The organism is Geodermatophilus sp. URMC 63, assembly GCF_053502565.1.
Map to the genome: position 1 here is coordinate 4,762,686 of NZ_CP199956.1, position 115,343 is coordinate 4,878,028.

Here is a 115,343-nt window from a genome sequence, read left to right on the forward strand (position 1 = left end):
CTGCAGGTTCAGCACGCAGGCGCCCTCGCACGGGGCGGGGCACAGCTTCCCGGTGAACTCCGGGAAGTTGTTGGTCGCGTGCAGGCGCTCGATCGCCTCCTGCCAGTCGTCGCGGCGGGCCAGGTCGTTCCACTCCGGGATGAGGTTGCCCAGCGGGCACCCGTGGTGGCAGAAGGGGATGCCGCAGTCCATGCACCGGGCGGCCTGCTGGCGCAGCGCCGTGACCGGGTAGACGGCGTCCTCACCGCTCTGCCGGGAGAGGTAGACGTCCTTCCAGTCCAGGATGCGGACGTCGACGGGCCGCCGCGGCGGCATCGCCCGCTCGTACTTCAGGAACCCCGTCGAGTCAGCCACGTGCGGCCTCCATCACTGCTCGGTCGACATCCGTCCCGGCGGCCTCGGCGGCGCGCCGGGCCTCCAGCGCGCGCCGGTAGTCGCGCGGCATGATCACGCTGAACTGCTCGGACCAGCGGCCCCAGTCGGCCAGCAGCGCGGCGGCCACGGGGGACTCGGTCTCGGCCTGGTACCGGAGCAGCACCTCCCGCAGCCACTGCGCGGACTCCCCGTCCAGCGGCTCGATGTCGACCATCTCGCCGTTGACCCGGTGCCGGGCCAGGTCGAGGACGTAGCCGATGCCGCCGGACATGCCCGCCGCCACGTTGCGGCCGGTGGGCCCCAGGATCACCGCGCGCCCGCCGGTCATGTACTCCAGCGCGTGGTCGCCGACGCCCTCGACGACGGCCAGGGCGCCGGAGTTGCGGACGCAGAAGCGCTCGCCGACCCGTCCGCGCAGGAAGACCTCCCCGCCGGTGGCGCCGTAGCCGATGACGTTGCCGGCGATGACGTTGTCCTCGGCGGGGAAGGTCGCCTCCCGCGCCGGCCGCACGACGATCCGCCCGCCGGAGAGGCCCTTGCCGACGTAGTCGTTGGCGTCGCCGAACAGCCGCATGGTGATCCCGCGCGGCACGAAGGCGCCGAAGGACTGGCCGGCCGACCCGGTGAAGGTCAGGTCGATCGTGCCGTCGGGCAGGCCTTCGCCGCCGAAGCGGCGGGTGACCATCGAGCCCAGCATCGTGCCGACGGTGCGGTTGACGTTGCGCACCGGCAGCTCCAGGCTCACCGGCCGCGCGTCGAGCAGCGCGCCCTCGCACAGCTGGATCAGCGTCTGGTCCAGCGCGACGTCGAGGCCGTGGTCCTGGGCGCGCACGGCGTGCCGCGGGGTGCCCTCGGGCAGGTCGGGCAGCGCGAGCATCGCCGACAGGTCCAGGCCGCGGGCCTTCCAGTGGTCGACCGCCTGGCGGGTGTCGAGCAGCTCGACGTGACCGACGGCCTCCTCGACGCTGCGGAAGCCCAGCTCGGCCAGGTACGCGCGCACCTGCTCGGCGAGGAACTCGAAGAAGGTGACCACGAACTCCGGGCGCCCGGTGAACCGCTTGCGCAGCTCCGGGTTCTGCGTCGCGACGCCGACGGGGCAGGTGTCGAGGTGGCAGACCCGCATCATGATGCAGCCCGAGACCACCAGCGGAGCGGTGGCGAAGCCGTACTCCTCGGCGCCCAGCAGCATCGCCACGACCACGTCGCGGCCGGTCTTCATCTGCCCGTCGACCTGCACGACGATCCGGTCGCGCAGGCCGTTGGCCAGCAGCGTCTGCTGCGTCTCGGCCAGGCCGAGCTCCCACGGCGAGCCGGCGTGCTTGAGCGAGGTCAGCGGGGCGGCGCCGGTGCCGCCGTCGTGCCCGGAGATGAGCACCACGTCGGCGTGGGCCTTGCTGACCCCGGCCGCAACCGTGCCGACGCCGACCTCGGCGACCAGCTTGACGTTGACCCGCGCCTGGTCGTTGGCGTTCTTCAGATCGTGGATGAGCTGCTTGAGGTCCTCGATCGAGTAGATGTCGTGGTGCGGCGGCGGGCTGATCAGGCCGACGCCCGGCGTCGAGTGCCGGGTGCGGGCCACCCACGGGTACACCTTGCCGCCGGGCAGCTGGCCGCCCTCGCCGGGCTTGGCGCCCTGCGCCATCTTGATCTGGATGTCGTCGGAGTTGACCAGGTACTCGCTGGTCACGCCGAAGCGGCCGCTGGCCACCTGCTTGATCGCCGAGCGGCGCAGGTCGCCGTTGGGGTCGGGCACGAACCGGTCGGGGTCCTCCCCGCCCTCGCCGGTGTTGGACCGCCCGCCGAGGCGGTTCATCGCGATGGCGAGGGTCTCGTGCGCCTCCTGGGAGATGGAGCCGTAGCTCATCGCGCCGGTCTGGAACCGCTTGACGATCTCGCTGGCCGGCTCGACCTCCTCCAGCGGCACCGGCGGCCGCACACCCTGCCGGATCGAGAACAGGCCGCGGAGGGTGGCCGCGTCCTCCGACAGCTGGTCGACGGTCTGGGTGTAGCGCTCGAAGACCTCGTACTGCCGCGAGCGGGTGGAGTGCTGGAGCAGGAACACCGTCTCGGGGTTGAACAGGTGCACCTCGCCCTCGCGGCGCCACTGGTACTCCCCGCCGGTCTCCAGGCGGCGGTGCGCCCGCTCGGTGGGGTTCTCCGGGTAGGCGCGCCGGTGCCGCATGGCGACCTCCTCGGCGAGCACGTCGACGCCGACCCCGCCCAGGGGGGCGGAGGTGCCGGTGAAGTACTCGTCGACGACCTCCTTCGACAGGCCGACCGCCTCGAAGATCTGCGCCATCGTGTACGAGCCGACGGTGCTGATGCCCATCTTGCTCATGACCTTGAGGACGCCCTTGCCCAGCGCCTTGACCACGTTGCGCACGGCCTGCGCCGCCTGGACGCCGGTGAGCGCGCCGTCGCGGATGAGGTCCTCGATCGACTCGAAGGCCAGGTAGGGGTTGACCGCGGCCGCGCCGTAGCCGAGCAGCAGCGCGACGTGGTGCACCTCGCGGCAGTCGCCGGACTCGACGACGAGGCCGACCTCCATGCGGGTCCGCTCGCGCACCAGGTGGTGGTGCACCGCGGCGGTCATCAGCAGCGACGGGATCGGCGCGCGCCTCTCGTCGCAGTCGCGGTCGGAGAGCACGATGACCCGGGCGCCGGCCGCGATGGCCTTGCTGACCTTGGTCCGCAGCTCCTCGACCGCCTGCACCAGCGCCGGGCCGCCGCCGGTGACGTCGAAGTGGCCGGTGATCCGGACGGCGGCGAAGCCGGGCAGGTCGCCGTCGTCGTCGATGTGCAGGATCTTGGCCAGCTCGTCGTTGTCGATGACCGGGTAGGGCAGGAACACCTGGCGGCAGGACGCCGGGGTGGCCCGCAGCAGGTTCTGCTCGGGGCCGAAGGTGCGGCCCAGGCTGGTCACCAGCTCCTCGCGGATGGCGTCCAGCGGCGGGTTGGTCACCTGCGCGAACAGCTGCCCGAAGTAGTCGTAGAGCAGCCGGGAGCGGTCCGACAGCGCCGCGATCGGGGTGTCGGTGCCCATGGAGCCGATCGGCTCGGCACCGCTGGAGGCCATCGGGGTGAGCAGGACGCGCAGGTCCTCCTCGGTGTAGCCGAACAGCAGCTGCCGGCGGACGACGGACTCGTGGCTGGGCCGCGCGCGCCGCCGCTCGGGCAGCTGCGGCAGGTGCACCAGGCCGGCGTGCAGCCAGTCGTCGTAGGGGTGCTCCCCGGCCAGGGCGCCCTTGACCTCCTCGTCGGAGACGATCCGCCCGGAGGTGGTGTCGACGAGGAACATCCGGCCCGGCTGCAGCCGGCCCTTGGCGACGACGTCGCCGGCCGGGATCTCCAGGACGCCGGCCTCGCTGGCCAGGACGACGAGGTCGTCGCGCGTCCGCCACCAGCGGCCCGGGCGCAGGCCGTTGCGGTCGAGGACGGCGCCGATGACGGTGCCGTCGGTGAAGGCCACGCAGGCCGGCCCGTCCCAGGGCTCCATGATCGAGGAGTGGAACCGGTAGAAGGCCCGGCGGGCCGGGTCCATCTCGTCGTGGTTCTCCCACGCCTCCGGGATCATCATGAGCACCGCGTGCGGCAGCGAGCGGCCCGACAGGTGCAGCAGCTCGAGCACCTCGTCGAAGGTGGCCGAGTCGCTGAAGTCGCTGGCGGTGACCGGGAAGATCCGCTCCAGGCCGAGCTCGCTGGCCGGGCCGGCGGGGCCGTCGAACAGCTCGGTCTCGAGCTTGGCCTCGCGGGCGCGCATCCGGTTGCGGTTGCCCTTGATCGTGTTGATCTCGCCGTTGTGGGCGATGAACCGGAACGGGTGGGCCAGCGGCCAGCTCGGGAAGGTGTTGGTGGAGAACCGGCTGTGCACCAGGGCGATCGCCGACTGGTAGCGCTCGTCGCGCAGGTCGGGGAAGAACGCCGGCAGCTGGTCGGTGGTCAGCATGCCCTTGTAGGTCAGCGTCCGGCACGACAACGAGACGACGTAGAGGGAGCTGCCGGCCTCGCGGGCCTCGCGCTCGGCGCGCTTGCGCAGCACGAAGGAGCGCCGCTCCAGCCGGGTGACACCGTTGACCGACCGCGGGCCGCCGAACGCGGCGGCGTCGGCGCGGGCGCCCATGGTCTCGGCGACGAACACCTGGGCGAAGTGCGGCATGACCGCGCGGGCGGTGGGGCCGAGGTCGGCGCCGTCGGGGTCGACCGGCACGTCGCGCCAGCCGAGGACGGTCAGGCCCTCCTCGGCGGCGATGCGGGCGACGTCGGCGCGGCGGTCCGCCCGCTCGGCCTCGTCGACGGGCAGGAAGGCGATGCCGACGGAGTACTCGCCGACCGGGGGCAGGTCGAAGTCGACGCTGGCCCGCAGCAGCTCGTCGGGGACCTGGGTGAGGATTCCCGCGCCGTCACCGGAGTTGGGCTCGGAACCGGCGGCCCCGCGGTGGTCGAGGTTGTGCAGCGCGGTCAGCCCGGCGGCGACGATCTTCCGCGAGCGGCGGCCCCGGGCGTCGGCCACGAAGGCGACTCCGCAGGCGTCGGAGTCGTTCGCCGGGTCGTAGAGACCGGTGGCGGGCGGCACCGCGGAGAAGGGGACGGCCGAGGTGGGCGCGGTGCGCGCGGCCTGGGGGGCGGGGGTGGGAGACCCGAGCATGATCACTCCCGTCGTCGGCTGCCGCGCCGTCCTCAGGGGAGGGCGGCGTGGGGGCGCGGAGCCCGGCCGGTGGTCAAGGGGGGCGGAGCGGGGAGGTACGGCGGGGGGTGCAGACGCGGGGCTGCGGTCGAGCCGCGACCGGCTGGAGCACGGTGTGTCCGGGCCGGCTGGGGTCAGCGGCCCCACGGGTGGTGCCGCGGGGTCGTCGTCCGCGGGGCAGCGCTGGCCCGGTCCGACACGTGCGACCCACCAGGATCACTGGGGGATCTGGAGGAAGAGTACACAGCCGGGACGGCCGGCCGACCCGCCCGAACGACGTGTGCGGCGCGTCCGGTCAGGCCGTGCCGGGCGCGTCGTGAGAACGGTCACCGGCCCGCCGGGCGGCGGGGGCGTCCGCACTGGTCGGGACCTCGTCCGCCGGGTCGCCGGCCGGTTCCGGGGTGTCGTCGTCGTCACGTCCGGCAGCCCCGACGGCCTCCCGGTCCTCCGGGTGGACCACCTCGCGCGGGCGGCCGCGCTGCCAGACGACGTAGGCGACGGCGAGCAGGCCCACCACGACGGCGGTGAAGACGTTGAGCCGGATGCCGAAGAAGGTGTTGGCCGGGTCGATGCGCAGCAGCTCGATCCACAGGCGGCCGGCGCAGTACAGCGCGACGTAGAGGGCGAACGCGCGGCCGTGGGAGAGCCGGAAGCGGCGGTCGGCCCAGACGACGACAGCCGCGGCGGCGAGGCACCACAGCAGCTCGTAGAGGAAGGTCGGGTGGAAGGTGCCGAGCACCACCGGCTGACCGTCGGCTCCGGCGACGGCCCGTCCGCCGTCCCACTCGTAGACCCGCAGGGCCCAGGGCAGGTCGGTGGGGCCGCCGTAGAGCTCGTTGTTGAACCAGTTGCCCAGCCGGCCGATCGCCTGGGCGACCAGCAGGCCGGGGGCGATGGCGTCGCCGAAGGCCGGCAGCGGGATGCCGCGGCGGCGGCAGGCGATCCACGCACCGACGCCCCCGAGGGCGATCGCGCCCCAGATGCCCAGGCCGCCCTCCCAGATGGCGAAGGCGCGCAGCGGGTCGCCGCCCTCGCCGAAGTAGGGCTGCGGCGTCGTGAGCACGTGGTAGAGCCGGCCGCCGAGGATGCCGAAGGGCACCGCCCAGACGGCGATGTCGAGCACCTCGCCGGGCCGGCCGCCGCGGGCCACCCAGCGCCGCTCGGCGATCCAGCAGGCGGCCACGATGCCGGCGATGATGCACAGCGCGTAGGCCCGGATCGGGAAGGGGCCGAGCTCCCAGACACCCTGGGTGGGGCTGGGGATGACCGCGAGCGGGCTCACGCCGTCACGCCCGCGCGGCGGCGGACGCCCTCGGCCAGCTCGGCCGACAGCGCGCGGACGCCCTCCGGGCCGTGTCCGTCGAGCACCTGCCGGACGTAGGCCGAGCCGACGATCACGCCGTCGGCGAAGCCGGCCACCTCGGCGGCCTGGTCGCCGTTCGAGACGCCCAGGCCCACGCACACCGGCAGCTCGCCGGCCACGGCGCGGGTGCGGGTGACCAGCCGCTCGGCCGCGTCGCTCACCGCGGCCCGGACGCCGGTGACGCCCATCGTGGAGGCGGCGTACACGAAGCCGCGGCAGGCGGCGACGGTGGCGGCCAGCCGGGCGTCGGTGGACGACGGCGCGACCAGGAAGACCCGGTCGAGACCGGTGCGGTCGGTGGCGGCCAGCCAGGGCCCGGCCTCGTCGGGGATCAGGTCGGGGGTGATCGCGCCCGCACCCCCGGCGGCGGCCAGGTCGTCGGCGAACCGGTCGACGCCGTAGTGCTCGATGGGGTTCCAGTAGCTCATGACCACGGGCACCGCCCCCGCGTCGGCGATCGCGCGGACCGCACCGAACACGTCGGACAACCCCACGCCGGCCCGGACGGCGACGTCCATCGCCTCCTGGATGACCGGGCCCTCCATCCCGGGGTCGGAGTACGGGACGCCGATCTCCACGGCGTCCGCCCCGCCCTCCACCAGCGCGACCATGGCCTCGATCGAGCGCGGCACGTCGGGGTAGCCGACCGGCAGGTAGCCGATCAGCGCGGCCCGCCCCTCGGCCCGCGCCTGCGCGACCCGGTCCTCGAGCGCGCTCACGCCGACTCCCCCGCGTCCTGTCCCGGCACCGCGTCGCCGGAGGCGACCGCGCCCTCGGTGGGCCGCTGGTCGGTGTCCATGCCCGGGCCGGGATCGACCTCGGTGCGGTCGCCGAGCCCGAACCAGCGCGACGCCGTCTCGACGTCCTTGTCCCCGCGCCCGGAGAGGTTCACCAGCAGCAGCGCGTCCGGGCCCAGCTCCCGGCCCAGCCGCATCGCGCCGGCCAGGGCGTGCGCGGACTCGATGGCCGGGATGATCCCCTCGGTGCGCGACAGCAGTGCGAAGGCCTCCATGGCCTCGGCGTCGGTGACCGGGCGGTACTCGGCGCGGCCGATGTCGTGCAGGTGGGAGTGCTCGGGGCCCACGCCCGGGTAGTCCAGGCCCGCACTGATCGAGTGCGACTCGATGGTCTGGCCGTTGTCGTCCTGCAGCAGGTAGGAGCGGGCGCCGTGCAGCACGCCCGGCGAGCCGCCGGTGATCGTGGCCGCGTGCCGGCCGGTCTCGACGCCGTCGCCGGCGGCCTCCAGGCCCAGCAGCCGCACGCCCTCGTCGGGGACGAAGGCGGTGAAGATCCCGATCGCGTTGGACCCGCCGCCCACGCAGGCCAGGACGGCGTCGGGCAGCCGGCCCTCCCGCTCGAGGACCTGCGCGCGGGCCTCGTCGCCGATGACCCGCTGGAACTCGCGGACCATGAGCGGGAAGGGGTGCGGGCCGGCGACGGTGCCGAACACGTAGTTCGTCGTCTCGACGTTGGTCACCCAGTCGCGGAAGGCCTCGTTGATGGCGTCCTTGAGGGTGCGCGAGCCGGTGGTGACCGGGACCACCTCGGCGCCGAGCAGCCGCATGCGGGCGACGTTGAGCGCCTGGCGGCGGGTGTCCTCCTCGCCCATGTAGACGGTGCACGACAGGCCCAGCAGGGCCGCGGCGGTGGCGGTGGCGACGCCGTGCTGGCCGGCGCCAGTCTCGGCGATGACCCGCTGCTTGCCGATGCGGCGGGTCAGCAGCGCCTGGCCGAGCACGTTGTTGATCTTGTGCGAGCCGGTGTGGTTGAGGTCCTCGCGCTTGAGCAGCACCCGCGCCCCGCCGCAGTGCTCGGCGAACCGGGGCACCTCGGTGACCGGGCTGGGCCGGCCGGTGTAGTCGCGCTGCAGCGCGGCGAACTCCTCGACGAAGGCCGGGTCGGCCCGCATGGCCTCGAACGCCTCGGTGAGGTCGTCGAGCGCCGCGATCAGCGCCTCGGGGACGAAGCGCCCGCCGAAGACGCCGAAGTGGCCGGTGGCGTCGGGCCAGGCGGGGTGCGCCGACTCGAGTCGCTGCTCGGGAGGGTGCACGGCACTGGTCGTCATGCGCCCAGTGTCCCTCGTGAGCGAGCGCGCAGGTGGCGGAGGGGTCGGCGGGTCGTACTCGACCCGGCCGGGCGCCACCTCCCCACCGTCGACGGCGGAACCGGACTGCCCGCGAGGCCGTGCTGCCGACGTCTCGCTGGTCGGGCGGGCACGCCGGCGTCCGGGCGGTGCTGACCGACGCCGCGGCGCTGCTGGGCCCGGCGAGTCGGCGCGCTGAGCCCGGGACACACCTGACCGGCAGCGACCGCCGCCACGCCTCACTGCGGGAGGGCGGTGAGTCCTCGCTGCCGGGCGGCGGCGGCGAGCCGGCCGTCGAAGCTCGCCAGTGTCGCTCCGGCCTGCTCGGCGGCGAGCAGGACACAGCAGTCGGGCATCCTCAGGCTCGTGCTCGCGCGGAGCTCGGCGAGGCGGAGTGCCGAGTCCGCCGGGGAGGACAGCGCGGTCACCTCGAGGTCGCGCAGCGCCCGGAGGGCGACGTCCACCCGCCCCTGACGCACCGGTCCGACGAGCGTCTCCGCCAGGTTCAGGGGGTGGACGGCGAGGTCGTCGTCGACGTGCGCCGCGAGCAAGGCCCTCGCCGCGTCGTGGTGGGCGTCACTGCCGTCGAGGAACGCGACGAGGACACTCGCGTCCAGCACGATCAGCTCGGCCACTCGTCGCGGAGCCGGTCGAGGTAGCCCGGGCCGAACGCGCCGGTGAGCGCCCCACCGTGCCGCTCGATGGCAGCCAGCCGCTCCGCCCGGTGCAGCCGGTGCGCGGCTTCACCGACGCGGTGCCCCTCCAGGGCGAGCCGCACCAGCAACTGGGCCCGGCTGAGGCCGGGCCAGCGGACCGCGGCGGCGTCGAGGGCTGTCCTCAACTCGTCGGACTCCGTCACGACGTGACGGGGACGAGTCGTCGGCACCCACTCAGTGGGTCACCAGCCGATGCGGTGCATCACCGGCGTGGGAGACGCACCCCCGGCGCGCGGGTGCGCCGTCGACCCCGGCCCGCGATCCGGGGCGCGCTCAGCGGGTGGTGCGCGGGGTGGCCGGGTGCGAGCCGGCGGTGACCAGGTCGGCGACGGCCTGGCGGGCGTCCCCGGCGGTGACCAGGCCCTCGCCGACGAGCACCGCGTCGGCGCCGGCACCGGCGTAGGCGATGAGGTCGTGCGGGCCGCGGACGCCGGACTCGGCGACCTTGACGACCTCCGAGGGCAGGCCGGGGGCGATCCGCTCGAAGGTGGAGCGGTCGACGGCGAGGGTGGTGAGGTCGCGGGCGTTGACGCCGATGACCGAGGCCCCGGCCGTCAGCGCGCGGTCGGCCTCGGCCTCGGTGTGCACCTCGACCAGCGCGGTCATGCCCAGGGACTCGACCCGCTCGAGCAGGCCGGTCAGCGCGTTCTGCTCGAGGGCGGCGACGATGAGCAGGACGACGTCGGCGCCGTGCGCGCGGGCCTCGTGCACCTGGTAGCTGCTGACCACGAAGTCCTTGCACAGCACCGGGACGTCGACGGCGGCGCGGACGGCGGCCAGGTCGGCGTGCGAGCCGCCGAAGCGGCGGCGCTCGGTGAGCACGCTGATGACCCGGGCGCCCCCGGCGGCGTACTGGGCGGCGAGCACCGCGGGGTCGGGGATGTCGGCGAGGGCGCCCTTGCTGGGGCTGCGCCGCTTGACCTCGGCGATGACACCGACGCCCGGCTCGCGCAGGGCCGCCAGGGCGTCCAGCGCCGGCCGGGCGTCGCGGGCGGCAGCCCGCACCTCGGCCAACGGAGTGGCCACCTCGCGCGCCGCGACGTCCTCGCGGACGCCGGCGACGATCTCGTCGAGGACGGTCACTCCGCCTCCTCGCTGCTGGTCGGTTCGTCCCGGGCGGGACCGGGTAGTGGTCGAGGCTGGCCTGGAGCCCACCGGACCGGTGGACCCACTCTAGAAGGAGCGGCCGGGCGCCCTGGTCGCCGGGTCGTCGTCGCCGGGGTCGTCGTCGCCGGGTCGTCGTCGCCGGGGTCGTCGGTCGGGTCGGCGGTCGGGTCGTCGCCGCGGTCCAGGGCCCGCCAGGCGTCCAGCGCCCGGTCCTCGTCGGTGCGGGCGCGGGCCGGGGCCGGGGCGGCGGCGCCGGGGGTCCGCTCGTAGCGGCGTCCCATGCCGGGCCACCGCCGTCCGCGGACGACGACCAGCAGTCCGGCGGTCGCGGCGAGGACGGCGGCGACCAGGCACAGCACCGGCCAGCCGGCGGCGAGGTCGACCGCGGCCGTCTCCCCCGGCGCGAGCGGCCCGGGCCCCGGGCCGGAGACGAGCGACCGGACCGCCGACCAGCCGAGCACCAGCCCGGAGGCCAGCACCAGCGCCCCGACGGCGGCCCGCCCGGCACCGCGGACGGCGAGGACGGCGACCGCGGCGGCCAGCAGCACCAGACCGCAGGCCGCCACGAGGGGCGCGACGGTGGCCCCGGTGAGCGCCTCGCCGACCGGCGGCAGCGGTGGGGGGCGGGTGACGGTGACCGTCGCCCACGTCTGCCCGCCGGCCGACAGCGCGAGCCCGCCGGCCAGCGCGCACCCGGCGACGGCGGCGCCCAGCTCCCGGCGGACCGCGCTCACCGGACCTCCCGCATGCCCTCCGCGGTCGCGATCGCCGAGAGCACCGCCCGCGCCTTGTGCCGGGTCTCGGCCTCCTCGGTGGCGGGGTCGCTGTCGGCGACCACGCCGGCGCCGGCCTGCACGTAGGCCCGGCCCTGGTGCAGGACGGCGGTGCGGATGGCGATGGCCATGTCCATGTCGCCGCTGGCGTCGAGGTAGCCGACGGTGCCGGCGTACAGGGCCCGGCGGGTGGGCTCGATCGACTCGATGATCTCCATCGCCCGCGGCTTGGGGGCGCCGGAGACGGTGCCGGCGGGGAAGGTCGCGTCGAAGACGTCGAGCGCGTCGCGGCCGGGGGCGACCTCGCCGGACACCGTGGAGACCAAGTGCATGACGTGGCTGTAGTACTCGACCCGCATGAAGTCGGGGACCTCGACCGTGCCCGGCACGCACACCCGGCCGAGGTCGTTGCGGGCCAGGTCGACGAGCATCACGTGCTCGGCGCGCTCCTTGGGGTCGGCGAGCAGGCCCTCGGCCAGCCGCAGGTCCTCCTCCTCGGTGGCCCCCCGCGGGCGGGTGCCGGCCGGCGGGTGTACCACGGCCTGGTCCTCGGTGACCGTCACCAGCGCCTCCGGCGAGGACCCGACGACGTCGAACGGCGACTCCCGGCCGGCGAAGCGCAGCAGGTACATGTACGGCGAGGGGTTGGTCGCCCGCAGCACCCGATAGAGGTCCAGGGCCTCCACGTCGGTCCGGGTCTCGAAGCGCTGGGCGAGCACGACCTGGAACGCGTCGCCGGCGCGGATGTGCTCGCGGACGGTCTCCACCCCGGCCTCGAAGGCCCCCGGCGCCATGGTGCTGCGCACCGGCGGGGGCTCGGCGGGGGTGAAGGCGGCCACGCCCGGCGGCACGGCCTCGGTCAGGTCGGCGGCCATGGCGTCGAGCCGGGCGACCGCGTCGTCCCAGGCGGCACCGCGGTCGCCGGAGCCGGCGAGGGCGTTGGCGATGAGCAGCACCGTGCCGTCGGTGTGGTCGAGCACGGCCAGGTCGGTGACCAGCATGAGGGCGAGCTCGGGCATGCCGAGGTCGTCGGTGGCCGTGTCCGGCAGCCGCTCGAGCCGCCGCACGACGTCGTAGCCGAGGTAGCCGACCAGGCCGCCGGTGAGCCGGGGCAGGTCGGGCCGGCGCGGCGAGCGCAGCCGGCGGGCCAGCGTGCGGACGGCGGCGAGCGGGTCGGCGGGCAGCTCGTCGGTCAGCCCGGGCAGCGGGTCGCCCAGCCAGACGGTGGCGCCGTCGCGCTCGGTGAGGACGCCGGCGGCGCGGACGCCGACGAAGCTGTAGCGCGACCACCGCTTGCCCTGCTCGGCCGACTCCAGCAGCACCGTGCCGGGCCGGTTGCCGGCGAGCTTGCGGTAGACGCCGACCGCGGTCTCGCCGTCGGCCAGCAGCCGCCGGGTGACCGGCACCACGGGCTGGTCGAGCGCGGCGCACTCCTCCCGCGAGGGCGAGGTCTCACCGAGCCGCACGGGAGGCCTCCAGCGGCCGGTGGAAGCAGCTGCGCTCGCCGGTGTGGCAGGCCGGCCCCTCCTGGTCGACGAGCACCAGCAGCGCGTCGCCGTCGCAGTCCAGGCGCACGTCGCGGACCCACTGGCGGTGACCGGAGGTCTCCCCCTTCACCCAGTACTCACCGCGGCTGCGCGACCAGTAGGTGGCCCGGCCGGTGGTCAGCGTGCGGTGCAGCGCCTCGTCGTCCATCCAGGCCACCATGAGCACCTCACCGGTGTCGTGCTGCTGGACGACGGCGGCGACCAGCCCGGCGGGGTCGCGGCGCAGCGCTGCGGCGACCGCGGGGTCCAGGGCGGACTCGGCGGCGGGGACGGCGGACATGCCCCGATCGTCCCACCGGACGGCGACGGTCCCGGTCAGCGGCCCCGGGCCGCCTCCGACGGGGTCAGCGGGTGTCCGCGGCGTCGCTGCCGGCGGCCCAGCGCCGGACCGCGCCGACGAGCAGCAGGCCGGTGCCCACCGCGGGCGCGGCGGCGAAGAACAGCACGCCGACGACGAGGACCCCGGCCGGGTCGGAGCCGACGGCGTCGTCGACCAGACCGCCGAGGGTGAGCAGCCGCACCAGCCAGTAGAGGGCGAGCCCGAGCTGCGCCGCGAAGCCGGCCAGCAGGGTCAGCCAGGACGACCGGGCGCGCCGGTTGAGGACCAGGACGCCGCCGACCACGAGCGCGATCGCCGAGAGCAGCTGGACGACGGTCAGCACGGTGGCCTCGGTGACGAGCGCGTCCGCCTCCTCCGCGTCGGTCGCGCCGGGCACGGTCGCCAGGAAGCCGAAGGTGCTGGCCAGCAGCAGCACGTAGGCCGACGCGACGGCCACGACGCCGGCCTGCGCGAACGCCAGGACCGCGGCGGCCACGACCTGACCGGGCCGGCGGGGCCGGGAGGGCACCGGCGGCCCCCAGACCGGGACGCCGTGGCCCTGCGCGCCGTACCAGGGCGTGCCGTACCCGGGGACGCCGTACCCGGGGACGCCGTACCCGGGGACGCCGTGCCCCGCCCACGGCGCCGGCGCGGTGACCGGGGGCCCGGCGTACGCGAGCGGGTCGGTCGGCCGCGCCGGGTCCGACCAGGGGCTGCTCCCGGCGCCGCCGGGAGTCACAGCGCCGCCGGGAGTCACGGCGCCGCCGGGAGTCACGGCGCCGCCGGGAGTCACGGCGCCGCCGGGAGTCACGGCGCCGCCGGGCATCACAGCGCCGCCGCCAGCGCCCGGCCGGCGACGCGGCCGGAGAACAGGCAGCCGCCGAGGAAGGTGCCCTCCAGCGACCGGTAGCCGTGCATCCCGCCCCCGCCGAAGCCGGCCACCTCACCGGCGGCGTACAGCCCGTCGAAGACCTCGCCGCCGGGCCGCAGCACGCGGCCGGAGAGGTCGGTCTCCAGGCCGCCCAGGGTCTTGCGGGTGAGCAGGTTGAGGCGGACGGTGATCAGCGGGCCGGCCTCCGGGTCGAGCAGCCGGTGCGGCGGGGCGACCCGGATGAGCTTGTCGCCGAGGTAGCTGCGCGCGCCGCGGACGGCGGTCAGCTGCAGGTCCTTGGTGAAGGCGTTGGCCACCTCGCGGTCGCGGGCGAGGACCTCCCGCTCGACGGTCTCCAGCGCCACCTCCGGGGCGCCGCCGGTGACCCGGTTCATCCCGGCCACGAGCTCGGGCAGCGTCGTCGCCGTCACGAAGTCCTCGCCGCGGTCGAGGAAGGCCTGCACCGGCCCGGACACGCCGGCCCTGACCCGGTTCAGCAGCAGTCTGAGATCCCTGCCGGTCAGGTCGGGGTTCTGCTCCGACCCCGAGAGCGCGAACTCCTTCTCGACGATCTTCCGCGTGGCGACGAACCAGGTGTGCTCGTGGCCGGTCGACCCGATGTGGGCCAGCGTGCCGAGGGTGTCGAAGCCGGGGAACAGCGGGACCGGCAGCCGGTTGCCGGCGGCGTCGAGCCACAGCGAGGAGGGCCCCGGCAGGATGCGGATGCCGTGCCGCGCCCAGACCGGCGAGTGGTTGGCGATGCCCTCGGTGTAGTGCCACATCCGGTCGCGGTTGACCACGTGCGCGCCGGCGGCCTCGGTGGCCTCGAGCATGAGCCCGTCGACGTGCGCGGGGACGCCGGAGAGCAGCCGGCGCGGTGCAGGGCCCAGCCGGGCCGGCCAGTTGCGGCGGACCAGCTCGGGGTTGCCGCCGATGCCGCCGGAGGTGACGACGACGGCCTGCGCGGTGATCTCGAACGGCGCCCGCTCCTCGCGGGAGCTGGCCTCGCCGCGGGCGGCGTCGCTGGGCGCCAGCACCGTCCCGCGGACGCCGGTGACCGCGCCGCCGGTGACGACCAGCCCGGTGACCCGGTGGCGGAAGCGCAGGTCGACCAGCCCGCGGTCGACCGCGGCGCGCACCCGGCGGGCGAACGGCTCGACGATGCCCGGGCCGGTGCCCCAGACGATGTGGAAGCGCGGCACCGAGTTGCCGTGCCCGGTGGCGGTGTAGCCGCCCCGCTCGGCCCAGCCCACGACGGGGAAGAAGCCGACGCCCTGCCCGCGCAGCCAGGCGCGCTTCTCCCCCGCGGCGAAGTCCAGGTAGGCCTCGGCCCACCGGCGCGGCCAGTGGTCCTCGGCCCGGTCGAAGGCGGCGGTGCCGAACCAGTCCTGGCGCGCCAGCTCCAGGGAGTCGCGGACCCGCAGCCGGCGCTGCTCGGGCGAGTCGACGAGGAACAGGCCCCCGAACGACCACCACGCCTGCCCGCCGAACGACGCCTCCGGCTCCTGCTCGAGCAGGACCACCCGCTTGCCGGCGTCGGCCAGCTCGGCGGTGGCCACCAGCCCGGCCAGGCCGGACCCCACCACGACGACGTCTGTGTCGGTCACGCAGTTCTCCTCGCCGGCGCCCGGCGCCGGTGTGCTCGGTGGTGCCCTGCTCACGCGTGACCTCGCGGGCTCGGTCACCTGCCGCACGCTAGCGGCCGGGAGACCTCGCGCGGCCCGTCCCGGCCGGTCGGCGCCGGGGTGTCCCCCGCCCGGGCCGCGTCCAGTCCCGGATCGGGCGGCTTCCCGACAGCACCAGCGCACCGAGCGGGGCGGGCAGCAGGAGCAGCGCCCAGCCGGCCAGCTCGCCGCTGGCCAGGCCGGCGGCGAACAGCACGGTGGCCGCGAGCACCAGCAGGGCGGTGACCGCGGCGGCCAGCGCGAGGACCAGCCACCCCCGGCCGCGGCCGAGCAGCACCAGGACGGCGCCGGTGAGGGCCACGACCGCCAGGGCGAGCGCGCCGGCGACGAGACGGTCGACCTGCCAGCCGGGCCCGGGCGGCTCGAGCAGCCAGGCGAGGACGACGGCCTCGACGGCCACGAGCAGGCCGAAGACCGCCGTGAACGGCGCGGTGAGCGGACGCCCGGCCGGGGCCGGCGGGGTGCGGCGGCCGCCGGAGGACACCGCCGCCCGCGGTGAGCGGCGGGTCGTCGTCCGGCGCGGTGACGACGACGGCATGGCCGGCAGCGTAGGAGAAGGACCCCCTTGCCCCCCACCACTCGCGAGCTCGTGGCGGGACCCTGCAAGGGGGCCGCTCGACTGGGCGCCGGTCAGCGGGTGCGGCGCGGGTCAGGCGGTCCGCTCGCCCCGCACCCGGCGGGGGTGCCCGGCCAGCCAGGCGCCCACCTGGGGGCTGAACGCCAGCCCGGCGGCGATCACCGGGCAGACGGCCACGAGGAGCGGCCCGGCGCCCACGTGCTGGCCGACGGAGGCGGCCGTCCCGAGGACCAGCCCGGCGAAGGCCAGCGCGGCCGCGGCGCTGAGGACCAGCGGCCACCGGCCCCGGCGGACCACCAGCCAGAAGACGCCGAACAGCTGCAGCAGGGGCAGGAGCAGCAGCACGAAGGTCCACCAGTCCCGGCCGCCCGAGCTGTCGCCCTGCACCCCGCCCAGCGCGAAGGCCAGGACGGCGACGAGCGCGAGCGGGAGCACGCCGAGGGCGCCGACCGCCGCGGCGGCGATGGCCAGCCCGGGGATCCGGGACGGCGTCGGGAACGGCAGCGGGGACGACCTCGTCACGCCCGGCAGCCTAGGTGACGGACCCTCCTGCGCTCGCGCTCGCGGACCCGCCGCGGGCCCCGGCAGGGAGGCCGCCCCGGCGCCTCAGGCGACCCGCTCGGGCTCCCCGGCCGACGAGCGCCGCCAGGAGGCGTGCAGGCGGGCGTAGGGACCGACGACGTCGACCAGCTCGGCGTGCGTGCCGCGCTGCACCACGCGGCCGGCGTCGACGACGAGCACCTCGTCGGCGCGCTCGGCGGTCGAGAGCCGGTGCGCGATGGTCAGCGTCGTCCGCCCCTCGGTGAGCCGCTCGAGGGCGTGGGTGAGCCGCCGCTCGGTGGCCGGGTCGACGGCGCTGGTGGCCTCGTCGAGCACGAGCAGGTCGGGGGCGGCCACGTGCGCGCGGGCGATGGCGACCAGCTGCCGCTCGCCGGCCGACATCGACTCGCCGCGCTGGCCGACCGAGGTGGCGACGCCGTCGGCCAGGCCGCGCACCCAGTCGCCCAGGCCCAGCTCCTCGAACGCCGCCGCGACCTGCTCGTCGGTGAGGTCGGGCCGGCCGTAGCGGACGTTGTCGGCGACGGTGGCGTCGAACAGGAAGCCGTCCTGCGGCACCATCCCGACCCGGCGGCGCAGCGAGGAGAACGCGACCTCGGTCAGCGGCACCCAGCCGGTGGCGTCCGAGCCGAGCAGCACGCGTCCCTCGGTGGGGTCCATCAGCCGGGTGACCAGCTTGGCGAACGTCGTCTTGCCCGACCCGGTCTCGCCGACGACGGCCACGCGGCGGCGCGGCGCCAGGGTCAGGTCGACGTCCTCCAGGGCCGGGCGGGCGCCGGGCGCGTAGCGGAAGCCGACGTGCTCGAGCCGCACGCCGAGCGGCCCCGGTGGCAGGTCCCGGGCGGCGCCGGTGGCCGCGGGGTCGCGGACGTCGGGCTCGGTGTCGAGGACGTCGAGCACCCGGCGGAACCCGGCGAGGGCGTTCTGCGCCTCGTTGAGCACCTCGCTGGCGGTCTGCACCGGCGCGACGAACAGCGTGACGAGGAAGAGGAAGGCCACCAGCGTGCCGGCGCTGACGTGGCCGGCCAGGCCCAGCAGGACGCCGACCACGACGACGGCGGCGTTGGCCACCGCGGCCACGAACTCGCCGCTGACGAACACCGCGGCGGTGACCTTCTGCGCGTCGACCTGGGCCCGGTAGTGCCGGTCGATGGCGCGGTCGAGGCGGGCCGCCGTCCGCTCGCGGATGCCGTAGGCCCGCACCGTCGGCGCGCCGACGACGGACTCCGACACCGCGGCCAGCACGTCGCCGACCCGCTCGCGGACCACGCCGTAGACGACGGCCAGCCGGCGGGCGAAGAAGCGCACCGCCACCGCGAGCGGCACGAAGCAGGCCAGCACCAGCAGGGTCAGCTGCCAGGAGTAGACGAACATGACCACGGTGGCCACGACCAGCTGGCCGAGGCTCACGACGCCCAGGACGCCGCCCCACTGCATGAAGGTCGACAGCTGGTCGACGTCGCTGGTGACGCGGGAGACCAGCGAGCCGCGGCGCTGGCCCTGCTGGTGCAGCACCGACAGGTCGTGCACGTGCCGGAAGGCGCGCGAGCGCAGCCCGGCCAGCGCCGTCTCGGTGGTGCGGAAGAGCCGGACGTTCATCCGGTACACCGCGACGCCGGTGAGCAGCACGACCGCGGCGCAGACGAGCACGAGCGTGCGCACCAGGCCCGGGTCGGGACCGCCGGGGCCGAGCAGGCCGCGGTCGATGACCTGCTGGACGGCGATCGGCACGACCACCCGCCCGGCCGTGGCCACCAGCGCGAGGGCGAAGGTGGCCGGCAGCCCGCGGCGGAACTCGGGCATGGCGTGCAGGCCGCGGCGCAGGGTGGCGACGGCGCCCTCGCGGGGCTGCTCGCTCACGCCGCCACCTCCGCCTCGGAGTACGCGCGCACCAGCGCGGCGTAGCCGGGGACGGTGGCGAGCAGCTCGTCGTGGCTGCCGCGGGCGGTGACCCGGCCGTCCTCGAGCCAGACCACCTCGTCGGCCAGCGCGATGGTGGCCTGCCGGTAGGCGACGACGACCACGGTGGAGGGCCGCTCCGCCGAGCGCAGCGCGTCGAGGATGCGCGCCTCGACGGCGGGGTCGACGGCGCTGGTGGCGTCGTCGAGGACCAGCAGCCGGGGCCGGCGGACGACGGCGCGGGCCAGCGCGACGCGCTGCCGCTGCCCGCCCGACAGGGTGGCGCCACGCTCCCCGACGCGGGTGTCGAGGCCCTCGGGCAGGCGGTCGACGAAGTCCTCGGCGGCGGCGACCCGCAGCGCGGCCCGGACCTCCGCGTCGGAGAAGTCGCCGCCGAGGGTCACGTTGCCGCGGACGGTGTCGTCGAAGAGGAACGTGCCCTGCGGGACGAAGGCGGCCTGGGTGCTGACCTCGCCCTCGCGCAGCCGGCGCACGTCGACGCCGTCGAGCAGCACCTCGCCGCTGGCGGGGTCGACCAGCCGCACCAGCAGCCCGGCCAGCGTGGACTTGCCCGAGCCGGTCGGCCCGACGACGGCGACCGTGCTGCCGGCGGCGACGTCGAAGGTGACCCCGGACAGCGTCGCCCGGGACGAGCCGTCGAAGACGTGGTCGACCGCGCGCAGGCCCAGCCCCGCCCCGCCGCTGCTGCCGGCTGCCGTCTCCGAGCCGTGCGGCGTCTCGCCGGTGGCGTCGAGGACCGGGGTGACCCGGTCGAAGCCGGCCAGCGCGCGCGGGAGGTCGGCGAGCACCCAGCCGATCGCGCGGATGGGCAGCGCGAGCACGGTGAAGAGGTAGGCGGTGCTGACCAGGGCGCCGGGGTCGGTCCCGCCCGAGGCCACCCGGCCGGCGCCGACCAGCAGCACCGCGAGCGTGCCCAGGTTGGGCAGCGCCTCCATCATCGGGTCGAACAGGCCGCGCACCCGGCCGACGGCGACCAGGCCGTCGCGCAGCTCCTGCGCCCGCTCGGTGAAGCGGGCGCTCTCGACGTCCTCCCGGCCCAGGGTCTTGACCACCAGGCCGGCGTCGAAACTCTCGTGGGCGATCTCGCTGACCTCGGCGCGCAGCTGCTGGGCCCGCTGCATCCGCGGGCTCATCACCTGGGAGTAGACGACGTTGACGGCGAAGACCAGCGGGAACACGACCAGGCCGACCACCGCCAGCAGCGGGTCGGTGACCAGCAGCGCGACGACGGTGATCGCGATCATGACCAGGGCGCCGCAGGCGAAGGGCAGCGGCGAGACGAAGAACCAGGCGGCCTCGACATCGGAGTTGGCGTTGCTCAGCAGCTGACCGGTGGGGTGGCGCTGGTGCCAGGACAGCGGCAGCCGGAGGTACTGGCCGGTGACGCGGCGCCGGTAGTCGGCCTGCAGCCGGTAGGCCATGATCCCGGCGAACAGCCGCCGGCCGAGGATGCCGAGGATCTTCAGGACGGCGACCCCGAGGACGACGGCGACGGCCAGGGTGAGCGCCCCCGCCGTCGTGTCGCCGTCGGCGAAGGCCGGCAGCACCACCCGGTCGGTGATCCCGCCGATCACGTAGGCGCTGGCCACGGTCATCGCGCCGTAGAGGCTGCTGGCGAGCACCGCGAGGGTGAACATGCCCGGCTGCTCGCGGACGGAGAGGCCGACGTGGCGCAGTCCGCGCCGGACCACGGCGTCTCGGCGGCGGGGCACGGATCTCCTCGGGGTGGTGCGGCGACGGCGGTGCACCGCTCGTCGGTCAGGCTAACCATCTGGCGGCCGGGGGGCCCGTGGGTTCTGGTACGCGACTGTTTCCGGGCGGGGCTCCGTCGGTAACCCGTGGCGGTGACTCCTTCTTCCCGCCCCCTCGCCGCGCGCGAGCGGGCGGCCCTCGCCGACCTGCTCGACGAGCTCGGCCCGGACGCGCCCACCTGCTGCGAGGGCTGGACGACGGCGCACCTGGCCGCCCACCTGGTCACCCGCGACCGGCGGCCGGACGCGGGACCGGGCTACGTCCTGGAGACGACGCCGGTCGGGCAGCCGCTGCACGCGCACTCCGCCCGCATCGAGGACCGGCTGCGCACCTCGACGCCGTTCCCCGAGCTCGTGGCACGGGTGCGGCAGGGGCCGCCCCGGTGGCTGCCGATGGGGTGGCCGGGGCTCGGCGACATCGTCAACGGGGTCGAGTTCGCCGTCCACCACGAGGACGCCCGCCGGGCGCAGCCCGGCTGGGAGCCGCGGCACCTGACCCTGGCCGACGCCGACCAGCTGTGGGGCGCCGCGTCGTTCTTCGCGCGCCGCGCCGCGTCGGGGTTCCCCGGCGGGCTGGTGCTGCAGCGCAGCGACGTCCCGGGGCCACCGAAGCGGATCCGCGCGGGGTCCTCCCCCACCACGGTCGAGGGCGAGCCGCTGGAGGTGCTGCTCTGGGCCAGCGGGCGCCGCGACGTCGCCCGGGTGGTCGTGCGGGGCGGCGCGCCGGCCACCTGATGTGGGGACCGGGACCGCGCCGTGGCCGTCCGATGCCGACCCACGACGTGGCCCACCCGCTGTGGTGCCCGCTCGCCGGACACACGCCGGTCGGCCGGTGGACGTGGGTGCAGACCGCGATGTCGCTGTTCGTCATGGCCGTGGGCGTCGCGCTGCACCGCCTCCGCACTCCCTGAGGGCCCCGCTCAGCGCAGCGGGGTGTCCCGCTCGTGCCGGACGGGGACGCCGGCGGCGGCGAGCGCGGCCTTCACCTCGCCGATGCGCAGCGCGCCGAAGTGGAAGACGCTGGCGGCGAGCACCGCGTCGGCGCCGGCCTCCACCGCGGGCGGGAAGTGCTCGACGGCCCCCGCTCCCCCGCTGGCGATCACCGGCACGCCCACCTCCCGGCGGACGGCGCGGATGAGCTCGGTGTCGAAGCCGGCGCGGGTGCCGTCGGCGTCCATGGAGTTGAGCAGCACCTCGCCCACGCCGAGCTCGGCGGCCTGCACCACCCACTCGACGGCGTCGCGCCCGGTGCCGCGCCGCCCGCCGTGGGTGGTGATCTCGAAGCCGGAGTCGGTGACCGCGCCGTCGCGCACGCGGCGGGCGTCGAGGGAGAGCACGAGCACCTGGTTGCCGAAGCGGTCGGCGATCTCGCTGATCAGCGCCGGCCGGGCGACGGCTGCGGTGTTGACGGCGACCTTGTCCGCGCCGGCCCGGAGCAGCCGGTCGACGTCGTCGGGGCTGCGCACGCCGCCGCCGACGGTGAGCGGGATGAACACGCTCTCGGCGGTGCGGCGGACGACGTCGTAGGTCGTCTCGCGGTCGCCGGAGCTGGCGGTGATGTCGAGGAAGGTGAGCTCGTCGGCGCCCTCGGCGTCGTAGACGCGGGCCATCTCCACCGGGTCGCCGGCGTCGCGCAGGTCGACGAAGTTGACGCCCTTGACCACCCGGCCGGCGTCGACGTCCAGGCACGGGATGACGCGGACGGCCAGACTCATCGGACCCGCACCGCGTCGGCCTCGACCTCGACGAGCATGTCGGGGTGCAGCAGCGAGACGACGCCGATCATCGCGGTGGCCGGCCGGACGGCGCCGAACACCTCGCCGTGCGCGCGGCCCACCTCCTCCCAGCGGGAGGTGTCGGTGACGTACATGCGGGTGCGGACGACGTCGGCGGGGGCGAACCCGGCCGAGGCGAGCGCGTCGACCAGCACGCCGAACGCGACGCGGGCCTGCCCCGCCACGTCCCCGGGGTGCACGACGACGCCGTCGACGGTCGCGGTGCAGCCGCTGACCCACGCCGAGTCCCCCGCGACGACGACCCGGCTGTAGCCGACGACGTCCTCCCACGGCCCGCCGGAGCCGATCCGCCGCACGGTCACGACGACGCCCCGCGGGTGACGGCCAGCGCCTCGGGCAGTGTGAAGGCGCCGGCGTAGAGGGCCTTGCCGACGATGGCGCCCTCGACGCCGACGGTGGTCAGGCCGGCCAGCGCGCGGACGTCGTCGAGCGAGCTCACCCCGCCGGAGGCGACCACCGGGCGCGAGGTGGCCGCGCACACCTCGCGCAGCAGCTCGAGGTTGGGGCCGCGCAGCGTGCCGTCCTTGGTGATGTCGGTGACCACGTAGCGGGCGCAGCCCTCGGCGTCGAGGCGCGCGAGGGTGTCGTAGAGCTCGCCGCCCTCGCGGGTCCAGCCGCGGGCGGCCAGCCGGGTGCCGCGGACGTCGAGGCCGACGGCGATCCGGTCACCGTGCTCGGCGATCGCGCGGGCGCACCACTCGGGCGACTCCAGCGCCGCGGTGCCGAGGTTGACCCGGCGGCAGCCGGTGGCCAGGGCCGCGGTGAGGGTCTCGTCGTCGCGGATGCCGCCGGAGAGCTCCACGTCGACGTCGAGCTCGCCGACGACGCGGGCCAGCAGCTCGCGGTTGCTGCCGCGGCCGAAGGCGGCGTCGAGGTCGACCAGGTGCACCCACTCGGCGCCGTCGCGCTGCCACTGCAGGGCGGCGTCGAGCGGGTCGCCGTAGGAGGTCTCGCTGCCGGCCTCCCCCTGCACGAGTCGGACGGCCTGGCCGTCGGCGACGTCGACGGCGGGGAGCAGCTGCAGGGTCGGCACGGCGACCAGCCTAGGGACCGGGTCGCTGTGTCGTGCCCCACCCGGGGCAGGCTGCGGAGCGTGCAGTTCACCGACGTCGTCCGCAGGCGCCGCATGGTGCGCGACTACGACCCGGACCGGCCGGTGCCGCCCGAGGTGCGCGACCGGCTGCTCGACCACGCGACCCGCGCGCCGTCGGCCGGGTTCACCCAGGGGTGGGCGTTCCTGGTGCTGGAGGAGTCGGCCGACCGGGAGCGGTTCTGGTCGGTGACCGCCGGCGAGGGCACCCCGGACGCCTGGCTGACCCGGATGCGGCGGGCGCCGCTGCTGGTGGTGCCGCTGTCGTCGAAGGAGGCCTACCTCGACCGCTACGCCGAACCGGACAAGGGCTGGACCGACCGCGACGAGACGCGTTGGCCGGTGCCCTGGTGGGACGTCGACGCCGGGATGGCCGCGCTGATGGTGCTGCTGACCGCCGTCGACGAGGGCCTGGGCGCCTGCCTGTTCGGCATCCCGGCCGGGCGCCTGGACGCCTTCCGGGCGGCCTTCGGCGTCCCGCCGTCGCACCGGCCGGTCGGCGTGGTGTCCGTCGGCTACCCGGGTGGGGGCGACCGGCGCTCGCCGTCCCTGCGCCGCGGCCGGCGCGGGCTGGACGAGGTCGTCCACCGCGGGCGGTGGTGACCTCCCTGGTTGACTCCCCGCCCGTGACCTCCTCCTCCTCGCGCGCCGTCCTCGTCACCGGTGGCTCCCGCGGCATCGGCCGCGCGATCGCCCGGGCCTTCGCCGAGCGCGGGGACCGGGTGGCCGTGCACTGGGGCGCGTCGAAGGAGCGCGCCGAGGCCGTCCTCGCCGAGCTGCCCGGGTCCGGGCACGTGCTGGTGCAGGCCGACGTGGCCGACGCCGACTCGGTCGGCGCGATGGTCGACTCCGCCGCCGGCGCCCTCGGCGGGCTGGACGTGCTGGTCAACAACGCCGGCGTCTTCGTGGCCTCGCCCCCGCTGACCTCCTCCTACGAGGAGTGGCAGGAGGTCTGGGCGCGGACGCTCGCGGTGAACCTGGTCGGGGCGGCGAACGCCACCTTCCGGGCGGTCCCGCACCTGCGGGCCGCCGGCGGGGGTGCGGTGGTGAACGTGTCCAGCCGCGGGGCCTTCCGCGGGGAGCCGCAGAACCCCGCCTACGGCGCGTCCAAGGCCGGGATGAACGCCCTCGCCCAGTCGATGGCGCTCGCGCTGGCGCCGCTCGGCATCTCGGTGACCTGCGTGGCGCCGGGCTTCGTGCAGACCGAGATGGCGCGGGAGACGCTCGACGGTCCCGGCGGGGACGCCGTGCGCGCGCAGTCGCCGCTGGGCCGGGTCGCCCGGCCGGAGGAGGTGGCCTCGGCGGTGGTGTGGCTGGCCTCGCCGGAGGCGCGGTTCAGCACGGGCACGATCGTGGACGTGAACGGGGCCTCCTACCTGCGCAGCTGAGCCACACCGTCGGGCCCGGAGTCGATCAGCCGGCGGGCAGGCGGTAGCCCATGCCCCGGACCGTCTCGATGCGGTCGGCGCCGAGCTTCCTGCGCAGGTACCGGACGTAGACGTCGACGACGTTCGAGCCCGGGTCGAAGTCGTAGCCCCAGACGCGGCTGAGCAGCTGCTCGCGGGCCAGCACCTGGCCGGGGTGGCGCAGGAAGGTCTCGGCGAGGGCGAACTCGCGGGCCGAGAGGTCGACGGTGCGGCCGCGGACGCTGGCCCGGCGGGTGCGCAGGTCCAGGGAGAGGTCGCCGACGGTGAGCACGGTGACCTCGGTCTGGCGGGCACCGGCCAGCCGCAGCCGCACCCGCGCGAGCAGCTCCTCGAAGCGGAAGGGCTTGGGCACGTAGTCGTCCGCGCCGCCCTCGAGGCCGGCCACGGTGTCCTGCACGCCGTCGCGGGCGGTCAGCACGATGACCGGTACGTCGCAGCGCTCGGCACGCAGGGCGCGGAGGACGGCGAAGCCGTCGAGGCGGGGCAGCCCGAGGTCGAGGAGGACCAGGTCGAACTCGCCGCTGCGAGCGCGGTCGAGAGCGGTGAGCCCGTCGCCGACCACGGCGGTGGTGAAGCCGTGGGCCCGCAGCCCCTTCTCGAGGAACGCGGCGATGCGCGGCTCGTCCTCGGCGATCAGCACCCGGCTCACCGGGCTCCTCCCTCGGTCGCCGCCACCTCGGTCGCGTCCCGGGCGGGGGGCGGCGCCGGGCGGGCGGGGAGGACGAGGGTGAACGTCGCGCCCTCACCGGGGCGGCTGCGCAGCTCGACGCGCCCACCGTGTGCGGCGGCGATGGCCTGCACGATGGACAGGCCCAGCCCGGCGCCGTCCCCGCGCCGGGCGCCCGAGCTGCCGCGGGCGAAGCGCTCGAACACGCGGATCTGGTCGGACTCGGGGATGCCCGGGCCGTCGTCCTCGACCCGGACGAGCAGCTGCCCGCCGGTCAGCCGGCTGCCGAGGACGACCCGGTCGCCGGGCCCGGTGTGGCGGACGGCGTTGTCGGCCAGCGCAACCACGGCCTGGGTGAGGCGCTGCGGGTCGAGCAGGAGGTCGGCCCGGGCGACGCCGTCCAGCCGCCAGTCGCGGTCGCCGAGCCGGCGCACCTTGCCGTACACCTCGGCGGTCAGCTCGGCGACGTCGACCGGCTGCGGGCGGACGAACTGCGGCTGCTCGGCGCGGGCCAGCAGCAGGAGCTCGGAGACCATGCGGTTCATCCGCTCGAGCTCGTCGTCGACGAGGGCGACGGTCTGCCGGACGTCGTCCGGGTCGGTGGGGTCGAGCACCTCCAGGTGCCCGCGGACGATGGTGATCGGCGTGCGCAGCTCGTGCCCGGCGTCGTCGAGGAACCGCCGCTGGGCGGCCACCCCGCCCTCGACCCGGTCGAGCATCGCGTTGACCGCCGCGGCCAGGTCGGTGAGCTCGTCGTGCGGCCGGTCGGCCACCGGGATGCGCCCCGACAGGTCGGTCTCGGTGATGCCCTGGGCGGTGGCGGCGACGGCCCGGACCGGCGCCAGGACCCGCCCGGCGACCACCCACGCGCCGGCCGCGGCCAGCAGCAGGGTCACCGCGCCGACGCCGAGCATGAGCGTCGCGGTGTCGTCGGCGGCCTGGCGCTCCTGGTCGGCGAAGTAGGCGACCACGGCCACCCCGCGGGAGGGATCGCCGTCCAGCGTCACCGGCACGGCGAGGTAGCGCACCTCCCCCGCCCCGCTGGCGTAGCGGCCCCACGTGGTGTCCTCGACCGAGCCGACGAGCGCGGTGAACGCGGCGTCCTCGCTGAGCAGTACGGGCGCCTCGATGCGGCTCTGGAAGCGGTACTCCCCGTCGACGTAGCCGAGGAACTCCTCGTTCGGCCGGGCGAGGTTGTAGGTGATCATCGTCTGCAGGACGTCGGCGACGCCGGCGAACGGCTGCCCGGTGCGGGGGTCGACGTCACCCTCGATGATCCGCCGGAACTCGCCGACCTCGGCCTGCAGCGCGACGTCCATGCGCTCGTCGGTGGCACGCACGAGCAGCCGCCAGGTGACCAGCGTGACGATCGCGAGGGCGAGCAGGACGAGGAGCAGGACCCAGCCGATGATGCGCGTGCGGGCGGCGCGGGGCGCGAGCCGTCGCCGGGCGCGGCCGCGCCATCCGGCCGGCGTCGGCTGATCAGTCGGCACCCCCGCCGACGCCGTCGGCGGCGGTGTCCCCGGGCCCGTCGTCATCGCCGCCATCGTGGTCGCCATCGTCGTCGCCATCGTCGTCGCTGTCGTCATCGCCGGGCAGCGGCGGTGGAGGGACGACGTCGGTGGGCTGCGGCGCGGGCGCCGGCGCACCGGTGCTGGCGGGACTGTCGGCGGGAGGGGCGGCGGGACCGTCGGCCGGGGTGTCGGCGGGCGCGTCGCGGGCCGGGACGTCGATCGGCGGCGGGACCGGCGCCCGCCCCGCACCGCCGCTGCCGCCGGAGCCGCCCAGCAGCGCCCAGGCCGTCGCGCCGGCGAGCAGCACGGCGCCCAGTCCGGTGATCACGGCGAGCAGCGGACGGGAGTACACGCCGCCGAGGTTCGGCCACGCCGGTGACGGACCCGTGAGATCCGGATGAGAGGGCTCTCACGGACGCGGCCACCCCGGTTCCGGCCCCCCACCGCTCAGAAGGGGCAGCAGCAGACGTCCGGTGGCGCGTCGTCCTCCGGGGGCGGACCGCCCCCGGGGGACGGTCCGCCCCCGGGGCGCGGCGCCGTCCCGGTCGCTGGGGCGTCGGGCGGCACCCGTGGCGGGTCGGTGACCCGGGTGACCCCGGAGGGCGTGGTCACCTCGAGCCGTCCGCCGGGCAGCAGCCGGAAGCGCCAGCCGCGGGCGTGGGTCTTGAGCCGGTGGTGCCTGCGGCACAGGCAGCAGAGGTTGTCGCAGTCGGTGTGGCCCCGCGGCCAGGGCACGACGTGGTCGGCGTCGACCCGGCCCACCGGCCGGGTGCAGTGCGGGTGCCGGCAACGCCGGTCGCGGACGTGCGTCACCCGGCGCTGCCCCCGCGTGGGCCGGTACCGACGGGTCGGTGGCGGGCGCCGGAGCCCCGTCCCGCGGGCTCCGCGGTGCAGCGCACGCAGGGTCACGGCCGTCACCAGCTCGCCGGTGTGGTCGTGCAGCGCGAACTCCAGCGTGCCGCCATCGGGCCGGTGCAGCTCCAGCGCCCCCACCTGGGCGAGCAGCTCCCGGCACTCCGCGGCGCTCACCGGGTGGCCGTCGACCTCGGCCGGCTCGTCCCCGCCCTGCAGCGTGGCCAGGTTCGCGTGCACGACCAGGGAGACGGCGACGCCAGGGCGCGCGAGCCACGGGCGCAGCACCAGGTCCTGGATCACCTCGGCGCGCAGCTGGCCGATCGGGCGCTCGTCGCCGTCGGCCCGCAGCTGCCAGGCCAGGCCGTCGACGGCCTTCCCGCAGGCGGCCGCGGCCGCGAGCGGGAGGTCGGTGGCCAGGCGGGCATCCCGTCCTCGGTGGCCCACCAGCGCACGTCCGCACCGGCTCGGGCCTGACGGTGCCGCTGCTCCCGGGCTTCGGGGTCCATCCGGTCGATGCAGCGGCGGATGCTCGCCCGCAGGTTGGTCGGCGTCTGCTCCCCGGCCCGCACCAGTACCTGGGCCTCGACCCGGGCGGCCAGGTCGTCCTCGAGCGGCTCGAGCAGGTCGACGACCGCCTCGGCGCGCGCTTCGTCGATGTCGCCCCGGGCCAGCAGGTGCAGGGTCGCCGGGAAGCGCGACGTCAGGGCCAGCGACGTGCGGATGACGCGGCTCGCGCGTCGCTCGCCGTACGGGTGGACCAGCGCGAGCTCGCAGGACAGCCACTCACTGACGTCCATCACCTCGGGGACCGGACGTCCGCCGTCGGCCGAGCGCTGGTCAGCCAGCCGGCTCACCAGCTCCACCCGCTCGGCGGCCAGGGCGGCGGCCCGGCGCTCCGCGAGCTGGAGGAGCCGGGCCACCCAGCGGTCGGGCAGGGCGGCGCGCTCGGCGCTGCCGGGCGGGCACATCCGCGCCATGAACTCGTCGGTGGACGACAGCGGCCCGATCGCTGCGTGCAGTTCCTCGCGTGGTACCGGCGTGGCGTCGTCAGCGAAGCAGCCGAGGGACCGCACCGTCCCGTCGGGGTGGACTTCCGCGCACTCGTACACGTGTTCGGTTCTACTCGACCGACGCGAGCGCCACTCGATGAATCCCCAGGTCAGGAGGCTGTCCACAGATCCGCGAACGCCACCTGCACGCTCGTTCCACGCCGTCCGGACCGTCAGCGGACCAGGGGTCAGTGTTCGGCGCTCGATCGGAGCGGGGCCCCGCCTAGTTCCCGCAGCGCGGAGACCCCCAGCACCCGGCTGGTCGGGTACAGCTCGATGTCCGCGTCATCAGTGAGACCGTCGGCCACGGTCAGCCAGCCGGGCGGACCGAACCGGACGATCCGCACCGGCATCTCCACCCGGGCCACCGGGTCCTCGGGGTCTCGGAGCACCACCCGGCCTTGATAGAGGTGCCGGTCGTTGACGGTTGTGATGTCCATGCGCGCAGCCTTCCCCCGTGCGCCGCTGCCGGGCAGCCCGGGACCCTCGGCCGGCCTGGTCTGTCGAGAAGTCCTCGGTCGAGGCACGAGCCGTTCACAGGCCGCATCTCCACGACCGGTCCGCCGTCGGGGCGGCTCCACGAACACCCATCCGGATACGTGCCGCTGCTGCCAGACGGGCCCCGCAGGGTCACTGGCCATGACGATCCCGGCCGTCGGCCGCTTCGCCTCCGTGCTCGGCGCCGGCCTGCCACTCCTGCGCCGGGACCTCGCTGGCGGGAACACTCGCCTGTCGGACCGGATGACCTCGCAGCACGTCGAGGAGATCGCTGGGCCCGACGACGGCGCTCCCGGCTACATCGCCGCAGTAGGCGCTGTCCTCCTCGTTGCTGGTCGTGCCCTCGTCGCCGTCGGCCAGCGACGACAGTGAGGTGTCACCTGCCGGACCGTCTCCGAACAGGCCGCTCGAGGACGCCGGCAGCAGTCGCAGCGCACCGACCGGCAGGACGGGGCTCACATCACCCGAGGTCGGTCGTCGCCCCCACGACCACCAGGTCGGAGCTGTGCGTACCGGCCGCGTCGACGCCCGCCGGCCGCAGCTCGAAGCCCGGCAGACCGGACAGCCCGTCGCTGCCGTCCACCACCCGCAGGGTCAGCGGCCCGCCGCCCTCGACGGTGAACGTCGCCTCGACGCCCTGGCGCGCCGGCGCGTGGAAGGTCAGCCACAGCCGGTCCAGCTGGAGTGCGTCGTCGGGCACGTCCCGGGCCTCGGCGCGGGCGGCGACCACCCGCCCGCCGTCGGTCCGGAGGTCGAGCACGACCAGTCGCACGTCGCGCTGCGGCGTCACCCGCACGGTCACCGTCCGGCGCCCCTCGGCGGTGCGGTCGTCGAGCACCTGCACCGTCGAGGACGGCAGACCGGCCACCTCCGCCGGCCCGGCGGCGACCGCGCGGCCGGCGAGGTACGGGTAGTCGTGCGGCAGCTCCCGGCGGCCGTCCACGTACCGGGCCGTGTACTCGCCGGGGTCGGCCTCGGTGCTCGCCCACCACGCCTCGCCGGTGTCGGCCTCCAGCGCATAGACCAGCTGGCTGGGCACCGGGTGCTGCTGGTCGAACCGGTCGACGGCGAGCCCGACGGCGGTCAGCGCCACCGCCAGCGCTCCCGCGACCGCGGGCACCGCGACCGACCGCCGGCCTCCCGGCACGGACGGTGGCGCGAACAGCTCCTCGACCACCGGCAGCAGCGCCAGCCCGAGCAGGGTCGCCACCGCCGCCGGCGCGGCACCGCCGGCCAGCCCGAGCGCCGGGAGGAACAGCGCCACGGTGGGTGCCAGCACGACGACGGCGACCGCCCCGGCCACCAGCCCGCCCGCGAGCCGCAGCCGCTCCGGCAGCAGCCCGGCCAGCACCCCCGCCAGCGCCGGCAGCGCCGCCAGGTAGGACCCACCCGGGGCCAGCGCCGCCAGGACGACGGCGAGCACCGCCAGCAGCGCGAGCGCCCCCGTCCGCAGCCCCGCAGGCCCGACCCGCCGCCGCAGCAGCGCGTACCAGGCCAGGACCACCGCGAGGACGACGGCCACGGCCGCCAGCCGGAGGAAGCCCGGCCGCCACGGGTCGAGCAGCCCCGCGTAGCCCGGCCGCACCAGCACGAGCAGCCGCCACGACCCGACCACCGCCAGCGGTGCCAGCACCAGCGGCACGACCGCCGCCAGGATCCCGAGCAGGGCCCGCGACAGCGGCGACCCGCGCCGCCGGTCCACGACCGTCAGCAGGGCGACGCCGAGCACCGCCGCACCGGCCAGCGGCCAGACCAGCCACCCGGGGTAGCGCGCCAGCCCCGACAGCACCGGGAAGTAGGTGGCGTCGGCGTCCCCGGGACGGGCGAGGTCGGTCAGGTCGGCCCCGCCGAGCTCCCGGGTCAGGGCCAGCGTGTTGTCCCCCAGCGCCTGCAGGGTGCCCCGGTCCAGCCGCGACGGGGTGTCCTGCGGGGTGTGGTAGGCGGCGTTGCCGTCGATGAAGGCGGTGTTGAGGCCGGTGAAGCCGCGGGCGAGCAGCACGCTGAAGTCGGTGTCGTTGGGCAGCGCCCGGTAGACCTCGACGGCGAAGCTGGTGGCCACCGGGTGCGGCACCGCGGCGGCGTACCGCTCGGCCAGGCCGGCGTTGCCCCGCGACGTCTCGAACGTGATCGGCGGGCCGGTGGTGCCGCGGGCCTCCAGGTTGAGCACGACGCCGCCCTGCGGGGCCAGCGGGTGACTGGCCGCGAACGCCTCGGCGCCGCACAGGCACGCCTCCTCGGCGTCGGTGAGCACCACGACGACCTCGTTGCGCAGCGGCTCGCCCTCCCGGAGGGCGCGCACCGTCTCCAGCAGGGTGGCCACCCCGGCGGCGTCGTCGCTGGCGCCCGGGCCGGTCTCCACCGAGTCGGTGTGCGCCACGAGGAACAGCCGCCCGGTGGAGTCGGTGCCGGGCAGGACGGCGACGACGTTGCGCACCCGCGCCATCTCGGCCACCCCGGGCGAGGACTGCCACGTGCCGACGGCGTTCTGCACGCGGGTGTCGAGCCCCAGGCCGGTCAGGCCGGCGACCAGCCGGTCGACGACGCGGGCGTGTGCCTCGCTGCCGGTCACGTGCGTCTCCGCGGCGACGTCCTCCACGTGCGCGAAGGCCCGCTCGGCGCTGAAGGACGTCGCCGGGGCGTCGGCCGGCGCCGGCGACGGCGGCTGCAGGGCCAGCACGCTCCCCACCGCGAGCCCGGCCAGCAGCACCAGCGCGGCCAGCGGTGCGAGCAGACCCCGGGTCGGGGCGGGCGGGCGCGATGCGGGCAACGGGTCCTCCTCGACCGGGCCGGGACCGGGTCACCCTAGGTGCGGCGGGAGGACACTCCGGGGATGCCGGCCGTCCCGCTCCCCCGCCGCGCCGGGCGCCGGACCAACCTCGGCCTGCTCGCCCTCCTGCTGCTCGCCGGCGGCACCGGGGTGGTGGCCTTCGGCGTCGGCACGCCGCTGCCCTCGCGGCTCGTCACCGCCGTGCACGGGGCCGCGGGGCTGGGCCTGCTGCTGCTCGGACCGTGGAAGACCGTCGTCGTCCGGCGGTCGCGGGCGCGCACGGCCGGCCGGCGCGATCCCGTCGCCGCCTGGGCGCTGGCCGCCCTCCTGGCGCTCACGCTGGTCACCGGGGTCGTGCACAGCGCGACGGGTGCCACGGTGGGCGGCGTCGGCCTGCTGCAGGTGCACGTGGCCGCCGGCGTCGGCACCGGCGCGCTGCTGGTCCTGCACGCCGTCGGCAGCCGGCAGCGGCTCCGACGGACCGACGTCTCCCGGCGGGCGCTGCTGCGCGCCGGGGGGCTGGCGGTGGGCGCGGCCGCGCTCTGGGGTGCGGTGGAGGGCGGCCTGCGCCTCACGGGGGCACCGGGTGGACGGCGGCGCGGGACCGGTTCGCACGAGCGCGGCAGCGGCGAGCCGGCCGCCATGCCGGTCACCCAGTGGTTCACCGACCCGGTGCCCGACGGCGGGGACGACGTCCTCGAGGTGGTCGCCGGCGGCCGCACCACACGGCTGCTGGCCGCCGAGCTCGACCGGGGCGACACCGTGACCGCCGTCCTGGACTGCACCGGCGGCTGGTACGCCGAGCAGGAGTGGCGCGGGGTGCGGCTGGACCGCCTGCTGGCCGGGACGCGGCTGCCCGAGGGCGGCAGCCTCGACGTCGTCAGCGTCACCGGCTACCGGCGGCGGCTGCCCCTGACCGACGCCGGATCGCTGCTGCTGGCCACGCACTGCGCGGGACGGCCGCTGTCGGCCGGGCACGGGGCGCCGGTGCGGCTGGTGGCGCCGGGCCGGCGGGGCTTCTGGTGGGTGAAGTGGGTGCGCCGGGTCGAGGTGGTCGACGGGCCGTGGTGGCTGCAGCCGCCGGTCCCCCTGCAGTAGCTCAGAGCGTGGCGAGCCAGTTGGTCAGCAGCTGGGCGCCGGCGTCGCCGCTCTTCTCCGGGTGGAACTGGGTGGCCGACAGCGCGCCGTTCTCCACCCCGGCCACGAACCGGTCGCCGTGCTCGGCCCAGGTCACCTTCGGCGGCGCCAGGCGGCTGGGCGGGCCGTCCTGGCCGAGGGTGAACTCGCGCACGCCGTAGGAGTGCACGAAGTAGAAGCGCTCGTCGGCCAGCCCGGCGAACAGCACGGTGTCCGCGGGCGCCGAGACGGTGTTCCAGCCCATGTGCGGCAGCACCGGCGCCTCGAGCTGCTCCACCGTGCCGGGCCACTCGCCGCAGCCCTCGGCGTCGTGGCCGTGCTCCACGCCGCGCTCGAACAGGACCTGCATGCCCACGCAGATGCCCAGCACCGGACGCCCGCCGGCCAGCCGGCGGCCGATGGTGCGCGGCCCGTCGACGGCGCGCAGCTCCCGCATGCAGTGCGCGAAGGCGCCGACGCCGGGGACGACGAGCCCGTCGGCGTCCAGTGCGGCGTCGCGGTCGGCGGTCACGGTGACGTCGGCGCCGACCCGGGCCAGCGCCCGCTCGGCGGAACGGAGGTTCCCCGACCCGTAGTCGAGGACCGTAACCCTCTTCTTCACGGCTGCCACGGTACCGAGCAGCGCCGGCTCCCCCGGCCGTGTTCCCGGCGCCTCCCCGGTCGCGTCCCCGTCGCGTCCCGGTCGCGTCCCGGGGCGCGGTCACCCCCCGGGGTGAGGGCCGGACGGCCCGGCTCAAGGCGCCCCGGCGACCGGGCGATGTCCCGGGCATGCGACCACTGGCACAGGACGAGGAGCGCGTCGCCTTCTGGCGCCGACACACGATCGGCGGTGTCGTGCTGTGCGTCGTGTTGCCCGCCGTCGTGCTGATGCGCACCTGGATCACCGTCGGTGTGCCCAACGCCGCCGCGATCGTGCCCATCGCCCTGGCGGTCGCCGTCCCGGCGCCGCTGCTGCTGCTGGTGCCGGTCGAGCGACTGGTGCGCCACCCGCGCGGGCGGCTGTTCTACGACACCTGGGAGGCCGCCGGCATCGCGCTGGTGATCGTGCTGTGCCTGCTGGACGGGGGGACGACCAGCCCCTACGTGCTGTTCCTGTTCGTCCTGCTGGCGCACGCCGCGCTCGCCTACCCGCCGATCGGGGTGGCGCTGGCGGGGACGACCATCGTCACCGGCTACCTGACGATGGGGCTGGTCGACGGCAGCCTGCGCCCGTCGGACCTGATCGTCGGCGTGCTGGCGCTGGCCGTGGCCACCGGCACCTGCGCCTTCGCCTCGGCCAACCACGTCCGCGCCTACGAGCGCACCGCGGCCTACGCGCAGGAGATCGCCGCGCTGGCCCGGCGCGACGGGCTCACCGGCACGCTCAACCACCGCGCCTTCCACGAGCGGCTCGGTGACCACGTGCGCCGGGCCGCGGCCGACTCCCCGGTCAGCCTGCTCATCGTCGACGTCGACTCCTTCAAGACCGTCAACGACACCTTCGGCCACCCCGCCGGCGACGGCGTCCTGCAGCTGGTGGGCGCCGCCCTCACCGACCTGACCCGCCCCGGCGACGTCGCCGGCCGCCTCGGCGGCGACGAGTTCGCGCTGCTGCTGCCCGACACCGCGCTGCCGGAGGCCGCCGCCATCGGCGAGCGGCTGCGCGCGCGGGTCCGCGCCGACGACGCCGCGCTCGGCGCGACCCTCAGCGTCGGCGTGGCCACGGCCACCGTCCCCGACGCCACCGCCCTGCAGGCCGCTGCCGACACGGCGGCCTACCGCGCCAAGCGCGGCGGCCGCGACCGCGTGGTGACCGCCGACGACACCGTCGACGACACCGACGACGACACCGACGACGAGGCCGTCGCGGACGCCGCGGTGCCGGTCCCCGCCTCCTGACCCGGGCTCAGCGGGCCCAGGGCAGGACGGTCAGCTCGGGCCACACCGCCTGCCAGCGGGCGGCCTTGGCCTCGTAGACCGCGGGCGGCGCGGGGCTGCGCGGGTTGGGGCGCACCACCAGGCCGAGCAGGTCGTCGAGGCCGTGGGGCGCGTACAGCCGCGGGCCGTCGTCGCCGACCGTGACGGCGACCGCGCAGCAGACCGCGGCGAAGGCGTCGACCGCGTCCCGGCAGTCGCGGAACGGCGCGGGCGCGGTCGTGCCGAAGTGGCCGGCGTACCAGAGGTGCACCCGCGCCTGGTTGCGGATCTCGACCGGCACCGGCAGGTCGCCGAACAGCTCCGCGCCGCGGCGGATGACCGCGTCCTCGGCGTCCCAGGAGGGGTCGTCGTCCCAGTAGAAGAGGTCGGCGTCGCGGATCCCGGTGCCGGGAGGTCGCCCGGTGAGGGTGTTCCACACGGTCTGGAACAGCACGCCGGCGGTGAGCCACCAGTCGCCGACCCCGAGGGACGGCGCCCGGTCCAGCACCGCGGCCACGGTCGGGTCGGCGAGGACCAGCTCGAGGAAGCGGTCCTCGCTCACACCAGGCGCAGGATCCCCGACGCCGTCGCCAGCAGGGCCGCCACCAGCAGGATGGCGGCGAAGGCGATCTGCGGGCCGGTGCGGCCCCTGGTGTCGTGGTCGGCCTTCCAGATGCTCCACGCCCCGCCCAGCAGGAACCCGCCGACCACGACGAGGACGGCGCCGAAGGACACCTAGAGCGCGCCCTTGGTGGACGGGACGTCGGCGACCCGCGGGTCGATCGCGACGGCGGTGCGCAGTGCGCGGGCCAGCGCCTTGAACTGGCCCTCGACGATGTGGTGGGCGTCGCGGCCGGCGTAGAGCACGCGCACGTGCAGGGTGATCCGCGCGTTGAACGCGAAGGACTCCAGCACGTGCCTGGTCAGCGACGTCGGGTAGTCCGGCCCGATCATCGGCGTCATCGTCTCGGGCTCGGCGTGCACGAAGTACGGCCGGCCGGAGAGGTCGACGGCGGCCTGCACGAGCACCTCGTCCATGGGGATCGTGGCGTCGCCGTAGCGGGTGGTGCCGCGCTTGTCCCCGAGCGCCTCGGCGAAGGCCTGGCCGAGCGCGATGGCGACGTCCTCGACGGTGTGGTGGGCATCGATGTGCAGGTCGCCGTCGGCCTGCACGGTGAGGTCGATGCCGCTGTGCTTCGACAGCGCGGTGAGCATGTGGTCGTAGAAGCCGACACCGGTGCTGATCGAGCTCTTCCCGGTGCCGTCGAGGTCGACCTCGACGACGAGCTTGGTCTCGCTGGTCGCCCGCTCGACGCGTGCAGTACGGCTCATGGGTCTCAGTCTCCCAGGCGGTGGTCGGGGGCGATCGCGGCGAGCGCGGTGAGGAACGCGTCGGTCTCCGCGGGCGTGCCGGCGGTGACCCGCAGCCAGCCGGGCAGGCCGTTGTCGCGGACGAGGACGTCGTGCTCGAGCAGCGCCCGCCACGCGGCGGCGGCGTCGGCGAACCGGCCGAAGAGCACGAAGTTCGCGTCGCTGGGCACGCTGGTCAGGCCCATCCCGGGCAGCGCCGCGACGATCCGATCGCGCTGGTCCTTGACCGCGTCGACGGTGGCCAGCAGCGCGTCGGTGTGCGCCAGCGCGGCCCGCGCGGCGGCCTGGGTGAGCGAGGACAGGTGATAGGGCAGCCGGACCAGCTGCACCGCGTCGACGACGGCGGGGTCGGCGGCCAGGTAGCCCAGCCGCAGCCCCGCCATGCCGAAGGCCTTGCTCATCGTGCGGCTCACGACCAGGCGGGGCCGGCCGGGCAGCAGGGTCAGCGCCGACGGCGTGCCGGCGCGGGCGAACTCCGCGTAGGCCTCGTCCACCACGACCATGCCGGCGCGCCCGTGGCCGTACGAGCTGGCGTCGTGGAGCTGCTCGATCGTCTCCAGCGCCACCGCGGTGCCGGTGGGGTTGTTCGGGCTGGTCACGAAGACGACGTCCGGGCGGACCTCGCGCACCTGGGCGACCGCCTGCGCGGCGTCGATCGTGAAGTCCTCGCGCCGGTGCCCGTCGACCCACGCCGTGCCGGTGCCCGCGGAGATGATCGGGTGCATCGAGTAGGACGGGGTGAAGCCCAGCGCCGTCCGCCCGGCACCGCCGAAGGCCTGCAGCAGCTGCTGGAGCACCTCGTTGCTGCCGTTGGCCGCCCACACCTGCGCCGGCCCGATGTACTCCCCACCGCGGGAGAGGTAGGCGGCCAGGTCGGCGCGCAGCGCGGTCGCGTCGCGGTCGGGGTAGCGGTTGAGCTCGACCGCCGCGGAGCCCAGCGCCTCGCCGAGGGCGGCCAGCAGCTCGGCGGGCAGCGGGTGCGGGTTCTCGTTGGTGTTGAGCCGGTGGCGCACCTGCAGCTGCGGGGCACCGTAGGGCGTGCGGCCGCGCAGCTCCGGCCGCAGTGGGAGCCCTTCGATCGACGTCCGGGGGGCGGTCGTCACGGCGTCTGCCGGGCCCGGACGGCGGCCGCGTGCGCGGGCAGGTCCTCGGCGTGGGCCAGGGCGTCGACGTGCCCGGCCACCTCGGCCAGCGCCTGCTCGTCGTACTCGACGACGTGGATGCCGCGCAGGAACGTCTGCACGCTCAACCCGCTGGAGTGCCGCGCGCAGCCGCCGGTGGGCAGCACGTGGTTGGACCCGGCGATGTAGTCGCCCAGCGACACCGGCGACCAGGCGCCGACGAACACCGCGCCGGCGTTGCGCACCCGCATCGCCACCGCGCGCGCGTCGCGGGTCTGGATCTCCAGGTGCTCGGCGGCGTAGGCGTCGACCACCGCGAGGCCGGCGTCGAGGTCGTCGACCAGGACGACGCCCGACTGGCTGCCGTCGAGCGCCCTGCTGATCCGGTCGGAGTGCTTGGTGGCCGCGACCTGGGCGGGCACGAGGTCGACGACGCCGTCGGCCAGCGCCTCGCTCGTGGTCACCAGGACCGCGCCGGCCAGCGGGTCGTGCTCGGCCTGGCTGATCAGGTCGGCGGCGACGTGCACCGGGTCGGCGGTGTCGTCGGCGAGGATCGCGACCTCGGTGGGGCCGGCCTCGGAGTCGATGCCGATCAGGCCGCGCAGCAGCCGCTTGGCGGCGGTGACGTAGACGTTGCCGGGGCCGGTGACCAGGTCGACCGGCTCGCAGGAGCCCGCGCCGTAGCCGAAGACGGCGATGGCCTGCGCGCCGCCGACGGCGTGCACCTCGGGAACGCCGAGCAGCGCGCACGCGGCCAGGACGCCGGGGTCGGGCAGGCCGCCGTTGTCCCGCTGCGGCGGGGAGGCGACCGCGATCGACTCGACCCCGGCGATCTGCGCCGGGACGACGTTCATGACGACGCTCGACAGCAGTGGCGCCAGCCCGCCGGGCACGTAGAGACCCACGCGGCGCACCGGCAGCCAGCGCTCGGTGACCGTGCCGCCGCGGACGACCTGCGTGGTGACGTCGGTGCGGGCCTGGTCGGCGTGCACCCGGCGCACCCGGGCGATCGACTCCTCCAGGGCGGCGCGCACGGCCGGGTCCAGGCCGTCGAGAGCGGCCTGCAGCGCCGCGGGAGGGACGGTGAAGTCCTCGGCGTCGACGCCGTCGAGGCGGGCGGTGATCTCCCGGACCGCCTGGGCGCCGCGGATGCGGACGTCCTCGCACAGCGGACGGACGGTGGCCAGGACCGAGTCGATGTCGGTGGCGGCGCGGGGCAGCAGGCCGGCCAGGTCGCGGACCCCGGGCAGCGCGGAACCGCGCAGGTCGATGCGGGCGAGCACGGGGAGCCTCCGGGGGTCACGGGCGTGGGGCGGCGTCCTCCGAGGGTAGTCGGGACGGCGGAGCGGGCTGCCGCCAGCGCCCGCCCGTAGGCTCGCCGACGTGGGCGACCTCATCCCGCTGTTCCCGCTCGGGTCGCCGCTGTTCCCCGGGATCGTCCTGCCGCTGCACGTGTTCGAGCCCCGCTACCGGGCGCTGGTGCGCGACCTGCAGGCCCTGCCGGAGGGCAGCGGCCGGCGCTTCTTCGGCGTGGTCGCGATCCGCCAGGGCTGGGAGGTCGAACGGGTGGCCCCGGCCGAGGCGCTCTACGACGTCGGCTGCAGCGCGGTGCTGCAGACGGTGCGGCCCCAGCCCGACGGCGGGTTCCAGGTCGTCACCGTCGGCGGGGACCGCTTCCGGCTGCTCGACGTCGTCGTCGGTGAGGACCCGCCCTACCTGCGCGCCGAGGTCGAGTGGCTGAGCGAGGAGGAGGCCGCCGAGGAGGCCGCCGGGGACCAGGAGCAGGTCCTGGGCTCCCCGGCGGCCGGCGGGTCGGGCCTGGACGAGGGGCTGGTGGAGGAGGTGGCCAGCGGCTCGCTGGGCGTGCTGCAGCGCGGGGTCGGCGACCTGTTCTCCCGCTACGTCACCGCCGTCGCCGGGCTGCAGGCCGGCCTGGCGCAGGACGAGGTGAGCGAGGCAGCGGCCGAGCTGGCCGGGGACGGCGAGGACCCGACCGGCGCCGCCGCACTGCTGCAGGCGGTGGCAGACGACCCGCGCGCCCTGTCCTGGCTCGTGGCGTCGGCCGCGCTGCTCACCACCGAGGACCGGCAGGCGCTGCTGGCCGAGTCGGCGACCCGGCGCCGGCTGGTGGCCGAGACCCGGCTGCTACGCCGCGAGCTGACGCTGCTGGAGGCCGTCGGCGCGGTGCCCGCATCGCTGCACCACTTCGCCGGACCGCTGGGCCTCAACTAGTCGGAGGACCCCCTGCAGGGCGCCGTGCCCGCACGTCACCCGCGGCCGAGGTCGTCCGAGGCGGCGAAGAGCGCCACGACGACGTAGACCAGCAGCGCGACGAAGGGGCCCACGGCCAGCGCCGGGGGTGAGGACAGCTCCAGCCCGGTGGTCACCCGCGCGCCGACGTCGCGGAGCTGCGCGGCGGTGGGCCCGGGCGCCAGCGCCTCGCCCAGCTGCCAGGCCAGCACACCGGCGACGCCGGTGCCGAGCGCGGTGGCGACCATCCACGTCACGCCCCGGCGCCGGCGCACCGCCCACGCCCCGGCCCCGGCGAGCAGGCCGAGACCGGCGAGCAGCAGCACGAGGACGGCGTCGTCGGCGACCAGCAGCTCGGCCGACGGGCGGCCCAGGGGGACCGCGCCGCCGTCGACCACCTCGAACCGCGCGCGGGGGGCGAGCCAGACCCACACCAGGCCCACCGCCAGGCCGGACAGGCCGAGCAGGCCGGCCCAGACGACAGCGCCGCGCAGGTCCGACCGCAGCTCGGGCAGCACCCGCCAGCCAGCCGGGCGGACCGCCGCGGCGACCGCGGGCACGACCGGAGCGCCGGGGACGACCGGGCGGCCGGGCACCGCCGGGCGGCCGGGCACCGCCGGGCTGCCGGGGACCGGGGAGGAACTGCTCACGACGCCCAGTGAACCCGTCCGGTCGGCCGCGCGCTCAGAGCAGGGCGACGCTGGTGGGACCCAGCAGCGCCTTGATGTCGCCCATCAGCGCGGTGCTCGGGCGCACCCGCAGCCCCTGGTCCAGGCGCAGCACCGTCTCCCGGCCGCCGTTGATCAGCTTCAGCTGCACCTCGGTGGTCCCGGGGTGGCTGCCGAGGACCTCGCGCAGCCGCTCCACCACCGGCGGGGTGCACCGGGCGGCCGCCATCGACACCAGCACCGGGCCGCGGGGGCCCTCGCTGAGCTCGGGGATGGTCACCTCGGAGCCGAACAGCGAGGGCTGGTCGTCGCGCCGGCTGATCCGCCCCTTCACCGCGACGATCTGGTCGCGGACGATCTTCTCCGACACCTCCGCCCACGTCTTCGGGAAGAAGAGCACCTCGATGCCGGACTCGAGGTCCTCCAGCGTGGCGATGGCCCAGGGCGCGCCCTGCTTGTTCGTGCGCGGGGAGACCGCCGTGAGGATGCCGGCGATCGTCACGTTGGCGCCGTCCTCCACCCCGCCGGCGTTGATCTCGGCGATCGGGGTGTCGGCGTTCGCCGCGAGCACGTGCTCGACGCCGTGCAGCGGGTGGTCGGAGACGTAGAGGCCGAGCATGTCGCGCTCGAACACCAGCCGCTCGGACTTCGACCAGTCCGCCGTCGGGACGACGACGTCCAGCGCCCCGCCGAACGGGTCGTCCCCTCCCCCGCCCTCGCCGAAGCTGCCGAACAGGTCGAACTGGCCCTCGGCCTCCTTGCGCTTGAGCGCCATCGCGGAGTCGACGGCCTGGGCGTGCACGGCGACGATGCCCTGCCGGGAGTGGCCCAGGGAGTCGAACGCCCCGGCCTTGGCCAGGGACTCGATGACCTTCTTGTTGCACGCGACCGTGTCGATCTTGCGCATGAAGTCGGCGAAGTCCTTGAAGGCGCCCTTCTCCTCGCGGGCCCGGCGGATCGAGTCGACGACGTTGTGCCCGACGTTGCGGACCGAGGCCAGGCCGAAGCGGATGTCGGTGCCCACGGCGGTGAAGTCCCAGGCCGACTCGTTGACGTCCGGCGGGAGCACCTTGATGCCCATCCGCCGGCACTCGGCCAGGTAGATCGGCCGGCGGTCCTTGTCGTCGCCGACGCTGGTGAGCAGGCCGGCCATGTACTCGGCCGGGTAGTTGGCCTTGAGGTAGGCGGTCCAGTAGGACACCAGGCCGTAGGCGGCCGAGTGCGCCTTGTTGAACGCGTAGTCGGCGAAGGGGACGAGGATGTCCCACAGCGTCTTGACCGCCGCGGCGGAGTAGCCGCGCTCCTTCATGCCGGCCTCGAAGCCGACGAACTCCGCGTCGAGGACCGACTTCTTCTTCTTGCCCATCGCGCGGCGCAACAGGTCGGCCTTGCCGAGGGAGTACCCGGCGACCTTCTGCGCGATCGCCATGACCTGCTCCTGGTAGACGATCAGGCCGTAGGTCGTGCCGAGGATCTCCTCGAGCGGCTCGGCCAGCTCGGGGTGGATCGGCGTGATCTCCTGCTGGCCGTTCTTGCGCAGCGCGTAGTTGGTGTGCGAGTTCGCACCCATCGGGCCGGGCCGGTAGAGCGCGCCGACGGCGGAGATGTCCTCGAAGTTGTCCGGGCGCATGAGCCGCAGCAGGGAGCGCATCGGCCCGCCGTCGAACTGGAAGACGCCGAGAGTGTCACCGCGGGCCAGCAGCGCGTAGGTGGCCGGGTCGGTGAGGTCCTTGCTGATCTCCTCGAGGTCGATCGGGTCCTTGCCGTTGGCGACGATGTTGCGCAGCGCGTCGTCGATGACGGTGAGGTTGCGCAGGCCCAGGAAGTCCATCTTCAGCAGGCCGAGCGTCTCGCAGGTCGGGTAGTCGAACTGCGTGATGATCGCGCCGTCGGCCTCGCGCCGCATGATCGGGATCGAGTCGATCAGCGGGTAGCGGCCGATGATGACCCCGGCGGCGTGCACGCCCCACTGCCGCTTGAGGCCCTCGAGCTTGCGCGCCTGGTCGACGACCTCGGCCGCGCCGGGGTCGGACTCGTAGCGGGCGCGGAACTCCGCGGCCTCCTTGTAGCGGGGGTGGGCGGGGTCGAACACCCCCGACAGCGGGATGCCCTTGCCCATCACGTCCGGGGGCATCAGCTTGGTCAGCTCGTCGCCCACCGAGTAGGGGCGGTCGAGCACGCGGGCGGCGTCCTTGATCGCGGCCTTGGCCTTGATGGTGCCGTAGGTGACGATCTGGCTGACCCGCTCCTCGCCGTACTTCTGCGAGACGTACTGGATGACCTCGCCGCGGCGGCGGTCGTCGAAGTCGATGTCGACGTCGGGCATGGAGACGCGCTCGGGGTTGAGGAACCGCTCGAAGATCAGCCCGTGCGCCAGCGGGTCGAGGTCGGTGATCCCCATGGCGTAGGCGGCCAGCGAGCCCGCCGCCGAGCCACGGCCCGGGCCCACGCGGATGCCGTTGTCCTTGGCCCAGTTGATGAAGTCGGCGACCACGAGGAAGTACCCCGGGAAGCCCATCTGGGTGATGATCCCGACCTCGTAGTCGGCCTGCTTGCGCACGTGGGCGGGGATGCCGCTCGGGTACCGCTTGTGCAGGCCGCGCTCGACCTCCTTGACGAACCACGAGGTCTCGTCCTCCCCCGGCGGGAGGGGGAAGCGCGGCATGAGGTCGGCGCCCTCGGTGAAGCTGACCTCGCACTGCTCGGCGACCAGCAGCGTGTTGTCGCAGGCCGCGGCGAGGTCACCGGTGAACAGCGCGCGCATCTCCGCGGCGCTCTTGAGGTAGTAGCCGTCGCCGTTGAACTTGAAGCGGTTGGTCTCGTTCAGCCGCGACCCGGTCTGGATGCACAGCAGCGCGTCGTGGGCCTCGGCGTCGTCGCGGTGCGTGTAGTGCAGGTCGTTGGTGGCCAGCAGCGGGATGCCGAGGTCCTTGGCGATCTCCATCAGCGCCGGGCGGGTCTTCTGCTCGATGGACAGGCCGTGGTCCATCAGCTCGGCGTAGAAGTTCTCCTTCCCGAAGATGTCCTGGAAGTCGGCGGCGGCCTGGCGGGCGCGGTCGACCTTGCCCGCGCGCAGCCACATGTTGACCTCGCCCGACGGGCAGCCCGTCGTCGCGATCAGGCCTCTCCCGTAGCGCTCGAGCAGGTCGCGGTCGAAGCGCGGCTTGCGGTACTGGCCCTCGAGGCTGGCCATGGAGGAGATGCGGAAGAGGTTGTGCATCCCCTCGGTGGTGCGCGCCAGCAGCGTCATGTGCGTGTAGGCGGCCTTGCCGCGCGAGGAGCCGCCCTCGCCGTCCTCGTCGATGAGGTTGTCGCCGAAGTCGAAGGGCGCGCGGTCGAAGCGCGAGCCGGGCGTGTAGTAGCCCTCCATGCCGATGATCGGCTTCACGCCGGCGGCGTTGGCGTGCTTGTAGAAGTCGTAGGCGCCGAAGACGTTGCCGTGGTCGGTCATCGCCAGGGCCGGCATGCCGTACTCGGCGGCGGCCTTCGTGACCTCGGGCAGCTTGGCCGCCCCGTCGAGCATCGAGTACTCGGTGTGCACGTGCAGGTGCACGAACGAGTCGGTCCCTGAGCCTCGGGTCGGACTGCTCACGGCGGTGCGGCGCTCCTCACAGGTCGTGCTGGCCCGGCCGGTGGGTGCTCCGGCGGGCGACCGGCGGGGAAGACCGGGGCGGTGCGGTGCTCCTCGGTGCGAGGAACCGACGCGGGCCCGGGCCGGCCCTTGCGATCCTCGCACTGGCGAGTGTCTACGCCGAGGGTCTGACAGGACGTGTCTCGGCGGGCCGGGACACGGGTCGTCACAGCCGGCGGCGCATGGTGACGTGCCGGATGCCGGCCTCGGTGTACTCACCGCCCACGGCGGTGTAGCCGGCCCGCTCGTAGAAGCCGCGCGCGGTGACCTGCGCGTGCAGCTCGACCTCGGTCAGCCCGCGCAGCACCGCCTGCCGGTGCAGCTCGGCCAGCACCGCGGCCCCGTGGCCGCCTCCCCGGGCGTCCGCCTCGACCGCCATCCGGCCGATCACCGCCCGCCCGCCGCGCTCGAGCAGCCGCCCCGTGGCGACCACCCGGCCTCGGTCGTCCCGGCCGACCGCGTGGACGGCGGTGGCGTCGGCGGCGTCCTGCTCGACCTCCGGCGGCACGCCCTGCTCCTCGACGAAGACGCGGGTGCGCAGCGCCACGACCTCCGGCCAGTCGGCGGCGGTGGCCACCCGCGCGGCGGGACGGGTCACGCGGCCGCTCCCCCGGTCGGCCGCGGGGCGGGGAGCGTCTCGGGCAGCGCCGACGCCGGCACGAGCAGGAACCGCAGGTCCACCGCGGCGTGCAGCAGCACCGGCAGCAGCAGCGACCCGGTGTCGAGGTACAGCGCCGCGAACACCCCGCCGAGGACGCCGGTGAGCACGACGCCGTGCCGGCCCTGGTAGGCGTGCGCCAGGCCGAAGGCGACCGCCCCGGCGAGCACGAGCACCGGCACCGGCAGGCCCCCGCCGGCCGCGGCCACCACGGCGAGGAAGAACCCCCGGTAGAGCCACTCCTCGCACACGCCGGCGGTCACGCCGACGACGCTGAACAGCCGGCGCTCCGCGGGCGTGCGGGGCAGCAGCGCCAGCGTGGCGTGCCCCTCGGGCTCGGCGTGCCGCCCGTGGGCCGGCGCGGCGGACCCCGGCCGGCGGGGCGCCGCCGCCCGCGCCAGCGCACCGCCGCGCAGGGCCCGCACCGAGACCAGCGAGAGCACCAGCACCAGCACGGTCGCCGTCCCCGTGACCGGGCCGGGCCAGCCGGAGGGCCAGGCCAGCCCGACGGCGGCGGCGTCCACGCCGGGCGAGGCCAGCCACAGCACGGCGGCGAGCACCGCCAGACCCCACTCGAGCACCAGCAGCCGCCGGTAGAACGAGCGCCGGGCCTCCGGGTCGGCGCGCAGCCGGCCCTCGAACCGGCGGTGCAGCACGTGCCCGACGACGGGCTCGCCCAGCACGAGGTAGACGGCCACGACGACGACCGAGAGCGTCGCCGGCCCGAAGGCGGCGAGGGAGGCGGGCAGCTCGGTCACGGTCTACGGGAACACGGTCTACGGGAGCACGGCCTCAGGACTCGGCGCGCAGGATCGCCAGGGCGCCGGCGAGGTCGGGCGGGTAGGCGCTGGTGAACTCCACCCAGCGCCCGTCGGCCGGGTGGGCGAAGCCGAGGCGCAGCGCGTGCAGCCACTGACGGTCGACGCCGAGCCGCGCGGCCAGCGTCGGGTCCGCGCCGTAGGTCGTGTCGCCGACGCAGGGGTGGCGCATCGCCGAGAAGTGCACGCGGATCTGGTGGGTGCGCCCGGTCTCCAGGTGGATGTCGACCAGGCTGGCCGCGGGGAAGGCCTCGAGGACCTCGTAGTGCGTCACCGACGGCCGCCCGCCGCTGACCACGGCGAACCTCCAGTCGTGCCGGGGGTGCCGGTCGATCGGTGCGTCGATGGTGCCGCGGGACGGGTCGGGGTGGCCCTGCACGAGCGCGTGGTAGCCCTTGTCGACCGTCCGCTCCTTGAACGCCGCCTTGAGCACGCTGTAGGCCCGCTCGCTCTTGGCCACGACCATCAGCCCCGTCGTCGCCGCGTCCAGCCGGTGCACCACCCCCTGCCGCTCGGGGGCGCCGGAGGTGGAGACGCGGTAGCCGGCCGCGGCCAGCCCGCCGACGACGGTCGGACCGTCCCAGCCGGGGCTGGGGTGGGCGGCCACGCCGACCGGCTTGTCGACGACCACGACGTCGTCGTCGTCGTGGACGACCGTCAGGCCCGGCACCGGCTCGGGCGCGGGCGGCTCGCCGGGCGGCGGCGGCAGCTCGACCTCCAGCCAGCTGCCGCCGGTCAGCCGGTCGCCCTTGCCGCGGGCCCGGCCGTCGACCCACACCTTGTCGGCGTCGGCCAGCTCGGCGGCCACCGCCCGCGACAGCCCGAACAGCCGGGTCAGCGCCTGGTCGACCCGCTGGCCCTCCAGGCCGTCGGGCACCGGGAGCGCGCGGTGCAGGCCGGGAGAGGTCACGCCCGCCATCGTCTCAGGCGGCCGCGGTCAGCCGCGGGAGACGGCGCCACTGCCGTGCCCGTCCCCGTGCTCGTCCCCGTCGTGGTCGCGGCCGCGGCTGCCGTCGAACTCGATGCCGCGCAGCGCGAGGACCGCGCCGAGCAGGCCGCCGCACACGATCGCCGAGTCGGCCAGGTTGAAGATCGGGTAGACCTCGCCGTCGGGCGCGAAGACGGAGAGGAAGTCGACGACGCCGCCGCGCAGGAGACCCGGGTCGCGGAACACCCGGTCGGCCAGGTTGCCCAGGGCACCGCCGAGCACCAGTCCCAGCGACACCGCCCAGCCCAGCGACGCCAGCCGCCGCGCCGTCCGCACGATCACCACCGCGACGGCGACGGCGATCAGGGTGAAGACCACGGTGAAGCCCTCGGCGAAGGAGAACGCCGCGCCGGTGTTGCGGGCGTGGGTCAGGTACAGCAGCCCGCCGAGCACGCGGACGTTCTCGCCGCGGTCGATCGTGGCGACGACGAGCAGCTTGGTGCCCAGGTCGGCGAGGAACACCAGCGCGGCGAGCAGGAGCAGCAGCCGGGTGCGGGGACGGCGGGCCGGCGCCTCCTCCCCGGGAGGCGCGTCCCCGGGCGTCGCGGCGCGGGCCTGCTCGGGCTGGTCGGTCAGCGCGGACTCCTGGCGGTCGGGGCTGGTGCGGGCTCGCCCCGACGATAGCCGCGACCGGCCATCCTCCCCCGTGACGCACCTGCCAGAGGGCCGCCGTCCCCGCCACTGGAGTGGCGGGTGAGGAAGGTCATACCGGAACGGGGGCATCTCACACCACCCGGAGTTCGTGTTCACCGCCGGGTCGGCCGATCGTCAGGAGGAGAACACCTCCGCGGCAGGAAGGCAGTCGTGTCCACCGACCTCGGTTCAGCCACCGACCCCGACGTGGTGCTCGTCGGCGGCGGCATCATGAGCGCGACCCTGGCGTCGCTGCTCGGTGTCCTCGCCCCCGAGTGGAGCGTCACCGTCTTCGAGTCCGCGGCCGACGTCGCCGGGGAGAGCTCGGACGCGTGGAACAACGCCGGCACCGGCCACGCCGCGCTCTGCGAGCTCAACTACACCCCCGCGGGGCCCGACGGCCGGGTGGACACCACCAAGGCCCGCACGATCAACGAGCAGTTCCAGGTCTCGCGCCAGTTCTGGTCGCACCTGGTCCGCACCGGGCTGACCGGCTCGCCCAAGGACTTCATCACCCCGGTGCCGCACGTCAGCTTCGTCACCGGCGAGGACGGGCGCGCCTACATGCGCAACCGGCACGCCGCGCTGTCAGCCGAGCCGCTGTTCGCCGGCCTGGAGTACACCGACGACCCGGGCGAGCTCGCCGGCTGGGTACCCCTGGTGATGAACGGCCGCGACCCCGCCCAGGTCGTCGCCGCGACCCGATCCGTGGCCGGCACCGACGTCAACTTCGGCGCGCTCACCCGGCTGCTGCTCGCCCAGGGCGAGGCGCGCGGCGTGCAGGTGCACACCTCCCAGCGGGTCACCGGCCTCGAGCGGCTCGACGACGGCCGCTGGCGGGTCACCGTCACCGACCGGCGGACCGGCGAGGAGCGCTCGGTGCGCACCCGCTTCGTCTTCGTCGGCGCCGGCGGCGGCGCGCTGCCGCTGCTGCAGCGGGCCGCGATCCCCGAGATCCGCGGCTTCGGCGGCTTCCCGGTCAGCGGCCTGTTCCTCCGCACCCGCTCCCCCGAGCTGGTCACCCAGCACCAGGCCAAGGTCTACGGCCAGGCCGCCGTGGGCGCCCCGCCGATGTCGGTGCCGCACCTGGACCTGCGCCTGGTCGACGGCGAGTACTCGCTGCTGTTCGGCCCCTACGCCGGCTTCTCGCCGAAGTTCCTCAAGGCCGGCTCGATCTTCGACCTGCCCCTCAGCGTGAAGCCGAACAACCTCGGCTCGATGCTCGGCGTCGCCCGCACCGAGCTGGCGCTGACGAGGTACCTGGTCACCGAGCTGCTCCAGTCGCGCGGCGCCCGGCACCGCACGCTCACCGCGTTCGTGCCCCGCGCCGAGCAGGCCGACTGGGAGATGATCGCCGCCGGTCAGCGGGTGCAGGTCATCAAGCAGGACCCGAAGTCCGGCAGGGGGGTGCTGCAGTTCGGCACCGAGCTCGTCGTCGGCTCCGACGGTTCCATCGCCGGGCTGCTCGGCGCCTCGCCGGGTGCCTCGACCGCCGTCTCGGCGATGCTCACGCTCGTCGAGCGCTGCTTCCCCGACCGGGTCGCCGCCCGCCGGAGCGCGCTGGAGGAGGCCATCCCCTCCTACGGCCGCGACCTCTCCGCCGACCCGACCCTGCTGGCCGCCGTCCGCGAGGAGACGATGCAGACCCTCGAGCTCAACGGCTGACGCCGGGTCACCCCCGACCACACGCCAGTGGCCCCCTCCGCCCGCCGGAGGGGGCCACTGGCGTGTCGCGCCGTGGCCCTCCTCCTCAGGAGCCCGCCGCCGGCGTGCCGCCGGAGGGGCTGCTCGCGGGTCGTCGCCACGGCCCCCTCGCAGGGGCCCGCCGCGAGCTCGCGAGCGGTGGGGGGCGAGGGGGTCCTCCGTCAGTCGACCTCGGTGGCGGTGCCCTGCTCGCCGCGCCAGGTGGCCAGCCGGCCGGCGCGGCTGACCGCCCGGAGCCGCCGCTCGGCCTCGGGGCGGGAGCGGCGGGTCGACACCAGCAGCGCCTGGTCGCCGCGCATCAGCCGGGTGGTGTGGTCGGGGACGAACGAGCGGCCGTCGCGGACGATGAGCACCACCGCGGCGTCCTCGGGCAGCCGCAGCTCGGGCAGGTAGACGCCGTGCAGCCGGGAGCCCGCGGGCACCCGCATCTGCATCAGCTCGGCGTCGAGCTCCTCCAGCGGCGCGGACTCCACCTCGACGTCGCGCGGGGTCAGCGGCGTCGCGATGCCCAGCCGCCGGGCCACCCACGGCAGCGACCAGCCCTGCACGAGCGTGAAGACGACGACCAGCACGAACACGGTGTCGAAGACCAGGGCGGCGTCGGGCACGTCGGCGGTGAGCGGGAAGGTGGCCAGCACGATCGGCACCGCGCCGCGCAGCCCGGCCCACGAGATGAACACCTGCTGCGCCCACGGCATGCGAAACCAGACCAGGCTGGCGGCCACCGACAGCGGCCGCGCCACCAGCAGCAGCGCTCCGCCGACCAGCAGCGCCGGACCGATCGCCTCGGGCAGCCGGCCCGGCGAGACCAGCAGTCCCAGCAGCACGAACAGCCCGATCTGGGCCAGCGACGCCATCCCCTCGGCGAAACCGATGGACGCCGCCCGGTGCGGCAGTGCCGCGTTCCCCAGGACGAGCCCGCACAGGTAGACCGCGACGAAGCCCGACGTGTGCGCCAGCGACGCCGAGGCGAAGGCGAGCACGCACAGCGCCAGGGTGGCCAGCGGGTAGAAGCCCGACAGCGGCAGCGCCGAGCGGCGCAGCAGCCACGCCCCGCCGGCGCCCAGCGCGACGCCGATGACCGACCCGCCGGCGAGCTCGGCGACCACCTCGAGCGCGGTCACCCACCAGGCGTGGGTCCTCTCGCCGGTGAGGGTGTCGGACAGGGCGACGACCAGCAGGATCACCGGCGCGTCGTTGAGGCCGCTCTCGGCCTCCAGGGCGGCGGCCATCCGGCGCGGCAGCGGCAGCCGGCGCAGCGAGGCGAACACCGCGGCCGCGTCGGTCGAGCTGACGACGGCCCCGAGCAGCAGCGCGAGGGACCAGGTCAGGTCCAGCAGCCACACCCCGACGGCCGCCGTCGTCACCACGCTCACCACGACGCCGATCGTCGACAGCGCCAGTCCGGGGCCGATCGCCCGGCGGACGTCGTTCCAGCGGGCGGTCAGGCCGCCCTCGGCGAGGATGACGACCAGCGCGGCGACCCCGAGGGTCTGGGTGAGCGCGACGTCCTCGAACTCGATGCCCGCTCCGCTCTCCCCCAGCGCGACGCCCAGGGCCAGGTAGAGCAGCAGGCTGGGCAGGCCCAGCCGGTCGGCCAGCCGCAACGCGACGGCCGAGACCAGGACGACGAGCGCCCCGACCGCGAGGGCGACGGTGACCGTGGTGTTCACCGCGCCGCGCCCATGGGCGCATCCTCCCGTACCCCCGTCGCCGGGCCCTCGCCCCGGCGCCGGAAGACGCTCGACGCCTCGGGGACAATGGGAGCGTGAGCTCTCCCTTCCGTGCGCTGCCGCCCCAGGTCGACCTGCCCGCGATCGAGCAGGACGTGCTGCGGCGCTGGGAGGACCGCGGCGTGTTCGCCCGGTCCCTGGCCGCGACCGAGGGCCGGCCGCAGTGGGTGTTCTACGAGGGTCCGCCCACCGCCAACGGCCGCCCCGGGACCCACCACATCGAGGCGCGTGCCTTCAAGGACGTCTTCCCGCGCTTCAAGACGATGCAGGGCTGGCACGTGCCCCGCCGCGCCGGCTGGGACTGCCACGGCCTGCCGGTCGAGATCGCCGTCGAGCAGGAGCTCGGGTTCGCCGGCAAGCCCGACATCGAGCGCTACGGCATCGCGGAGTTCAACGCCCGCTGCCGCGAGTCGGTCATGCGGCACGTCGACGCCTTCAGCGACCTCACCCGCCGCATGGGCTACTGGGTCGACATGTCCACCGCCTACTGGACGATGGACCCGCACTACATCGAGAGCGTCTGGTGGTCGCTCAAGCAGGTCTTCGACGAGGGCCTGCTCGTCGAGGACCACCGCGTCGCCCCCTACTGCCCGCGCTGCGGCACCGGGTTGTCCGACCACGAGGTCGCCCAGGGCTACGAGTCGATCACCGACCCCTCGGTGTACGTCCGGCTGCCGGTCACCGACGGCCCGTGGGCGGGGAAGGCCGACCTGCTGGTCTGGACGACGACGCCGTGGACGCTGCCGAGCAACACCGCCGTCGCGGTCAACCCCGAGGTGACCTACGTGGTGGCGAGGCGCGGGGCGGACACCCTGGTGGTGGCCGAGCCGCTGCTGGGTGCCGTCTTCGGCGACCTCGACGACGTCGAGGTGCTGGCCCGCACCACCGGCCGCGACTGGGAGCGGGTGCACTACCGGCGCCCGTTCGAGCTGGTCGACTTCCCCGAGGGGGAGGACACCCACTTCGTCGTCCTGGCCGACTACGTCACCACCGACGACGGCACCGGGCTGGTGCACCAGTCCCCCGCCTTCGGCGCCGACGACCTCGCCGTCTGCCGCTCCTACGGCCTGCCGGTGGTCAACCCGATCGACGCCTCCGGCCACTTCCTGCCCGAGGTCCCGCTGGTGGGCGGGCACTTCTTCAAGGCCGCCGACGACGCCCTCGTCGTCGACCTGCAGCAGCGCGGCGTCCTGTGGCGCGAGCAGCGCTACGAGCACAGCTACCCGCACTGCTGGCGCTGCCACACGCCGCTCATGTACTACGCGCAGCCGTCCTGGTACATCCGCACCAGCGCGGTCAAGGACCAGCTGCTCGCCGAGAACGAGAAGACCCACTGGCACCCCGAGACCATCCAGTGGGGCCGCTACGGCGACTGGCTGAACAACAACGTCGACTGGGCGCTGTCCCGCGACCGGTACTGGGGCACGCCGCTGCCCATCTGGCGCAACGACGCCGATCCGTCCCGGATGGTGGCGGTCGGCTCGCTGGCCGAGCTCTCGGAGCTGACCGGCCGCGACCTGTCCGACCTCGACCCGCACCGGCCCTTCATCGACGAGGTGACCTTCACCCGCCCCGGTGAGGAGGGCACCTACCGACGGGTGCGGCCGGTGATCGACGCCTGGTACGACTCGGGCTCGATGCCCTTCGCCCAGTGGGGCGCCCCGCACCGCAACCGGGAGCAGTTCGAGGCCGCCTACCCCGCGCAGTTCATCTGCGAGGCGATCGACCAGACCCGCGGCTGGTTCTACACGCTCATGGCCGTCGGCACGCTGGTGTTCGGCAAGAGCTCCTACGAGAACGTGCTGTGCCTGGGCCACATCCTCGCCGAGGACGGCCGCAAGATGAGCAAGCACCTGGGCAACATCCTCGAGCCCATCCCGCTGATGGACCGGCACGGCGCCGACGCCGTCCGCTGGTTCATGCTCGCCGGCGGCTCGCCGTGGTCGGCGCGCCGGGTGGGGCACGAGACGCTGTCGGAGGTGGTCCGCAAGGTCCTGCTGACCTACTGGAACACCGCCAGCTTCCTCACCCTCTACGCCGCCGCCAACGACTGGGACCCCACCGCGACGCCGGCGCCACCGCGCGCCGAGCGGCCGCTGCTGGACCGCTGGGCGCTGGCGCAGCTGGCCGCGGTGACCGAGGGCGTCACCGACGCGCTGGAGGCCTTCGACACCCAGGGCGCCGGGCGGCTGCTCGCGCAGTTCGTCGACGACCTGTCCAACTGGTACGTGCGCCGCTCCCGGCGCCGGTTCTGGGACGGCGACCCGGCGGCGCTGGGCACGCTGCACGAGGTGCTCGACGGGCTGACCCGGCTCATGGCCCCCTTCGTCCCGTTCGTCACCGACGAGGTCTGGACGACGGTGGTCGCGCCGGGGCTGGCCGACGCGCCGGACTCGGTGCACCTGGCATCCTGGCCCGCCGTCGACGAGGCCGCCCGCGACCCACAGCTGGTGGCGCAGGTCGACCTGGTCCGCCGGCTGGTCGAGCTGGGCCGCTCGGCGCGGACGTCGGCGAAGGTGCGCACCCGGCAGCCGCTGGGGCGCGCCGTCGTCGCCGCGCCCGGGTTCGCCGCGCTGCCCCGCGACCTGGTGGCCGAGGTGGCCGACGAGCTCAACGTCGCCGAGCTGGCCGACCTCTCGGCGGTGGGCGGCGACCTGGTCGACGTCAGCGTCAAGGTCGACTTCCGCGCCGTCGGCCGGCGGCTGGGCAAGCAGGTGCAGGCGGTGGCGAGAGCCGTCGCCGCGGCCGACGCGCCCGCGCTGGTGGCCGCCTACCGCGCCGGGACGGCGTCGGTGGAGGTCGACGGCGCCACGGTGCCCCTCGAGGACGGCGACCTGGTGGTCACCGAGACGCCGCGCGAGGGGTGGACGGTGGCCAGCGGCGGCGGCCTGACCGTGGCGCTGGACCTGGAGCTCACGCCGGAGCTGGAGCGGGCCGGGCTGTTCCGCGAGGCGGTGCGGCTGGTGCAGGAGGCCCGCAAGAGCAGCGGCCTGGAGGTCAGCGACCGGATCGGCCTGGCGTGGGCCGCGGAGGAGCCGATGCGGACGGCGCTGCAGGAGAACGCCGACCAGCTGGCCCGTGAGGTGCTGGCGACCACGGTGCGGGAGACCACGGTGGAGGAGAACAGGGCCGAGGAGGACACGGCCGAGGAGGACACGGCCGAGGACGGCGCGGTGTTCGAGGGGCCCGGCGGCCTGCGCTTCACGATCACCCGCGCCTGATCGCGGCAGCCCCGCGCGATGATCAGGTGACCTGATCGTGCAGCGTCCTACCCGACGGTGGGACGTGAGGGAGGACGCGCTGGGATCAGGTCACCTGATCATCGCGACGGGCGGGTCAGCCCCTGCGGGCGGCCCGGCGGGCGCGCTCCACCGCGGCGAGGTGCCGGTCGGGACCACACACCGCACAGGGGGTGAAACCGTCGGTGCGCGCCTCGGTCACCGGCAGCGGGACGGTCGCGCGGCCGGCCAGCCAGCGGCAGTCGGCGAGGTGGTAGCGCGGGTGCTCGTCGACGACGAGGACCTCGTCGGCCAGGTCGACCACCAGCAGCAGGTCGGTGACCTCCACGTCCTCCTCGCCCGGGTCACCGGCGGGGTCGTGGGCCGGTACCGGCGCCGCGGCCGCTGCGGGGGACGGCGCGGTGCCCGGCCCCCGGACCGGCGGAGCCACCGTCGGCCCGTCCTCGTCGGGGGCCTCGTGCCGGCCGTGCCGGCTGCGGGCCGGTGGCTCCGCGTCCGGCGCCGTCGCCTCCGGGACCCCTGTGGGTCGCGCCGCGTCCTGCCACCCGGTCGGGCCGGCCTCCGTCACACCCGCCGTCGCCGGGCCGGCCTCCGTCGCACCGGTCGTCGTCGGGCCGGTCGTCGTCGGGCCGTGCTCGCGCGGCAGGTCGGAGGGGACGGGCGTCCGGTCGTGGTCCGTCGTCCGGAGACGGGCTATGACCAGCAGCACCGCGGCGATGCCGCACACACCCACGCAGGCCCAGTACCAGGCGGTGACGTCGGTCAGGATCCCGGTGACGAAGAGGGCGAGGCCCGCGAGCACGAGGAGACCGGCGACCACGACCACGCGGCGACTCTAACCGCGGCCCCGGTGGCCGGGCGCGCGCTGGCCACGACGCAGCAGGGCCCCCGGACGAGGTGTCCGGGGGCCCTGCGACGCCGATCGGGGAGGTCAGGCCGGGGCGTGCTGGTTCTGCCGGCTGGCCGACGACGGCTCGGCGGAGCCGCGGCTGTCGAGGTCGCGCAGGTGCGACTCGAGGTAGGAGCGGAAGCGGGTGCGGTACTCGCGCTCGAAGGTCCGCAGCTCCTCGATCTTGCGCTCGAGGCCGGCGCGCTTCTCCTCCAGGGGGCCCATCACCTCGCGGTGCCGGCGCTCGGCGTCCTGGTCGAGGGCCGCGGCCTTGGCACGGGCCTCGCGCTCCATCGCGTCGGCGCGGGTGCGGGCGTCGTTGATCATCGAGTCGGCGCGCCTCTTGGCCTCGCTGACCAGCTGCTCGCTCTTGGCGCGCGCCTCGGTGAGCATCCGGTCGCTGTTGGTCTTGGCCGAGGCCACCATCTGGTCGGCCTGGGTCTTGGCCTCGTTGACGTAGCGGTCGGCGGTCTCCGACGCCAGCGCCAGCATGCGCGAGGCACGAGCGGTGTCGTCCTCGCGGACGGCGGGCTGCGGCGGCGGCGCGGGCGCCGCCGCCGGCTCGGCGGTAACGGGCTGGGCGGTGACCCGGCCGGTGCTCGAGCCGGCGCGCAGCTCGTTGTTCTCCTCGATCAGCCGGGCGAGCTCGGCCTCCACCACGTCGAGGAACGCGTCGACCTCGTCCTCGTCGTAGCCACGCTTCCCGATCGGCGGCTTCTTGAAGACGACGTTGTGCACGTCGGCTGGCGTGAGTGGCAAGGGGCTCACCTCGGGTGGGACGGCGGGTGGGGGTCGGTCGGGGCAGCGCTCGGTCCCTCGTGCGGACCGTGGGTCACGCGGCGATGGCCAGCGACCGGGTGATGCCCCGGAGGATGTAGACGGCGATCAGGAGCACCATAAACGCGAGGTCCAGCCTGATGGACCCCAGGTTCAACGGTGGGATCACCTTCCGGATCGCCTTGAGCGGCGGGTCGGTCGTCGCGTAGACGACCTCGAGACCCGCGGCCACCAGCCCGGACGGGCGCCAGCTGCGCGCCAGGACCATCACCCAGTCCACGACGAAGCGCGCGAACAGCAGGATGAGGAAGACGAGCAGGATCGATGACACGATCTGCCAGAAGAGAGTCACTGTCCTCGCTCGTCCCGGGGCACCCGCGGTGCCGTGCCAGCCTGTCTGCCCCGGCCGGACGACCTCAGGACTGGTCGAAGAACCCGCCCTCGCGGATCTTGGCCTTGTCCTCGGCCGTCACGTCGACGTCCTGCGGACTGAGCAGGAACACCTTGGCCGTGACCGGCTCGATGCTACCGCGCAGGCCGAAGATGAGGCCTGCAGCGAAGTCGACGAGCCGTCGCGCGTCGGCGTGGTCGAGCTCGGTGAGGTTCATGATGACCGGGCTGCCGTCCCGGAACGCCTCGCCGATGGCGCGGGCCTCGTTGTACGTCTTGGGGTGCAGCGTGGTGATCCGGTAGGGCTCCCGCGCCGGGGCGGGCGCCGGCTCGGGCGCGACGGCGACCTGCTCGCGGGCGGCCAGGCCCGCGGCCGCGGCGCTCGCGACACCGGCGCCACCACCGACACCCCCGCCGAGACCGCCGGCGACGCCCCCGCCGAGGCCGCCGCCGACGGCGCCCAGCCGGGAGGGTCCGGCGGCCACCGGGGCGGAGGTGCCCGCGGTGCCGGCGCCGGAGGCGGCCGGCTGGGCCAGGCCCAGGCGGGTGGCCCCGCCGCGGCGCAGCGCGACCGGCTCGGGGTCGGGCGCGAGCTCGATGCCGCGCCCGGTGCCGCGCTCGCCGCCGCGCACCGGGTCGGCGCGCTCGTCGTCGTAGCGCCGGTCGTCGTAGCGGTCGTACTCGCCGCCGTAGGAGTCGAAGGAGCCGTGCGGCTCGGAGGCGTAGCGGTCCTCGTAGCGCCCCTCGTACCGGCCCTCGTGGCGGTCGGAGCGCCGCTCGTCGTACCGGTCGCCGTCGTAGCGGTCGCCGTCGAAGCGGTCCGCGTCGTACCGGTCGGCCTCGTAGTGGCCGGCCGGGTCGGCCTGACGGGCGTCGTAGCGCCCGTAGGCGCGCGCGTCGTCGTCCTCGACGAGCCCGAGGTAGATGCCCATCTTCCGCATGGCCCCGGCCATCAGACCTCCTCCGGTGCCCCCGGTGGGGCTCCTGTGACTGGTGTGACTCGGGGCGAGGCTAGAGGCCGGGAGCCGAAGAGCGCGGTTCCGACACGCACGAGCGTGGCGCCCGCCGCGATCGCCTCCTCGAGGTCGCCGCTCATGCCGGCCGACAGGTCCGCGGCCTCGGGGTGGTCGGCACGCAGCCGCTCGGAGAGCGCGGCGAGGCGCGCGAAGGCGGGCCCGGGTTCCTCTCCGCGTGGCGCGACCGCCATGAGCCCGCGCAGCCGCACCCCGGGGAGCGCGGCGACGTCGTCGGCGAGGCCGGGGACGTCGGCGGGCGCGGCGCCGCCCCGCTCGGCCAGCTCCCCCGCCGCGCCGCCGAGGTCGACCTGGAGGAAGACGTCGACCGGGCGACCGGCCTCCTCCCCCGCCCGGGACAGCGCCCGGGCCAGGGGCAGCCGGTCGACGGAGTGGACGACGGCGCCGGTGCGGGCCACGGTGGCGGCCTTGTTGCGCTGCAGCTGGCCGACGAAGTGCCACTCGAGGGGCAGGTCGGCGAGCGCGGCCGCCTTGGCGGTGAGCTCCTGGGCGCGGTTCTCCCCGAACGCCGTCTGCCCGAGCGCGGCCAGGGCGCGGACGTCGTCGGCCGGCCAGGTCTTGCTCACCGCCAGCAGCGCGACCGACGACGGGTCGCGCCCGGCGGCCCGCGCGGCCGCGGCGATGCGGCTCCGGACGGCGCGGAGCCGGTCGGCCGGGGAGGTCACCCCGCGATCATGGCGCGCGGACCACCGCGGCGGGGTGCCGGGTGGTCACGGCGCCGCGATCGCGGGGAGGGGTCAGCCGAGCCAGGTGACGCCGGCCTGGCGCCCGGTGACGCCGTCGCGGCGGTGGCTGAACAGCCGGCGGTCCTCGACGGTGCAGCGCGGGTCGTGCACGACCTGGGCCAGGCCGGCGCGGGTCATCAGCCCGGCGAGCCCCGCGCGCAGGTCCAGACCCGGCGTCCCCGTGCGGGTGCGCACCGCGGCCGCGGGCGCCACGCGGGCGACCTCGGCCTGCATCGCCCGCGGCACCTCGTAGCAGGCGCCGCAGACGGCCGGACCGAGCAGCGCGGTGGTGTCGGCCGGGCGGCTGCCCAGCCGGGCCATCGCCGCGAGGGTGGCGGGGACCACGCCCTGCCGCACGCCCTCCCGGCCGGCGTGGACGGCGGCGACCACCCCGGCCACGGGGTCGGCCAGGAGCACCGGCACGCAGTCGGCGACCAGGACGCACAGCACCAGGCCGGGTGTGCGGGTGACGAGGGCGTCGGTCGCCGGCAGCGGGCCCTCGACCGGGCCGTCGACGACGGCGACGCCGGTGCCGTGCACCTGCTGCATCCACACCAGCCGGTCGCCGGGCACGCCGAGCTCGCGGGCGAGTCGGGCGCGGTTGGCCGCGACGTCGGCGGGGTCGTCACCGACGTGGTCGCCCAGGTCGAACGTGTCGTAGGGCGGACGCGAGCGGCCGCCCCGCCGGTCGGTGACCACCCGTCGAGGGCGCACCGCGGACGGGGCGGCTGCAGCCCCGCTCATGCGGCCCCCGTGCCGGGACCCGCGCCGAGCCGGTGACGTGCTGGAACGGCCCCCGTGCAGGGGCCCGCCACGAGCGTGCGAGTGGTGGGGGGCACGGGGGTCCTTCTACTGACGGAGGAACTCCGGGATGTCGAGCTCCTCCTCGAAGTCCTCGTTGCCCAGCGGACGGCGTCCCGCGGCGGCGGGGGCCGCGTTCTGGACCGGCGGCAGCGGCGGCACCGTGATGCCCCCGCCGGCCTGCGGAGCCGGGCGGGCCGGCGCCGGTGCGACCGGTGCCGGGGGCACCTGGCCGACCAGCCGCTCACCGGTGGCCCGCGGGGCGGCCGGCGGCGGGCTGACCCGGGGCAGGGCCGGCGGCGGGGTCGCCGGGGCGGCGGGGACCGCGGCGACGCCGCCGTCCTTGCGCGCCGAGGGACGTCCGCCGTCGAAGCCGGCGGCGATGACGGTCACCCGCACCTCGTCACCGAGGGCGTCGTCGATGACCGCACCGAAGATGATGTTGGCGTCGGCGTGCGCGGCGTCCGACACGAGCGAGGCGGCCTCGTTGATCTCGAACAGGCCGAGGTCGGAGCCACCGGAGATCGACAGCAGGACGCCGTGGGCGCCCTCCATCGAGGCCTCCAGGAGCGGGCTGGCGATGGCCTGCTCGGCGGCGAGCAGCGCACGGTTGTCGCCGCGCGCGCTGCCGATGCCCATGAGCGCCGACCCGGCGCCGGACATGACCGACTTGACGTCGGCGAAGTCGAGGTTGATCAGGCCGGGGGTGGTGATCAGGTCGGTGATGCCCTGGACACCGGAGAGCAGCACCTGGTCGGCGGTGCGGAAGGCGTCCATGACGCTGACGTTGCGGTCGCCCAGCTGCAGCAGCCGGTCGTTGGGGATGACGATGAGCGTGTCGCACTCGTTGCGCAGCTCCTCGATCCCCGACTCTGCCTGCACGGCGCGGCGCTTGCCCTCGAAGGAGAAGGGCCGGGTGACCACACCGATGGTCAGCGCGCCGAGTTTGCGGGCGATCGAGGCCACCACCGGCGCGCCGCCGGTGCCGGTGCCACCGCCCTCGCCGGCGGTCACGAAGACCATGTCGGCGCCCTTGAGCACCTCCTCGATCTCCTCGCGGTGGTCCTCGGCGGCCTGCCGGCCGACGTCGGGCTGGGCGCCGGCGCCGAGGCCGCGGGTCAGCTCCCGGCCGACGTCGAGCTTGACGTCGGCGTCGCTCATCAACAGCGCCTGCGCGTCGGTGTTGATGGCGATGAACTCCACCCCCTTCAGACCGACCTCGATCATCCGGTTGACCGCGTTCACACCGCCGCCGCCGATGCCGACGACCTTGATGACCGCGAGGTAGTTGTGCGGAGGTGTCATGTGGGACTCCCGACCTCGACCCTCATCCTCAGGTAAAGCCTTATAGTTATGTCAACTGGGTCGACGCGCACGAAGTTAGGTGGGCGTTCGTGGGGCCTACAAGCACCCTCCCCGGCCCGGCGTGTCGCAGGAGCCGGACCTCACCGATCCCCGGCGACCCGCTGGTCACATCTGCACCACCGTCGGTGACGACCCGCCAGCCTGGAACCTCAGGTCGGGGTCGAGACCCGCTCCGGTGGTCGGCGTCGGGATCCGCACAACTCGTTTCCCGTGTCGGGCGTGTCGTGGCGGTGGGCGTGTCGGCCGACGGCGCCGTCGCAGCGGTCCGCGCGCGGGAGGACACGGAGGGCGAGCGTCGTCCCTCGCACAGGACGACGGTGGTGCGCCGGGTCGGCGTCCGGGTCCGGGGTGGCGCGGGTCCGGCCGCCGGCTACCGGAGGACGACGGCGCCGGGCGCGCTGACGTCGATCGTCGCGGCCGGGTCCAGCGCACCGGAGGCCACCTGGCCGAGCAGGGCGACCAGCGCGGCGGCCTTGTCCGCGGCCTCGTCGGGTCCGCCCCACACGACGGTCCTGCCGTCGGTCAGGGTCAGCGTCACGTCCTCGGCGCCGCTCGCCCGCGCGCCGGTCACCTCGGTGCGGACCTCGCGCGGCAGCGAGAGCAGCGCGCCGAGCGCCGCGCGGGTGGCCGGGTCGTCGGAGCCGGGGGTGGCCACGTCGAGGGGGACGACGCCGGCCGGCGGCTCGCCGGTGACGGTGTCGAACAGCACGCCGTCGGCGTCGACCAGCGAGCGGGTGCCGGCCTGCTCGACGACGGCGACCGGCCGCCGCTCGACCACGGTGACGACGACGCTGCGCGGCCAGCCGCGGGTGACCTCGACGTCGGCCACCTGCGGCAGCCGGGCCACGCGGGCCGCGGCCGCGTCGACGTCGACGCGCAGCAGCGGCGTGCCCGCGGGGACCCCGGCGGCGGTGCGCACCTGGTCGGGGGTCAGCGTCGCGGCGCCGTCGACCCGGACCGTCCGCACGGCCAGCAGCGGGCTGTACCAGAGGGCCCACCAGGCGGCGGCGACCACGGCGAGGGCGAGGGCCGCGCGCAGGACCCGGCGCCGGCGGCGCTGTGCCGGCGTGTCGGGCCGCTTCCGGCGGCGGGCCGGCCGGGCGACCTCGGCCGGGACGCCGCGCTCCCGGTCGGCGGTCGTCAGACCGGAGCGGATCACCGCGCGGCGTCCGCGCCGCCGCCCCCGGTGCCGCCGTCGCCGGCCGTCGCACCGCCGGCCATCGCACCGCCGGCCGTTGCAGCGCCGGTCAGGACGGCGAGCACCTCCGGCCCCACCATCGACACGTTGCCGGCGCCCATGGTGATCACCAGGTCGCCGGGGCGGGCGCGGGAGGCCAGCGCCGGGGCGGCGGCCGACCACGAGGGCTCGAAGTGCACCCGGTCGCCGGGCAGCGGGACGGCGTCGGCGACCATCGCGCCGGTCACCCCGGGCACGGGGTCCTCGCGGGCGCCGTAGACGTCCATGACCACGACCTCGTCGGCCAGGCCCAGGGCCTCGCCGAAGGCGGCCGCGAACTCGCGGGTCCGGCTGTAGAGGTGGGGCTGGAAGGCCACCACGACGCGGCCCTCCCCCGCCACCGCGCGGGCGGCGCGCAGCTGGGCGGTCACCTCGGTCGGGTGGTGGGCGTAGTCGTCGTAGACGCGCACGCCCGCGGCGGTGCCCTTGAGCTCGAAGCGGCGGTGCACCCCGCCGAAGCGCTCGAGCCCGGCGACGAGCCCCTCGGCGGGCAGGCCGAGCTCGAGGCCGGCCAGCAGCGCCGCGGCGCTGTTGCGGGCCATGTGCTCCCCGGGCACCCGGATGCGGACCCGCCCGATCTCGGTGCCGTCCAGGACGGCGGTCCAGCTGGTCGCCTCACGGCCGACGTCGAGGTCGGCCAGCCGCAGGTCGGCTCCGGCGTCGGTGCCGTAGGTGCGCACCCGCGCGGGGGTGGGGACGCCGCGCAGCCGCGCGGAGCCCGGGTCGTCGGCGCAGAGGACGACGAAGCCCTCCGGCGCCACCGTGCCGAGGAACCGGTCGAAGGCGGCCTCCACGGCGGCCAGGTCGCCGTAGTTGTCCAGGTGGTCGGCCTCGACGTTGGTCACGATCGCCCCGTACGGCGCGAGCAGCAGGAAGGAGCGGTCGCTCTCGTCGGCCTCGGCGACGAAGACGTCGCCCTCCCCCGCGTGGGCGTTGCTGCCCGACTCGTTGAGGTCGCCACCGATGGCGAACGACGGGTCGACGCCGCAGGCCTGCACCGCGACGGTGAGCATCGAGGTGGTCGAGGTCTTGCCGTGGGTGCCGGCGACGGCGACGCTGCGGCGCCCGGCCATCACCGCGGCGAGCGCCACCGCGCGCGGCAGGACCCGCAGGCCGCGGGCGCGGGCCCCGGCGAGCTCGGGGTTGTCCTCGCGGATGGCCGAGGAGACCACCACCGAGTCCGCGTCGCCGAGGTTGCCCGCGTCGTGCCCGAGCGCGACGCGGGCGCCCAGGGCGCGCAGCGCGAGCAGGGTGGGGGTGTCGCGCCGGTCGCTGCCGGAGACGGTCACCCCGCGGGCCAGCAGGATGCGGGCGATGCCGCTCATGCCGGCGCCACCGATGCCGATGAAGTGCACCGCGCCGAGCTCCTCCAGCGCGGGCACCGGCGCGGTCCACGCGGCGGTCGCGTCAGCGGTCACCGGCTGCCACCTCCAGGACGATGTCGGCCAGCCGCTCGTCGGCGTCGGGGACCCCGGCCGCGGCGGCGTGGGCGGCGTACCCGGACAGCGCGGCGGGGTCGGTGAGCAGGGGCACCAGCGTCGCCGTGATCCAGGTGGCGGACAGGTCGGCGTCGTCGACCAGGAACCCGCCGCCGGCCTCCACGACCGGCAGCGCGTTGCGCCGCTGCTCGCCGTTGCCGATGGGCAGCGGCACGAAGGCCGCGGGCAGGCCGACCGCCGACAACTCCGCCACCGTCACCGCCCCCGACCGGCACAGCGCCAGGTCGGCGGCGGCGTAGGCGAGGTCCATGCGCTCGAGGTAGTCGACGACCACGTAGGGCGCGGACCCGGCCGGGCGGGGCGGCACGGTCACGTCGGTGTTCTTGGGTCCCCGGGCGTGCAGCACCTGGATCCCGGCGGCGGTCAGCGCGTCGGCCGCGGCCACCGCGGCCCGGTTCAGCGAGGCCGCACCCTGCGAGCCGCCGAAGACCAGCAGCGTGGGCCGGTCGGCGTCCAGGCCGAAGGTGGCCCGGGCCTCGGCGCGGCGTGCGGCGCGGTCGAGGGTGGTGATCGCCGAGCGCAGCGGCATCCCGACGTGCTCGCCGCGGTGCAGCGGCGTGCCCGGCACGGTCACCGCCACCCGGGCGGCCAGCCGGGCGCCGACCCGGTTGGCCAGACCCGGCAGGGCGTTCTGCTCGTGGACGACGACCGGCACCCCCGCCCGGCGCGCGGCCAGGTAGGCCGGCAGCGCGACGTAGCCGCCGAACCCGACGACGACGTCGGCGCCGACCTCGTCGAGCAGCGCGCGGGTCTCGGCGACCGACCGGCGCACCCGGCCGGGGACGCGCAGCAGGTCCAGCGTGGGCCGGCGCGGCAGCGGCACCGGCGGGATGAGCCGCAGGTCGTAGCCGCGCGCGGGCACCAGCCGGGTCTCCATGCCGCGGGCGGTGCCCAGGCAGGTGATCCGCAGGGCCGGGTCGCGGCGGCGCAGCGCGTCGGCCAGCGCCAGCATCGGCTCGATGTGCCCCCCGGTGCCGCCGCCGGCCAGGACGACGCCGGCCGGCCGCGCGGCGCTCACCGGGACCGCCCCGGGCGGTCGGCCGGGCGGACGGGGACCCGCTCGGGACGCCGGCCGGCCGACGGCGCGCCGCGCCGGTCGGGCCGCGGCCCGTCGGCGGGCCGGCGGACGGGGTGGGCCTCGACCGGGCGGCGGGGCAGCGGGCCCGAGCGGGCCGGCTGCGGGTCCAGCTGCGCGGCCAGCCGCGACCCGGCGCGTGCCACCCCGCGCGAGCCGGCGCGCTCCCGGCGGGGCCGGACCGGGTCGACGGCGTGCGCGGGCACCGGCAGCAGCCAGCGGGCCAGCCGGCCGCGCTCGGCGCGGCGCGTGTGCTCGATGGCGTGGGGCTCGGAGCGGGCGAAGCGGATGAGGATCCCCACGATGAAGAGGGTGAGCACCAGCGAGGTGCCACCGGCCGAGACCAGCGGCAGCGTGACCCCGGTGACCGGGAGCAGGCCGACGACGTAGCCCATGTTCATGGCGGCCTGGCCGACCAGCCAGAGGGTGATCGCCACGCTGGCCAGGCGGATGAACGGGTCGGCCGAGCGCCGGGCGATGCGGAAGCCGGCGTAGGCCAGCACCGCGTAGAGGGTGACCACGACCAGGCAGCCGAGGAAGCCGAGCTCCTCGCCGATGATCGCGAAGATGTAGTCCGACTCGGCCTCGGGCAGCAGGTTCCACTTCATAGCGCTGTTGCCCAGGCCCACGCCCCAGAGGCCGCCGGTGGCCAGGGCGTAGAAGCCCCGGATGGCCTGGAACCCGGTGTTGGTCGGGTCGTCGAAGGGGTGCAGGAAGGAGGTGATCCGCTCCATCCGGTACTCCGAGGTGCCCACCAGCAGCACGCCGAGGGTGGCCGCGAGCGCGATCCCGATCCCCCACAGCCGCCCGGGCAGGCCACCGGCCCACAGCAGGCCCACGACCACGAGCAGGAGGCTGACGACCGCGCCGAAGTCGGGCTCGCTCATGAGCAGCCCGCACAGCAGGGCGAACACCGGCAGCAGCGGGAGCAGCAGCGTCCTGACCGTCAGGCGCCGGCCGCGCGTGGCGAGCACGTGGGCGCCCCACAGGGCGACGACGAGCTTGGACAGCTCGGAGGGCTGGAAGTCGGTGAACCCGAGGTCGATCCAGGCCCGCGAGCCGTTGTAGGCGGTGCCGACGCCGGGCACCAGGACGGCGACCAGCAGGACGGTGACCACGACCAGCGCCGCGAACGACCAGCGCCGGACCAGCCCGACCGGCAGCCGCACCGCGACGACGAGCGCGACCAGGCCGAGCGCGGCGAAGACCAGCTGGTCCAGGCCGGGCCGCCACACCGGCTCGTCGTCCAGGGCCGCCTCGATGGCCGACGCGGAGAAGACCATGACCAGCCCGATGGCCAGCAGCAGACCGGCCGCGCCGATGACCAGGTGGCAGCTGGTCATCGGGCCGTCGATCCAGGCCGGCCTGGACGGCCCCGCACCGGCGCCCGGCTCCCCCGATCGCGACGACGCCCGGCCGGGCGTGCGTCGGGTGCCGCCTCGGGACGGAGCGGTCCGGCTGTCCATCCCGTCATCGTGACCGCTGTCGCCGCCCCGCCGGGTCAGCGGCGGGGCGTGTCGCGCCGGGCGGACGCGGGCCGACCCGCTCACAGCCCGCCGCTCACAGACCGGTGACGGTGAGCCAGTCGGCGTAGAACAGGCCCAGGCCGAAGGCCACGGCCATGCCGGTGACGAGCCAGAACCGCACGATGACCGTGTTCTCCGCCCAACCGGCCAGCTCGAAGTGGTGGTGCAGGGGTGCCATGCGGAACACCCGGCGCCGGGTGGCCCGGAAGAACGCCACCTGGATGACCACCGACAGCGTGACGGCGACGAACAGGCCGCCGAGGACGACGAGCAGCAGCTCGGTGCGGGTGACGATCGCGATGCCGGCCATCAGGCCACCGAGGGCCAGCGAGCCGGTGTCGCCCATGAAGATCCGGGCCGGGCTGGTGTTCCACCACAGGAAGCCCAGGCAGGCGCCCATGGCCGCGGCGGCGACCAGGGTGACGTCGAGCGGGTCGCGCACCTGGTAGCAGCCGTCGACCGCCGCGGCGACGCAGTCGTGGGTGAACTGCCAGAAGCTCATGACGACGTAGGCGCCGAACACCATCGCCGAGCAGCCCGCCGCCAGCCCGTCGAGGCCGTCGGTGAGGTTGACGGCGTTGGAGAACCCGGCGATGAACAGGTAGGCCAGGACCACGAAGCCGATCGCCCCGAGGCCCAGCGGCGCGATGTCGCGGACGTAGGAGACGAAGTCCGACGCCGGCGTGATCCCGCCCTCGTCGGGGAAGTTCAGCCCCAGGACGGCGAAGGTCAGCCCCACCACCAGCTGGCCGACCAGCTTCGCCGTCTTGTTGAGGCCCAGGCTGCGCCGGTGGCGGATCTTGAGGTAGTCGTCGAGGAAGCCGACGGTGCCCAGCCCCACCATGAGGAACAGCAGCAGCAGGCCGGTGGCGGTGACCCCGCGGCCGGGCTGGCCGATGAGGAACAGGTGGGCGATCAGGTAGCCGCCGACGGTCGCCCCGACGATGACGGTGCCGCCCATCGTGGGCGTGCCCTTCTTCGACAGGTGCGACTCGGGGCCGTCGTCGCGGATCTCCTGGCCGAAGCCGCGGCGCCGGAAGGTGCGCACGGCCAGCGGCGTGCACAGGATCGAGATGATCAGCCCGAGGGACGCGGCGACGAGGACGGACTTCACGCGCCTGCCCCGGCGGTGAGCAGGTCGGCGGCGAGCAGTTCCAGCCCGTGGGACCGGCTGGCCTTCACCAGCACGACGTCACCGGGCACCAGCACCTCCGAGAGCAGTTCGCGGGCGGCCGCCCGGTCGGGCACGGACACGGCGCCGGTCGCGCCCTGCCCGTCGCGGGCACCGGCGGCGCGGGCACCCCTCACCATCCCCGCCGCGTCGGGTCCGACGGCCACGAGCAGGTCCACCCCGGCGGCGACGGCGTCGCGGCCGAGGCGCTCGTGCTCGCCGGTGGCGCCGGGACCGAGCTCGGCCATGCCGCCCAGGACGGCGACCCGGTGAGCGGCGGGCATCCCGGCGAGGGCGGCGAGGGCGGCGCGCATCGACTCGGGGTTGGCGTTGTAGGCGTCGTTGACCACCGTGACGCCGTCGGGGCGGCGGGTGACCTCCATGCGCCAGCGGCTGCGCGGCTCGGCCGCCGAGAGCGCGGCCGCGACGGCGTCGGGGCCCGTGCCGGCGGCGATCGCCGCGGCGGCGGCGGACAGGGCGTTGGCCACCTGGTGCTCCCCCACCACCCGCAGCGCCACCGGGTGCCGCTCGCCGCCGGCGACGAGGGTGAACCGGGCGCGCGCGGCCTCGTCGAGCGTCACGTCGTCGGCCCGGACGTCGGCGCCGGGCGAGCGGCCGGTGGTGACCACCCGGGCGCGGGTGCGCGGGGCCATGCCGGCCACCCGCGGGTCGTCGGCGTTGAGGACGGCGGTGCCCGACTCCGGCAGCGCCTCGACCAGCTCGCCCTTGGCCTGCGCGATGACGTCTGCCGAGCCGAACTCGCCGAGGTGCGCGGAGCCGACGTTGAGCACCACGCCGATGTCGGGCCGGGCCACCGCGCACAGCCGGGCGATGTGCCCCAGGCCCCGGGCACCCATCTCCAGCACCAGGTACCGGGTGTCCGCGTCGGCCGACAGCACGGTGAGCGGCAGGCCGATGTCGTTGTTGTAGGAACCGGGCGGGCTGACCGTGGGCCCGGCGGCGGCGAGCACCTGGCCGAGCAGGTCCTTGGTCGAGGTCTTGCCCGAGGAGCCGGTGATGCCCACCGTCAGGAGCCCGGCGGCGGCCAGCCGCCCGTGCACGAGCGCGGCGAGCCGGCCGAGGGCGACGACGGTGTCCTCGACGACCAGTGCCGGCAGCGGGCCGCCGGGTCGGGTGGTCAGGGCGGCGACCGCCCCGGCGGCCGCCGCGTCGTCGAGGTGGTCGTGCCCGTCGACCCGCTCGCCGGCGACGGCGACGAACAGGTCGCCGGCGGCGGCGGTGCGCGAGTCGAGCGTCACGCCGGTCACGGTGACCTCGGCGCCGGAGGGGACCACGGCGCCGACGGCCCGGGCGACCTCGGCGAGGGAGAGGGCGATCACCGGCGGGCCGCCCCGGCGCGCGCCGGCCCGGCGACGACCGCGCTGATGGCCTCGCGCAGCACGGCGCGGTCGTCGAACGGCGTCACGGTGCCGGCGACCTCCTGACCGGTCTCGTGTCCCTTGCCCGCGACCAGGACCGTGTCGCCGGGCCGGGCCAGCGCCACCGCGCGGGCGATCGCCGCCCGGCGGTCGCCGACCTCCTCGACGCTGCCGCGCCGGTCGGCCGGCACCCCGGCGACCATCGCGGCGCGGATGGCCGCCGGGTCCTCCGAGCGCGGGTTGTCGTCGGTGACGACGAGCAGGTCGCTGCCGGCCGCCGCGGCGGCCCCCATCGCCGGTCGCTTGCCGGGGTCACGGTCACCGCCACAGCCGAGCACGGTGATCAGCCTGCCCCGGGTGGCGCTGCGCAGCGCGGCGAGGGCGGTGGCGACGGCGTCGGGGGTGTGTGCGTAGTCGACGACGGCGGTGAACGGCTGGCCGGCGTCGACCGGCTCCATGCGGCCCGGGACGACGGTGGCGGCGATGCCCTCGAGCGCGGCGTCGACCGGCACGCCCACCGCGTCGAGCAGCGCGGCGGCGAGCACGGCGTTGGTGACGTTGAAGCGCCCGGGCAGCCGCACCCGCGCCGGCCAGGTGCCGCCGGGACCGGTCAGGGTGAAGGCCGAGCCGCCGTCGGGGGTCTGGGTGACGTCGGTCGCCGTCCAGTCCGCCGGAGCGCCCTCCGCCGACGCGGTGACCGCGTGCCCGCCGCGCATCCCGGCGAGCCGCCGGCCGTGCTCGTCGTCGACGACGACGACCTCGCGGGCGGCGCGGCCGTCGAACAGCAGCGCCTTGGCCTGGAAGTAGTCCTCGAGGGTGCCGTGGAAGTCGAGGTGGTCCTGGCTGAGGTTGGTGAAGCCGGCCGCGGCGAAGGGCACCCCGCCGACCCGCCCCTGCACCAGCGCGTGGCTGGAGACCTCCATGACCACGCCGTCGACGCCGGACTCGGCCATGGTCGCCAGCAGCGCGTGCAGGACCGGCGCCTCGGGGGTGGTCCGCACGCTGGGGAAGGCGGTCTCGGTCCCCCGCGCGCGGGTGCGGGTCTGCACGGTGCCGATCAGGCCGGTGGCGCGTCCGGCGGCGGCGAGGCCCGCCTCGACCAGGTAGGCCGTCGTCGTCTTGCCGTTGGTGCCGGTGATCCCGATGACCGGCAGCCGGGCGGCGGGCTCGCCGTAGACGCGGGCGGCGACGGCGCCGAGGACGCCGCGGGGGTCGCCGGTCACGCAGACCGGCAGCCCGGTGGCCGCCGCCTGCTCGCGGCCGGCCGGGTCGGTGAGGACGGCGACGGCGCCGCGGGCGGCGGCGTCGGCGGCGAAGCGGGCGCCGTGGGTGCGGGCGCCGGGCAGCGCCGCGTAGAGGTCACCGGGGCGCACCTCGGGAGAGGCGAGGGTGACGCCGCGGACGGCGGTGGCGGGGTCGCCCTGCACGGGGGCGCCGACGAGGTCGGCCAGCGCGCGGAGGGCGAGCGGGTGGTTCCCCGCTGGCCGGGGCACCGACCCGGGTCCGGTCGGGCTCACGTCGGGCCAATCTACCGGCGGGCCGGTCGCGTCCCGCGCACCCGCGCTGGCGCGGCGTCCGCCCCGGCCGGATGCGGGGGTCCGCGGCGGCCCTCGCGGGAGCGGCGGTGGCCTCCGTGCAGGGGCCCGCGGCGAGCCTGTGAGCCGTGGGGGGAGGGAGGTCCTCAGTCCCCCGCGGGTGTGCCGGATGGGGTGCGGCCGGCCGCGGCGAGCTGCTCGCCGGTCAGCGCGAAGTCCGGCCGCTCGGTGCCGGAGGGCACCACCGCCTCGTGGGTGAGCACGTAGCGCATGACGTCGGCGAACACCGGCGCGGCGACCTGGCCGCCCTCGGCGGAGCTCGTGGGCCGCTCGAGGTCGACGGCGACGACGTACTGCGGGTCGTCGGCCGGGGCGAACCCGACGAAGGTCGTGACGTAGCCACCGCCGTCGTAGCAGCCGCACTCGGGGTTGGCCCGCTGCGCCGTGCCGGTCTTGCCGGCCACCCGGTAGCCGTCGACCTGCCCCAGCGGCGCGGTGCCGCCCGGGCCGACGACGGCCTCGAGCATGTAGGCGAGGTCGTGAGCGGTGTCCTCGCTGATCACGCGGCTGGCCTCGGGGGCGTCGGGGGTCGACGTCGTCCCGTCGGGGGCGGTGACCGACTCGACCAGCCGCGGCGGGATGCGGACCCCGCCGTTGGCGATGGCCTGGTAGACCGAGGCCATCTGCAGCGTCGTCACCGACACGCCCTGGCCGATGGGCACGTTGGCCGCGCGGCTCTCGGTCCAGTCCGTGGAGTCCTCGAGGATGCCGGCGCTCTCGCCGGGCAGCTCGATGCCGGTCTGCTCCCCCACGCCGAAGGCCCGCAGGTACCGCTCGAGCGTCTCGTCGCCGACCTCGCGGGCCAGCATGATCGTGCCGACGTTGCTGGACTTGGCGAGGATGCCGGTCACCGTCCAGTCGACCGGCGCGTGGTCGTGCGCGTCGGTGACGACGACGTCGCCGGCCTGGATGTGGCCGTTCACGTTCAGCACCGTGTCGGGGGTGGCCTTGCCCTCCTGGACGGCGGCGGCCATGGTGACCGCCTTCATCACCGACCCGGGCTCGAAGACGTCGGAGACCACCGGGTTGCCCAGCAGTTCCGGGTCGGTGCTGCCGGCCTGGGCGGGGTCGTAGCCCGGGCAGGAGCCCATGGCGACCACCTCGCCGGTGTGCACGTCGAGCACGACCGCCGAGGCGCGGGTGGTCGCGCCGTCGGCGCAGGCCTGCGCCAGCCGCTGCTCCATCGTGAACTGGACGTCCTGGTCGACGGTGAGCTCGACGGTGCTGCCGTCGGTGGCCGGGGTGGACTCGTCGATGCCCGAGGGGATCGGGTGCCCGCCGCTGCCGACCTCGACCCGCCGCTGCCCGTCGGTGCCGGCCAGGGTGTCCTGGAAGCGCAGCTCGACGCCGCCGAGGCCCTCGCCGTCGCGGCCCACGAAGCCGACGACCTGCCCGGCGACGGTGCCGGCCGGGTAGAGCCGCACCGGGTCGTCCTCGAAGGAGACGCCGGCCAGGCCGAGCTCGTCGATGGCGTCGGTGGTCTCCGGCGGCACCTGCCGGGCGAGGACGACGTAGCGGCCGGCCTCGCTCAGCTGGTCGGTGAGCTCGTCGACCGGCACGTCGAGCAGGGCGGTCAACGCCAGGGCGGTGCGCTCGGGGTCGTCGACGACGGTGGGGTCGGCGACCACCCGGGAGGCCTCGACGGTGTAGGCGAGGGGGTTGCCGTCGTGGTCGACGATCGCCCCGCGCAGGGCCGCGATCGGGTAGCTCGCCAGCCGGTCCTGCTCGGCGGCGTAGGCGTAGTCGGCGCCGTCGACGCCCTGCAGCAGCACGAGCTTGCCGGTGATCACCAGCAGCGGGACGACGACGAGCACCAGGCCCCACCACAGCCGGCGCGGACCCGAGGTCAGCGGCCGCCCGCCGCGCCGGCTGCCCGGGGCGCGGCGCGGCGCGAAGGCCCCGGAGCGGGGCGGGCCGCCGTACGGCCCACCGCCGCGGGGCTCGCCGCCGCGGGGGTCACCGCCGCGGGGGTCACCGCCGCGAGGGTCACCGCCGCGGGGGTCACCGCCGCGCGGGGCGGCGGCACGGGGCGCGGCCGGGCGCAGCGGCGCACCGGGCCGCAGCGGAGCGCCCGGGCGGGCACCGCGCCCGACGGCGCGCGGAGCGGTGCGGCGGCCCGGTTCGGGGCCGCGGGGAGGCAGCGTCATCGGGACACCTCCGCTCAGCCCCCGGTCCCCGGGGCGGGCGGTCCCGGCGCCGGGGCGGGCTCCGGGGTGCCGCGCAGCGTCGCGCTGCCGTCGGGGGCGACGACGAGGTGACCCACCGTGCCCGCGGGCACCAGGCCGGCGGCGACGGCGGCCGCGGCGAGCCGGACGGGGGTGCTGCCGTCGACCACCTGCTGCTCGAGCCGCTGCACGTCCTCGGCCTTCTCCGCGTTGGCGGAGCGCAGGTCGCTGGCCTTGAGGGAGTTCACCGCGATCGTGGTGTTGAGCACGAGCAGGCCCAGCGTCGTGACCACGAGCAGCGCGACGACCAGCAGCACGAACGGCGCCCGGCGCCGGCCTGCCGCCGTCCGCCGTGCCCACCCGGCGTCCCCGCCGGTGATCAGCCGCAGCGCGGGGGTGGACCCGACGCGCGGCGCGGGCCCGGTGGTGCGGGTGCGGACCGGCCGGGACGGGACCGCGCGCAGCGGGCGCGCGGGCAGTGCCCGCACGGGCCGGGACGGGACGGCGTGGACGGTGCGCCCCGCCGCGGGGGCGGCGTCGCGTGCGGCGCCCGGCGCGGTGTCGCGCGGCGCGCGGGCGGCGGCGCTCACGCGGCCCGCCGGGTGCGCTCGGCCGCCCGGACCCGCGCCGAGGCGGCGCGCGGGTTGGCGGCCACCTCGGCCTCCGACGGCGCCTCGCCGCCGCGGGTGAGCAGCCGCAGGACCGGCCCGTACTCGGGCAGCCGGACGGGCAGCTCCGGCGGCGTGCGGTCGGTGGCGCCGGCGGCGAGGGTCTGCTTCACGATCCGGTCCTCGAGGGAGTGGAAGGTGATGACGGCGATGCGGCCGCCGACGGCGAGCGCGTCCAGCGCCGCCGGCAGCGCCCGCTGCAGGGCGCCGAGCTCGTCGTTGACCTCGATGCGCAGGGCCTGGAACGTCCGCTTGGCGGGGTGGCCGCCGGTGCGGCGAGTGGCCGCGGGGATCGAGTCGCGCACCAGGTGGGCCAGCCGCTCCGTGTGCGTGAACGGCGCCCGGGCCCGCTCCCGGACGATGGCGGCCGCGATCCGGGAGGCGAAGCGCTCCTCGCCGTACACGCGCAGCACCCGGGCGAGGTCGGCGGCCGGGTAGGTGTTGACGACGTCGGCGGCGCTGCGGGGCGCGCCGGGGTCCATCCGCATGTCCAGGGGCCCGTCGCCGGCGTAGGTGAAGCCGCGCTCGGGCCGGTCCAGCTGCAGCGAGGAGACGCCGAGGTCGAACAGCACCGCCGACACCTCGGCCAGGCCCAGGCGGTCGAGCACGTCGGGCAGCTCGTCGAACACGGCCGGCACGAGGGTGGCGCGGTCGGTGTGGCCGGCGGCGGCGATGCGGGCGGCGGCCTCGGCGCGGGCCTCGGGGTCGCGGTCCAGGCCCACCAGGCGCAGGCCGGGGTGGGCGTCGAGGAGGGCCAGTGCGTGGCCGGCCAGGCCCAGGGTGGCGTCGACGAGCACGGCGCCGTCGGCGGCGCAGGCCGGGCCGAGCAGCTCGGTGACCCGGGAGAGGAGGACGGGCACGTGCACGGGCCCCGACCGCGCCGAGTCCTGCGCCGGGCCCGACCGCGCCGAGTCCTGCGCCGGGCCCGACCGCGCCGAGTCCTGCGCCGGCGGCCGCAGGGCCTCGGGGCTGTCCATCGTCGCTCTCCTCGGGATCGGGCTCCCCGCGCGGGGAGGGCGTCCCCATCGTGGCGCGGGCAGCGGGTCGGCAGGGGGAGCTCGGCGGGCGCGCCGCGCGACGGGTGGGGCGCGCTGGACGGGCGCGTCGGGAGGGGAGCCGTCACCGGCGGGGCGGCGGGGCGGTGGGGCGCGCAGCCGGGACCGGGATGGGGTGGGACCCCCACCCCCCGCGGCTCCGCCTGGCGCCGGGGAAGTGCGTCAGGAGGACCGCGAGGGGCGGGGGTGCCCGGTGCCGGTGGCCGGTCCGACCGGCGGCGCGGGTGCGCCGCCTCGCGCGAGGACCGAGCCGCGGGGAAGGCGGTTCGGGCCGCACCCGGTCGAGCCGCGGGGAAGACGGCTCGCAGTCGGGGTGCGCGGCGGTCGGGGCGACCGGCGGGTCGGGATCAGGACAGCGTGGGCATCCCCTCGCTCTCCATGGCGGCGAAGGCCGCCTCCTGCTCCTCCACGTAGGAGTCCCACGTGGCCTGGTCCCAGATCTCGAAACGCGTGTCGACGCCGACCACGACCACGTCCCGGTCGAGGTGGGCGTACTGCCGCAGGTTCGCCGGGATGGTGATGCGGCCGGTCTTGTCCGGCTCGACCTCGACCATCGAGCCGAAGCTCATGCGGGCCCGCATGCGGGCCTCGGCGGTGTCGGCGGGGGCCATCGACGCGGCGGCGCGGCTCTGCTCGGCGACCCGGCCCATGGTGAGGCCGTAGATGCAGCGTTCCTGGCCCTTCTTGATCACCATGCCGTCGGCCACCTGCTCGCGGAAGCGGACCGGGAGCGCGAGCCGGCCCTTCTCGTCGAGACGCAGCGTGTAGCTCCCGACGAACACCGGATCACCTCCCGCATCGGTCCTCCTGTGTCCGTCCGCGGACCCGGGACGGGCCCTGGCTCCCCACCGCGCCACACCCTAACCCACTACGCCCCACCGAACACCACTCGACACCATGTCGTGACCGACGGCTCCCACCGCCTGCCGTGCAGGTCAGGGGCGGGGCGGCGCACCCGGGGAACCGGGTGGGGCCGGGTGGGGCGGCCGGTGGGGCCGGGGAGGTCGCCGGCGCCGCGAGGGAGGCCCGCGGTGGGGTCCGGAGTGGGTCGGGAGCGGGTCCGCGGAGCCCTCCCGGCGGGCCGCGTGCCACGTACCGTGGGCCGGGTGACCGACACCATGCGTGCGGCGGCGGACGGGACGGCCGGACCCCCGGTCGACGTCGCCACGGAGGGCGCGCGCATCGCCGCCAACGTCTCCCGCGTCGTCCAGGGCAAGCCCGGCGTCGTGCACCTGGCGCTCGTCGTGCTGCTGGCCGAGGGCCACCTGCTCGTCGAGGACGTCCCCGGGGTGGGCAAGACGACGCTGGCCAAGGCCCTCGCCGCGTCGATCGACGCCAGCGTGCGCCGCATCCAGTTCACCCCCGACCTGCTCCCCAGCGACGTGACCGGGGTGTCGGTCTACGACCAGGAGAGCCGCGCCTTCGAGTTCAAGCCGGGCGCGGTCTTCGCCAACGTCGTCGTCGCCGACGAGATCAACCGCGCCTCGCCCAAGACGCAGTCGGCGCTGCTGGAGTGCATGGAGGAGCGGCAGGTCACCGTCGACGGCGTCAGCTACGAGCTGGCCCGGCCCTTCCTCGTCGTCGCCACGCAGAACCCGGTGGAGATGGAGGGCACCTATCCCCTCCCCGAGGCCCAGCGCGACCGCTTCACCGCCCGGGTCTCGATGGGCTACCCCGACCGGGAGGCCGAGGTCGCCATGCTCGACGACCGCGGCACCACCGACCCGCTGGTCACGCTGGGCCCGGTCGCCGACGCCGCCGCGGTGCGCGCCATGGTCGAGGCGGTGCAGGCGCTCCACGTCTCCGACGCCGTCCGCCGCTACGTCGTCGCCCTGGTGGAGGCCAGCCGCCGCTCCCCCGAGCTGCGCCTGGGCGCCTCGCCGCGGGCGGGTCTGCAGCTGCTGCGCACCGCCCGTGCCGCCGCCGCGCTGGCCGGCCGCGACCACGTCCTGCCCGACGACGTCCAGGCGATGGCCACGCCGGTGCTGGCCCACCGCCTGCTGCTGACCGCCGACGCCGCGGCCGCCCGGCGCACGCCCGAGCAGGTCGTGGCCGGGCTGCTGTCCTCCGTCCCCGTCCTGCGGGGGCGCTGAGCGCCGTGACCGGCCCGCTGCGGACCGCGCTGACGTCGCTCACGCTGCGCGGCCGCTGCCTGGTGGCCGCCGGGGCCACCCTCCTGGGGCTCGGCGCACTGCTCGGTGAGCAGCCGCTCGTCCAGCTCGCCGTCTTCGTGCTGGCCTTGCCGCTGCTGTCGGCGCTGGCCGTGGCCCGGCAGCGCGCCCGCGTCGCCGCCCGCCGCACCGTGGCACCGGCGCGGGTGCCGCGCGGAGAGGACGCCGAGGTGCTGCTGGAGGTGACCAACACCGAGCGGCGCACCGGCCGGCTGTGGCTGCTGACCGAGGCGCTGCCCGCCGAGCTCGGCCACTCCCCCCGCTTCGTCGTCGAGCGGCTGGCCGGCGGCGGCACCGCGGCGCTGCGCTACCGCGTGCACGGCGGGCGCCGCGGCCGCTTCCGGCTCGGTCCGCTGCGGCTGCGGCTGGTCGACCCCTTCGGGCTGGTGCAGCGCACCAGCAGCGGCACCGACGACGCGCCCCTGCTCGTGGTGCCCCGGGTGCGGCCGCTGGGTCCGGGCGGCCCGGCCGGCGGGCACGGCGGGGGCGGCGAGGGCGCCCGCCGCTCCCTCTCGGTGCACGGGGAGGACGACGTCAGCACCCGCGCGTACCGGCACGGCGACGACCTGCGCAAGGTGCACTGGCGGGCCACCGCCCGGACCGGCGAGCTCATGGTGCGGATGGAGGAGCGGCCGTGGCGCGCGCAGGCGGCGCTGCTGCTGGACACCCGCGCCCGCGCCCACCTGCTCAGCCGGGCCGCCGTGCCCGGCGCGGCCGCCGGGACCGCCGTCCCGGGCCCGCCCGGCGACCCGGCGCCGCCGCCGGACAGCCTCGAGTGGCTGGTGGAGGCCGCGGCGAGCATCGGCACGCACCTGGCCCGCCGCGGCGCGGAGCTGCGGGTGGTCACCGACGCCGGGGAGCTGGACCCGACCGACGGGCACGGCGGCCACGGCCGGGGCGGCCTGGGTCCCGGCGAGCTGCTCGACCGGCTGGCCGGGCTGGCGCCCTCCCGCGGCACGCGCCTGGGCCCGGCGGTGGAGCTGCTCGGCCGGGTGGCCGGTGACGGCCCGGTGGTGGCGCTGCTCGGTGCCGTCGGCCCCGAGGACCTCGCCGAGCTGGTCGCGACCCGCTCGGGCCCGGCCTCCGACGTCGCCGTCCTGCTCGACGTGGGCAGCTGGGCCGAGGCCGGCCGCGGCCGGCGGGCGCTGTCGGCGTCCGCGCGCGGGGTGCTCTCCGGCCAGCTGGAGCGGTCGGCGTCGCTGCTGCGCGGCGCCGGCTGGCAGGTCGTCGTCGCCTCCGCCGACAGGACGGTGGAGGCCGTGTGGACCGAGCTGGCGCACACCCGCGGGTCGGGGACGCGCAGCGTGCAGGGGGTGCCGGCGTGACGACGCTCGCCCCGCCGCCGGTCCGCACCGGCGCGCCTGCCCCGGCCGCCGTCGCGCCACCGCCCGGCCGGCAACCGCCCGGCCCGCGAGCGCCGGGCACGCTGCGCCGCGAGGGCGGCACCGCACTGGCCGCCGCGGTGGCGACCGCCCTCGGCGCCTGCTCGCTGCTGCCGGTCTTCGTCCGCCCCGCCTGGGTGCTGCCGGCGCTGTCGGCCGTCGCCGTCGTCGCCGCCGGCGGGCTCGTGCTGCGCGCGGCGGGGACGGCGCTGTGGGACTGGGCCTCCGGAGGTCGCGCGCTGCCGTCCCGGGTCGCCGCCGCCGCGGTCCCCCTCGTCCCGCTCGGCCAGCTGGCGCTGCTCACCTGCCTGATGACCGCGCAGTTCGCCCCCGGCCGGGCCCTCGGCGGCTGGCTGCCCACGCCCGCCTCCCTCGACGCCCTCGGCAGGGTGCTGCTCGACGGCTCCGCCGAGATCCGCGAGCAGTCGACGCCGGCCCTGCCGCTCACCGGGCTGCTGGCGCTCACCGTGCTGCTCGTGGGCCTGGTCGCGGTGACCGTCGACCTGGTCGCCGTCGGCGGCCGGCAGCCGGCGCTGGCCGGGCTGGGCCTGCTGGTCCTGTTCTGCGTGCCGGTCAGCACGGTGACCGGCAGCGTGGGGCTGCCGGCGCTGGCCGCCCCGGCAGCCGGGCTGGCGCTGCTGCTGTGGACCGACCAGGCCCGGCGGCTGGCCGCCCGCTCCGGGGGGACCGGGACGCGCAGCGGCGCGGGGACGCTCGCCGCCACCGGCACCGCCGCGCTGGCGCTGGTGGCCGCGGTCGTGCTCGGCAGCCTCGTCCCGACGCTGCCCGAGGGCCGGCTGGCCGCCGGCTTCGGCCCGGGTGGGGGCGGCGGGTCCACCGGCACCGCGCTCGACCCGGCCGCGGCGCTGCAGGGCCAACTGACGCTGCCCGAGCCGATCGACCTGCTGCGCGTGGACAGCTCGGTCCTGGAGCCGGGGTACCTGCGGGTGGTGACGCTCGACGTCTACGACGCCGAGGACGGCTGGACGGTGGGCAACCTCGACGGCGAGACGTCGGTGGCCCAGCGCGAGGACCTCGCACCGCTGCCGGGCCACCGCGAGGGGCGGGTGGTGGAGGCGACGATCACCGCCGTCGGCCACGACGACCGGTTCCTCCCGGTGCTCGCCTCCCCCCTGTCGGTGGCCATCGACGACCCCGGGGCGTGGCGGTTCGACCCGGCCACCGGCACGGTCTTCGGCCGCGACGTCACCACCGCCGGCCGCAGCTACCGCGTCACCGCCGTCGAGCCGCAGCCCACCGAGGAGGAGCTGCGCGCGTCGGCACCGCTGCCGGCGGGCGACCCCGTGCTCGAGCGCGACACCGCTCTGCCGGTCCTGGACCCGAGCGTCACCGACCTGGTGGCCACCCTCACCGCCGGGGCGGCCACGCCGTACGACGCGGTGCGCGCCATCCACGACTCGTTCTCCCGGGAGAACGGCTTCGTCTACAGCCTCTCCACCGCGCCGGGCACCGGCGGCGACGACCTCGCCGACTTCCTGCGCCTCAAGCAGGGCTACTGCGAGCAGTACGCCGGCGCGATGGCCGCGATGGTCCGCGCCGCCGGGATCCCCGCCCGGGTCGCCCTGGGCTACACGCCCGGCCGCGTGCAGCCCGGCGGCGGGCGGCTGGTGACCAGCGACGACGCGCACGCCTGGGTGGAGGTCTGGTTCGACGACCTGGGCTGGATCCCGTTCGACCCGACACCGATCGACACCGAGCGGGCCGTCGAGCTGCCCTGGGCGCCGCGGCCGGCCGACCAGGAGGTCCTCGAGCGCCCGACCGACGTGCCGACCGCACCGACCCCGGCGCCGATCGTCCCCGTCCCGCAGGTCGACCGGGTGCCCGACGCCGCGCCGCAGGGCCAGGCCGCCGCCCAGGACACCTCGGCGGCCCGCCCGGTGCTGGTGGCCGCCGGCGTCCTGCTCGGGCTGGGTGCGCTGCTGGCCGCCCCCGCCGCCGCCCGCGCGCTGCAGCGGCGGCGCCGGCTGGCCGACGGGGACCCGGCCGCGCTGTGGGACGAGCTGGCCGCCACCGCCCGCGACCTCGGCCTGCCCTGGGACCCGGCGCACACCCCGCGGCAGCAGGCCGCGTCCCTGGGCCGCACGCTCGGGTCGCCCGGGGGCAGCGGCGCGCACCGGGCCGGTGGCCACGGCGCCGCCGACGCGGTCGAGCGGCTGGCCCGCGCCGAGGAGGCGGCCAGCTACGGCCGCCCCGGCGCGGCCGGCAACCCGGCGCTCACCACGGCCCTGGGCACCGCCCGGCGGGGGCTGGCGGCGGCGGTGCCGCTGCGGGTCCGGCTGCGGGCCCTGCTGTGGCCGGCCTCGCTGGGCGACGCCGTCTCCGCCGCGGTCACCGCCCGGCTCCCGCGCCGCCGCCGGCCCGCCTGACCCGGAGGAGGACCCCGCCGCCCGCGGCGGCGTCCGGCCGTCCCGGGGCACCCACCGGGGCCCGGGAGCGGACCGGTGCGTCCGGCGAGCGCACCCACGCCGCCCGGGCGCGGCCGGCGGAGACCCCGGGAACGCCGACGGCCGCCGTCCCGGAGGGGACGGCGGCCGTCGGCGCTGGAGGTGGGGCTACGGGTCTGACGGGGGGGGTCTGACGCGGGGGGTCTGAGGCGGGGCTACTGGTCGTAGCGGCGGCGGAAGCGCTCCTCGAGGCGGTTCTTCAGCGGCTGACGACGGGGCCGGCCCCCGCGGCCGCGCGCCGTGCTCCCGCCGCGCTGGCCGGCCGGGCCGGTCTCGACGGCGCCGGTGGCGGAGCGGTAGTTGAGGACGCCGAGGGCGGCACCGCCGAACATCACCAGGAAGCCGAGCACCCCCAGCGGGACGGACGGGGCGACAGCGCCTCCGACGAGGACGGCCAGACCCACCAGCACCAGCAGCGCACCGAGTTGCAGCTTCCGCCGGGCCTTGAGCCTGCGGTCACCCGTGCGGACGGAGGAGGCGAACTTGGGATCGTCGTCGACGAGGGCGCGCTCGATCTGCTCCAGCAGTCGCTGCTCGTGCTCGGAGAGCGGCACCGAGACCTCCAGGTGGGCGGAGCCAGACACCCCCGGGTGTCTACCCGGGGGTGACACCGAGGATACGAGCCGATTGCGGGGTGCGAAAGGCGAGTGCGTGGCGACCCGCCGGGAGGCCCCTGCCGGGTCCTCGCGATCACTCGCGGGGGTGGCCGTCGCGCACCCGCCGGTCGCCGTCGCGGCGCAGCAGCGTGGCCGGGCGGACGGCACCGGCACCGAACCGGCGGGCCGCCCGGTCGGCGGCGAGCTCGGCGTCGCGGCGGCCGTGCTCGCGGGCGCCGAGCTCGAGCTGGCGGGGCGCCGACCCGGCGGGTACCAGCCGCTCGGCCCGCACCCCGACCAGCCGGATCCGCGCGCGGTCCAGGCCGAGGGCGTCGAACAGGGCGCGGGCGGTCTCGTACAGCTCCTGCCCGACGTCGGTGGGGACGCCGAGGGTGCGGCTGCGGGTGATCGTCGTGAAGTCGGCGAACCGGACCTTGATGCTCACCGTCCGGGCCAGCCAGCCGCCCGCGCGCAGCCGACCCGCCGTCCGCTCGGCCAGCCGCAGCAGCTCCCGGTGGACGACGGCGGGGTCGTCGACGTCCGTGCCGAAGGTCTCCTCGTGCCCGGCCGACCGCTCCGGCTCGTCGGGGACCACCCGGCGCGGGTCGCGGCCCCACGCCAGCTCGTGCAGGTGGCTGCCCGCGGCCTGTCCCACCGCCCGCTGCAGGGTGCGCGCGGGCACGTGGGCGAGGTCGCCCACCGTCCGCAGCCCCAGCCGCAGCAGCACCTCCTCGGTCTTCGCGCCGACGCCCCACAGCGCGCCGACCGGCAGCGGGTGCAGGAAGTCGATGACCTCGGCCGGGCGGACGACGAGCAGTCCGTCGGGCTTGGCGCGGGTGGAGGCGAGCTTGGCCACGAACTTGGTGCCGGCCACGCCGACCGAGCAGGTGATGCCCTGCTCGTCGTAGACCCGGGCGCGCAGGTACTCGCCGATCTCCGCGGCGTCACCGAGCCGGCGGCCGGCCCCGGCGACGTCGAGGAAGGCCTCGTCCAGGCTCAGCGGCTCCACCAGCGGGGTGATCGAGCGGAACAGTGCCATGACCGAGCGGGAGACCTCGGCGTAGAGCGCCACGTCCCCCGGCAGCACGGTGGCCGTGGGGCACAGCCGCAGTGCCCGGGCGGTGGGCATGGCGGCGTGCACCCCGTACGCCCGCGCCTCGTAGGTCGCCGAGGTGACCACCCCGCGGTTGCCGGCCCCGCCCACGATCACCGGCGCGCCGGCCAGCTCGGGGTGCCGGCGCACCTCGACGCTGGCGAAGAAGGCGTCCATGTCGACGTGCAGCACGGTGCACCCCTCCGCCCGCCCCCGCGACGGCGCCACGGACACCTCCTCCTCGAACACCTGTTCGTACCGACGCGAGGAGGGTAGCGGCCCGTCCGGGCGGGGGTGCGCCGTCGTCCGGGGTGTCGTCGCGTGTCGGGAAACGGCTGGTCGGGCCATGTGTGGCGAGGCGCGGAACGGGTTAGGTGGGACGTGACCGACCGCCGGCCGGCGGACGGTCCCGACCCGGATCCCGGAGGAGCCCGATGGCGCTCGACGACGACGACATGACCAGCACGGAGGGCCCGGCCGACAGCGGTGCCGGCGAGGGCACCCCGGGCCAGCACGACGGCGGTGCCGACGGCGGCGCCGACGGCGGCGCGGGCCACGACGGCGGCGCGGACGGTGGCGCGGACGGCGGCGCCGGTCACGGCCCGGCCGACGGCGGTGCGGCCGGTGGCGGCTCGGACGGCGGCGCTGACGGCGGCGCCGACGGCGGCGCGGACGGTTCGGCCTGAGCCAGGACCCGACAGGCACGGGGCCGGGCGGAGGCGACCTCCGCCCGGCCCTGCGCCGGTGCACGCACCTCGACCCGGAGGTCTTCGCCGAGCAGCACTGGTCCCGCCGCCCCCTGCTCGCCCGCGCCGAGGACACCGGTGAGTCCTTCGCCGACCTGCTGACCCTGGCCGACGTCGACGAGCTGCTGTCCCGTCGCGGCCTGCGCACCCCGTTCCTCCGCATCGCCAAGGACGGCGCCGTCGTCGACCCGAAGCGGTTCACCACCTCCGGGGGCGCCGGTGCCGAGGTCGCCGACCAGGTCTCCTCCGACGCCGTGCTGCGGCTGTTCGCCGACGGCAGCACCGTCGTCCTGCAGGGCCTGCACCGGCTCTGGCCGCCGCTGATCGAGTTCGCCGACTCCCTCGCCGCCGACCTGGGGCACCCGACGCAGGTCAACGCCTACGTCACCCCGCCGTCCTCGCGCGGGTTCAGCCCGCACTACGACGTCCACGACGTGTTCGTGCTGCAGGTCGCCGGCGAGAAGCACTGGCACATCCACGAGCCGGTGCTGCCCAACCCGCTGCGCACCCAGCCGTGGAACGACCGCGCAGCCGACGTCGCCGCCGCCGCCGAGCGCGAGCCGGTGATCGACGCCGTCCTGCGCCCCGGCGACGCCCTCTACCTCCCCCGCGGCTACCTGCACTCGGCGGTGGCGCTCGGGCAGACCAGCGCGCACCTGACCATCGGGGTGCACCCGGTCACCCGCTGGGCCGCCGCGGAGTCGGCGCTGGACCTGGTGCGGGTGCTGGCCGCCGACGACCGCGAGCTGCGCCACTCGCTGCCGGTGGGCCTGGACCTCGCCGACCCGGCGACCGTGCGCGAGGACGTCACCACGGTCGTCGCCGCGCTGCGGGACTGGCTGGACCGGATCGACCCCGACGAGGTGGCCGACCGGCTGCGGGCGCGCACCTGGGACCAGGTGCGCCCCGAGCCGGTCGCGCCGCTGGCCCAGGCGACCGCGGCTGCGGCGCTCACGCCCGACACCGTGCTGCGGCTGCGCCGCCGGCTGCGCTGCAGCCTGCGCCCCGCCTCCGACGGCCGGGCCGGGGACGACCGGGTCGTCCTGGTCGGCGGGCGGCGCCGGCACCAGTTCCCCGCCGCGACCCGGCCCGCGCTGGCCGAGCTGCTGGCCGCCGGGGAGCTCAAGGTCGCCGACCTGCCCGGGCTCGACGCCGACGACCGGCTCGTCCTCGCCCGGCGGCTGGTCACCGAGTCGATCGCGGTGGTGGCCGACGCCACCCTCCCCGGCGGGGCCGTCGACGGCGTCCCCGCCACCGCCCCGGAGCCGGGCCCGCACGGTCCCGGCGCCCCCGCGCGGGACGCCGGCGGGGACGATGGGGAGCGTGCCGATGCCCTCGGGACCGCGTCGTGAGCCCGCAGCGCAGCCCCGGGTGAGCGCCCCGACGGGCGCCGCCACCTCCCCCCGCGGCCGGCTCGACCCGACCCGCTGCTCGGTGACCGCCGAGGCCCGGGGCGACTCCCCCGTGGGCACGGCCGGGCCGGCGCAGCGCTGGCTGCTCGTCGAGCAGCCGGGGCCGTGGGGGCGCGACGCGCTGACCCAGTCCCGGTTCGACCGGGGCGTGGTCGCCGGCCTGACCGCCCGTGCCCGGGCCGAGGGCGTGCGGGTGCTGCTGGTCCGCCGCCCCGGCGACCGCCTGGTCGACTCCGGCCGCCGCTGGGCCTACGTCGACGGCCGACCGGGCTCCGAGGGGCTGTGGTGGTCGGTGCGCGACAGCGACGCCGACCTGCTCGACGCCCCGTGGGACGGGTCGGTGGGTGAGCGGACGCAGCGCCCCACCTACCTGGTGTGCACGCACGGCCAGCACGACGCCTGCTGCGCGCTGCGCGGCCGGCCGCTGGCCCGCGCGCTGCCCGCGCCCAGCCCGGCCGACGTGTGGGAGTGCAGCCACCTCGGCGGCTGCCGGTTCGCGGGCAACGTGCTCGTCCTGCCGCACGGGTTCGCCTACGGGCAGGTGCCCGGCGACGGCGCCGACCTGGTCGCCGCCCACGCGCGCGGCCAGGTGGCGTTGCCCTGGCTGCGCGGCCGGTCGGGGCTGCCCATGCCGGCGCAGGCGGCGCAGGCGGCCGCGCGCGCGGAGCTCGGGCTGCTCGGGGTCGACGACCTGCTCCCGCGCTCCTCCCGCAAGCTGCCCGGGTCCGCCGCCGAGGAGGCCGCCGGCGTCGAGCGGTTCGAGGTGGTGCTGGCCGGCCCGGACGGCGACGTCGCCGTCCGCGTGGAGAGCCGGCCCTCCGAGGAGGCGGCGCAGCTGACCTGCCGGGCGCTGCACCCGGCGCACTCCCGGACCTGGACGGCGCTGCCGGTGTCGCCGGCCGGCTAGTGCAGGCCGGGCCCGCGGGCGAGCAGCAGGGGGATCGCCAGCTCGGCGTCGGTGAGCGAGCCGTGGTAGCCGACCAGCCGGCTGGGGCCGGGCTCGGTGATGCCTGCGGTCATCGCCCACGGGCCGCGGGCCAGCGCGACGACGTCGCCGATGCGGGCGGCCAGCCCGCCGTCGACGGGGCCGAAGACGCCGCTGGCCACCGCCTCCTCGCGGCTGGTGACCCAGGCGCGGTCGCCGAGGACGCCGCGCCAGGCGTCGAGGACGTCGTCGGCCGCGCCGGGGACGGCGTGCACGTAGCGGGCGCGGGGCTCGCCGGCCAGCAGGGCGACGCCGTCGAGGAGCACGGGCTCCTCGTCGAGGTCAACGCGGGTGTGCGGGGGGACGTCGAGCATGCCGTGGTCGGCGGTGACCAGCAGGGCGGCGTCGTCGGGCAGGCCGGCGAGCACCTGCTCCACCAGTCGGTCGACCAGGGCGAGCTGCAGCCGCCAGCTCTGGGAGTCCAGCCCGCGGACGTGCCCGGTCAGGTCGAGCTCGGGCGTGTAGCCGTAGACCAGGCCGGCCGGCGCCGCGGCCAGGGACTGCAGGACCACCGCGGCGAGGTCGCCGGCGCCGACCGTGCCGGAGTAGCCGGCGCCGCGGTAGGCCGCCGTGCTCAGGCCCGAGCCCCGGTAGGCGTAGGGCGCGACGGCGGTGACCGGGACGCCGGCCGCGGCGAGCTGCTCGAAGACCGTCGGCCGGGCCTGCCACACCGCGGGGTCGGGGTCGTCGGCCCACTGCACGTGGTTGAGGGTGCGGTCCTCGCCGGGCACGGCGGTGACGAAACCCAGGACGCCGTGCCCGCCCGGGGGGACGCCGGTGCCCAGGGTGGTGAGGCTGACCGGGGTGGTGCTCGGGCAGGGGGCGGCGAGATCGCCGGCGGGGGTGGCCAGGCCGGCGAGCACCGGGGCGAGCGCGGCGTGCGCGCGCAGCAGGTGCGCGCCGAGCCCGTCGACGAGCAGGACGGCGACCCGGCGGGCGCCGACCAGGGCCGCGGTGAGACCGAGCGGGTCGGGCGGCAGGTCGCCGCGGTCGACGGGGACGCCGAGGGCCGCGGCCACGCCGGGCAGGACGTCGGCGAGGGTGGCGGCGCCGTAGGCGGGGCGGGTGAGGCCGGGTGGCAGCGGAAGGACCTCGTCCTCCCCACCCTTCGCGAGCTCAGGGCGGGCCCCGGGACGAGGCCGACTCGGACTGGACATCAGGGGCGGGTCGCCAGCACGTGCAGGCCGGTGGCGACGTCGCGGTAGGGCGAGGTGCCGGCCAGCGCGAGCTCGAGGCGGCGGACGGCCTCGGGGTCGGCGCCGGAGGCGGCGTCGAGCAGGTCGGTGACGACAGCGACCCCGCGCCAGGCGCCCGGCTGCAGGCCGGCGTCGGCGACGAGGGCGAGCAGGTCGCCGGGGCCGAAGCGGCGGCGGGCCGGGCGGGTGCGGCCGGGGGCGGGGTCGCGGTCCTCGAGCAGCGCGAGGGCCTCCTTGGGGTGCCCACCGAGGGCGCGGGCGAGGACGGCGCCGGCACGGTTGGCGGTGGCGATGCTCACCTGGCCGCCGGGGCGCAGCGCGCGGGTGATCTCGCGCAGGGTGGCCGCGGGGTCGTCGACGACCTCGAGCACCGAGTGGCACAGGGCGAGGTCGTACCCGTCGTCCCCCGCGTGGTCGTCGAGGGGCAGCTCGTGCAGCAGGTCGCCGTCGCCCTGCAGTCCGCGCACGCGGTCACCGACGCCGGCGGTCTGCGCGCGCCGCTGGAGTGTGGCCAGGGCGTCGGCGCTGGGGTCGACGACGGTGACCTGGTGGCCGAGGCGGGCGAGCGGGACGGCGAAGACGCCGCTGCCGCCGCCGACGTCGAGCACCCGCAGCGTGCCGCCGGCGCCGACGAGCGGGTCGAGCGCGGCCCACACCGCGGCGGTCCGGACGGGCAACTGCTCGCCGGTGGACGGGGCGGGGGCGCTCACCCCGCCGACCCTACTGGCGGGCGGGCGGACCCACCGGGCGCACGCCGGGCCCCCTGCAGGGAGCCGATCAGGCCGGGACGCGGTCGGCGGCCTCGCGCAGGTCCTCGACGACGATCTTGCGCATCCGCAGCATCGCCTGGGTGGCGCGCTGGGCCCGGCCGGGGTCGGGGTCGCCGACCAGGGTGAACAGCTCGACCGGGATCACCTGCCAGGAGACGCCGAAGCGGTCCTTGAGCCAGCCGCACTGGCTCTCCTCGCCGCCGTCGGTCAGCCGTGACCAGTAGTGGTCGACCTCGTCCTGGTCGGCGCACATGATCTGGAAGGAGATCGCCTCGGTGAAGGCGAACTCCGGGCCGCCGTTGAGGCCGACGTAGTCGTGCCCGTCGAGGGTGAAGCTCACGGTCATGGCGGTGCCCTCGGGCACTGGCATGTCGGGGCCGTAGCGGGTGACCTGGGTGATCGAGGAGTTCGGGAAGACCGACGTGTAGTGCTCCGCGGCCTCCTCGGCGCGGCCGTCGAACCACAGGCACGGGATCTGCTTCGGCATGGCTGATGCTCCTCCTGCTCCTGTCGGCTGGGTGCCGGCGTCGAGGAGTAGACCGCGCGGCGCGGCCGGAGTCATCGGTCTCCGGGACGCCGCCCGGCGGTCGCCCGCGCGGGTCGGTCGTGGAGCAGCAGCGGCGAGACCCCGACGGCGACCGGCGTGTCGGCACCGCGACCCCGTGATCACCGGCTGGAGCGGCGGGGCCGGCACGTCAGTGGCCGGAGCTGCCGGGGCTGGAGTGCCACAGTTTGCGGGGCGCGGCGGCCGCGGCGCGGCGGGCGGCGGTCGCGGCGTCGTCCCCGGCCGGCTTCACGTCGGCGTAGGGCGACATCCGGAAGCCGGTGGGGTGCACGAGCACCGGCCGGACCACCACCGGCCGGGCACCGTGCGAGGCCGCCGCCCCGGCGATGGCCTGCTCGGTGTACTCCCCCGGCGCGGCCATGTGCTCGGCCACCGCGGCCGGGCCGCCGGTCTCCCACGCCTCGTGCAGCGCCGGCAGCTCCCACGCCCCGGTGGCCCGGATCGACACCCCGCGCGGGCCGGTGCGCCGCAGCACCCCGCGGATCACCAGCAGCCAGGAGTGGAACACCGTCGCGGCGTAGGGCCCCTGCACGTCCTCGAAGAAGGTCGAGTCGGTACAGCCGGTGCCGTCGTCGAGGGTCACGAACACCACCCGGCGCCCCGAGCGGATCGGCGGCGTCTGCGTGGCCACCTTGACCCCGGCGACCAGCACCTCGGCGCCGCTGCGGCTGCCGAGCAGCTCACCGGCCGGCACCGCGCCGATCGCGGCGAGGAAGGGCCGGTAGAAGTCGACGACGTGCCGGCTGGCGTCCAGCCCGAGCACCTCCAGCTCGGCGCGCACCAGCTCGGCGTCGGTGAACTCGGGCAGCCCCGACCCCGCGCCCCAGGACGGCGTCGTCTCCGGGCCGCCCTCGTCCGGAGCCTCGTCCGGGCCACCCTCGTCACGGGTGTCGTCACCGGGCAGCTCCAGGCCGAGCAGGTCGAGGCTGAGCTGTCCCACCGAGCCGGCCCGCGCCCCGCTGCGGCTCCACCGGTCGAGCTCGCCGATCTGCAGCAGCAGGTCGCGGCGGGTCACCGACCCGCGGGCGCGGGTGGGCCGGCCGGCCTCCCGGTCGCGCACGCCGAAGCCGTAGAGGGAGTCGAACCCGCCGGCCAGCACCAGCCGCTCGACCACCGGGCGCGACACTGACGCGCGCGTCCAGAAGTCGGCGAGCGACCGGTACGGCTGCCCGGCGACGACCCGCGCCACCTCGTCGTCGGAGATGCCCTTGACGTCGGAGAGCGCCAGCCGGATGCCGTAGCGGGAGGGGTCGGGCATGGCCGCCGGCATCCACTCCGGCCGCCGCCAGTCGGTCCGCCGGTCGGCCGCGGCCAGCCGTTCCACCCGGTAGCTGCCGGCTGAGGCGTTGACGTCGAGGCCCAGCACCCGGACGCCGAAGTTGCGGGCGTCGTCGAGGATCAGCCGCTTGGGGTACATCCCCGGGTCGTGGGTGAGCACCCCGGCCAGGAAGGCCGCCGGGTGGTGGGTCTTGAGCCACGCCGACTGGTAGGTGGGCAGCGCGAACGCCGCGGCGTGGGCCTTGCAGAAGCCGAACGAGCCGAAGGCGACCAGCACCTCCCACACCCTCTCGACCACCTCGACCGGGTAGTGCCGCAGCGCCTCCGGCACGAACCAGGCGCGCACCTCCGGGTGCAGCTCCCGGTCGCCCAGCGCCCGGCGGGCCTCGTCGGCCTGGGCCAGGTCGCAGCCGGTCATCCGCGCCACGATCTGCAGAACCTGCTCGTGGAAGACCACGACGCCGGCGGTCTCGCGCAGGAACGGCTCGAGGTCGGGGTGCGGGTAGACCGGGTCGCGCCAGCCGTTCCGGGCCAGCAGGAACGGCGTCACCATGTCGCTCTTGACCGGGCCGGGCCGGAACAGCGAGATGTCGACGACGATGTCCTCGAACGTCTCGGGCCCGAACTTGCCGACCAGCTCGCGCTGCCCCGGCGACTCGATCTGGAACATGCCGAGGGTCCGGGTGCTGCGGATCAGCTCGAAGGTCGTCGGGTCGTCGCGCGGGATCGCGTCGACGTCGACGATCTCGCCGTCGACCCGGGCCACCTCGTCGAGGGCGTGCGCGATCGCCGACTGCATCCGGATGCCCAGCAGGTCGAGCTTGAGCAGCCCGAGCTCCTCGACGTCGTCCTTGTCGAACTGGCTCATCGGGTAGCCGAGGTAGCTGCTCTCCACCGGGGTGCGGTCGAGCAGCGTCGCGTCGGACAGCAGCACCCCGCACGGGTGCAGGGCGATGTGCCGGGGCAGGCCGTCGAGGCGGGCGACGAGGTCGAAGAGCAGGTCCAGGTCGCCGGTGCCCCCACCCCGCCGCGAGCCCAGCCGGCTGGCCCGCAGCTCCGGCAGGTCGCGCAGCGCCGCGTGCACCTGGTCGGCCCGGACGTGCGGGAATGCCTTGGCGACGGCGTCGACCTCGGCCGGCGGCAGCCCGAGCGCGGCGCCGACGTCGCGGATGGCGTGCCGCACCCGGTAGGTGTCCATCATCGAGATGCAGCTGACCCGGTGGGCCCCGAAGCGGTCGATCACCGCGTCGTAGACCTCCATCCGCCGGGCGGACTCCACGTCGATGTCGACGTCGGGCAGCTGGTGGCGCAGCGGGGAGAGGAAGCGCTCCATGAGCAGGCCGTAGCGGATCGGGTCGACGTCGGAGATGCCCAGCAGGTAGGTGACCAGGCTGCCGGCACCCGACCCCCGGGCGGCGGCGCGCACCCGCAGGCTCCTGATGAGGTCGACCACGTCGGCCACGGTGAGGAAGTAGGACGGGTAGCCGAGGGAGTCGATGACGGCGAGCTCGTCGTCCAGCCGCCGCCGCACCCGCTCCGTCGGCGCCGTCCCGCGCCGGCCCAGCCCCGCCTCGCAGCGGGCGCGCAGCACCTGCGAGGGGCTCATCCCCCGCTCGCCGGGCGCGGTGACCACGTCGAGCTCGGGGTAGCGCACCGAGCCCACGCCCAGGTCGCCGGTGACGTCGACGGCGCACTGCTCGGCCAGCCGGGCGGTGCGCTCGAGCAGCCGCAGCGCGGCGTCGCGGTCGGGACCGGCGAGGTCCGCGGCGACCTCGGCCATCTCCTTGCCCGACTTCAGGTACCCCTCGGCGGTGCGCCGGTCGACGTGCCGGGTGTCGAGGGCGACCAGCCGCCGGGAGGCGTCGAGGACGTCGGCGGTGGGCGCGTCGAGGGCGTCGACGTACCGGACGGCGTTGGTGAGCACCACCGGCACGCCCTCCTCGGTGGCGAAGCGCAGGAGCCGCTGCGCGCGGGAGCGGTCGCCCTGCCCGCGGTGGTGCACCAGCTCGACCACCAGCGAGCCGGGGCTGAACACCGAGCGCCACGCGGACAGCCGGGCGGCAGCGACGTCGGCGCGCCCGGTCGCGAGCGCCCGGCCCACCGGTGAGTCGGGCCCGAGCACCGCGACCAGCCCGGGAGTGTGCTCGGCGGCCATCGCCAGGGAGGCCACCGGCTCGCCGCGGGTGCCGCGCAGGTGGGTGGCGCTGGTCAGCCGGCACAGCGACCGCCAGCCGGCGCCGTCGCGGGCGAGGAAGGTGACCCGCGGCAGCCGCGGGTCGACGCTCGCCCCACCGCGCGCCGGGCTGCGCCGTGCCGGGGACCCCGCGGGAGCACCCCGTCCCGCCGCACCCCGCCCCGCCGCGCCTCGCCCCGCTGCGCCCGGACGCCCCGCTCTGCGCGCGGACAGCTCGTCGTCCTCACCCAGCACGTGCGCCCGGGCCGGCGGCACAGCCGTGTCCACCGACGGGGCGACCGCGAGGTCGACCCCGAACAGCGGCCGCAGCCCCGCCGAGCGGCAGGCGAGCGCGAACTTCACCGCGCCGTAGAGGCCGTCACGGTCGGTCAGCGCCAGCGCCGTCATGCCGTGCTCGGCGGCGCGCGCCACCAGGTCGACGGGGTGGTTGGCCCCGTACCGCAGGGAGTACCCGGAGGCGACGTGCAGGTGGACGAAGGGGTCGCCGGTCACCGCCCGCGCGCGGGACGGTGGGCGGTGCCCCCGACCACGCGGGGCCGCGGAGCGGGCTCGGGCGTGCCGGCGAGCAGGTCCTCGACCACGGCGAGGAAGGAGCCGACGTCACGGACCAGGTCGTCGGCCTCCCGCTCGGTGACCGCGCGGGACAACCCGGCCTCGGCGGCGGCCCGCTTGCCCGCGCCGGCGGCGAAGAAGGTGGCCCACTCCCCCAGCTCGGGGGCGACCTGACCGAGCAGCACCCAGGCACTGCGCGGCCGGCGACGGCCGCCCTCCGGCCGGGTGCGGGCGGCGAGGACCGCCGCGGCCGCCCGCAGCGCACCCAGGTGGGCGGTGGCGTAGCGATCGCGCGCGTCGGTGGCGCGGGCGGCCTCGCCCAGCGCCCGGGTGGCCTGGCCGAGCAGCTGCGCCGCGGCCGCCGGCAGCGGCGGCGGGAGGGGCAGCTGGTCGGCCATCTCACGGGTCAGCGCGTGCGCGGCGCCCATCAGTCGTGCACCCGCACGAGCGACCACTGGTTGTCGGCGGCGTCCCAGGACAGGTCGTAGACGCCGGCGAAGCTCATCCGCGACCGCCCGGCCCGCACCGCCTCCACCCGGAAGACCTCGCGGGCCGCGACCAGGTCGGCCGAGGCGCCGCCGGGGGTGCCGGCGGGCCGCTGCCACCAGGGCGCGGTCTCCACCCACGAGTCGAGCAGCTCGCCGACGACGTAGCGCCACTGGCCGCGCCAGAACTGCGCGGGGCCGAGCGGACCCCGCTCGACCAGCACCTCCTCGCCGACCCGCTCGCCGACCTCACCCAGCACCCGGCTCATGCCCGACTCCCCACCCCGTGCCCCTGATCGGTCGCCACCGCCCCGGGCGGGGAAGGTCCCGAGAGCGGTGACGACCGTTCGAACGCGTGTTCGAACGAGTCGAGTACACCCGACCCCGCTCGTCGCGTCAAGCCGGACCCGCCCGGGAGGAGGACCGCCTCGCCACCTCCCCCTCCGGGCCCCTCCGTGCGCGCGGGACGGTACGGCGGGGCACCGACAGCGGTGGCAGGATCGGCCCCATGAGCCGCCCCACCCACCCCCGGGTGGCCGTGTTCGCCGACCTCCTCGCCGAGGCGGGCGCCGGCGGGCGGGTCCACGAGCTCCCGTCCGGCGCCCACACCGCCGCCGAGGCCGCCGCGGCGCTGGGCGTCCCCGTGGGGGCGATAGCCAACAGCCTGGTGTTCGACGTCGGCGGCGCGCCGCTGCTGGTGCTCACCAGCGGCGCCCACCGGGTCGACGTCGCCAGGGTCGCCGCGCTGCTGGGCGTCCCCCGGGTCGCGCGCGCCTCGGCCGACTTCGTCCGCGAGCACACCGGCCAGCCCATCGGCGGGGTGTCCCCCCTCGGGCACCCCGCGCCGATCGGCACGCTGGTCGACGTCGAGCTGGCCCGCCACGAGCGCGTCTGGGCCGCGGCCGGGCACCCGTCCGCGGTCTTCCCCACCACCTACGACGAGCTGCTGCGGCTGACCGCCGGCACCGCCGCCGAGGTCGGCGACGGCCCGACCCAGGCCGCCCGGGCGGAGGACGCCACGAGCACCGGGGCCACGAGCACCGGGGCCACGAGCACCGGGATCGGGCGCACCGGGATCGGGCGCACCGGGATCGTGGCCACCGAGACCACCAGCACCGAGACCACCTCCGGCCCCGCCGCCGCGGTGGCTCCGTGAGCGAGGAGGGAACCGTGACCGGCACGACACCCGCGACGCGGGTGACCGAGCTCCCCGTCGGCTGGCTGCGCGACCACATGCACGAGGCGCTGTCCATCTACGGCGAGGCGATGGGCTACGACGCCTCGGTGGTGGCCGGCCGCTACGGCTACGCCGTCCAGCACACCGAGCGCCCGGGGTTCCGCGCCGTCGGCGCCTTCGCGGCCGCGCCCACCACGGACGCGCCGTCCGGCGAGCAGCTCGTCGGCTTCGGGTACGGCTACCTCGTCGCCCCCGGGCAGTGGTGGCACGACCAGGTGCGCGCGGCACTGGACCGGCGCACCGCCAAGCGCTGGCTGCCCGGCGCCTTCGAGGTGTGCGAGCTGCACGTCCACCCCCAGGCGCAGAGCCGCGGACTGGGCCGCCGGCTGCTGCACGCGCTGGTCGAGGGCGTCCCGGCGCCGGCCGCGCTGCTGTCCACGCCCGACGCCGACACCAAGGCCTTCCGGCTGTACCACGCCGACGGGTTCGTCGACCTCGCCCGCGGACACCACTTCCCCGGCGACTCCCGCCCCTTCGCCATCCTCGGCGCCCGGCTGCCCCTGCGGCCGGTCCCCGGCTCCTGAGCGTGCGGGAGCCGGACCGGGCCGTCGACGCCGTCGTCGTCGGCGCGGGGCACAACGGGCTGGTCGCCGCCTGCTACCTGGCCCGCGCGGGGCTCACCGTCGAGGTGGTCGAGCGCGACGACGTCCTCGGCGGGGCGGTGTCCACGGTGGAGCGCTGGCCGGGCGTCCGGGTCGACCGCGGCTCGAGCGCGCACGTCATTGTCCGGCACAGTGGCGTCGTCGAGGAGCTCGACCTCGCAGCAGCCGGGCTGCGCTACCTCGACTGCGACCCGTGGGGCTTCGCGCCCGCGCCGGTCCCCGGCGATCCCGGTCCCGACGGCCGGCCGCTGGTCCTCTCCGTCGACCTCGACGCCACCTGCGCCTCGATCGCCGCCGCCTGCGGGAAGGACGACGCGGCCGCCTACCGCCGGTTCGTCGGCGTCTGGGGGCCGCGCAGCCGCGCCGTCGTCGACTCCTTCGGCCGCCGTCCCACGCCGCTCGGGCTGGCCCGCGCCTTCTGGCCGCTCGGGGCGCCGACCGGTGACACCCCGCGTACGCCCGGCGGCGACCTCGCCGTCGACTTCCTCGGCTCCGGCGACGCGCTGCTCGACCGCTGGTTCGGCAGCGAGCGGCTCAAGGCGGCGCTGGCCTGGTTCGGCGCCCAGTCCGGGCCGCCGATGAGCGAGCCGGGCACCGCGGCGATGGTCGCCTGGGTCGCCCTGCTGCACGACGTCCCGCCGGGGCACCCGGTGGGTGGCTCGGGCGGGCTGACCGCGGCGCTGCGGCGCCGGCTGGAGTCCGACGGCGGGCGGGTCACCCTCGGCGACGGCGCCGCGCGGCTGCTCGTCGACGACGAGCGGGTCACCGGCGTCGAGACCGTCTCCGGACGGCGGCTCACCGCGCCGGTCGTCGTCGCCGCCTGCCACGTGCTGGCCACCCGCGACCTCGCCGGGGAGTCCGCCCCGCCCGCGCTGGCCGGCGCCGCGCCGCCGGTGGGCAACGGCTTCGGCCTGGTGCTGCGCTGCCTCACCGACGCGCTGCCGGCCTACCCCGGCGTCGACCCGGCCGTGTCGGCGGCGGGCCTGCAGCTGCTGTGCACCGACCGGGCGCAGCTGGCCGCCGCGCACGGCGACTGGCTGGCCGGCAGGCTGCCCCGCGAGCCGGTGCCGCTGGCGATGTCGTTCTCCGCCAGCGACGACAGCCTCGCCCCGCCCGGGCAGCACGTGGTCACCGTGTGGGGGCAGTGGTACCCCTACGACCTCGCCGACGGCGGCGACTGGGACGACCTCGCCGAGGCCGAGGCGAAGCGGCTGGTGGACGCCGTCGACCGCTTCGCCCCCGGCTTCGCCGACTCGGTGCAGCAGGTGTACGTGCAGACGCCGCTGCTGCTGGAACGGGAACTGTCGCTGCTGCGTGGCAACGTCATGCACGTGGAGATGGGGCTGGCCAGCATGTTCGCCTTCCGGCCGACGCCGGCGCTGGCGGGCTACCGGGTGCCCGGCCTCGCGGGTCTCTACCTGGCCGGCGCCTCCACCCACCCCGGCGGCGGGGTGTCGGGCAACTCCGGCCGGACGGCGGCGCGCGCGGTGCTCGCCGACCGCCGCCCGCTGGCCCGGGCGCGCGCCGCAGCGGGCCGGGCGGTCCGCGCGGCCCGCTCACGGTGAGCGCGGCGACGGCGGCGGCGCGGTGGGCGCCGGCACCCGCCGCGCGGCTGCCGCTGGTCCTCGCCGTGGCGCTCGTGCTGGCCGCCATCGCCTACCCGCTCACCGACGGGGGCGGCCGCGACGCCGTCTCCTGGACCATCGTGCTGCTGGGGTCGGCGGTGTCGGTGACGTCGGCGGCCGCGGCCCACGGCGCACGGACCGGGGTGGCGCTGCTCGCGCTGGTGGCGGTCACCGCCGTCGTCTTCGAGGCGGTCGGGCTGGCCACCGGGTTCCCCTACGGGCCCTACGGCTACAGCGGCGCGCTGGGGCCCACGCTGCTCGGCGTCCCGTTCCTCGTGCCGCTCGCCTGGCTGATGATGGCCTGGCCGAGCCGGGTCCTCGCGGCCGTGCTCACCCGCCGGGTCCGGCCCGGGCGACGGCGTGCCGCGCGGGTCGTCGTCGCCGCGGCGGTGTTCGCCGGGTGGGACGTCGTGCTCGACCCGCAGCTCGTGCAGGCCGGCTACTGGATCTGGGCACAGCCGCGGCCGGGGCTCCCCGGCATCGACACCGTGCCGCTGACCAACCTCGGCGGCTGGCTGCTGGCCGGGCTGGTGCTCATGACGCTGCTCGACCTCGCCGTCGCCCGCACCGCGCGGCCCGGCGGGCGGCGCACCGACGTCGTCGACGCCGCACCGCTGCTGGTCATCGCCTGGATGGTGGCCGGCGGCGCGCTCGCCCACGCCGTCTGGCTCGACCTGCCGGGATCGGCGGCCTGGGGGGCGGCGCTGTCGGCGGTCGTGCTGGCGGTGCTCGCGGTGCAGGCCCGCCGCCGGTGAGCGGCCCGGTCGTCCGGGTCCTGTCCGGCCTGGCGGTCGCCGGAGCGGCGCACGCCGCGGTCAACGCCGGCCTGCTGCGCCGCGCGCCGGCCGACCCACCCGAGGTCGCCCGGCCGGTCACCGTCGTCGTCCCGGTGCGGGACGAGGCGGCGCAGGTGGGCGGCTGCCTGGCCGCGGTCCTGGCCTCGCGCGGCGTGCCGCGGCTGCGGGTGGTCGTCGTCGACGACGGCTCCACCGACGGCACCGCCGACGTCGTCCGGTCCGTCGCCGACCCCCGGGTGCGGCTGGTCACCGCCCCACCCCCGCCGGCGGGCTGGCTGGGCAAGCCGCACGCCTGCTGGGTGGGCGCGCGGACGGCGCAGGACGACGGGTACCTCGTCTTCGTCGACGCCGACGTCCGCCTGGCCCCCGACGCCGTGGCCGCCGCGGTCTGGCTGCTCGACGCGCACGGCCTGGACCTGGTCTCGCCCTGGCCGCGTCCGGTGGCCGGCACCCTGGCCGAGCGGCTGGTGCAGCCGCTGTCGCCGTGGCTGTGGATGACGACCCTGCCGCTGCGCGTGGCCGAGCGCTCCCCGCGGCCGTCGCTGACCGCGGCCAACGGCCAGTTCCTCGCGCTGACCCGCCGCGGGTACCTGCGCGCCCGCGGGCACGCGGCGGTGCGCGACGAGGTGGTCGAGGACGTCGCGCTGGCCCGGGCGGTGAAGCGCTCGGGCGGGCGGGCCGTGCCCGCCGCCGGCACCACCCTCGCGCAGTGCCGGATGTACGACGGCTGGGCCGCGATGCGCGAGGGGTACGGCAAGTCGCTGTGGGCCTCCGTCGGCGGGTCGCCGGCTGCCGGGCTGGCCGCGGCCGCGGTGCTCACCGCCGTCGGGGTGGTGCCGCCGCTGGCCGCGCTGCGCGGCTCCCGCGCCGGGCTGGCCGGCTGGCTGGCCGGGGTGGCCGGGCGAGCGGTGGCCGCTGCGGTCACCGGCGGGCGGGTCTGGCCCGACGCCCTGGCCCACCCGGTGTCGCTGCTGGCCCTCGACGCGCTGCTGGTGGGGTCGGTAGCAGGTCACCGGCAGGGCACCCTCACCTGGCGCGGGCGCGCGGTGGGCTGACGCGGGCCAGGATGGGGCGTGACCTCGGCCGGCTCCCCCGACTCCCGCCCCCGCACGACCTTCGACCCCGCGGCGATGGCCCCGCGCGACTTCTACCGGGTGGTCAACTCCGTCGTCGTCCCCCGGCCGATCGCGTGGGTGTGCAGCCGCTCGGCCGAGGGCGTGCACAACCTGGCACCGCACTCCTTCTACACGGTCGCCTGCGTGCAGCCGCCGATCGTGCAGTTCACCTCGGTGGGCCGCAAGGACTCGCTGAACAACGTCGAGGCCACCGGCGACTTCACCGTCAACCTCGTCCCCGAGGCCTTGTTCGAGCAGGCCAACGCCACGGGCACCGACTTCCCGCCCGACCAGAGCGAGGCCGAGCAGGCCGGCGTCCGGCTCGAGCCCGGCGAGCGGGTGGCGGCCATGCGCGTGGCGCAGTCGCCGGTGAGCATCGAGTGCACGCTGCACTCCATGCTGCGGCTGGGTGACAGCACCGTCGTCTTCGGGCGGGTGGAGTGGATCAGCGTCTGGGAGAGCGCCGTCCGCGACGGCCGGCCGCGCATCGAGGAGCTGCGCCCGCTGGCCCGCCTCGGCGGCAACGAGTGGTCGACGATCGGCGAGGTGCTGACCATCCCGCGCATCCCCTACCGGGCGTGGGCGGAGGACCCCTCGATCGGCGAGCAGGTCCGCAACGAGGCACAGGAAGCGTGACCCACGTCCCGGGCGCCGCGGACGGAGGGATCGCCTCCTCCGCCTCGGGGGTCAGGCCGGCAGGTGCGCGGCGACCTCGGCGGCGGCCTCGTCGCCGAAGGCCTCGGCGAAGCGCTCGAGGAACGGCTCGCGGCGCAGCTCGTACTCCTGCGTCCCGACCACCTCGACGGCCTCGGTGGCCACCGCCGAGCCGAGCTGGGTGGCCCGCTCCAGGCTCAGCCCCCACGTGCGGCCGGCGATGAACCCGGCCCGCAGCGCGTCGCCGCCGCCGGTCGGCTCCACCGGCTTGGTCTCGGGGACGGCGATGACCTCGATCGGGTCGGCCCCCGCCGCGCGCACCAGCACGCCGTTGGCCGCCCGCGTGGTGACCCAGGTGCCGACGCGGGCGAGGATCTCGCCGCCGTCCCAGCCGGTCTTCTGCATGAGCAGGGCCGACTCGTACTCGTTGGTGAACAGCAGGTCGGCGCCGTCGACCAGGTCGCGGATCATCGCGCCGTCGGCCCAGGCCAGCTGCTGGCTGGGGTCGGCGGCGAAGGCGTAGCCGCGCTCCCGGCACTCCTGGGTGTGCCGCACCATCGCCGTGGGGTCGTTGGGGCCGATGACCACCAGGTCGGGAGCGCCGACGCGCTCGCACACCGGCGCCAGCTCGATCTGCCCGGCCTCGGACATCGCCCCCGAGTAGAACGACGCGATCTGGTTGTTGACCGCGTCGGTGGTGCAGACGAAGCGCGCGGTGTGCTTGAGCTCCGACCAGCGCACGTCCCGGGTGTCGACGCCGTGGCGGGTCAGCCAGGCGTCGTAGTCGGCGAAGTCGTTGCCCACCGAGCCGACCAGCACCGGGGCCAGACCGAGCAGTCCCAGCCCGTAGGCCATGTTCGCCCCGGCGCCCCCGCGGTGCTGGATGAGGTCGTCGACGAGGAAGGAGAGGGACACGTTCTCCATCTGCCCCTCGACGAACTGGTCGGTGAACCGGCCCGGGAAGGTCATCAGGTGGTCGGTGGCGATGGAGCCGGTGACGACGACGGGCACGAGGGCTCCTCGGGAGCAGGCGGGGACGCGAGCAGGGCAACCCTAGAAGGCGTCGGGGCCGGTGCGCGCCCCGGCGTCGCTCACTCCCCGAGCGCCCGGCGCAGCGAGAACCCCAGCTGCGCCGTGCCCACCGCCCCGAGGACGGCGCCCACGGCCGCACCGGCGGTCACCACGACGGCGGGGGCGTCGGGGACGCCGGCGAGCTCCCCCAGCCCGGTGACGGCGACGATCCCCGCCCCGCCCACGGTGAGCGCGGTCATCACCACCCGGGTGGGCCGCTCCCACACCGAGATCGACCCGGTCTCGGCCACGCCCGCCTGACCGGCGCGGGCACGCAGGTAGTCGGGCAGCCAGCACAGCGCCCCGAACAGCGCGGCCAGCCAGCCGGGCGCCCCGGCGACCCAGAGGGCGAGCGCGTAGCCGGCCTCGGTGAGCCGGTCGACCGCGGAGTCGAGGACGTACCCGCGCCGCGAGGCCCGCCCGCCGGCGAGCGCCAGGGCCCCGTCGAGGGAGTCCAGCAGCCCCGACAGCCCGACCAGCAGTCCCGCCGCGACCAGCCACGCCTCGCCGGCGGCCGCCGGGCCGATCGCGGCCAGCGCCACCAGCAGACCCAGCAGGGTGGCGCCCAGCGGCGGCAGCCACGCCACCGACCGGGCCAGCGCGTAGGCCAGCGACAGCCAGCCGTGCACCAGCCGGCTGTGCGCCGGGTCGGTGCCGCCGTGCCAGCGCGACCACTCGGCGAGGTACTCCTCGCGGCTCAGCACGGCCGGGCTCCCACCGGCGCAGTCCACCAGCCCGGCCGCCCCGGGGCGAGAGCGGGGACAGTGGGACGGTGCTCGCCGGCCTGTCCCCCGCCCGCCGCAGGCTGCTGCTCGCGCTGCTCGCGCTCGTGGTCGTCGCCGCCGTCGCCGCGACGGCCCTGGTCCTGGCCGGCCGCGCGGACGACCCGGCACCGGGCGCGCCGACCGTGCCGGTCTCGCAGGACGAGCCCGGGCCCGTGCTGCTGGTGCCCGGCTACGGCGGCAACGGCCGGCTGCTGACGTCTCTGGCCGACCGGCTGGCCGCCGAGGGGCGCGACGCCACCGTGGTCGACGTCCCCGACGGCGGCACCGGCGACCTCACCGCCTCGGCCGGCGCTCTGGACGCCGCGGTCGAGGCGGCGCGGGAGCGCACCGGCGCCGGCAGCGTCGACGTCGTGGGGTTCTCCGCAGGCGGGGTGGTGGCGCGGCTGTGGGCTGCCGACGGCGGGGCCGACGTGGCCCGGCGCGTGCTCACCCTGGGCGCGCCGCACCACGGCACCACCCTGGCCGACCTCGCCGGCGACGTCCTGCCCGGCCAGTGCCCCGAGGCGTGCCGGCAGCTGGCGACCGACAGCCCCCTGCTGACCGACCTCAACGCCGGGGACGAGACGCCGGCCGGGCCTACCTGGGTGTCCGTCTGGACGGCGCAGGACCAGACGGTGACCCCGCCGGACTCCGCCCGCCTCGACGGCGCGCTGAACCTCGAGGTGCAGTCGGTGTGCCCCTCGGCGCGGGTGGCGCACGGCGACCTCCCGCGCGCCCCGTTGGTGCAGGCGATCGTGCTGGCCGAGCTGGCGCCGGGCGACCCGGTGGAGCTCGGGCCCGCCGACTGCGCCCGTCTCGGCGGCTGACCTGCCGCGCCACGATCAGGTGACCTGATCATGGCGCGTCCTCCCTCACGGTGGGCGGTGCGGGCGGACGCGCTGCGGTGCGGGAGGACGCGCTGCGGTGCGGGAGGACGCGCTGCGGTGCGGGAGGACGACGGCGCCCGTTGACACGTGCAGGCGATCACCTGCACGATGCTGCTCGTGGCCCCACCGGACCCCGACGCGGTGTTCAAGGCGCTCGCCGACCGCACCCGCCGGCTGTTCCTCGACCGGCTGCGCGAGCAGGACGGGCAGACGCTGGGCGAGCTCTGCGCCCGCACCGGCATGGCCCGGCAGTCGGCCACGCAGCACCTCGACGTCCTCGTCCGGGCCGGCCTGGTCACCGTCGTCCGCCGCGGGCGCGAACGGCTGCACGTCCTCAACCCGGCCGCCATCTCCGAGATCGGCGAGCGCTGGATCTCGGCGTTCGACCGGCCGCGCCTGCAGGCGCTGGCCGCCATCCGCGACGCAGCAGAGGAGCAGGCCATGACCGAGCACGCCAGGACACAGCACGCCGTGGCAGAGCACGCCGTGACGGACGCAACGGCAGCACCGGTCCCCACCTACGTCTACGTCACCTACGTCCGCGCCGGCGCCGAGCAGGTCTGGCAGGCCCTCACCGACGCCGACCTGACCGCCCGCTACTGGGGCCACGCCAACGTCTCGAACTGGCGGCCCGGCAGCCGGTGGGAGCACCGGCGCACCGACGGGTCCGGGGCGGCCGACGCCGGTGGCCGGGTGCTGGAGAGCGAGCCGCCGCGGCGGCTGGTCCTGACCTTCGGCGCGGCCGACGGCGAGCAGCCGCCGGGCGGCGACTCGGTGGTGACCTTCCTGCTCGAGGAGCAGGGCGGCATCGTCCGGCTCACCGTGACCCACGAGAACCTGGCCGATGCCACGGCGCTGCGGGAGGTCTCGCACGGCTGGCCGGCGGTCCTCGCCAACCTCAAGTCGCTGCTCGAGACCGGCGAGGTGCTGCCGCAGGCCCCCTGGGACATGCCGGTGCGGGCGTGACCGGCGACGCGGCCCTCCTCGGACGACGACCGGCGGCGCGGACGGTCAGCTGGTGATGTCCTTGGTGGTGAAGTTCGCCCACGCGGCGGTGAGCAGCACGCCCACGTAGACGCCCTGCAGCGCCAGCCCGCGGACGACGTCGCGCCACAGGACCGGGTCGCGGAACAGGTCGACGAAGGCCAGCCAGTAGCGGGTGGGCAGGTAGGGCGCGATCGGCGAGGCGGCGTCCAGGGTGAACAGCAGCGAGGAGGTCACCAGCACCGCGAGCGCGCCGAGCGCGGCGGCCAGCGGCGAGTCGGTCAGCGTGGAGAAGAACAGCCCGAACGCCGCGACGCCCAGCATCGACACCGCGACGTAGCCGATGGCCAGCAGCGTCCGCCCGGCCAGCTCCTCCGCCGTCAGGGAGGTGCCCGACACCGACGTCCCACCCGCCACCGGCTGCGCGTCGAACAGCAGCTGGCCGACCAGGTAGCCGACCGCGGCGACCACCACGACGGTCACCACGACGAAGGCCAGCACTGCGACCAGCTTGGCCACCAGCAGCCGGGTGCGCCCGGCCGGTCGGGCCAGCAGGTAGCGCAGCGTGCCGGCCTGGGCCTCCCCGGCGACGGCGTCCCCGCTGACCACCGCGACGGCGATGGGCAGGAACAGCGGCAGCACGATCGCCAGGGCGGCCAGCGGGTACAGCGCGCCGTTGGTGAGCACCGCCGACAGGAACGGCGGCCCCTCGCCCGGCCGCGGTGCGAGGTCGGTGAGCCGCAGCAGCACGGCCACCAGCACCGGCAGCGCGTTGAGGACGGCGATCGTCGTCCACGTCCGCGGCCGGCCGAAGGTCTTGCGCAGCTCGACGCCGATCACGACCGCTCCACCCGGTCGGCGCTGGTGCCGGCGGCGGCCAGCACGACCTCCTCCAGCGTCGGCCGCTGCAGCGCCAGCCCGGTCACCGGCACCCCCGCACCCACCAGCAGCGCGTTCACCTCGGCCGGGTCGGCCCCGCGGACGACGAGGCGGCCGCCGTCGGCGGCGAGCACCCGCCCGTCCAGGAGCGCCCGCACCCGCTCGGGCGCCGGGGTGTCGACGACGGTGGCGCCGGTCGGGGCGGTCAGCCGGGCCATGTCCTCCTGCAGCACCAGCCGGCCGCGGTCGAGCACCCCCACCCGGGTGCACAGCTGCTCGACCTCGGCCAGCAGGTGGCTGGACAGGAAGACCGTCGTCCCCCCGCGGTGCAGCTCGAGCAGCAGCTCGCGGATCTCGTGGATGCCCTGCGGGTCCAGGCCGTTGGTCGGCTCGTCGAGGACGAGCAGCTCCGGCCGGCGCAGCAGCGCGCCGGCCAGGCCCAGCCGCTGGCGCATGCCGAGCGAGTAGGCGCCGACCGGACGGCGGCCGACCCCGCCGAGGCCCACCTGGTCGAGCACCTCGGCGATCCGCCGCCGCCGGGTGCGGCGGGACCCGCCCGGGCCGGCGGCGTCCAGCAGCGCAAGGTTGGCCGCCCCGGACAGGTGCCGGTGGTGCGCCGGGCCCTCGATCAGCGCACCCACCCGGGGCAGCACCCGCCGGCCGGCCCGCGGCATCCGCCCGCCGAGCAGCTCGACCTCGCCGCGGGTGGGCAGCACCAGGCCGAGCAGCACGCGCACCGTCGTCGTCTTGCCCGAGCCGTTGGCGCCGAGGAAGCCGTAGACGTCGCCGGCGCGGACGTCGAGGTCGATGCCGTCGACCGCGCGCACCCGGCCGAACTGCTTGACCAGCCCGCGGGTGACGATCACGGAGGTCACGACGGCGCCCCGGTCAGGGCCCGCGCGGCGTCGGCGAGGGCGTCGAGGGTGACGGTGCCGACGAGCAGGTAGGCGCCGCTGCGCGGGGGCTCGACGAGCACCAGCCCGAGCGGGCCGGCGGTGATGCGGGTGCTGGACCCGTCGCGGACCGCGTCCGGCGCCGCGGCCAGCGTCGAGCGCAGACCCGCGGCGAGGCGGCCGGGCAACGGGGCGACGGCCAGCAGGGTCACGCCGCTGCCGTAGAGGCCCACCGTGGCCGGGGCCCCGGCCACCTCGCGCCGGGCGAGGCCGGCCAGCTCGGCGGGGAGCCGGACCGGGGACAGCTCCCGGTCAGCAGCTTCGCGCAGCAGGCCCCCGGTGTCCTCGCCGGGCAGCACCCGCGCGCCGTCCGGCGGGGCGAAGGCGACGACGGCGGCCGGCGGGGCACCCAGGTCCAGGTCCAGGAAGCGGGTGTCGAGCGCGGGCACGGCCGCGCCGTCGGCGACCACCTCCACGGCCAGCGGCAGGCCGGTCGCGGCGTCGGCCCAGACGTCGACGCGCGCCACCGAGGCCGCGGGGGCGGCCGGCACCAGCCGCAGGCCCAGCGCGTCGCGGCCGGCCACCCGGCGGGCGCCGATCCGCGTGAGCTCGCCGTCGGTCGCCTCCGACAGCAGCCGGCGGCCGAGCGCGGCGGGCACCAGGTCGGGCGGGGCCGGCAGCGCCAGCGCAGCCGGGTCGCTGCGGCGGGCGGTGGCCGACTCGTACTCCCAGGTCCAGGTGCCGGCGGGGTCGACGTGCACGCCGGTCTCCCCCGCCGCGCTGACGACGTCCACGCGGTGCTCGTCGGGCCCCCGCCACCACACCCGCATCGTGGTGCGGTCGCTGAGCAGGTCCGCGACGGCGGGCAGCTGGTCGCTGACCGGCAGGCTCAGCCCGCCGGCCGACACGGCGTAGCCGGAGAAGCCGACGCCGGCGCTGGCCAGGACGGCGTCGCGCAGGCCGGGCGCGGACAGGTCGGCGTCGTCGGCGGGCAGCGCGCCGACCGCCGCCGGCAGCGCGGCCAGGACGGCGAGCAGCGCGACGACGACCGCCCACCGGCGGGCGCGCCCGTGTCCCGACATGCGCGCCACGGTACGAGCGCCCCGCCACGGGTAGCCCGCTCCCATGGCCCCTCCCCTGAGCGACGCCGTCGTCGTCGACGTCCTGCGCCGGCTGGACCGGCTGACCGGTCCCCTCGTGCAGCGGCTGGGCCGCCCGCCGCAGCTGCCGCCCGCCGACCGCGACGCCTGGTGGGCCGACCGGGCGTCCCGCGTGGCCGCGGTCGCGAGCGGTCTGCCGCGGTTGGTCGGGCGGCTCGCCGACGTCCTGCCGCTGCAGAACACGGTGGGGACGGCGGTGCAGTCGCTGGTCGTGCTGGGGGTGGCCGGTGAGCACGGCGTCACCGACCCGGCCGAGCGGGTGTCGCTGCTGGCCCGGGTGCTGCTCGCCCGCGACCTGCCGGCCGAGCGGGTGCGCCCGCTGCTCGAGCGGGTCCGCGGCACCTACACCGAGGCCGCGCTCGGCGCCCGCGACGAGCGGGCCGGGGTGGGTGGTGCCGCGCGCACCGTCTGGCGGGCCGCGCGGCTGCTCGGCCGCATCGACGAGGCCCTCGACGCCCGTCCCAAGGGCCGGCTCGGCGCCCGGGCGCTGGCCAACCTGCCGCTGGTCGGCGTCCTGGGCGGCTACGCCGCCGAGCGGGAGGCGCTGCGCAAGGCCGCCCGGCGCACCACGGAGCTGCTGGAGACCGGCGGCCCGGTGACGGTCTAGGGAATGGCGGCCAGCGTCGAGGGCACCGACGTCCCGGTCCCGGCGTCGGTGAGGTTGGTGAACACCTCACGCGTCGCCGTCGACCGGTTCATGGTGATGAAGTGGATGCCGGGCACGCCCTCGTCGAGCAGCCGCCGGCACATCGCCGTCGCCACCTCCACGCCGTAGGCCCGCACCGCCGCGCGCGCCTCGGGTGAGTCGCCGTCGAGCTCGGCGAAGCGGGCGGCCAGCTCCTCGGGGAAGGCCTGCCCCGACAGCTGCACGATCCGGGTGATCTGCCGGGCGTTGGTCACCGGCATGACGCCGGCGATGACCGGCACGTCGCAGCCGCGGGCGGCCACCCGGTCGCGCAGGCGCAGGTAGTCCTCGACGCGGAAGAACATCTGGGTGATCGCGAAGTCCGCGCCGGCGCGGCACTTGCGCACGAACATCTCGACGTCGGTGTCGAAGTCCGGCGAGCGCGGGTGCCGCTCGGGGAAGGCCGCGACGCCGACGGAGAAGTCGCCCATCGAGCGGATCAGCCCGACCAGCTCGGCGGCGTACTCCAGCCCCTCGGGGTGCTTGACCCACTCCGCCTGCGGGTCGGCGCCCGGCGGGTCGCCGCGCAGTGCGAGCAGGTTGCGCACCCCGGCGGCGGCCAGCCGGCTGACCACGTGCCGCAGCTCCGCGACGCTGTGGTCGACGGCGGTCAGGTGCGCCAGCGGCGTCATGGTCGTCTCGGTGGCGATCCGCTCCGTGACCGCCACGGTGCCCTCGCGGGTGGACCCGCCGGCGCCGTAGGTGACCGACACGAACGACGGGCGCAGCCGCTCCAGCTGCCGCAGCGCCGTCCACAGCTGCCCCTCGCCCTCGGGCGTCTTCGGCGGGAAGAACTCGAAGGACCAGGTGGGCCGCGACGAGGCGAGCAGCTCGCGGACGCTTGGGGTCACGGGGTCCGAGGGTACGTGCGACACCGCCCGCTCCCCCGCGCCCGCGTCCGCAGCGGGCGCTCCGGGCAGGACGACCCGGGACGGCAGTCGAGCGGCAGGAGGCCCGTTGAGCACCCATCCCCACCCCCTGAGCAGGCCGCGCACGACCCGGTGGGGCGATACTGGTCCCGTGATCAACGGGACGGCGCAGCGCGAGTCCGTGGTCCGCCCCCTCGCCCCGTCGCTGGCGGCGGCCGACCTGGGGCGTGTCCGCGGCGCGGTCTCGGCCGCGCTGACCGGGTTCCTCGAGGAGCAGCGCAGCACGTTGGCCGCGATGGACCCGGCGCTCACCCGGGTCGTCGACGAGGTGTGCGCGCTGGCCGACGGCGGCAAGCGGCTGCGCCCGTCCTTCGCCTACTGGGGCTGGCGCGGCGTGACCGAGGACGTTCCCGGCCCCCTGGAGGACGACGCCGCCGTGCTGCGCGCCGTCGCCGCCCTGGAGTTCGTGCACGCCAGCGCTCTCGTCCACGACGACGTCATGGACGGCGCGCTGACCCGCCGCGGTCGGCCGGCCACCCACGTCGGGTTCGCCGCCCACCACGGCGACGGCGGCCTGACCGGCGACGGCGACGCCTTCGGCGTGGGCGCGGCCATCCTCGTCGGCGACCTCGCGCTGGTGTGGTCCGACGAGCTGCTGCGGCGCTCCGGCATCAGCGCCCCCGCCCTGGCCCGCGCCCGCTCGGTGTGGGACACCATGCGCACCGAGGTCACCGCCGGGCAGTACCTCGACCTGCTGCGCGCCGCCGGCGGCCTGCCCGGCGCCCAGGGCGCGCTCACCGTGGCCCGGTACAAGAGCGCCGGCTACACCGTGCAGCGGCCGCTGCAGCTGGGCGCGGCGATCGCCGGCGCCGGCCCGCGCGCCGCCGACGCCTACACCGCGATCGGCCTGCCGCTGGGCGAGGCCTTCCAGCTGCGCGACGACGTCCTCGGCGTCTTCGGCGACCCGGCGGTCACCGGCAAGTCCGCCGACGACGACCTGCGCGAGGGCAAGCAGACGCTGCTCATCGCGCTGGCCGAGGAGGAGGCCGACGAGGAGGGGCGGGCGCTCCTGCGCACGTGCCTGGGCAACCCCGACTGCGGCGCCGACGAGCTGGACGCGCTGCGCGGCCTCATCGAGCACACCGGCGCCCGCGCCCGCGTCGAGGAGCGGATCACCGAGCGCACCACCACCGCCCGCGCCGCGATCGCCGACGCGCCGATCGCCGGGGAGGCCCGCGCCGCCCTCGACGCGCTCGCCGTCGCCGCCACCGCGCGCACCGCCTGAGCGTGCGCACCGTCCCCGGACCCACCGACCGCGTCGTCGTCGTCGGCGCCGGCCTCGCCGGCCTGGCGACGGCGCTGCGGCTGCGCGGCGCCGGCCGCGAGGTGACCGTCGTCGAGCGCGGCGACGGCCCCGGCGGCCGCGCCGGCGTCGTCGCCCGCGACGGCTACGTGCTCGACACCGGCCCGTCGGTGTTCACCGCGCCGGAGCTGGTGGCCGACACGCTGGCCGCCGTCGGCGAGCGGCTGGAGGACCGGCTCGAGCTGGTGCCGCTGGAGACCACCTACCGGGCGCAGTTCGCCGACGGCTCGCACCTCGACGTGCACGCCGACGTCGACCGCTTCGCCGCCGAGGTGGAGGCGCTGGCCGGCCCGGCCGAGGCCGCCGCGCTGCGCCGTTACCTGGCCGACCTCGCCGAGCTGTACCGGCTGCAGATGGCGACCTTCATCGACCGCAACCTCGACACCCCGCTGGATCTGCTCGGCCCGGAGCTGGTCGCGCTGGCCCGCCGCGGCGGGTTCGGCCGGCTGTCGAGCCACGTCGCCCGGTTCTTCACCGACGACCGGCTGCGGCGGCTGTTCAGCTTCCAGGCGCTCTACGCCGGGGTCAGCCCGTACCGGGCCATCGCCGCCTACGCCGTCATCGCCCAGCTCGACATCGGCGCCGGCGTCTGGCACCCGGTCGGCGGGATCGGCGCGGTGCCGCGGGCGATGGCCGCCGCGGCCGAGGACGCCGGGGTGGTGTTCCGCTACGGAGCCGCCGTCGAGCAGCTGGAGCTGCGCGGCCGGCGGGTCACCGGCGTGTGCCTGGCCGGCGGCGAGCGGCTGCCCGCCGACGCCGTCGTCGTCACCGTCGACCGGCCCGAGGAGCTGGTGCCCGGCTTCGCGCGCCGCCGCCGGCCGGTGTACTCGCCGTCCTGCGTGACCCTGCACCTCGGCGTGCGGAACGAGCTGCCCGGCCAGGCGCACCACACGATCAGCTTCGGTGCGGCCTGGCGGCAGGTGTTCGACGAGCTCACCCGCGACGGCCGGCCGATGAGCGACCCCAGCCTGCTGGTGAGCACGCCCTCGGTGACCGACCGGTCGCTGGCCCCCGCCGGCGGGCAGGTGCTCAGCGTGGTGGCGCCGACGCCGAACCTCGACCCGCACAGCGGCGGCAACCCCACCATCGACTGGGACGCGCTGCTGCCCCGCTACCGCGCGGAAGTGCTGCGCACGCTGGAGGCCCGCGGCTGGACCGGACTGACCGACGCGATCGAGGTGGAGCACGTGGACACCCCACGGACCTGGGCCCGGCAGGGCATGGCCGCCGGCACGCCCTTCGGCCTCGCGCACACCTTCGGCCAGACCGGGCCGTTCCGGACGCCGACGCTGCCCCGCCGCGGCCCGGAGAACGTCGTGTTGGCCGGCTCGTCGGTGCAGCCCGGCGTCGGCGTGCCGATGGTGGTCATCAGCGGCCGGCTGGCCGCCCAGCGGATCACGGGTCCCCGGCGGTGACGGCGACCGAGCGGCCGCTGACGCAGGCGCAGCGGCAGGAGCGGCTCGACGCCGCCTACCGGTACTGCGCGGCGGTCAACGCCGAGCACGGCAAGAGCTACCACCTGGCCACCCGGCTGCTCACCGCCGACCGCCGGCCGGCGGTCCACGCGCTCTACGCCGCCGCGCGCACCGCCGACGACCTGGTCGACCACCCCGGCGCCGACCCCGAGGCCGACCTCGCCGACTGGTCGCGGGCGCTGCTCGCCGAGCTGGAGGCCGGCTGGTCCGACGACCCGGTGCGGCTGGCCACGGTGCACACCTACCGCCGGTACCGGATCCCGGTCGAGCACCTCGTCGACTTCCTCGCCGCGATGACCAGCGACCTCACCGTCACCGGGTACGCCGACATGGCCGCGCTGGACCGGTACATGTGGGGCTCGGCGTCGGTGATCGGCCTGCAGGTGCTGCCCGTGCTGGGCACCGCGCCCGGCGTCGCGCGGGAGGAGGCCGCGCCGCACGCGATCGCGCTGGGCGAGGCGTTCCAGCTGACCAACTTCCTGCGCGACGTCGCCGAGGACGCCGACCGCGGCCGGGTCTACCTGCCCGCCGACGTCATGGCCGCGCACGGCGTGACCCGCGAGCAGCTGCAGGAGAAGCGGTACGACGCCCGGTTCCGCGCGCTCATGCAGGAGATGGTCGCGATCGTGCGGCGCCGCTACGACGACGCCGAGCCGGGGACGCCGATGCTGGCGCCGGAGTCCCGCGACTGCGTGCGCGCGGCCACCGCGCTCTACGGCGGCATCCTCACCGAGATCGAGCGCGCCGACCACCGGGTGCTCGACCGCCGGGTGACGGTGTCCAAGCCACGCCGGCTGGGGATCTTCGCCCGCCGGCTCGCGAGCGCCCAGGCCGTCCGCCTCCGGACCCGGTCACGCCAGGCATAGGAAGCTCTCCGCACGTGCCGAGGGCCGACACGTGCGCATCGCTTCCCGTACCTGGGGGGGTCAGAAGGTACTTCGGGGGTCAGAAGGCGAGGGCCTGGGCGCGGCGGGTGACCTCGGTGTGCCGGTCGTTGCGCAGCGCCTCGACCGGCGTGCCGGGCAGCGACTCGTCGGCGCGGAACAGCCACTCGAAGACCTCGGCGTCGCTGAACCCGCCGTCCCGGAGCACGGTGATCAGCCCGGGCAGGTGCCGCAGGACGGCGCCGTCCTGCAGGAAGTCGGCCGGGATGCGGCTGTTGCCGCTGCCCGGGACGGCGAGGAGCTTGCGCTCGCGGACGAGCTGCCGGACCTTGTTCGGCGACACCCCGAGGGCCGCGGCCACCTCGGCGGGCGTGAGGGTCTGCATGGCGTCGCTGGTGACGTCGGCGTCCATGGATCCGAGCCTAGGTCGCCCCGGGAGGCCGCCGCCGGAGCGGGCTAGGATCGGCGCGGGCCGTGACTGGCGCATCGAGGTGGGGCACCACCGGGGAGCGGCCTGCACTCCCCCGCCGGGCGCCTGGGCAGAGCCGACCACCGACCGCGCAGGAGCCCACCCATGACCGACGTGACCCCCTCCTTCGACGGCGCCGCCGCCTCGACCGCCTACCGCAGCGCGCTGCAGGTCATCGCCGAGGTCGAGCCCCGCGTCGCCGACGCCATCGGCGCCGAGCTGGCCGACCAGCGCGACTCGCTCAAGCTCATCGCCAGCGAGAACTACGCCAGCCCCGCGGTGCTACTGACCATGGGCAACTGGTTCAGCGACAAGTACGCCGAGGGCACCGTCGGGCACCGCTTCTACGCCGGCTGCCAGAACGTCGACACCGTCGAGGCGCTGGCCGCCGAGCACGCCCGCGAGCTGTTCGGCGCCCCGCACGCCTACGTCCAGCCGCACTCGGGCATCGACGCCAACCTCGTCGCCTTCTGGGCGGTGCTGGCCCAGCGGGTGGAGGCCCCGGCGCTGGAGCAGGCCGGCGTCCGGCACGTCAACGAGCTCACCGACGAGGACTGGGCGACGCTGCGGCACGCGCTCGGCGACCAGCGGATGCTCGGCATGAGCCTGGACGCCGGCGGCCACCTCACCCACGGCTTCCGCCCCAACATCAGCGGCAAGATGTTCGCCCAGTCCTCCTACGGCACCGACCCGGAGAGCGGGCTGCTGGACTACGACGCCGTCGCCGCCCGCGCCCGCGAGTTCCGCCCGCTGATCCTGATGGCCGGCTACTCCGCCTACCCGCGCAAGGTCGACTTCGCGCGGATGCGGGAGATCGCCGACGAGGTGGGCGCCACGCTCATCGTCGACATGAGCCACTTCGCCGGCCTGGTCGCCGGGAAGGTCTTCACCGGCGACTTCGACCCGGTGCCACACGCGCACGTGGTCACCAGCACCAGCCACAAGTCGCTGCGCGGCCCCCGCGGCGGGTTCGTGCTCAGCCAGCCCGAGTACGCCGACGCCGTCGACCGCGGCTGCCCGATGGTGCTCGGCGGGCCGCTGCCGCACGTCATGGCCGCCAAGGCGGTCGCCTTCGCCGAGGCGCGCCGCCCGCAGTTCGCCACCTACGCGCAGGCCGTCGTCGACAACGCCGTCTCCCTGGCCGAGGGGCTCTCCCGCCGCGGCGCGCGACTGGTCACCGGCGGCACCGAGAACCACATCGTGCTGCTCGACGTCTCCGGTTTCGGCCTCACCGGCCGGCAGGCGGAGTCCGCGCTGCTGGACGCCGGCATCGTCACCAACCGAAACTCCGTCCCGGCCGACCCCAACGGCGCCTGGTACACCTCCGGCGTCCGGCTGGGCACCCCGGCGCTGACCACCCGCGGCTTCGGCGCCGCCGAGTTCGACCGCACCGCCGAGCTCATCGTCGAGGTGCTGTCGAACACCAGCCCCACGACGACGCGGGACGGGTCGCCGTCCAAGGCGAAGTACGTGGTGGACGGCGGCCTGGCCGACAAGACCCGCGCCGCGGCCGCCGAGCTCGTGGCCGCCCACCCGCTCTACCCGGGCCTCGACCTGGCGTGACCGCCGCGATGATCAGGTGACCTGATCATCGAGCGTCCTCCCTCACGTCCCACGGTGAGGGAGGACGCTCCACGATCAGGTTCCCTGATCGTCACCGTCCTCCCGTGACCGGTGTGACGGGAGGGTGCGGGGGGTCCGGGCGAGGTCCGGGCGGCCCGCGTGTACGGGTCGGCGCGCGGGCCTGCGCTCCTACACTCGGCCCCGTGGACACCGCCGTGACCGACCCCGTGGTCGGCCTGGTCCTCGAGGGGCGCTACCGCCTCGAGGAGCGGCTGGCGCGTGGCGGGATGTCCACCGTCTACGCGGCCACCGACCTGCGCCTGCACCGCACGGTCGCGGTCAAGGTGATGGCCGAGCACCTGGCCCACGACCCGACGTTCGTCGACCGGTTCACCCGCGAGGCGCGGGCCGCGGCGATGCTCAGCCACCCCAACGTCGTGTCGGTCAGCGACCAGGGCAGCGACCAGGGCCTGGTCTTCCTGGTGATGGAGCTGGTCCGCGGCCGCACGCTGCGCGACCTGCTGCAGGCCCGCGGCCGGCTCACCGTCGCCGAGGCCTTCGCCGTCCTGGAGCCGGTGCTCGCCGGGCTGACCGCCGCCCACCGCGCCGGCATCGTCCACCGCGACGTCAAGCCCGAGAACGTGCTCATCGGCCACGACGGCACGGTCAAGGTCGCCGACTTCGGCCTGGCCCGCGCGCTCACCGGCACCGGGCAGACCAGCCACACCGGCGGCGTGCTCATCGGCACGGTCGCCTACCTCTCCCCCGAGCAGCTCGAGCGGGCCCGCGCCGACGCCCGCAGCGACGTGTACGCCGCCGGCCTGGTGCTGTTCGAGATGCTCACCGGGCACCCGCCCTACGGCGGCGACACGCCGCTCGCGGTGGCCTACCAGCACGTGCACCACGACGTCCCCGCGCCGTCGGCCGAGGTGCCCGGCGTGCCGTGGCAGGTCGACGAGCTGGTCACGCGCACCACGCGCCGCGAGCCCGCCGTCCGGCCGCTGGACGCCGGCGCCTTCCTCGCCGACCTCGAGGACGTGCGCTCCGACCTGGGCCTGGCCCGCGTGCCGGTGCCCACCGGCCGCAGCTCCGCCGGCCCCGACACGATCCGGCCGACCAACCGGCCCACCCGCCCGCGGCACCCGAGCGACCCCGGCCCGGGCGGTGACCCCGGCACCGAGGTGCTCGGCGGGGGCCGGTCCTCGCGCGGCCGCGGCACCAGCATGCTGCCCGGCATGGGCACCGGCCCCACCACCGACGTCGCCGGACGCCGCCCGGGCCTGACGCTGAAGCGGCCCGGCGTCCCGCAGCACGTCCGGCGCCGCCGCGCCCGCCTGGCGGTGGCCGTCGTGCTGCTGCTCGCCGTCACCGTCGGCGCGATCGGCTGGTGGCAGGGCTCGGGCCGCTGGACGACGGTGCCCGCGCTGGCGGGCGCCGATCGCGCGGCCGCCGTCGACCTGCTGCAGGGCGCGGGGCTGGACCCGGTCTTCGCCGACGACCAGTTCAGCGAGACCGTCGCCGAGGGCACCGTCATCTCCGCCGACCCCGACGGCGGCGAGGCCATCCGCGGCAGTGACGTCGAGCTGGTCGTGTCCAAGGGGCCCGAGCGGTTCACCGTCGACCCCGAGCTGGTCGGCCGGCCGCTGGAGGAGGTGCAGGCCTGGCTCGCCGAGAACGTGCCCGCGCAGGTCACCGTGCAGCAGGACTACGACGAGGACGTCCCGGCCGGGTCGGTGAGCGGGTTCGACCCCGAGGCCGGCACCGAGCTGCGCCGCGACCAGCCGGTCACCGTGGTCGTCAGCCGCGGCCGCGCGCCGGTCCAGGTGCCCGACGTGGTCGGGCAGAGCCCGGACGCCGCGCGGGACAACCTCGAGGCCCAGGGGTTCACCGTCACCCGCACCGAGGGCCGCAGCGGCGACGTCGGCACCGGTCAGGTCATGGCCGTGAGCCCCACACCCGGGCAGAAGGCGCCCTTCGGCAGCGAGGTGACCATCCAGGTCTCGGTCGGCCTGCCGCAGGTCACCGTGCCGGACGTGACCGGCATGAGCGCCCGCGAGGCGGCCGCCGCGCTGGAGTCCGCCGGCCTCACCTACAGCACCTCGACCTTCATCACCGGCGACCGCGTGTACCGGCAGAGCCCGGGCGCGGGCACCGTCGTCGACATCCGCACCGAGGTCAGCCTGCTGCTGAGCTTCGGGTGAGCGCCTCTCCCATCGGCGCGCACGTCCAGGTGGCCGCGGGCCTGGCCACCGGCGGGCTGCGCCACACCGACGAGGTCGGCGCGCAGGCCGTGCAGGTCTTCGTCGGCAACCCCAGCGGGTGGAAGCGCAGCGCCGGCGACCCCCGCCAGGACGCCGCCTTCGTCGAGGGTCTGGCCGAGCGCGGGGTGCCGGCCTTCGTGCACACGCCGTTCCTGGTCAACGTCGGCTCCCCCACCCCGGCCACCGTCGACCGCTCCGTCGAGACGATCGCCGCCGACCTCGCCCGCGGCGTGCAGCTCGGCGTCCACGGCGTCGTCGTCCACGCGGGGTCCGCCGTCGACGAGGACCGCTACGAGGCGGCGCTGCGGCAGCTGCGCGAGCGGCTGCTGCCGGTGCTCGACGCCCTGCCCGACAACGGCCCGCGGCTGCTCGTCGAGCCGACCGCCGGCGGTGGCCGGTCGCTGGCGGCCACCGTGGAGGACCTCGGCCCCTACCTCGCGGCACTCGACATGCACCCGAGGGTCGGCGTCTGCCTCGACACCTGCCACGCCTGGGCCGCCGGGCACGACCTGGCCACCCCGGGAGGGACGACGGCGACCCTGGACGCCCTCGAGGCCGCCGTGGGTCCCGGCCGGCTCGGGCTGGTGCACGCCAACGACTCCCTGGACGAGCGCGGCTCCCGGCGCGACCGGCACACCACCATCGGCGAGGGCACCATCGGGGCCGGCGCGTTCGCCGAGCTGCTGGCCCATCCGGCGGTGGCCGGGGTGCCGGTGGTCGTGGAGACGCCGAGCGCCGACGGCGGCCACGCGCGCGACATCGCCCTGCTCTGCGCGCTGCGCGACGGCCGCCCCGCCCCCGAGGTCCCCTCCGCCGCGTGATCCCCGGAGCCGATACGCGGTCGTGACCCTGCGGCTTCGCGCGTTCACTTGAGGTGAGCTCGGGCGCCGCGTTGGCTCGCACCCCACCGCGGTCGTCCGGCCGCGGAGCGTCCCTCCGAGGAGCCGTCCTTGCCCACCCGTCGCCCCCTGGCCGTCGGCGTCGTCGCGCTCGCGGCCGCCGGCCTCGGCCTTCCCGCCGGCCCCGCCTCCGCCGCACCCGCCGACGGACCCCGCGCCACCTACGTCGTGACCGTCGACCGCTCGACCCTCCCAGCACGGGCCGCCGAGCGGGCCCGCGGCCTCGGCGGCGAGGTCCGGCACGTCTACACCGCGGCGCTCACCGGCTTCGCGGTGGACCTGCCCGAGGCCGCCGCGCCGCGGCTGTCGGCCATCCCGGGCGTCGTCGCCGTCGAGCGGGACCAGGTGTTCGCCACCGATGCCACGCAGCTCGGTGCCACCTGGGGCCTCGACCGCATCGACCAGCCCGACCTGCCTCTCAGCACCACGTACTCCGCCACCGCCACCGGCGCCGGGGTGACCGCCTACGTCGTCGACACCGGGATCCGCTCGACCCACACCGAGGTCGCGAACAGCCTCCGGGCCGGCTACAACGCGGTCAGCGGCAAGAACACCACCGAGGACTGCAACGGCCACGGCACCCACGTCGCCGGCACCATCGGCGGGACCACCTACGGGGTGGCGAAGGACGTCACGCTGGTGCCCGTCCGGGTGCTGAACTGCAACGGCAGCGGCACGACCTCGGGCGTGGTCGCCGGCATCGACTGGGTCACCCGCGACCACGCCACCGGTGCCCCGGCTGTGGCCAACACGAGCCTGGGCGGTGGCCTGAGCACGGCCATCGACAATGCGGTGAAGGCCTCGATCGCCGACGGGGTCACCTACGCCGTCGCCGCCGGCAACGACGGCGCGAACGCGTGCACCAGCTCCCCGGCGGACGTGCCGACGGCGCTCACCGTGGCCGCGAGCGACCGGGCCGATGCCTCGGCCTCCTTCACCAACCACGGGGCCTGCGTCGACCTGTACGCGCCCGGCGTCGGCATCACCAGCGCCTGGTACACGGGCAACACCGCGACCAACACCATCAGCGGGACCTCGATGGCCACCCCGCACGTGGCCGGCGTCGCCGCGCTGTACCTGCAGGGCGCCCCGACGGCCTCCCCCGCGACCGTCGCGGCGGCCGTCAT

The 115,343-nt window shown here is 76.3% G+C and carries 105 protein-coding genes and 1 riboswitch (2 of these 106 cut by a window edge); of the genes, 32 read left to right on the forward strand and 73 right to left on the reverse strand.

Annotation, left to right across the window (positions count from 1 at the left end):
* From ACWIZO_RS23160 to ACWIZO_RS23240, 17 genes are all read right to left on the reverse strand, one after another.
* Nucleotides 1-354: the 5' portion of a glutamate synthase subunit beta gene (locus ACWIZO_RS23160; RefSeq protein ID WP_448639947.1), read on the reverse strand. 1,134 nt of this gene lie to the left of the window's left edge; only the first 354 of its 1,488 coding nucleotides appear in the window; it begins with the start codon at nt 352-354; its stop codon lies off the left edge, out of view.
* Nucleotides 347-5,020, reverse strand: a complete 4,674-nt coding sequence (gene gltB, locus ACWIZO_RS23165; RefSeq protein WP_448639948.1) for a glutamate synthase large subunit — start codon at nt 5,018-5,020, stop codon at nt 347-349. The genes ACWIZO_RS23160 and gltB overlap by 8 nt, the downstream gene beginning before the upstream one ends.
* Before the next feature lie 334 nt (nt 5,021-5,354).
* On the reverse strand, nt 5,355-6,341 hold the full coding sequence (gene lgt / locus ACWIZO_RS23170; protein WP_448639949.1) for a prolipoprotein diacylglyceryl transferase: 987 nt from the start codon (nt 6,339-6,341) through the stop codon (nt 5,355-5,357).
* Nucleotides 6,338-7,141, reverse strand: coding sequence for a tryptophan synthase subunit alpha (trpA, locus tag ACWIZO_RS23175; protein ID WP_448639950.1), 804 nt, complete (start codon nt 7,139-7,141; stop codon nt 6,338-6,340). Before trpA ends, lgt begins: the two co-directional genes overlap by 4 nt.
* The gene (trpB, locus tag ACWIZO_RS23180; protein ID WP_448639951.1) at nt 7,138-8,487 is read right to left on the reverse strand and encodes a tryptophan synthase subunit beta; all 1,350 of its coding nucleotides are present in this window, start codon (nt 8,485-8,487) and stop codon (nt 7,138-7,140) included. Before trpB ends, trpA begins: the two co-directional genes overlap by 4 nt.
* A gap of 257 nt (nt 8,488-8,744) precedes the next feature.
* Nucleotides 8,745-9,125, reverse strand: coding sequence for a type II toxin-antitoxin system VapC family toxin (locus ACWIZO_RS23185; RefSeq protein ID WP_448639952.1), 381 nt, complete (start codon nt 9,123-9,125; stop codon nt 8,745-8,747).
* Nucleotides 9,126-9,127: 2 nt separating this feature from the next.
* Complete coding sequence (locus ACWIZO_RS23190; RefSeq protein WP_448639953.1) at nt 9,128-9,364, reverse strand: hypothetical protein; 237 nt, start codon at nt 9,362-9,364, stop codon at nt 9,128-9,130.
* 130 nt (nt 9,365-9,494) lie between these two features.
* Entirely contained in the window at nt 9,495-10,304 is an 810-nt protein-coding gene (trpC, locus tag ACWIZO_RS23195; protein WP_448639954.1) for an indole-3-glycerol phosphate synthase TrpC, read from the reverse strand.
* A complete protein-coding gene (locus ACWIZO_RS23200; RefSeq protein ID WP_448639955.1) occupies nt 10,301-11,062 on the reverse strand; it encodes a Trp biosynthesis-associated membrane protein in 762 nt (253 codons plus the stop codon). The genes trpC and ACWIZO_RS23200 overlap by 4 nt, the downstream gene beginning before the upstream one ends.
* Complete coding sequence (locus tag ACWIZO_RS23205) at nt 11,059-12,567, reverse strand: anthranilate synthase component I (protein WP_448639956.1); 1,509 nt, start codon at nt 12,565-12,567, stop codon at nt 11,059-11,061. The genes ACWIZO_RS23200 and ACWIZO_RS23205 overlap by 4 nt, the downstream gene beginning before the upstream one ends.
* Nucleotides 12,554-12,928, reverse strand: coding sequence for a phosphoribosyl-AMP cyclohydrolase (gene hisI / locus ACWIZO_RS23210; protein WP_448639957.1), 375 nt, complete (start codon nt 12,926-12,928; stop codon nt 12,554-12,556). The genes ACWIZO_RS23205 and hisI overlap by 14 nt, the downstream gene beginning before the upstream one ends.
* 64 nt (nt 12,929-12,992) lie before the next feature.
* Entirely contained in the window at nt 12,993-13,706 is a 714-nt protein-coding gene (locus ACWIZO_RS23215; protein WP_448639958.1) for a hypothetical protein, read from the reverse strand.
* Between the two features lie 86 nt (nt 13,707-13,792).
* Nucleotides 13,793-15,445, reverse strand: coding sequence for an FAD-binding dehydrogenase (locus ACWIZO_RS23220; protein ID WP_448639959.1), 1,653 nt, complete (start codon nt 15,443-15,445; stop codon nt 13,793-13,795).
* Between the two features lie 88 nt (nt 15,446-15,533).
* Nucleotides 15,534-16,061 carry a hypothetical protein gene (locus ACWIZO_RS23225; RefSeq protein WP_448639960.1) on the reverse strand — a complete coding sequence of 176 codons (528 nt, stop codon included), beginning with the start codon at nt 16,059-16,061 and terminating at the stop codon, nt 15,534-15,536.
* A 111-nt stretch (nt 16,062-16,172) separates the two neighbouring features.
* Nucleotides 16,173-16,622, reverse strand: coding sequence for a hypothetical protein (locus ACWIZO_RS23230; RefSeq protein ID WP_448639961.1), 450 nt, complete (start codon nt 16,620-16,622; stop codon nt 16,173-16,175).
* An 84-nt stretch (nt 16,623-16,706) separates the two neighbouring features.
* Complete coding sequence (locus ACWIZO_RS23235) at nt 16,707-18,518, reverse strand: ABC transporter ATP-binding protein (RefSeq protein ID WP_448639962.1); 1,812 nt, start codon at nt 18,516-18,518, stop codon at nt 16,707-16,709.
* Nucleotides 18,515-20,290: an ABC transporter ATP-binding protein gene (locus tag ACWIZO_RS23240; RefSeq protein ID WP_448639963.1), complete on the reverse strand. Its 1,776-nt coding sequence runs from the start codon at nt 20,288-20,290 to the stop codon at nt 18,515-18,517. Before ACWIZO_RS23240 ends, ACWIZO_RS23235 begins: the two co-directional genes overlap by 4 nt.
* 132 nt (nt 20,291-20,422) lie before the next feature.
* Between ACWIZO_RS23240 and ACWIZO_RS23245 the strand changes: the two genes are divergently transcribed.
* On the forward strand, nt 20,423-21,064 hold the full coding sequence (locus ACWIZO_RS23245; protein WP_448639964.1) for a TIGR03085 family metal-binding protein: 642 nt from the start codon (nt 20,423-20,425) through the stop codon (nt 21,062-21,064).
* Between the two features lie 32 nt (nt 21,065-21,096).
* Nucleotides 21,097-21,240, forward strand: a complete 144-nt coding sequence (locus ACWIZO_RS23250) for a hypothetical protein (RefSeq protein ID WP_448639965.1) — start codon at nt 21,097-21,099, stop codon at nt 21,238-21,240.
* A gap of 9 nt (nt 21,241-21,249) precedes the next feature.
* Here ACWIZO_RS23250 and hisF read toward each other — a convergent pair whose 3' ends face one another.
* Genes hisF through priA form a run of 3 tightly spaced genes read right to left on the reverse strand, consistent with a single transcriptional unit; the run spans nt 21,250 to nt 23,158 of the window.
* Complete coding sequence (gene hisF, locus ACWIZO_RS23255) at nt 21,250-22,044, reverse strand: imidazole glycerol phosphate synthase subunit HisF (RefSeq protein ID WP_448639966.1); 795 nt, start codon at nt 22,042-22,044, stop codon at nt 21,250-21,252.
* The gene (locus ACWIZO_RS23260) at nt 22,041-22,427 is read right to left on the reverse strand and encodes a RidA family protein (RefSeq protein WP_448639967.1); all 387 of its coding nucleotides are present in this window, start codon (nt 22,425-22,427) and stop codon (nt 22,041-22,043) included. The genes hisF and ACWIZO_RS23260 overlap by 4 nt, the downstream gene beginning before the upstream one ends.
* On the reverse strand, nt 22,424-23,158 hold the full coding sequence (priA, locus tag ACWIZO_RS23265) for a bifunctional 1-(5-phosphoribosyl)-5-((5-phosphoribosylamino)methylideneamino)imidazole-4-carboxamide isomerase/phosphoribosylanthranilate isomerase PriA (protein WP_448639968.1): 735 nt from the start codon (nt 23,156-23,158) through the stop codon (nt 22,424-22,426). The genes ACWIZO_RS23260 and priA overlap by 4 nt, the downstream gene beginning before the upstream one ends.
* 60 nt (nt 23,159-23,218) lie before the next feature.
* On the opposite strand from priA, the gene ACWIZO_RS23270 reads away from it, so the two are divergent.
* Entirely contained in the window at nt 23,219-23,818 is a 600-nt protein-coding gene (locus ACWIZO_RS23270) for a nitroreductase family protein (RefSeq protein ID WP_448639969.1), read from the forward strand.
* 23 nt (nt 23,819-23,841) lie between these two features.
* Complete coding sequence (locus ACWIZO_RS23275; protein ID WP_448639970.1) at nt 23,842-24,603, forward strand: SDR family NAD(P)-dependent oxidoreductase; 762 nt, start codon at nt 23,842-23,844, stop codon at nt 24,601-24,603.
* A gap of 25 nt (nt 24,604-24,628) precedes the next feature.
* Here ACWIZO_RS23275 and ACWIZO_RS23280 read toward each other — a convergent pair whose 3' ends face one another.
* The 6 genes from ACWIZO_RS23280 to ACWIZO_RS23305 all read right to left on the reverse strand — a co-directional run bounded on the left by ACWIZO_RS23280 (nt 24,629) and on the right by ACWIZO_RS23305 (nt 29,167).
* Nucleotides 24,629-25,291 (reverse strand): response regulator transcription factor, encoded by a 663-nt coding sequence (locus ACWIZO_RS23280; RefSeq protein WP_448639971.1) that lies wholly within the window; start codon nt 25,289-25,291, stop codon nt 24,629-24,631.
* Nucleotides 25,288-26,802 (reverse strand): sensor histidine kinase, encoded by a 1,515-nt coding sequence (locus tag ACWIZO_RS23285; protein WP_448639972.1) that lies wholly within the window; start codon nt 26,800-26,802, stop codon nt 25,288-25,290. The genes ACWIZO_RS23280 and ACWIZO_RS23285 overlap by 4 nt, the downstream gene beginning before the upstream one ends.
* Complete coding sequence (locus tag ACWIZO_RS23290) at nt 26,792-27,175, reverse strand: hypothetical protein (RefSeq protein ID WP_448639973.1); 384 nt, start codon at nt 27,173-27,175, stop codon at nt 26,792-26,794. Before ACWIZO_RS23290 ends, ACWIZO_RS23285 begins: the two co-directional genes overlap by 11 nt.
* A 95-nt stretch (nt 27,176-27,270) precedes the next feature.
* The gene (locus ACWIZO_RS23295; RefSeq protein ID WP_448639974.1) at nt 27,271-27,978 is read right to left on the reverse strand and encodes an HNH endonuclease signature motif containing protein; all 708 of its coding nucleotides are present in this window, start codon (nt 27,976-27,978) and stop codon (nt 27,271-27,273) included.
* Nucleotides 27,975-28,787, reverse strand: coding sequence for a DUF222 domain-containing protein (locus tag ACWIZO_RS23300; protein ID WP_448639975.1), 813 nt, complete (start codon nt 28,785-28,787; stop codon nt 27,975-27,977). Before ACWIZO_RS23300 ends, ACWIZO_RS23295 begins: the two co-directional genes overlap by 4 nt.
* Nucleotides 28,788-28,915: 128 nt before the next feature.
* Nucleotides 28,916-29,167: a hypothetical protein gene (locus ACWIZO_RS23305; protein ID WP_448639976.1), complete on the reverse strand. Its 252-nt coding sequence runs from the start codon at nt 29,165-29,167 to the stop codon at nt 28,916-28,918.
* Between the two features lie 199 nt (nt 29,168-29,366).
* On the opposite strand from ACWIZO_RS23305, the gene ACWIZO_RS23310 reads away from it, so the two are divergent.
* Nucleotides 29,367-29,597: a hypothetical protein gene (locus ACWIZO_RS23310; RefSeq protein WP_448639977.1), complete on the forward strand. Its 231-nt coding sequence runs from the start codon at nt 29,367-29,369 to the stop codon at nt 29,595-29,597.
* 88 nt (nt 29,598-29,685) lie between these two features.
* On the opposite strand, the gene ACWIZO_RS23315 is transcribed toward ACWIZO_RS23310, so the two are convergent.
* Nucleotides 29,686-31,992, reverse strand: a complete 2,307-nt coding sequence (locus ACWIZO_RS23315; protein ID WP_448639978.1) for a M20/M25/M40 family metallo-hydrolase — start codon at nt 31,990-31,992, stop codon at nt 29,686-29,688.
* A 63-nt stretch (nt 31,993-32,055) separates the two neighbouring features.
* Between ACWIZO_RS23315 and ACWIZO_RS23320 the strand changes: the two genes are divergently transcribed.
* Nucleotides 32,056-33,090 carry a molybdopterin-dependent oxidoreductase gene (locus ACWIZO_RS23320; RefSeq protein ID WP_448639979.1) on the forward strand — a complete coding sequence of 345 codons (1,035 nt, stop codon included), beginning with the start codon at nt 32,056-32,058 and terminating at the stop codon, nt 33,088-33,090.
* A gap of 1 nt (nt 33,091) precedes the next feature.
* Here ACWIZO_RS23320 and hisH read toward each other — a convergent pair whose 3' ends face one another.
* Entirely contained in the window at nt 33,092-33,730 is a 639-nt protein-coding gene (hisH, locus tag ACWIZO_RS23325; protein WP_446761205.1) for an imidazole glycerol phosphate synthase subunit HisH, read from the reverse strand.
* 167 nt (nt 33,731-33,897) lie between these two features.
* On the opposite strand from hisH, the gene ACWIZO_RS23330 reads away from it, so the two are divergent.
* Nucleotides 33,898-35,007: a diguanylate cyclase gene (locus ACWIZO_RS23330; RefSeq protein ID WP_448639980.1), complete on the forward strand. Its 1,110-nt coding sequence runs from the start codon at nt 33,898-33,900 to the stop codon at nt 35,005-35,007.
* Nucleotides 35,008-35,014: 7 nt separating this feature from the next.
* Here the strand turns inward: ACWIZO_RS23330 and ACWIZO_RS23335 are convergent, their stop codons facing one another.
* The 5 genes from ACWIZO_RS23335 to hisD are packed head-to-tail and all read right to left on the reverse strand — an operon-like array spanning nt 35,015 to nt 38,800.
* Nucleotides 35,015-35,587, reverse strand: a complete 573-nt coding sequence (locus ACWIZO_RS23335) for a nucleotidyltransferase family protein (RefSeq protein ID WP_448639981.1) — start codon at nt 35,585-35,587, stop codon at nt 35,015-35,017.
* The gene (locus ACWIZO_RS23340; protein ID WP_448639982.1) at nt 35,584-35,760 is read right to left on the reverse strand and encodes a hypothetical protein; all 177 of its coding nucleotides are present in this window, start codon (nt 35,758-35,760) and stop codon (nt 35,584-35,586) included. The genes ACWIZO_RS23335 and ACWIZO_RS23340 overlap by 4 nt, the downstream gene beginning before the upstream one ends.
* Nucleotides 35,761-36,357 (reverse strand): imidazoleglycerol-phosphate dehydratase HisB, encoded by a 597-nt coding sequence (hisB, locus tag ACWIZO_RS23345; RefSeq protein WP_448639983.1) that lies wholly within the window; start codon nt 36,355-36,357, stop codon nt 35,761-35,763. It lies immediately after the preceding gene.
* 5 nt (nt 36,358-36,362) lie between these two features.
* Complete coding sequence (locus tag ACWIZO_RS23350) at nt 36,363-37,499, reverse strand: histidinol-phosphate transaminase (RefSeq protein ID WP_448639984.1); 1,137 nt, start codon at nt 37,497-37,499, stop codon at nt 36,363-36,365.
* Entirely contained in the window at nt 37,496-38,800 is a 1,305-nt protein-coding gene (hisD, locus tag ACWIZO_RS23355; RefSeq protein WP_448639985.1) for a histidinol dehydrogenase, read from the reverse strand. Before hisD ends, ACWIZO_RS23350 begins: the two co-directional genes overlap by 4 nt.
* 100 nt (nt 38,801-38,900) lie before the next feature.
* On the opposite strand from hisD, the gene ACWIZO_RS23360 reads away from it, so the two are divergent.
* Nucleotides 38,901-39,749, forward strand: a complete 849-nt coding sequence (locus ACWIZO_RS23360; protein ID WP_448639986.1) for an LON peptidase substrate-binding domain-containing protein — start codon at nt 38,901-38,903, stop codon at nt 39,747-39,749.
* Nucleotides 39,750-39,784: 35 nt separating this feature from the next.
* On the opposite strand, the gene ACWIZO_RS23365 is transcribed toward ACWIZO_RS23360, so the two are convergent.
* The 6 genes from ACWIZO_RS23365 to lspA form a co-directional block, all read right to left on the reverse strand.
* Nucleotides 39,785-40,417, reverse strand: coding sequence for a hypothetical protein (locus ACWIZO_RS23365; protein WP_448639987.1), 633 nt, complete (start codon nt 40,415-40,417; stop codon nt 39,785-39,787).
* Nucleotides 40,418-40,451: 34 nt separating this feature from the next.
* Nucleotides 40,452-44,027 (reverse strand): DNA polymerase III subunit alpha, encoded by a 3,576-nt coding sequence (gene dnaE, locus ACWIZO_RS23370; protein WP_448639988.1) that lies wholly within the window; start codon nt 44,025-44,027, stop codon nt 40,452-40,454.
* A 205-nt stretch (nt 44,028-44,232) separates the two neighbouring features.
* Nucleotides 44,233-44,664, reverse strand: a complete 432-nt coding sequence (locus tag ACWIZO_RS23375) for a GNAT family N-acetyltransferase (protein ID WP_448639989.1) — start codon at nt 44,662-44,664, stop codon at nt 44,233-44,235.
* On the reverse strand, nt 44,661-45,482 hold the full coding sequence (locus tag ACWIZO_RS23380; protein ID WP_448639990.1) for a CPBP family intramembrane glutamic endopeptidase: 822 nt from the start codon (nt 45,480-45,482) through the stop codon (nt 44,661-44,663). The genes ACWIZO_RS23375 and ACWIZO_RS23380 overlap by 4 nt, the downstream gene beginning before the upstream one ends.
* A gap of 34 nt (nt 45,483-45,516) precedes the next feature.
* Nucleotides 45,517-46,461: an RluA family pseudouridine synthase gene (locus ACWIZO_RS23385; RefSeq protein ID WP_448639991.1), complete on the reverse strand. Its 945-nt coding sequence runs from the start codon at nt 46,459-46,461 to the stop codon at nt 45,517-45,519.
* An 18-nt stretch (nt 46,462-46,479) separates the two neighbouring features.
* Nucleotides 46,480-47,253, reverse strand: a complete 774-nt coding sequence (gene lspA, locus ACWIZO_RS23390) for a signal peptidase II (RefSeq protein WP_448639992.1) — start codon at nt 47,251-47,253, stop codon at nt 46,480-46,482.
* Nucleotides 47,254-47,334: 81 nt separating this feature from the next.
* Here lspA and mqo point away from each other — a divergent pair, with 81 nt between their 5' ends.
* Nucleotides 47,335-48,828 (forward strand): malate dehydrogenase (quinone), encoded by a 1,494-nt coding sequence (gene mqo / locus ACWIZO_RS23395; RefSeq protein ID WP_448639993.1) that lies wholly within the window; start codon nt 47,335-47,337, stop codon nt 48,826-48,828.
* Nucleotides 48,829-49,028: 200 nt separating this feature from the next.
* Here the strand turns inward: mqo and ACWIZO_RS23400 are convergent, their stop codons facing one another.
* A complete protein-coding gene (locus ACWIZO_RS23400) occupies nt 49,029-50,540 on the reverse strand; it encodes a potassium/proton antiporter (RefSeq protein WP_448639994.1) in 1,512 nt (503 codons plus the stop codon).
* 95 nt (nt 50,541-50,635) lie between these two features.
* On the opposite strand from ACWIZO_RS23400, the gene ileS reads away from it, so the two are divergent.
* Nucleotides 50,636-53,821 carry an isoleucine--tRNA ligase gene (ileS, locus tag ACWIZO_RS23405; protein ID WP_448639995.1) on the forward strand — a complete coding sequence of 1,062 codons (3,186 nt, stop codon included), beginning with the start codon at nt 50,636-50,638 and terminating at the stop codon, nt 53,819-53,821.
* Between the two features lie 115 nt (nt 53,822-53,936).
* Here the strand turns inward: ileS and ACWIZO_RS23410 are convergent, their stop codons facing one another.
* The 18 genes from ACWIZO_RS23410 to mraZ all read right to left on the reverse strand — a co-directional run bounded on the left by ACWIZO_RS23410 (nt 53,937) and on the right by mraZ (nt 73,972).
* A complete protein-coding gene (locus tag ACWIZO_RS23410; protein ID WP_448639996.1) occupies nt 53,937-54,665 on the reverse strand; it encodes a hypothetical protein in 729 nt (242 codons plus the stop codon).
* 105 nt (nt 54,666-54,770) lie between these two features.
* Nucleotides 54,771-55,487 (reverse strand): DivIVA domain-containing protein, encoded by a 717-nt coding sequence (locus tag ACWIZO_RS23415; RefSeq protein WP_448639997.1) that lies wholly within the window; start codon nt 55,485-55,487, stop codon nt 54,771-54,773.
* A gap of 73 nt (nt 55,488-55,560) precedes the next feature.
* Complete coding sequence (locus ACWIZO_RS23420; protein WP_446761225.1) at nt 55,561-55,857, reverse strand: YggT family protein; 297 nt, start codon at nt 55,855-55,857, stop codon at nt 55,561-55,563.
* A gap of 64 nt (nt 55,858-55,921) precedes the next feature.
* Nucleotides 55,922-56,848 carry a cell division protein SepF gene (locus ACWIZO_RS23425; RefSeq protein ID WP_448639998.1) on the reverse strand — a complete coding sequence of 309 codons (927 nt, stop codon included), beginning with the start codon at nt 56,846-56,848 and terminating at the stop codon, nt 55,922-55,924.
* On the reverse strand, nt 56,848-57,594 hold the full coding sequence (locus ACWIZO_RS23430) for a YggS family pyridoxal phosphate-dependent enzyme (RefSeq protein ID WP_448639999.1): 747 nt from the start codon (nt 57,592-57,594) through the stop codon (nt 56,848-56,850). Before ACWIZO_RS23430 ends, ACWIZO_RS23425 begins: the two co-directional genes overlap by 1 nt.
* Before the next feature lie 72 nt (nt 57,595-57,666).
* A complete protein-coding gene (gene pgeF, locus ACWIZO_RS23435) occupies nt 57,667-58,398 on the reverse strand; it encodes a peptidoglycan editing factor PgeF (protein WP_448640000.1) in 732 nt (243 codons plus the stop codon).
* A 105-nt stretch (nt 58,399-58,503) separates the two neighbouring features.
* Nucleotides 58,504-59,760, reverse strand: coding sequence for a cell division protein FtsZ (ftsZ, locus tag ACWIZO_RS23440; RefSeq protein ID WP_446761229.1), 1,257 nt, complete (start codon nt 59,758-59,760; stop codon nt 58,504-58,506).
* A gap of 430 nt (nt 59,761-60,190) precedes the next feature.
* Nucleotides 60,191-60,979: a cell division protein FtsQ/DivIB gene (locus ACWIZO_RS23445; protein ID WP_448640001.1), complete on the reverse strand. Its 789-nt coding sequence runs from the start codon at nt 60,977-60,979 to the stop codon at nt 60,191-60,193.
* Nucleotides 60,976-62,475, reverse strand: coding sequence for a UDP-N-acetylmuramate--L-alanine ligase (murC, locus tag ACWIZO_RS23450; RefSeq protein WP_448640002.1), 1,500 nt, complete (start codon nt 62,473-62,475; stop codon nt 60,976-60,978). Before murC ends, ACWIZO_RS23445 begins: the two co-directional genes overlap by 4 nt.
* Nucleotides 62,465-63,574, reverse strand: coding sequence for an undecaprenyldiphospho-muramoylpentapeptide beta-N-acetylglucosaminyltransferase (gene murG / locus ACWIZO_RS23455; RefSeq protein WP_448640003.1), 1,110 nt, complete (start codon nt 63,572-63,574; stop codon nt 62,465-62,467). Before murG ends, murC begins: the two co-directional genes overlap by 11 nt.
* Entirely contained in the window at nt 63,571-64,974 is a 1,404-nt protein-coding gene (gene ftsW, locus ACWIZO_RS23460) for a putative lipid II flippase FtsW (protein WP_448640004.1), read from the reverse strand. Before ftsW ends, murG begins: the two co-directional genes overlap by 4 nt.
* A gap of 217 nt (nt 64,975-65,191) precedes the next feature.
* Entirely contained in the window at nt 65,192-66,271 is a 1,080-nt protein-coding gene (gene mraY / locus ACWIZO_RS23465; protein ID WP_448640005.1) for a phospho-N-acetylmuramoyl-pentapeptide-transferase, read from the reverse strand.
* Complete coding sequence (locus ACWIZO_RS23470; RefSeq protein ID WP_448640006.1) at nt 66,268-67,668, reverse strand: UDP-N-acetylmuramoyl-tripeptide--D-alanyl-D-alanine ligase; 1,401 nt, start codon at nt 67,666-67,668, stop codon at nt 66,268-66,270. The genes mraY and ACWIZO_RS23470 overlap by 4 nt, the downstream gene beginning before the upstream one ends.
* A complete protein-coding gene (locus ACWIZO_RS23475; RefSeq protein WP_448640007.1) occupies nt 67,665-69,224 on the reverse strand; it encodes a UDP-N-acetylmuramoyl-L-alanyl-D-glutamate--2,6-diaminopimelate ligase in 1,560 nt (519 codons plus the stop codon). The genes ACWIZO_RS23470 and ACWIZO_RS23475 overlap by 4 nt, the downstream gene beginning before the upstream one ends.
* Nucleotides 69,225-69,388: 164 nt before the next feature.
* Nucleotides 69,389-71,449, reverse strand: a complete 2,061-nt coding sequence (locus ACWIZO_RS23480; protein ID WP_448640008.1) for a peptidoglycan D,D-transpeptidase FtsI family protein — start codon at nt 71,447-71,449, stop codon at nt 69,389-69,391.
* A 14-nt stretch (nt 71,450-71,463) separates the two neighbouring features.
* Nucleotides 71,464-72,057 carry a hypothetical protein gene (locus ACWIZO_RS23485; RefSeq protein ID WP_448640009.1) on the reverse strand — a complete coding sequence of 198 codons (594 nt, stop codon included), beginning with the start codon at nt 72,055-72,057 and terminating at the stop codon, nt 71,464-71,466.
* Nucleotides 72,054-73,112, reverse strand: coding sequence for a 16S rRNA (cytosine(1402)-N(4))-methyltransferase RsmH (rsmH, locus tag ACWIZO_RS23490; protein WP_448640010.1), 1,059 nt, complete (start codon nt 73,110-73,112; stop codon nt 72,054-72,056). The genes ACWIZO_RS23485 and rsmH overlap by 4 nt, the downstream gene beginning before the upstream one ends.
* Before the next feature lie 425 nt (nt 73,113-73,537).
* Entirely contained in the window at nt 73,538-73,972 is a 435-nt protein-coding gene (gene mraZ, locus ACWIZO_RS23495; protein ID WP_448640011.1) for a division/cell wall cluster transcriptional repressor MraZ, read from the reverse strand.
* A 324-nt stretch (nt 73,973-74,296) separates the two neighbouring features.
* On the opposite strand from mraZ, the gene ACWIZO_RS23500 reads away from it, so the two are divergent.
* From ACWIZO_RS23500 to ACWIZO_RS23510, 3 genes are read left to right on the forward strand one after another with little or no spacing between them, the layout of a single operon-like run.
* Nucleotides 74,297-75,283, forward strand: coding sequence for an AAA family ATPase (locus ACWIZO_RS23500; protein ID WP_448640012.1), 987 nt, complete (start codon nt 74,297-74,299; stop codon nt 75,281-75,283).
* 5 nt (nt 75,284-75,288) lie between these two features.
* The gene (locus tag ACWIZO_RS23505) at nt 75,289-76,686 is read left to right on the forward strand and encodes a DUF58 domain-containing protein (RefSeq protein ID WP_448640013.1); all 1,398 of its coding nucleotides are present in this window, start codon (nt 75,289-75,291) and stop codon (nt 76,684-76,686) included.
* Nucleotides 76,683-79,130 carry a transglutaminase family protein gene (locus tag ACWIZO_RS23510; RefSeq protein ID WP_448640014.1) on the forward strand — a complete coding sequence of 816 codons (2,448 nt, stop codon included), beginning with the start codon at nt 76,683-76,685 and terminating at the stop codon, nt 79,128-79,130. Before ACWIZO_RS23505 ends, ACWIZO_RS23510 begins: the two co-directional genes overlap by 4 nt.
* Before the next feature lie 233 nt (nt 79,131-79,363).
* On the opposite strand, the gene ACWIZO_RS23515 is transcribed toward ACWIZO_RS23510, so the two are convergent.
* Both ACWIZO_RS23515 and dinB read right to left on the reverse strand, forming a co-directional pair.
* Nucleotides 79,364-79,792, reverse strand: a complete 429-nt coding sequence (locus ACWIZO_RS23515; protein WP_448640015.1) for a DUF3040 domain-containing protein — start codon at nt 79,790-79,792, stop codon at nt 79,364-79,366.
* 106 nt (nt 79,793-79,898) lie between these two features.
* Nucleotides 79,899-81,125, reverse strand: a complete 1,227-nt coding sequence (dinB, locus tag ACWIZO_RS23520; protein WP_448640016.1) for a DNA polymerase IV — start codon at nt 81,123-81,125, stop codon at nt 79,899-79,901.
* Between the two features lie 206 nt (nt 81,126-81,331).
* On the opposite strand from dinB, the gene ACWIZO_RS23525 reads away from it, so the two are divergent.
* The 3 genes from ACWIZO_RS23525 to ACWIZO_RS23535 all read left to right on the forward strand — a co-directional run bounded on the left by ACWIZO_RS23525 (nt 81,332) and on the right by ACWIZO_RS23535 (nt 83,962).
* Nucleotides 81,332-81,583: a BatC protein gene (locus ACWIZO_RS23525; protein WP_448640017.1), complete on the forward strand. Its 252-nt coding sequence runs from the start codon at nt 81,332-81,334 to the stop codon at nt 81,581-81,583.
* A 314-nt stretch (nt 81,584-81,897) separates the two neighbouring features.
* On the forward strand, nt 81,898-82,995 hold the full coding sequence (locus ACWIZO_RS23530; RefSeq protein WP_448640018.1) for a cupin domain-containing protein: 1,098 nt from the start codon (nt 81,898-81,900) through the stop codon (nt 82,993-82,995).
* A gap of 19 nt (nt 82,996-83,014) precedes the next feature.
* Complete coding sequence (locus tag ACWIZO_RS23535; protein ID WP_448640019.1) at nt 83,015-83,962, forward strand: sucrase ferredoxin; 948 nt, start codon at nt 83,015-83,017, stop codon at nt 83,960-83,962.
* On the opposite strand, the gene ACWIZO_RS23540 is transcribed toward ACWIZO_RS23535, so the two are convergent.
* The 6 genes from ACWIZO_RS23540 to ACWIZO_RS23565 form a co-directional block, all read right to left on the reverse strand.
* The gene (locus tag ACWIZO_RS23540; RefSeq protein ID WP_448640020.1) at nt 83,959-85,197 is read right to left on the reverse strand and encodes an alkaline phosphatase family protein; all 1,239 of its coding nucleotides are present in this window, start codon (nt 85,195-85,197) and stop codon (nt 83,959-83,961) included. The genes ACWIZO_RS23535 and ACWIZO_RS23540 overlap by 4 nt on opposite strands.
* The gene (locus ACWIZO_RS23545; protein WP_448640021.1) at nt 85,197-85,946 is read right to left on the reverse strand and encodes a class I SAM-dependent methyltransferase; all 750 of its coding nucleotides are present in this window, start codon (nt 85,944-85,946) and stop codon (nt 85,197-85,199) included. The genes ACWIZO_RS23540 and ACWIZO_RS23545 overlap by 1 nt, the downstream gene beginning before the upstream one ends.
* A gap of 67 nt (nt 85,947-86,013) precedes the next feature.
* The gene (locus ACWIZO_RS23550) at nt 86,014-86,493 is read right to left on the reverse strand and encodes a VOC family protein (protein WP_448640022.1); all 480 of its coding nucleotides are present in this window, start codon (nt 86,491-86,493) and stop codon (nt 86,014-86,016) included.
* 208 nt (nt 86,494-86,701) lie between these two features.
* Nucleotides 86,702-90,535: a DNA polymerase III subunit alpha gene (locus ACWIZO_RS23555; RefSeq protein WP_448640023.1), complete on the reverse strand. Its 3,834-nt coding sequence runs from the start codon at nt 90,533-90,535 to the stop codon at nt 86,702-86,704.
* Nucleotides 90,532-91,023, reverse strand: coding sequence for an SAV_6107 family HEPN domain-containing protein (locus ACWIZO_RS23560; protein ID WP_448640024.1), 492 nt, complete (start codon nt 91,021-91,023; stop codon nt 90,532-90,534). The genes ACWIZO_RS23555 and ACWIZO_RS23560 overlap by 4 nt, the downstream gene beginning before the upstream one ends.
* Nucleotides 91,023-91,349, reverse strand: a complete 327-nt coding sequence (locus tag ACWIZO_RS23565; RefSeq protein WP_448640025.1) for a DUF6504 family protein — start codon at nt 91,347-91,349, stop codon at nt 91,023-91,025. Before ACWIZO_RS23565 ends, ACWIZO_RS23560 begins: the two co-directional genes overlap by 1 nt.
* A 239-nt stretch (nt 91,350-91,588) precedes the next feature.
* On the opposite strand from ACWIZO_RS23565, the gene ACWIZO_RS23570 reads away from it, so the two are divergent.
* From ACWIZO_RS23570 to ACWIZO_RS23595, 6 genes are read left to right on the forward strand one after another with little or no spacing between them, the layout of a single operon-like run.
* Nucleotides 91,589-92,236, forward strand: coding sequence for a YbaK/EbsC family protein (locus ACWIZO_RS23570; RefSeq protein WP_448640026.1), 648 nt, complete (start codon nt 91,589-91,591; stop codon nt 92,234-92,236).
* Between the two features lie 14 nt (nt 92,237-92,250).
* Nucleotides 92,251-92,841, forward strand: coding sequence for a GNAT family N-acetyltransferase (locus tag ACWIZO_RS23575; RefSeq protein ID WP_446761256.1), 591 nt, complete (start codon nt 92,251-92,253; stop codon nt 92,839-92,841).
* Between the two features lie 2 nt (nt 92,842-92,843).
* Nucleotides 92,844-94,484 (forward strand): phytoene desaturase family protein, encoded by a 1,641-nt coding sequence (locus tag ACWIZO_RS23580; RefSeq protein WP_448640027.1) that lies wholly within the window; start codon nt 92,844-92,846, stop codon nt 94,482-94,484.
* Complete coding sequence (locus ACWIZO_RS23585; RefSeq protein WP_448640028.1) at nt 94,481-95,299, forward strand: carotenoid biosynthesis protein; 819 nt, start codon at nt 94,481-94,483, stop codon at nt 95,297-95,299. Before ACWIZO_RS23580 ends, ACWIZO_RS23585 begins: the two co-directional genes overlap by 4 nt.
* Entirely contained in the window at nt 95,296-96,396 is a 1,101-nt protein-coding gene (locus ACWIZO_RS23590) for a glycosyltransferase (RefSeq protein ID WP_448640029.1), read from the forward strand. The genes ACWIZO_RS23585 and ACWIZO_RS23590 overlap by 4 nt, the downstream gene beginning before the upstream one ends.
* 18 nt (nt 96,397-96,414) lie before the next feature.
* Complete coding sequence (locus ACWIZO_RS23595; RefSeq protein WP_448640030.1) at nt 96,415-97,092, forward strand: flavin reductase family protein; 678 nt, start codon at nt 96,415-96,417, stop codon at nt 97,090-97,092.
* Nucleotides 97,093-97,143: 51 nt separating this feature from the next.
* Here the strand turns inward: ACWIZO_RS23595 and ACWIZO_RS23600 are convergent, their stop codons facing one another.
* Entirely contained in the window at nt 97,144-98,121 is a 978-nt protein-coding gene (locus ACWIZO_RS23600; protein WP_448640031.1) for a carbohydrate kinase family protein, read from the reverse strand.
* An 80-nt stretch (nt 98,122-98,201) separates the two neighbouring features.
* On the reverse strand, nt 98,202-98,885 hold the full coding sequence (locus ACWIZO_RS23605) for a CDP-alcohol phosphatidyltransferase family protein (protein WP_448640032.1): 684 nt from the start codon (nt 98,883-98,885) through the stop codon (nt 98,202-98,204).
* Nucleotides 98,886-98,953: 68 nt separating this feature from the next.
* Between ACWIZO_RS23605 and ACWIZO_RS23610 the strand changes: the two genes are divergently transcribed.
* Both ACWIZO_RS23610 and ACWIZO_RS23615 read left to right on the forward strand, forming a co-directional pair.
* Entirely contained in the window at nt 98,954-99,772 is an 819-nt protein-coding gene (locus tag ACWIZO_RS23610) for a lipase family alpha/beta hydrolase (RefSeq protein ID WP_448640033.1), read from the forward strand.
* A gap of 168 nt (nt 99,773-99,940) precedes the next feature.
* On the forward strand, nt 99,941-100,798 hold the full coding sequence (locus tag ACWIZO_RS23615) for a metalloregulator ArsR/SmtB family transcription factor (RefSeq protein WP_448642993.1): 858 nt from the start codon (nt 99,941-99,943) through the stop codon (nt 100,796-100,798).
* Nucleotides 100,799-100,843: 45 nt separating this feature from the next.
* On the opposite strand, the gene ACWIZO_RS23620 is transcribed toward ACWIZO_RS23615, so the two are convergent.
* Genes ACWIZO_RS23620 through ACWIZO_RS23630 form a run of 3 tightly spaced genes read right to left on the reverse strand, consistent with a single transcriptional unit; the run spans nt 100,844 to nt 103,670 of the window.
* Nucleotides 100,844-101,656: an ABC transporter permease gene (locus tag ACWIZO_RS23620; protein WP_448640034.1), complete on the reverse strand. Its 813-nt coding sequence runs from the start codon at nt 101,654-101,656 to the stop codon at nt 100,844-100,846.
* Nucleotides 101,653-102,570, reverse strand: a complete 918-nt coding sequence (locus ACWIZO_RS23625; RefSeq protein WP_448640035.1) for an ABC transporter ATP-binding protein — start codon at nt 102,568-102,570, stop codon at nt 101,653-101,655. The genes ACWIZO_RS23620 and ACWIZO_RS23625 overlap by 4 nt, the downstream gene beginning before the upstream one ends.
* Complete coding sequence (locus tag ACWIZO_RS23630; protein WP_448640036.1) at nt 102,567-103,670, reverse strand: transcriptional regulator; 1,104 nt, start codon at nt 103,668-103,670, stop codon at nt 102,567-102,569. The genes ACWIZO_RS23625 and ACWIZO_RS23630 overlap by 4 nt, the downstream gene beginning before the upstream one ends.
* A gap of 43 nt (nt 103,671-103,713) precedes the next feature.
* Between ACWIZO_RS23630 and ACWIZO_RS23635 the strand changes: the two genes are divergently transcribed.
* Nucleotides 103,714-104,355, forward strand: a complete 642-nt coding sequence (locus ACWIZO_RS23635; protein WP_448640037.1) for a hypothetical protein — start codon at nt 103,714-103,716, stop codon at nt 104,353-104,355.
* Here ACWIZO_RS23635 and metF read toward each other — a convergent pair.
* Entirely contained in the window at nt 104,352-105,284 is a 933-nt protein-coding gene (metF, locus tag ACWIZO_RS23640) for a methylenetetrahydrofolate reductase [NAD(P)H] (protein ID WP_448640038.1), read from the reverse strand. The genes ACWIZO_RS23635 and metF overlap by 4 nt on opposite strands.
* A 169-nt stretch (nt 105,285-105,453) precedes the next feature.
* Here metF and ACWIZO_RS23645 point away from each other — a divergent pair, with 169 nt between their 5' ends.
* The 3 genes from ACWIZO_RS23645 to ACWIZO_RS23655 are packed head-to-tail and all read left to right on the forward strand — an operon-like array spanning nt 105,454 to nt 109,006.
* Nucleotides 105,454-106,587, forward strand: coding sequence for a polyprenyl synthetase family protein (locus ACWIZO_RS23645; RefSeq protein WP_448640039.1), 1,134 nt, complete (start codon nt 105,454-105,456; stop codon nt 106,585-106,587).
* 2 nt (nt 106,588-106,589) lie between these two features.
* A complete protein-coding gene (crtI, locus tag ACWIZO_RS23650; RefSeq protein ID WP_448640040.1) occupies nt 106,590-108,080 on the forward strand; it encodes a phytoene desaturase family protein in 1,491 nt (496 codons plus the stop codon).
* A complete protein-coding gene (locus ACWIZO_RS23655) occupies nt 108,077-109,006 on the forward strand; it encodes a phytoene/squalene synthase family protein (protein WP_448640041.1) in 930 nt (309 codons plus the stop codon). The genes crtI and ACWIZO_RS23655 overlap by 4 nt, the downstream gene beginning before the upstream one ends.
* Before the next feature lie 79 nt (nt 109,007-109,085).
* Here ACWIZO_RS23655 and ACWIZO_RS23660 read toward each other — a convergent pair whose 3' ends face one another.
* Complete coding sequence (locus tag ACWIZO_RS23660; protein ID WP_446761275.1) at nt 109,086-109,436, reverse strand: Rv2175c family DNA-binding protein; 351 nt, start codon at nt 109,434-109,436, stop codon at nt 109,086-109,088.
* Nucleotides 109,437-109,488: 52 nt separating this feature from the next.
* A riboswitch (ZMP/ZTP riboswitch) is annotated at nt 109,489-109,572 on the forward strand.
* A 26-nt stretch (nt 109,573-109,598) separates the two neighbouring features.
* On the opposite strand from ACWIZO_RS23660, the gene ACWIZO_RS23665 reads away from it, so the two are divergent.
* The 4 genes from ACWIZO_RS23665 to ACWIZO_RS23680 form a co-directional block, all read left to right on the forward strand.
* Nucleotides 109,599-111,056, forward strand: a complete 1,458-nt coding sequence (locus ACWIZO_RS23665) for a glycine hydroxymethyltransferase (protein ID WP_448640042.1) — start codon at nt 109,599-109,601, stop codon at nt 111,054-111,056.
* A 203-nt stretch (nt 111,057-111,259) separates the two neighbouring features.
* Complete coding sequence (gene pknB / locus ACWIZO_RS23670) at nt 111,260-113,257, forward strand: Stk1 family PASTA domain-containing Ser/Thr kinase (RefSeq protein WP_448640043.1); 1,998 nt, start codon at nt 111,260-111,262, stop codon at nt 113,255-113,257.
* The gene (locus ACWIZO_RS23675; protein ID WP_448640044.1) at nt 113,254-114,138 is read left to right on the forward strand and encodes a deoxyribonuclease IV; all 885 of its coding nucleotides are present in this window, start codon (nt 113,254-113,256) and stop codon (nt 114,136-114,138) included. Before pknB ends, ACWIZO_RS23675 begins: the two co-directional genes overlap by 4 nt.
* A 129-nt stretch (nt 114,139-114,267) precedes the next feature.
* Nucleotides 114,268-115,343 carry the 5' portion of a S8 family peptidase gene (locus ACWIZO_RS23680; RefSeq protein WP_448640045.1) on the forward strand. Its footprint extends 76 nt past the window's final position, so the window shows 1,076 of its 1,152 coding nt (coding positions 1-1,076); the start codon lies at nt 114,268-114,270; the stop codon falls past the right edge of the window.

Coding starts and splice junctions, on each gene's coding strand:
- ACWIZO_RS23660 (WP_446761275.1), bottom strand. CDS start 109,436: ATGGACGCCGACGTCACCAGCGACGCCATGCAGACCCTCACGCCCGCC.
- ACWIZO_RS23310 (WP_448639977.1), top strand. CDS start 29,367: ATGACGATCCCGGCCGTCGGCCGCTTCGCCTCCGTGCTCGGCGCCGGC.
- ACWIZO_RS23330 (WP_448639980.1), top strand. CDS start 33,898: ATGCGACCACTGGCACAGGACGAGGAGCGCGTCGCCTTCTGGCGCCGA.
- ACWIZO_RS23540 (WP_448640020.1), bottom strand. CDS start 85,197: ATGTCCAGTCCGAGTCGGCCTCGTCCCGGGGCCCGCCCTGAGCTCGCG.
- ACWIZO_RS23225 (WP_448639960.1), bottom strand. CDS start 16,061: ATGCCGTCGTCGTCACCGCGCCGGACGACGACCCGCCGCTCACCGCGG.
- hisF (WP_448639966.1), bottom strand. CDS start 22,044: ATGAGTCTGGCCGTCCGCGTCATCCCGTGCCTGGACGTCGACGCCGGC.
- ftsW (WP_448640004.1), bottom strand. CDS start 64,974: ATGACCAGCTGCCACCTGGTCATCGGCGCGGCCGGTCTGCTGCTGGCC.
- lspA (WP_448639992.1), bottom strand. CDS start 47,253: ATGCCCCCGTTCCGGTATGACCTTCCTCACCCGCCACTCCAGTGGCGG.
- ACWIZO_RS23615 (WP_448642993.1), top strand. CDS start 99,941: ATGCTGCTCGTGGCCCCACCGGACCCCGACGCGGTGTTCAAGGCGCTC.
- ACWIZO_RS23565 (WP_448640025.1), bottom strand. CDS start 91,349: ATGAGCCGGGTGCTGGGTGAGGTCGGCGAGCGGGTCGGCGAGGAGGTG.
- ACWIZO_RS23320 (WP_448639979.1), top strand. CDS start 32,056: ATGCCGGCCGTCCCGCTCCCCCGCCGCGCCGGGCGCCGGACCAACCTC.
- ACWIZO_RS23630 (WP_448640036.1), bottom strand. CDS start 103,670: ATGTCGGGACACGGGCGCGCCCGCCGGTGGGCGGTCGTCGTCGCGCTG.
- ACWIZO_RS23385 (WP_448639991.1), bottom strand. CDS start 46,461: ATGGCGGGCGTGACCTCTCCCGGCCTGCACCGCGCGCTCCCGGTGCCC.
- ACWIZO_RS23635 (WP_448640037.1), top strand. CDS start 103,714: ATGGCCCCTCCCCTGAGCGACGCCGTCGTCGTCGACGTCCTGCGCCGG.
- hisI (WP_448639957.1), bottom strand. CDS start 12,928: ATGTCCGCCGTCCCCGCCGCCGAGTCCGCCCTGGACCCCGCGGTCGCC.
- trpB (WP_448639951.1), bottom strand. CDS start 8,487: ATGACGACCAGTGCCGTGCACCCTCCCGAGCAGCGACTCGAGTCGGCG.
- ACWIZO_RS23550 (WP_448640022.1), bottom strand. CDS start 86,493: ATGCCGAAGCAGATCCCGTGCCTGTGGTTCGACGGCCGCGCCGAGGAG.
- ACWIZO_RS23250 (WP_448639965.1), top strand. CDS start 21,097: ATGCCGACCCACGACGTGGCCCACCCGCTGTGGTGCCCGCTCGCCGGA.
- ftsZ (WP_446761229.1), bottom strand. CDS start 59,760: ATGACACCTCCGCACAACTACCTCGCGGTCATCAAGGTCGTCGGCATC.
- ACWIZO_RS23525 (WP_448640017.1), top strand. CDS start 81,332: ATGGCGCTCGACGACGACGACATGACCAGCACGGAGGGCCCGGCCGAC.
- ACWIZO_RS23305 (WP_448639976.1), bottom strand. CDS start 29,167: ATGGACATCACAACCGTCAACGACCGGCACCTCTATCAAGGCCGGGTG.
- ACWIZO_RS23425 (WP_448639998.1), bottom strand. CDS start 56,848: ATGGCCGGGGCCATGCGGAAGATGGGCATCTACCTCGGGCTCGTCGAG.
- ACWIZO_RS23480 (WP_448640008.1), bottom strand. CDS start 71,449: ATGACGCTGCCTCCCCGCGGCCCCGAACCGGGCCGCCGCACCGCTCCG.
- ACWIZO_RS23560 (WP_448640024.1), bottom strand. CDS start 91,023: ATGGGCGCCGCGCACGCGCTGACCCGTGAGATGGCCGACCAGCTGCCC.
- ACWIZO_RS23665 (WP_448640042.1), top strand. CDS start 109,599: ATGACCGACGTGACCCCCTCCTTCGACGGCGCCGCCGCCTCGACCGCC.
- gltB (WP_448639948.1), bottom strand. CDS start 5,020: ATGCTCGGGTCTCCCACCCCCGCCCCCCAGGCCGCGCGCACCGCGCCC.
- ACWIZO_RS23570 (WP_448640026.1), top strand. CDS start 91,589: ATGAGCCGCCCCACCCACCCCCGGGTGGCCGTGTTCGCCGACCTCCTC.
- rsmH (WP_448640010.1), bottom strand. CDS start 73,112: ATGGACAGCCCCGAGGCCCTGCGGCCGCCGGCGCAGGACTCGGCGCGG.
- hisB (WP_448639983.1), bottom strand. CDS start 36,357: ATGAGCCGTACTGCACGCGTCGAGCGGGCGACCAGCGAGACCAAGCTC.
- pgeF (WP_448640000.1), bottom strand. CDS start 58,398: ATGAGCGGGGCTGCAGCCGCCCCGTCCGCGGTGCGCCCTCGACGGGTG.